58 protein-coding genes and 1 riboswitch (1 of these 59 only partly in view) are annotated in these 84026 nt (G+C 70.6%); of the genes, 40 read left to right on the forward strand and 18 right to left on the reverse strand.

Features of this window, described 5'->3' with window-relative positions; translation table 11 throughout:
- The 8 genes from C7C45_RS23140 to C7C45_RS23175 all read left to right on the forward strand — a co-directional run.
- Positions 1-5403 carry the final stretch of a WXG100-like domain-containing protein gene (locus C7C45_RS23140; protein WP_146247385.1) on the forward strand. It extends 27741 nt beyond the left edge of the window, so only the last 5403 of its 33144 coding nucleotides appear in the window; its start codon lies beyond the left edge, outside the window; it ends in the stop codon at positions 5401-5403.
- A 148-nt stretch (positions 5404-5551) separates the two neighbouring features.
- Positions 5552-6742 carry a hypothetical protein gene (locus C7C45_RS23145; protein WP_146247386.1) on the forward strand — a complete coding sequence of 397 codons (1191 nt, stop codon included), beginning with the start codon at positions 5552-5554 and terminating at the stop codon, positions 6740-6742.
- A gap of 38 nt (positions 6743-6780) precedes the next feature.
- On the forward strand, positions 6781-8439 hold the full coding sequence (locus tag C7C45_RS23150; RefSeq protein ID WP_146247387.1) for a hypothetical protein: 1659 nt from the start codon (positions 6781-6783) through the stop codon (positions 8437-8439).
- 59 nt (positions 8440-8498) lie between these two features.
- On the forward strand, positions 8499-11291 hold the full coding sequence (locus C7C45_RS23155) for a hypothetical protein (protein ID WP_167454804.1): 2793 nt from the start codon (positions 8499-8501) through the stop codon (positions 11289-11291).
- On the forward strand, positions 11288-14623 hold the full coding sequence (locus tag C7C45_RS23160) for a right-handed parallel beta-helix repeat-containing protein (protein WP_110565809.1): 3336 nt from the start codon (positions 11288-11290) through the stop codon (positions 14621-14623). The genes C7C45_RS23155 and C7C45_RS23160 overlap by 4 nt, the downstream gene beginning before the upstream one ends.
- Positions 14624-14786: 163 nt before the next feature.
- Complete coding sequence (locus tag C7C45_RS23165; RefSeq protein WP_244200517.1) at positions 14787-15371, forward strand: sigma-70 family RNA polymerase sigma factor; 585 nt, start codon at positions 14787-14789, stop codon at positions 15369-15371.
- A 158-nt stretch (positions 15372-15529) separates the two neighbouring features.
- Positions 15530-16048, forward strand: coding sequence for a zf-HC2 domain-containing protein (locus tag C7C45_RS23170; protein ID WP_110565811.1), 519 nt, complete (start codon positions 15530-15532; stop codon positions 16046-16048).
- Between the two features lie 101 nt (positions 16049-16149).
- Positions 16150-18330: a hypothetical protein gene (locus C7C45_RS23175; protein WP_110565812.1), complete on the forward strand. Its 2181-nt coding sequence runs from the start codon at positions 16150-16152 to the stop codon at positions 18328-18330.
- Here the strand turns inward: C7C45_RS23175 and C7C45_RS23180 are convergent.
- Together C7C45_RS23180 and C7C45_RS23185 are read right to left on the reverse strand one after the other, a co-directional pair.
- Complete coding sequence (locus C7C45_RS23180; RefSeq protein WP_244200518.1) at positions 18296-19438, reverse strand: MinD/ParA family ATP-binding protein; 1143 nt, start codon at positions 19436-19438, stop codon at positions 18296-18298. The two genes, C7C45_RS23175 and C7C45_RS23180, sit on opposite strands and share 35 nt — an antisense overlap.
- A 74-nt stretch (positions 19439-19512) precedes the next feature.
- Positions 19513-21330, reverse strand: coding sequence for a ricin-type beta-trefoil lectin domain protein (locus C7C45_RS23185; RefSeq protein WP_110565813.1), 1818 nt, complete (start codon positions 21328-21330; stop codon positions 19513-19515).
- Between the two features lie 282 nt (positions 21331-21612).
- Between C7C45_RS23185 and C7C45_RS23190 the strand changes: the two genes are divergently transcribed.
- On the forward strand, positions 21613-31059 hold the full coding sequence (locus C7C45_RS23190) for a WXG100-like domain-containing protein (protein WP_110565814.1): 9447 nt from the start codon (positions 21613-21615) through the stop codon (positions 31057-31059).
- Positions 31060-31230: 171 nt separating this feature from the next.
- On the forward strand, positions 31231-32106 hold the full coding sequence (locus C7C45_RS23195; RefSeq protein WP_110565815.1) for an endonuclease/exonuclease/phosphatase family protein: 876 nt from the start codon (positions 31231-31233) through the stop codon (positions 32104-32106).
- A gap of 73 nt (positions 32107-32179) precedes the next feature.
- Here the strand turns inward: C7C45_RS23195 and C7C45_RS23200 are convergent, their stop codons facing one another.
- Complete coding sequence (locus tag C7C45_RS23200) at positions 32180-32887, reverse strand: SDR family oxidoreductase (RefSeq protein WP_110565816.1); 708 nt, start codon at positions 32885-32887, stop codon at positions 32180-32182.
- 103 nt (positions 32888-32990) lie between these two features.
- Here C7C45_RS23200 and C7C45_RS23205 point away from each other — a divergent pair, with 103 nt between their 5' ends.
- The gene (locus C7C45_RS23205; protein ID WP_110565817.1) at positions 32991-33830 is read left to right on the forward strand and encodes a helix-turn-helix transcriptional regulator; all 840 of its coding nucleotides are present in this window, start codon (positions 32991-32993) and stop codon (positions 33828-33830) included.
- 33 nt (positions 33831-33863) lie between these two features.
- On the opposite strand, the gene C7C45_RS23210 is transcribed toward C7C45_RS23205, so the two are convergent.
- Positions 33864-34427, reverse strand: a complete 564-nt coding sequence (locus C7C45_RS23210; RefSeq protein WP_110565818.1) for a DinB family protein — start codon at positions 34425-34427, stop codon at positions 33864-33866.
- 60 nt (positions 34428-34487) lie between these two features.
- On the opposite strand from C7C45_RS23210, the gene C7C45_RS34210 reads away from it, so the two are divergent.
- On the forward strand, positions 34488-34643 hold the full coding sequence (locus tag C7C45_RS34210) for a hypothetical protein (RefSeq protein ID WP_167454805.1): 156 nt from the start codon (positions 34488-34490) through the stop codon (positions 34641-34643).
- A 31-nt stretch (positions 34644-34674) separates the two neighbouring features.
- Complete coding sequence (locus tag C7C45_RS23215; protein WP_110565819.1) at positions 34675-35946, forward strand: hypothetical protein; 1272 nt, start codon at positions 34675-34677, stop codon at positions 35944-35946.
- A 173-nt stretch (positions 35947-36119) separates the two neighbouring features.
- On the opposite strand, the gene C7C45_RS23220 is transcribed toward C7C45_RS23215, so the two are convergent.
- A complete protein-coding gene (locus C7C45_RS23220) occupies positions 36120-37106 on the reverse strand; it encodes a hypothetical protein (protein WP_208641268.1) in 987 nt (328 codons plus the stop codon).
- A gap of 69 nt (positions 37107-37175) precedes the next feature.
- On the opposite strand from C7C45_RS23220, the gene C7C45_RS23225 reads away from it, so the two are divergent.
- The 5 genes from C7C45_RS23225 to C7C45_RS23245 all read left to right on the forward strand — a co-directional run bounded on the left by C7C45_RS23225 (position 37176) and on the right by C7C45_RS23245 (position 43718).
- Positions 37176-37784, forward strand: coding sequence for a TetR/AcrR family transcriptional regulator (locus C7C45_RS23225; RefSeq protein ID WP_244200519.1), 609 nt, complete (start codon positions 37176-37178; stop codon positions 37782-37784).
- A 274-nt stretch (positions 37785-38058) separates the two neighbouring features.
- Positions 38059-38769 carry a ThuA domain-containing protein gene (locus tag C7C45_RS23230; RefSeq protein ID WP_110565821.1) on the forward strand — a complete coding sequence of 237 codons (711 nt, stop codon included), beginning with the start codon at positions 38059-38061 and terminating at the stop codon, positions 38767-38769.
- Positions 38739-39857, forward strand: coding sequence for a Gfo/Idh/MocA family protein (locus C7C45_RS23235; RefSeq protein ID WP_110565822.1), 1119 nt, complete (start codon positions 38739-38741; stop codon positions 39855-39857). The genes C7C45_RS23230 and C7C45_RS23235 overlap by 31 nt, the downstream gene beginning before the upstream one ends.
- A gap of 246 nt (positions 39858-40103) precedes the next feature.
- Positions 40104-40703 (forward strand): NAD(P)H:quinone oxidoreductase, encoded by a 600-nt coding sequence (gene wrbA / locus C7C45_RS23240; protein WP_110565823.1) that lies wholly within the window; start codon positions 40104-40106, stop codon positions 40701-40703.
- Positions 40704-40922: 219 nt separating this feature from the next.
- Positions 40923-43718 (forward strand): helix-turn-helix transcriptional regulator, encoded by a 2796-nt coding sequence (locus tag C7C45_RS23245; RefSeq protein ID WP_110565924.1) that lies wholly within the window; start codon positions 40923-40925, stop codon positions 43716-43718.
- A gap of 38 nt (positions 43719-43756) precedes the next feature.
- Here the strand turns inward: C7C45_RS23245 and C7C45_RS34215 are convergent, their stop codons facing one another.
- Positions 43757-44266 (reverse strand): SRPBCC family protein, encoded by a 510-nt coding sequence (locus C7C45_RS34215; protein ID WP_167454806.1) that lies wholly within the window; start codon positions 44264-44266, stop codon positions 43757-43759.
- A 408-nt stretch (positions 44267-44674) separates the two neighbouring features.
- Between C7C45_RS34215 and C7C45_RS23255 the strand changes: the two genes are divergently transcribed.
- The 3 genes from C7C45_RS23255 to C7C45_RS23265 all read left to right on the forward strand — a co-directional run bounded on the left by C7C45_RS23255 (position 44675) and on the right by C7C45_RS23265 (position 47610).
- Positions 44675-45511 carry an alpha/beta fold hydrolase gene (locus C7C45_RS23255; protein ID WP_110565825.1) on the forward strand — a complete coding sequence of 279 codons (837 nt, stop codon included), beginning with the start codon at positions 44675-44677 and terminating at the stop codon, positions 45509-45511.
- 160 nt (positions 45512-45671) lie between these two features.
- The gene (locus tag C7C45_RS23260; protein ID WP_110565826.1) at positions 45672-46679 is read left to right on the forward strand and encodes an alcohol dehydrogenase catalytic domain-containing protein; all 1008 of its coding nucleotides are present in this window, start codon (positions 45672-45674) and stop codon (positions 46677-46679) included.
- 40 nt (positions 46680-46719) lie between these two features.
- Positions 46720-47610 (forward strand): SDR family NAD(P)-dependent oxidoreductase, encoded by an 891-nt coding sequence (locus C7C45_RS23265; RefSeq protein ID WP_110565827.1) that lies wholly within the window; start codon positions 46720-46722, stop codon positions 47608-47610.
- Positions 47611-47770: 160 nt separating this feature from the next.
- Here the strand turns inward: C7C45_RS23265 and C7C45_RS23270 are convergent, their stop codons facing one another.
- Positions 47771-48295, reverse strand: coding sequence for a PadR family transcriptional regulator (locus C7C45_RS23270; protein ID WP_244200529.1), 525 nt, complete (start codon positions 48293-48295; stop codon positions 47771-47773).
- Positions 48296-48360: 65 nt separating this feature from the next.
- On the opposite strand from C7C45_RS23270, the gene C7C45_RS23275 reads away from it, so the two are divergent.
- The gene (locus tag C7C45_RS23275; RefSeq protein WP_110565829.1) at positions 48361-49113 is read left to right on the forward strand and encodes an alpha/beta fold hydrolase; all 753 of its coding nucleotides are present in this window, start codon (positions 48361-48363) and stop codon (positions 49111-49113) included.
- A gap of 103 nt (positions 49114-49216) precedes the next feature.
- Here the strand turns inward: C7C45_RS23275 and C7C45_RS23280 are convergent, their stop codons facing one another.
- Positions 49217-49525, reverse strand: a complete 309-nt coding sequence (locus C7C45_RS23280) for a hypothetical protein (RefSeq protein ID WP_110565830.1) — start codon at positions 49523-49525, stop codon at positions 49217-49219.
- Positions 49522-49827 carry a hypothetical protein gene (locus C7C45_RS23285; protein WP_146247388.1) on the reverse strand — a complete coding sequence of 102 codons (306 nt, stop codon included), beginning with the start codon at positions 49825-49827 and terminating at the stop codon, positions 49522-49524. The genes C7C45_RS23280 and C7C45_RS23285 overlap by 4 nt, the downstream gene beginning before the upstream one ends.
- Positions 49828-50061: 234 nt before the next feature.
- Here C7C45_RS23285 and C7C45_RS23290 point away from each other — a divergent pair, with 234 nt between their 5' ends.
- A complete protein-coding gene (locus tag C7C45_RS23290; RefSeq protein ID WP_110565832.1) occupies positions 50062-50643 on the forward strand; it encodes a GNAT family N-acetyltransferase in 582 nt (193 codons plus the stop codon).
- Between the two features lie 134 nt (positions 50644-50777).
- Here C7C45_RS23290 and C7C45_RS23295 read toward each other — a convergent pair whose 3' ends face one another.
- From C7C45_RS23295 to C7C45_RS23325, 6 genes are all read right to left on the reverse strand, one after another.
- Positions 50778-52247 carry a PepSY-associated TM helix domain-containing protein gene (locus C7C45_RS23295; RefSeq protein WP_110565833.1) on the reverse strand — a complete coding sequence of 490 codons (1470 nt, stop codon included), beginning with the start codon at positions 52245-52247 and terminating at the stop codon, positions 50778-50780.
- 270 nt (positions 52248-52517) lie between these two features.
- On the reverse strand, positions 52518-54644 hold the full coding sequence (locus tag C7C45_RS23305) for a bifunctional copper resistance protein CopD/cytochrome c oxidase assembly protein (RefSeq protein ID WP_244200520.1): 2127 nt from the start codon (positions 54642-54644) through the stop codon (positions 52518-52520).
- A 41-nt stretch (positions 54645-54685) separates the two neighbouring features.
- Positions 54686-55279 carry a copper resistance CopC family protein gene (locus C7C45_RS23310; RefSeq protein WP_425271167.1) on the reverse strand — a complete coding sequence of 198 codons (594 nt, stop codon included), beginning with the start codon at positions 55277-55279 and terminating at the stop codon, positions 54686-54688.
- Entirely contained in the window at positions 55276-56517 is a 1242-nt protein-coding gene (locus C7C45_RS23315) for a Dyp-type peroxidase (RefSeq protein ID WP_110565836.1), read from the reverse strand. Before C7C45_RS23315 ends, C7C45_RS23310 begins: the two co-directional genes overlap by 4 nt.
- Positions 56514-57098, reverse strand: a complete 585-nt coding sequence (locus tag C7C45_RS23320) for a copper chaperone PCu(A)C (RefSeq protein ID WP_110565926.1) — start codon at positions 57096-57098, stop codon at positions 56514-56516. The genes C7C45_RS23315 and C7C45_RS23320 overlap by 4 nt, the downstream gene beginning before the upstream one ends.
- 99 nt (positions 57099-57197) lie before the next feature.
- The gene (locus C7C45_RS23325; protein WP_244200521.1) at positions 57198-57464 is read right to left on the reverse strand and encodes a hypothetical protein; all 267 of its coding nucleotides are present in this window, start codon (positions 57462-57464) and stop codon (positions 57198-57200) included.
- A 99-nt stretch (positions 57465-57563) separates the two neighbouring features.
- Positions 57564-57779, forward strand: a riboswitch (cobalamin riboswitch).
- Between the two features lie 194 nt (positions 57780-57973).
- On the opposite strand from C7C45_RS23325, the gene C7C45_RS23330 reads away from it, so the two are divergent.
- Positions 57974-58420 (forward strand): acyl-CoA thioesterase, encoded by a 447-nt coding sequence (locus C7C45_RS23330; protein ID WP_260321991.1) that lies wholly within the window; start codon positions 57974-57976, stop codon positions 58418-58420.
- Positions 58421-58447: 27 nt separating this feature from the next.
- Here the strand turns inward: C7C45_RS23330 and C7C45_RS23335 are convergent, their stop codons facing one another.
- A complete protein-coding gene (locus tag C7C45_RS23335) occupies positions 58448-58978 on the reverse strand; it encodes a GNAT family N-acetyltransferase (RefSeq protein WP_110565838.1) in 531 nt (176 codons plus the stop codon).
- 9 nt (positions 58979-58987) lie between these two features.
- Positions 58988-59827, reverse strand: a complete 840-nt coding sequence (locus tag C7C45_RS23340) for a metallophosphoesterase (RefSeq protein WP_110565927.1) — start codon at positions 59825-59827, stop codon at positions 58988-58990.
- 86 nt (positions 59828-59913) lie between these two features.
- On the opposite strand from C7C45_RS23340, the gene C7C45_RS23345 reads away from it, so the two are divergent.
- The 15 genes from C7C45_RS23345 (at position 59914) to C7C45_RS23415 (ending at position 80838) form a co-directional block, all read left to right on the forward strand.
- Positions 59914-60765 carry an NAD(P)-dependent oxidoreductase gene (locus C7C45_RS23345; RefSeq protein WP_110565839.1) on the forward strand — a complete coding sequence of 284 codons (852 nt, stop codon included), beginning with the start codon at positions 59914-59916 and terminating at the stop codon, positions 60763-60765.
- A 135-nt stretch (positions 60766-60900) separates the two neighbouring features.
- The gene (locus C7C45_RS23350; protein WP_208641269.1) at positions 60901-62700 is read left to right on the forward strand and encodes a non-ribosomal peptide synthetase; all 1800 of its coding nucleotides are present in this window, start codon (positions 60901-60903) and stop codon (positions 62698-62700) included.
- A 97-nt stretch (positions 62701-62797) separates the two neighbouring features.
- Positions 62798-67303: a non-ribosomal peptide synthetase gene (locus C7C45_RS23355; RefSeq protein WP_110565840.1), complete on the forward strand. Its 4506-nt coding sequence runs from the start codon at positions 62798-62800 to the stop codon at positions 67301-67303.
- The gene (locus C7C45_RS23360) at positions 67300-67638 is read left to right on the forward strand and encodes an acyl carrier protein (RefSeq protein ID WP_110565841.1); all 339 of its coding nucleotides are present in this window, start codon (positions 67300-67302) and stop codon (positions 67636-67638) included. The genes C7C45_RS23355 and C7C45_RS23360 overlap by 4 nt, the downstream gene beginning before the upstream one ends.
- Positions 67639-67652: 14 nt before the next feature.
- A complete protein-coding gene (locus C7C45_RS23365; RefSeq protein ID WP_110565842.1) occupies positions 67653-71093 on the forward strand; it encodes a thioester reductase domain-containing protein in 3441 nt (1146 codons plus the stop codon).
- Positions 71094-71095: 2 nt separating this feature from the next.
- Positions 71096-71956 carry a 3-hydroxyacyl-CoA dehydrogenase family protein gene (locus tag C7C45_RS23370; protein ID WP_110565843.1) on the forward strand — a complete coding sequence of 287 codons (861 nt, stop codon included), beginning with the start codon at positions 71096-71098 and terminating at the stop codon, positions 71954-71956.
- Positions 71953-72228, forward strand: coding sequence for an acyl carrier protein (locus C7C45_RS23375; RefSeq protein ID WP_110565844.1), 276 nt, complete (start codon positions 71953-71955; stop codon positions 72226-72228). Before C7C45_RS23370 ends, C7C45_RS23375 begins: the two co-directional genes overlap by 4 nt.
- Positions 72221-73339 (forward strand): acyl-CoA dehydrogenase family protein, encoded by a 1119-nt coding sequence (locus C7C45_RS23380; protein ID WP_110565845.1) that lies wholly within the window; start codon positions 72221-72223, stop codon positions 73337-73339. The genes C7C45_RS23375 and C7C45_RS23380 overlap by 8 nt, the downstream gene beginning before the upstream one ends.
- Positions 73336-74307, forward strand: a complete 972-nt coding sequence (locus C7C45_RS23385) for a 3-oxoacyl-[acyl-carrier-protein] synthase III C-terminal domain-containing protein (RefSeq protein WP_110565846.1) — start codon at positions 73336-73338, stop codon at positions 74305-74307. Before C7C45_RS23380 ends, C7C45_RS23385 begins: the two co-directional genes overlap by 4 nt.
- Positions 74308-74316: 9 nt before the next feature.
- The gene (locus tag C7C45_RS23390) at positions 74317-75408 is read left to right on the forward strand and encodes an HAD-IIIC family phosphatase (protein ID WP_244200522.1); all 1092 of its coding nucleotides are present in this window, start codon (positions 74317-74319) and stop codon (positions 75406-75408) included.
- Positions 75401-76942, forward strand: a complete 1542-nt coding sequence (locus C7C45_RS23395) for an amino acid adenylation domain-containing protein (protein WP_110565848.1) — start codon at positions 75401-75403, stop codon at positions 76940-76942. Before C7C45_RS23390 ends, C7C45_RS23395 begins: the two co-directional genes overlap by 8 nt.
- A 40-nt stretch (positions 76943-76982) precedes the next feature.
- Positions 76983-78239: an MFS transporter gene (locus C7C45_RS23400; RefSeq protein ID WP_110565849.1), complete on the forward strand. Its 1257-nt coding sequence runs from the start codon at positions 76983-76985 to the stop codon at positions 78237-78239.
- Between the two features lie 64 nt (positions 78240-78303).
- Positions 78304-79251, forward strand: a complete 948-nt coding sequence (locus C7C45_RS23405; RefSeq protein WP_110565850.1) for a phosphoenolpyruvate carboxykinase (ATP) — start codon at positions 78304-78306, stop codon at positions 79249-79251.
- Between the two features lies 1 nt (position 79252).
- On the forward strand, positions 79253-80320 hold the full coding sequence (locus C7C45_RS23410; RefSeq protein WP_110565851.1) for an LLM class flavin-dependent oxidoreductase: 1068 nt from the start codon (positions 79253-79255) through the stop codon (positions 80318-80320).
- A complete protein-coding gene (locus tag C7C45_RS23415; protein ID WP_110565852.1) occupies positions 80317-80838 on the forward strand; it encodes a flavin reductase family protein in 522 nt (173 codons plus the stop codon). Before C7C45_RS23410 ends, C7C45_RS23415 begins: the two co-directional genes overlap by 4 nt.
- Positions 80839-80934: 96 nt before the next feature.
- Here the strand turns inward: C7C45_RS23415 and C7C45_RS23420 are convergent, their stop codons facing one another.
- On the reverse strand, positions 80935-81654 hold the full coding sequence (locus tag C7C45_RS23420; RefSeq protein ID WP_167454807.1) for an AfsR/SARP family transcriptional regulator: 720 nt from the start codon (positions 81652-81654) through the stop codon (positions 80935-80937).
- Between the two features lie 959 nt (positions 81655-82613).
- On the opposite strand from C7C45_RS23420, the gene C7C45_RS23425 reads away from it, so the two are divergent.
- A complete protein-coding gene (locus C7C45_RS23425; protein ID WP_110565854.1) occupies positions 82614-83900 on the forward strand; it encodes a cellulose-binding domain-containing protein in 1287 nt (428 codons plus the stop codon).
- The last annotated feature ends 126 nt before the right edge of the window (positions 83901-84026 follow it).

The following is an 84026-nucleotide window of genomic DNA, read 5'->3' on the forward strand; positions in this document are numbered from 1 at the left end:
GCGTTGCATCCGGGTGGTCGCCGGTTGGTCGGGTCGGTGGATGACGCGGTGGTGGGTCGGGGTGGTGTGGCTGCTGCTCAGGGGCGTCTTGTGCCGGGTGGTGGTTGGGGTGTGGTGGGTTCGGTGGATGGGCTGTTGGCCGATGTGGCCGGGCAGGGGTCTACCGCGGTGGTGTTGGTGAGTTTCCGGGAGGGGGAGGGCCACGCCCTGCTGGTGCATGGGTCGTCGGAGGGGTTGCGGTGGTTTGATCCGCAGTTGCCTCGGGGGCAGTGGGTGACGGCTGAGGAGCCTGCGGTGGTGCGGGCGGCGGCTGTCGAGGTGCGGGTGGCGGTCCTCGACGCCGGTGGGCGGGTGGTGTCGCCGGGGTCGTGGTCGACGCCCGGGTCGTCCAACGTGGTGCAGGTGATGTCGGATCCGCCGCAGCGTCACGATTTCGCCTCGCGCCGGCCGGACCCGCGTCGGCTACCGGCGTCCACCGCTGGTGGCCCGCGATTGGCTGCCGGGGCGTCCGGCCGGGCGGGCACTGTCGCCGCGGCGATAGACCCGCAGGTCGACGAACGTCTGAAGGCAGCAGCACAACGCGTGGTTTCGCGTTGGGACATCGAAGAAAACAAAAAGGAGACTTACAGGCGGGAAGCCTACCAATGGTTGCGAAACACCTATGCCGAAGATGATCGGTTTTCGATCGACGATCGGGCAAGCATTGCCTCAGGGCTCCCGGAAGCATATTCCCGGATGCCTCGGAGGATGGGCCTCGCGGCGATAATGGGCCATCTGGCCCGGCGTGAGGCGGAGGGAGGGCTGTCGCCCGATCAGTTTGCCATGCTTATCAAGGAGCCGAGGCTGCTCGGTCTGATGTTGGTACGGCCGAAGCTCGCGGTGACCTACGCCGAGAACTTCCCCAACCTTCTCGACAAGCTATTGCACTTCGAGGGGTACGAGCCAATCGACCTTGATCTGCTGCAGCATTTCGTCGATCGAAAAGGCGATATTGTCAATAGGCTTGAGAATGACTATCACCTTCGCCAGTTGTTCTTCTGGCCTGCCGGGCTGGAGGCCATGAGGCGTCTGGGTGACTGGTCGCACCTGGTCTTCCCTTATCGTGTGTCCTTCGAACTCTCGAGGCTGCTTGCGAAGTCGTCCCTCGCTGAGGCGATTATCAGTTCACCCGATCCGGCTGTGGCGCTCCGTGGTGTTACCCGCTCGCCCGGCCTGGTTGAAGAACTATCCGCCGCGTACGAGTCGGCGCCGTCTTCTTGGTCCAAAGAACAGTTTGGTCTTCTTTTCCAGGACCCTCGGTTTCTGGATGTGTTGCGGCGAAACCCGGCGGCGGTGGGGGCCGTTGTGCGAGTGCCGGGGATGCTTGCGGCGGCGGTCGCCAATCTTGATGTTGTTTCAGTGTTGAACGGCAACCCAGATCTTGCTGATGTGTTGATCGACAGCAGCCCGGTATTCGGCGAGCGTCTTGCGGGTTCGATTGAGCTGCTTCGCGAGGCTGCTGGGAACCGGTGGGTGGCCGCGCGGCTGTCGAGAAACCCGGCATACTTCGACACCAGGTCCTCCGAAGAACTGTTGGTCGCGTTGCGGGGCGCAACCGCCCCCCCTCAGGTCGCTCCACTGAAGAGGGAGGCCTCGTCTGCCGAGACCAAGGCGCTGGCCCAGAATTCGGTGCTGCGGGCTGCGGTGTTGGATCCGGAGTTGGCCGGGGATGTCCGAAAGCGCCGGTGGAGTCTGTTGAAGGACAAGCCCGACCTTGCGAACTTCCTCGCCGCTAACCCGGACCTCTTGAGCCACCCTCATGAGTACGGGCGGTTGCTGGATGCCACCGACGGGCTGTGGCAGAAACTGCTGGACAAGCCGGACACAACGCGACCCCTGCTTCCCATTCTGCTGCGTAGTCGCTCCATGAGACGGCGTATCACTAAAGCTGGAGGTGAGGATCTGTTCCTGCCGGTGGCCCAGGGGGTCAGGGATAATCCGGCATATCGGAGGGCGCTCCTGCTGAGCAGTGGCCTGCGCTTTGTGACGGCGGAATACCTCCGCCCTCTGGGTCTGCTGGTCCTTGAGATGCCGGCGCTGGTCGAATCGTTGGCGCGCGATGAGGGGTTGCTCGCTGTTGCGTCACTCGGCTACTCGGACGTCTGGCGGACACTGTTCCAAGACACGAAGCTTGGGTCAGTGGTTGCCAATGACGAGGGCATGCTGCGGCTGCTGGTGCAGAACCTTCCGCTTGCCCTGCTGGTTGCTGAAGTAACCAATCGTTTACGGGTCTCTGAGATGCTGCTCAGGAACCTGCAGGGGCGTGGCGAGCTTTCGGGGGTGCTCGCGACGAACTCGGATCTGCTGCCGACGAAGGCCCACTGGGAGGTCCTGCTGTCGGCGCCGGCGTTCTTTGACTATCTTGACTCCGATTCAGAGTTGCGGCTGGCTGGCATGCTCGTCGCGGCACCCGAGTTGTTGATCGAGATCGCGAGTCGACCCATCCCGCAGACGATGGTCGAGGTGGCGGCGAAGTTCGACGGGCCGATAAAGGAGAGCGCGGCGCTGCGTCGCGATGGGTCGAAGGACTGGTCCGTTCCGCTGCGGGTAGTTATTGAAGGTTTGGGTGCGCGGTTGGTGTCGCCGGAAGGCGTCTTCGTGAAACCCGAGGCCGTGCCGTTGGCTGACATTCTGGGGGAGCCCGCCGATGAGACGGCTGGGCAGGCGGCGACCAGGGCTGGCCTCTCGCCGGAGAAGTCGGCAGAGATTCTGGCCCAACGCACGAGGGTGCGGCAGTATCCTCGGTTGGTCGCCTCGATAGAACGTCACCCTGCTCTTGCGGCGATCTTGGTGGAAAATCCGCTGATGGTCGACGTGCTGGGGAAGTTGCCCGGGTTGCTTGGCCTCTTGGACGGGCCGGACGCGCTCGTCGTGTTCCGTAGTTTGCAGGCTGCGCCCAAATTCTTCGAAGCCATGCTCAAGTCCGACCCCTTGTACCACTTCTACCTGTCCGACGGAAACGTGCGCGGGGAAGTGTCCAGCGAGGGCGACAGAATGGCTCGGCAAACGTCGATCTTCCAGATTCGGCGGAACTATAACGAATTCTCCCTAGAAATCGGCTCAAAAACGGCTGTCTACAAATTGATGTTCGATTTCCCGTCGGTGGCGGAGGTGCTTCTGGCTCATCGGAAGGGGGCGCTTGAGCTTTTGGCGCGGGAGGGTTTTGCTGGTGTGTTGGCTGCGCAGGGGGAGCGGGTTGTTGATGCGGCGGTGAGTCATCTGTCGTTGTTGCGTTTCCTGTCGGCTCATCCTGGTGAAGTGTCCACGCTCGGGTCGGTGCCGGCGTTGGCAGAGGCGTTCCTCGCGCACCGTTATGACTTGACTGATGGTGAGTTGGCGAGCATTTTCCGGGATCCGTTGAAGGGTTTGTTGGTTGCGGATCCCGGGTTGGTGGAGAGGGTTTTCTCGTCGGTTGACGTGTTGCGGGCGGTGGTTGCGGCTCCGGTGTTGGCGTCGGCGTTGGCGGATCCGGCGGTGCACGAGTTGGTGCGGGGTAGGAAGGACGTTCGGCGGTTGATCCGGCGGCAGCCTGCGGTGGCCGGCGTGCTGGTGGAGCGTCCCGGTGACTGGGTGCCGGCGTTGCGTGGCCGGGAGTTGGTGCGGGTCCTGACCGGGGAGCCAGCGGTGAGTGACCTGTTCCGTCAGCATCCGTTCCTCTTGTCTGCTGTCCGGGATAACCGTGCGCTCCTGCCGGCCGTTGCTGCTGACTCGCAGTTGCGGGAGGCGTTGGGTCGTAATGAGGTTCTGACGGGTGAGCTCGGATCCGGTAGGTTGAGCCGCCTTCGGGTGCGCCCTGGCCTGGTGGGTGTGTTGGCGGGGACGACGGCCGTGTTGGATGCCGGTACGTGGTCGAGGGTCTTGTCGGACGCCAACTTGCTGCAGCTGTTGAATGCGTGGCCGGGCTTTGCGCGGAGGTTCCTGACTGAGCCTCAGTTTGTGGAGTCGTATCGGAACGACTCGGACCGCTCGGACCGTTTTGTGGAGACCGCGCGGCGGTTGCAGTCGCTGGGGCGGGATGTTTCGACGCTGACGGTGCAGGATTTGGCGCCGGTGGTGGTGCCGGGTGCGCAGCCGCAGCCGCAGCCGCGGCCGGTGGTGGCGGGGGTGGGCACGTCACGGCCGGTGGAGTCGGTGGGGGGCCCTGCTGGTCGGGGGTCGGTGGCGGGCGATGGTGGATCGCGGGTTGCTGGGGCGTCGCCGGTGGGTTGGTTGGCGGGGCGGTTGAACGGGTCTGCGCAGGTGGGGAAGTTGTTGCGGGCTCCGGACCCCGTTCTGCTGGAGGTGGTGCTGGCGGATGAGTCGGTGGTGCCGTTGTTGCTGGCCCGGCCCGATGTCGCTGAGATGTTGGCGGAGCGCCCCGATGCGGTGGGTGACTACTCGTTCCGTACGTTCCTGACGTCGGTTGACGGGGTGCGTGATGTGCAGCAGTCTCGTCGGCTGCGCCCGTTCGCGCAGGAGTTTGACCGTTGGTTGGAGGCCACCGACCTGTGGTTCGACGAGGAGTCGGGGGCCGGGGTGCGGGCTGCGGCTCGTGCGGTGTGGTCGCGGTTGGATGCCGAGCAGGGTGAGCGGGATCGGCAGGTTGAGGCGGCACGTCGGGAGCGGTTGGCGCGGCTGGTGCCGAATGACATGGGCACGTGGCAGTTCGCTGGGCGGGTGGAGTACGCCCGTTCGCTGGAGAATCATCCGTTCTCGGCGGACGACGTGGCGGTCTTGGAGCGTGCCGCTGAGGGGGTGGGTGTGCGGGAGGATCGTCCTCAGTTGCACATCCCTCTGCATGTTCATCTCGCTGGTGGCAGCGGGGGTGCTGCACTCGTGTTCCTGGTGGATGAGAACGGGGAGGTGTTCCCGCTCGTTTATGCGGTCAGTGCGAGTCGGTCGGCTAACGCGTATCGGTGGTTCGGTGCTGGCAGTAGCTACATGAACGGTCCGCCGCCGATCGGGCCCGCGATCCGGGAGCACCCCGCCTTCGGCACCTCCGAGCGGGTGGTTGCGTCAGGGTCCGACGTCGTTGCTGCTGCTGAGCAGCGCGGGTCCGGGGCCGTGCCGGTGCGGCCGGAGCCGCAGGCCCGTTCCGGGGATCCCGATGCGGTGTTGCGGGCGGCGATCGGTGACTACTTCCAGGCCAAGCGGGCGTTCGATGAGCTCGCATCGGCAAGCACGTCCGCGGCGCCCGCCGCTGGCAGTAAGAAGAGCAAGAAGAAGAAGGCCAAGAGCGGTCTGGTCCAGGCACAACCCGACGACGGGCGGATCGAAGACGCGCAGGGGCTGCGGACCGAACGCGAGCAGAGGCTGCAGGACGCGCGGAGAAAACTCGAAGACCTTGGCGTACGCCTGGACAACCCGGAGACCGATCCCCGCTGATCGTGGTTGTTGTGCGCAGACCGTGCAGGCCTGTCCAGGCTCGTTCGAGAGCGGTCGCCGGCAATTTTGAACCGGATGGGCGCCCCAACCGTCGTCTGGACGACCACCCGAACAGCGGGACGGGCACGTGTACCAGGAGGGCGAGGTCATGACCCAGGCGGTAGCTGCGTCCAGTGATCAACTTGCCGCCTTCCATCACCTGCTGCTGCGGATGTCCGGTCGGCTGCCGGACGAGTTGATCACCGCCTGCCGCCGCTGGCTGGCCGACGGCGAACTCGTGGAGATCGCCCAGGCCGTGGTCTTCGCCGCGCTCGCCGGGCGGGTGCCGATGACCGACACCGACGCACTCCTGCTGGCGGACACCCTCGCCGACGCCGAGGAGGACACCGACGCGCTCTCCGAGATCGAGCGCGCGGACACCGACCCGCAACCGATGTACGGGCTGGCTCCGGTCAGCCCGCAGGAACTGGCCGAACACGGCGACACGGTGCCGTACAGCATCGACCTGACCGTGCCGTACGACGGGCCCGGCGCCGCCGACGAGATCGACCAGGCGGCGGTTGCAGCGGTACGGGCACAGCGTGACGAAGGGGCACCGGTCAGGGCACTCTGGCGAGCCTGGCGGTTCCCGGCGCTGGACACGCAATGGCCGCCGCCGCGCCGGCTCTACCTGCTCCAAGCCGACGACGAGTCGGCGCTGCCCGCCCTGGGAGTCCGGGTGCAGGAGGCACTGGAGGACGCCGGAGAAACGGATCCACAGGTCGAGGCGTTCCTCGACACCGACGACCTGCCGGCGTACCAGCGCACCGCGCTCGGGTTCTCCACTCTGCTCTGGACCGCGGCCCCCGCGGTAGCCCCGCTCGTCGCCAGCGTGTACGACACCTTCGACCCGGAGCATGGACCAGGTTTCGACCCGGCTCATCCCCGGCTGGAGGGGGAGGAACGCGACCGGGTGCTGAGCTACCTGGCCGAGGGGGCGCCGCTACTTATCACGGCGACCCGCAGCCAGGACGTCGTTGATCCGGCCGCCGGCGAGGTGGTGCCGACCGGGTTCTTCACCGACGGCCAGTGGATCTGGACCGAGGCGGTCGCGTACTACCTGCGCGTACACGGGCTGGCCCCGGACCCGGACCTGCTGGACGCCATCCGCGCCCATGACTTCCTGCCGCCCGAGGTGGACACGGTGGCCATGCACCGCGCGTTGTCAGTTCTGTACGCGCCGCTCACCGAAAGTGCCGAGGCGGTCGACACGGACGGTGACGGTGACGCCGCCCTGGACAAAATTCGCCACTATCCGGCGGATTCGTTGAACCAGGCGGGCTCGGCGGCCGTCGTGTAACCGGACACGGCAGTTGAGGGAGATCAAAGGTGGCAACGATGCCCGGTGGTAGTGCCATGCAACGGTTGCGCGGCAGGATCACCGCATCGAAGTTCCTGCGCCGTGTGCGGCACGTGCCCCGGCATGCCCTCGACCGGTTGGACAGCCCGCTGCGGCGTTGGGTCGCCGCCGCCGTCCTCTTCGTGCTGCTGACCGCGGCCGGCGTCACCGCCAGCGCCGGGTTCGGGACCGCCACCGCCGAGGACAGCGGGCTCGCCGGACGACCGGTTCCGGCCGGCCAGGTGGAGCTCATCGCGGCGGCGGCGCGCTCGTGCCCAGTTCTCACCCCGGCGCGGCTCTCCGGGCAGTTGATGGCCGCGTCCGGCTTCGACCTCAACGGCAAGTCCGACAGCGGCGGCTCGGGTCTGGCCGGGTTGACCGACGCCGCGTGGGACAAGTGGAAGCCAAGTCCGTCCTCCCAGCGCAACGACCCGGCCGCGAACATCACCGCCCTTGCTCACCTCACCTGCGATCAGGTGGGCCAGGTCCGTCAGGCCGGCCTCGGCGGCGACCTGTGGCGGCTCGCGCTGGCCGCCCACCACTCCGGCATCGCCGCGGTCACCTCCGCCAAGGGCATACCGGGGCCGGCGCGGGCATACGTCAACCGAGTCTCCGCCTACGCCACCTGGTACGCCCGCCAAGCCGGTGGCGGCTCCGAATCGGCCGAACCGACCGGACCGAGCGGTGCCGTACCGGGCCGGGGAACCACCGCGAAGCCGGTGCCCGACGAGTACGTAGCCGCCGTGCTCGCAGCCGGCCGCACCTGCCCGGCGCTCTCGCCGGCCCGGGTCGCGGCCCAGCTGATGGCCTCCTCCGGGTTCAACCCGAACCTGATCGGCCCCCACCGGGCACAGGGAATCGCCCAGTTCACCCCCCAGATCTGGGCCCGGTACGCCCCGTCGGCCGCCGCCACTTCACCCTGGGATCCAAGCTCGGCCGTGCCGGCTCTGGGACGGACGATGTGCACCCTGCTCGGCGAGGTGGCCGGGCTGGGCAAGGACCCGTACCCGGTGGCGTTGGCCGCGTTCCGGGGCGGACCGGAGGCGGTACAGCAGGCGGGCGGCGTGCCGAACAGTACCGAGCTGCGTGACTACGTCAGCCTGGTGACCGGATACGTCGCCTACTACGAGCAGGATGTGCGGCTGGGCGGCAAACCGGCCGGCACGCCGAAGCCGACCGCGACGCCAGCTCCGAGTGCCAATCCGACCAAGCCGGCACCGCACACGTCGTCCGCTCCGCCAGCGGCCGGGGGCAAGCCGACGGCCGGTGCGTCCTCGCCGCCCCGACCCCAGCAGACCAAGCCCGCCGCGCCGTCGAAGCCGGACTGGCAGACCCGGGTGGTGGAGGGCACGTCGGTGCTGGAGCTCGGCCAGGCGTGGACCACCAACCGGCTGCAGCTCAAGCTGACCAACGACGGCAACGTGGTCCTCTACGACCAGGGCCGGCGGGTCTGGCAGACCGGCACCGGGGGCAAGGGTGGTCATCACCTGGTCTTCCAGGGCGACGGTCACCTGGTGCTCTACACCCAGCGCGAGGCCACCCTGTGGAGTTCGGGCACGGCCGGCAACAACGGGGCGATTCTGGTGTTGCAGGCCGACGGCAACGTGACCATCTCGTTGGGGGGCCGTGGGCTCTGGCACACCGGGACGGCGAGCTGACTATCGGTGTCCATCCGGGAAGGCGCGCATCGCAACACAGTGGGAACGAGGTCGAGCTGATGTCCTCCACAGGGACCGACCAGTCGATCCCGGGTCTCATCGTGGAATCCGTCGGTGACGCGCTGGCTCTGCGTACGGAGATGGACGGGGCTGCCCCGTTGTCGGCGCTGGTCACCGGACTGCTCAGGGAGGCCGGGCCGACGGTGGTGTTGAGTACGCCGTCGGTCACCGCCCGGCCGGACCTTTTCGAGGTGCTGCCGACGGTCCTGTCCGAACACCTGGGCGGTGCCGCGACCGGCATTCGGCTGGTGCCGCTCGGGCGGTACGCCCGGTCCGTCGATCCAGGGGTCGAGTTGCGACAACTGGCCGAGTGGATCGGCCAGGAAGTGACGTTTCCGCTGGAGGAGCTCTTCGTCTCGGCTGACGCCGCGCTGCGTACCGCGCCGTGGGCGGTGTCGGCCACGAACGGCCAGGTCCGCCCCGACCGGCAGTGGCCACAGCTCGAGCCTCCGTCTCCGGTCGCGGTGCCGGCGCCCACGTCGGTCACGCCGCCACCGGTGGTGGTGGCGGCGCAGATCGAGCCGCTCGAGGTGGATGCACCGATCGTGGTCGCGGCGGCGCCTGTCGCGTTTGCGGACGGGCCGACCCCGGCCCTGTCGCCCACGCCGGTCGCCGGTCAGCCGGGCACGGCCACGATCGACGCTCATCGCCCGGTCGCCCCGAGCCGCCCGGTCGCCCCGAGCCGCCCGGTCGCCCCGAGCCGCCCGGTTGCCCCGAGCCGCCCGGTTGCCCCCGGTGGGCCGGCCGCGGCGCAGTGGCCGCACCTGGTGTCGCATCCGCGCCGCGGTTTCGTCGACCTGCCAGTGGAGCGCCCGCCCATCGCCTGGCGACCGAATCGGCCCGCACCAGACCCGACCCGTGCCGGCCTGCGGGCCCAGCCGGCTCCCGCTGCCCGGCCGACGGTCGCGGTGCCGGGAGTACGGACGCCCGCGGGCTGGTCGTTCCTGGACGCGCCGGGGGTCGGCACCGAATCGATGCTGGCCGGGTTCGTGGTCGAGATCCGGGTGGACGTCACCGGCTTCCGGGTGGGCGGTCGGCTGGTCTCGGCCCGCGCACTGGCGAAGCTGATCCACGCCTGCCGCGAGGACGACGACACCCAGCCGGTGGTGTTCGTCGTGCACGGCGCACCGGTCAAGGGAGCCGCCGCCGACGTGCTCTTCGGCGGTCTCGCCGACACCCTGAAGGTGCCGGTGCACGCGGCCGACGCGGAGGTGACCCGGACCGCCACCGGTCTGCTCCAGACCTCCGGTGCGTTCCGTCGTTGGACCCCTCGCCAGCAGGGCGCGGCACCCAGAACGCGTCGGGTCCGGCTGCTCGGCCGGGTGCTGCCGGCACTGCCCGCCGTACCCGTTCGCCGGGGCAGCCGCCCCGGCAACGGACCGGTCCCACCGGTGACTCCCGAGCCGCCCACGGTCGGTCAGCGGGCTCCGGTCGGCCCGGCGGAAGAGTTGTCGCCCGCCCCGCTCGATGCCGAGGTTGCCGTCCTGCTCGCATCGGTTCGGTGGGTAGCGGCGTCGCGGGTGGCGCGGCTCGAAGTGCCACCACTTCCGGTGTTGGTCGTTCCGCCGCCCGGCACCGGTACCAACGCGCCGGTCAGCGACCAGGGCATCGACGTACCGAGGCCGGCCGAGGAGCTGACCGATCGGCAGCAGCACCCCGACGAGGCTCTGGCGCTCTCCGCCCTGACATCTCCCGCCGGTCCGGTCGGCGGCGCGGGCGTTGCCGTGCTCGGCGAGCCCGACGCGGTGACGGTGGCCGCAGCCGGGCCGGAAGACCGGGACGAGGAGGTCCCGCTGGCCATCTCGGGGTGGCGTCCGACGCCGTCCGCGCAGGCCGACGCCGTTGCCGGTGTGCCCGCGCTGTCGACGGCACCGCCGCTGCCCGAGCCCACCTCCCCGGCCGGTCCGGCCCAGCCGGCTGCCACGGCCACCGACGGGCCCGGCCCGGTCCGGGCACCGCAGCCGGTTCTACCGCCCGGCCCGGCACCCCGCTGGCTTGCCGAGGCTGACATCGAGCGGGCGGTCGCGGACCGCACGGGGCTGCGGAACGCGCTCAGCGGCCGGTACGACGCGCACGCCCGGGTGGTCGCCCGAACCCTGGCGCAGTCACCCGGACTGCGCGCCGCGGCGGGAGCGTTCACGGAGCTGACGACGGGGCTGGTCGCGATCCGGGCCTACTGCGACGGTGAACGTGAGCTGATGAACCAGGTTCTGCGCGGTGGTGGTCCGGACTCCGACGTGGATCGCGCCTCGGTGGTGGCGTGCTGCGCCGCGTACGGGCTGCGTCGGTTGCCGTCGGTACTGGGTCCGGTCTTCCGGGCCGGGCTCGCCGATGTGCGCCTGGTCGACGGGTATCGGGCCGGTGACGTCCTGATCGAGCCCGCCTTCGTCGACGTCGACCTGGGCCCCGCGCCGGTCGACGAGAACCACGTGCGGTTCGCCATCTGGTCGGTCAGCGCGCACCGGTTGGACGGCCTGGATGGCGCCCAACGAGCCTCCGCGATCTTCCCGCCGGGGAGTCGCTTCCAGGTGCTCGCTGTGGACGAGCAGACGACGGACGAGCCGAGCCGGGTCTTCCTGCGTGACCTCGCCGGCTCGTACCAGGGTGGGCGCGACAGCGCCGACCGGATCCTGTCCCAACTGCGGGCGGCTGACCGGGGCGCGACCCCGTTCGGTGGTACGGACCGGTCCGTACCGACGGCCTTCGCACCCGGTCTGGACGATGCGGGCCGGCCTTTCCCGTTGCCGGCGGTTGCCGGTGCGGTGGCAGTCAACGAGGGTGGACGAGCGTGATCAAGAGCATGCTGTCGGTGTCCCAGACCGAACCGGGGTGCCTGCCGACCATCACCGCGGCGTTGGCGGCGGCCGCTCCCGGTGCCACGGTCGTCGTGCAGCCGGGGACGTACCCGGAGCAGTTGCGGCTGGCCGGGAATGTGACGGTGGTGGCCGAGGACGGGCCAGGCACGGTCACCATCGACGGTGGGGACGGCGTGGCCGTCTTCGTTGCCGGCGGCAACGTGACGCTGCGTGGGCTGACCGTGCGGGGCGGGGCCACCAACCTGCCGGCGATGCAGATCGGGCGCGGCACCCTGCAGGCGAGCGAGTGCACGGTCACCGGGCACGGGATCGTCGCGGTGCACGTGCCCGGCGGACGGCTGGAGATGCGTGACTGCGAGGTCAGCAACCCGGGCGGGGCCGGCTTCATGTTCGATGGGGGCGCGGCCGGCACGGTCACCGGCACCACGGTCCGGGACACGAACAGCGCCGGGGTGGTGATCATGGGCGGTGCCGACCCGGTCCTGCGTGACTGCACGTTCACCGACATTCGGGGCAGCGGGGTGCTGTCCACCCGGGGCGGACGGGGCACCGTCGAGGGGTGCGACATCAGCGCCGTCGACGGACCAGCGGTGGCGGTGGAGGAGGACGGCGCGATCCGGGTCCTCCGCAGCCAACTGCACGACCTGCCCGGCGCCGGGGTGGTCGTCACGGGTGGGCGACCGACGGTGGAGGAGTGCGAGATCCGGACCGTCGGGGGGCACGCGGTGGTGTTCTCCGGCACCGCCGACCCGGTGCTACGCGGTTGCCGTGTACAGGGGGCGGCGGGTCACGGGCTGCTCGTGCTCGACCAGGCCACCGGGCTGTTCGCCGACGGTGACATCGACGGTGCCGAGGCGGCCGCGGTTGCCGTCACCGGCTCGGCCGCGCCGGTGATCGAGGGTAGCCGGGTGACCGCCGGGCCGGCCGGGGCGCTGCTGTTCCAGGGCGAGGCGACCGGCACCGTACGCGCAGTGACCATGCACGGCGGGACGACCGGGGTGGTGGTCGGTGGCTCGGCGGCCCCGTTGATCGAGGATTGCGTCATCGAGGACTCCCTCGAATACGGGGTACGCCTGCTCGACGAGGCCCGGCCCACCGTCAGGCATGCGCGGATCGAGCGCTGCGCGGCCGGGGGCTTCCTGGTCGAGACCGGTGCGTCCCTGACGGCAGAGCAATCCACCGTGCAAGGCGGCGGCGTGGGCCTGCTCCTCAACGTCGGCGCTACGGCCATGGTCAGCGGTTGCGACCTCGGCGGCGCCCGGACGGCCGGTGTCCTGGTGCAGCGGGAGGCGAACCTGACCCTGCTGCGTACCCGGGTGCACGGCAGCGGCGGGCCGGGGGTGCGTTTCGCGGCCGGCTCGTCCGGGCGGGTGGATGGCTGTGAGCTGTTCGAGAACGTTGGGGAGGGTCTGCTTCGGGAGACGGTCGAGCCGGTCCGAGTGGAGGCGACGACCATGGCTGGCAACGGTGGCGGCTCGCTCCGGCCGCCCGGCAAGGGCGGCAACCAGCCGACCCGTACCGGCCCAGCGGCGCCTGCCGTCCCCGCTGCGCGAGTCGCTCCGGCAAAGGGTGATCAGGCACCGCCGTTCCGAGAGTTGGTGCCCGCCGGCGGTGGTCCGCTGGATGAAGGTCCCTCCGACCTCGCCGCCCCGCTCCTGGCCGACCTCGACGCGCTGGTCGGGCTCGCCGGAGTCAAGCACGAGGTGGCGACCCTTGTCGGTCTGCACCGGGTCAGTCAGCGGCGGGCCGCGGCCGGCCTGCCGGCGCCGCCGATGTCCCGACACATGGTGTTCGCCGGCGCCCCGGGCACGGGCAAGACGACCGTGGCCCGGTTGTACGGGCGCATCCTCGCCGCGCTCGGCGTACTGAAGACCGGGCAGTTGGTCGAGGTGGCCCGGGCCGACCTGGTCGCCGAACACGTCGGTGGTACGGCGGTGAAGACCACCGAGAAGTTCAACGAGGCACGGGGCGGAGTGCTCTTCGTCGATGAAGCGTATGCTCTGTCTCCTGTGGACAGTGGTGGGGGCGGGCACGACTTCGGTCGGGAGGCGATCGACACGTTGGTGAAGCTGATGGAGGATCACCGGGACGAGATCGTGGTTATCGTCGCCGGTTATTCGGCGCAGATGCGCGCATTCCTGAGTTCCAACCCGGGTCTCGCCTCCCGGTTCTCCAAGACCGTGGAGTTCGAGAGCTACGCCACCGAGGAACTGGTCACCATCGTCGAGCGGATGTGCAGCACGCACCACTATTCGCTGGAGTACGACACCCGACTGGCACTGACCGAGTTGTTCGACGGGATGGCCCGGGACGCAAATTTCGGCAACGCACGAGTCGCCCGGAAGGTGTTCGAGGAAATGATCGGACGGCAGGCGTTCCGGCTCTCGCAGGCGACCTCGTCGGACGGGGTGGAGCTGGCCCAGTTGCTGCCGCAGGATCTTGGCGTCCCGGCGGCGAGCGGCGTGCGCGCGGGCGAGGCCCGGGTCGACGAGGTCGACCAGTTGCTCGGCCGGCTGCACGGCATGATCGGGCTGAGCGGGGTGAAGCGCGAGGTGGCCGACATGATCGACCTCCTGGCCACGATCCGGACCCGGGTTCGGGCCGGGCTTCCGGCTCCGGTGATCTCCCGGCACCTGGTCTTCTCCGGGCCGCCTGGTACGGGTAAGACCACCGTCGCCCGGCTGTACGGGCAGTTGCTGACCGCGCTCGGCGTACTCGCCGGGGGGCAGTTGGTCGAGGTGGCGCGGGCGGACCTGGTCGGGGAGTACATCGGCCACACCGCGCAGCGCACCCGGGAGGCGTTCGAACGGGCCCGCGGCGGGGTGCTGTTCATCGACGAGGCGTACACCCTGGCGCCGCCGGATGCCCGGCAGGACTTCGGTCGGGAGGCCATCGACACATTGGTCAAGCTGATGGAGGACCACCGGGACGAGGTGGTGGTGATCGCTGCCGGGTACGAGCGGGAGATTGAGACGTTCCTGGCCGCGAACGCCGGTCTGGCCTCCCGCTTCTCCCGCCGGATCCACTTCGGGAACTACAGCCCCGACGAACTTGTCGCGATCTTCCAGGGACTCGCCTCGGCGAGCGGTTACGAGTGCCCGGGTGGCACGCTGATTGCGTTGCGGGAACATTTCGAGCGCGTACCGAAGGGTCGCTCCTTTGGCAATGGGCGGTATGCCCGGCAACTTTTGGAGGACTCGATCACACGTCAGGCGGGCCGGCTGCGAACATTGAGCGCTCCAAACGTCGACCAGCTACGGACGCTCTCGGTGGCGGACGTATCACCGTCAGTGGCCACTGCGAGCTGATGTCCAGTCAACGTCCACGCGTTATGCCAGAACTTGTTCCTCCTGGTTGCTTGATTGGCCTCGTCACGACCGTATGCTTCACCGGGCCGTCGGTACGTGCACACGGTGCTGTGCGCGCGTACTCCTCGGCGAGGAACACGAAGCAGTCCGGTGGAGGCGTTCGATGCTCTTGGTGCCCAGGGTGGTCCTTGCGCAATGGCCCACTCTGGCGGTTGCCGATGACATGCGGAAGGTAGCCAAGCCCGCGGCCAGTGCCCGGATGCAGGCGCTGCACGCCGACCACGCGGAACCGCTCTCCCGTTTCCTGCTGCGCCTTACCTGGGGTGAGCGTCACCTGGCCGAGGACCTGTTGCAGGACACCATGCTGCAGGCGTGGCGTCACCTGGACCGGCTGCCGACCGAACCCGAGGCGGTGCGGCGGTGGCTGTTCACCGTCGCCCGGCGGATCGCTATCGACGCGGCGCGGGCACGGCAGGCCCGGCCGACCGAGGTGGGTATCGCCGACATTACGCAACTGCCGGAGGGCGCCGACACTGCGGAAGGTGTGGTGGCGGCGCAGACCGTCCGACGTGCTCTGCCCAAACTGACGCCGGCCCACCGGGCGGTGCTGATCGAGCTGTATTTCCTGGGCCGCTCCACCGACGAAGCCGCCGCCCGACTCGGCATTCCGGAAGGGACGGTCAAATCCCGTGCATTTTACGCTTTGCGGGCGCTGCGTGCGGCGATCGGGCCGACCGACGCGGGCTGACCAACAGGGGTGGCGTCTTGGCCCGCGAATGCCTGCGGGCAAAATGGTGAACCATCCTCAGGTCCGATACGTCATATGAGTAAGGCTTGTCGCCTGGCCACCACGAGGCACACCCGATCGTTGGACGAGTCATGCCATTTAGTAGATCTGACGCGACGATGAATGACGACGACGAACGCCGCAGTGCCCTGTGCGGGGACTGCGCACCGTACCTTCTGGGCGCCCTCAGCCAAGAGAGGGCCGAGGCCTTCGAAGCGCATCTCACCGGCTGCCCCGATTGTCAGGACGACTGTGACGACATCGGCCCGTCCGCGAGCGCCCTGGGCGGCCTGTCCGCCGCCGATATACGCGACTTGCTCGACGAGACTGACCGGCTCGACCCGCCGACGGCACCACGTCTGCTGAGCAACCGGCTCCGGCCGCGCGGACCCGGGTCTCGGCTGCCGGCGACCGTGGCCGGGTCCGGCCCGTCGGGCCGTGACCGCCGACCGCTTGGCTCGAGCGGGCCGGGCCGCGCTTCTGCCGCCGACGAAAAACCGCCACTCCCGTGCCTTGCTGTGATCCGGTGCCTGGCCCGGCGGGGTGGGCAGCTGCGGCTGCGGGTTCTCGCCATGCTGAACATGCTCGTCGTATTCCGCGCCCGAGTTGCCGTCGCACCCGGGTACGACGGCAAGTAGACCCCATCGCCCGACGTGCCAGCTGCACCATCGTCGCCCACCGGTCGGACGGAGGCCAGCCCACCTCGCAGCCCGTCGGGGTCGTAGGTGAGGATGGCGTGATGCGCAACCGGATCGGTCAGCCGCGAGTTCACGGGTACGACCGGGTCACCCTCATCGTCCGAGGCGACGCGCTGCCACCCGAGCTCGCACTCGCCCAGCTGCCCCGTGAACAGGACCGGCACACCGTTGTCGTGGCCGCGGACCCACCACTGGACCTGCCGACCCTGATCGCGCTGCTCGGCCGCCACCTGCCCGTCAGCTGTGCGTCGATCAGGCTCGTGCTCTCCGAGGCTGGCAGACCAGACATCGGCCAGGTCATCGCGGACGAGCTGTGCTTCGAGGTGCTCGCCCCGGCCGGACCGGTGATGCTGCTGCCCAGCGGGATGCTGTTCGTCACCACCGGACAGTGGTGGCGGTTCCGGCCGGGCCATGCGGCGGAGCGGCAAGTTGCCCGGCAGCCCGCACCCGACTGGGAACGCCTGCTCCCGCTCAGCCACCGGGTCCTGCCGCCCGAGGTGGGGGTGACCGCCGTACCGGCCGGGCTGTGGCTGCACGACACCGAAGCATCCGCGCCGTCGCTGACCGCCGCGGTGCTGGCCGTGCCGGTGGACCCGGAGCGGCTGACCGTGGTGATCGGCCGCCCTGCCGGTCCGCCACTGCCACCCGAGCCCGTCTACGCCATGCTCGAGGCGCTGCCCCGGGCACTGCGGCGCCGGCTGCTCCTGGTCAGGCACGGCACCCCGGACGGCACCGCGGAAACCGTCGGGGAATGGCTGGCCGCGCGTACCGGCGGCACCGTCGAGGTCGTCACCGAGACGGGCGACGCCGCTGAAGCGGAGTCCGACCTGGCCGTCCCCGACGAGCGGCACGGCTGGCGCCCGTTCGTGCAGCGGCTGGTCTACCGCGCTGGTGCCGCGCCACAGGTGACGCAGTGGCGTGACCCGCTCCCAGGTGCTCCTGGCACGGACGGATCGCAGCAGGTCGACCCGGACTGGGCGGTCGAGGTGATCCGGTCCGGGTTGTGGCTGCGGTCGGGGGGCGACGACTCCGAGCAGGACCTGGTCCGCCGGCTACCGATCGACGACCGTCATCCGCTGCTGGTGCTCAGCGCGACGGGCGTCGCGCAACCGGCCAGGACGGCCGAGGTGCTTGCCACGGTGGTGAGCCGATTGCCGGTGGACACCGCCAGCGTGCTGCGAATAGTGGTGACCCGTCCACCAGCCGAGGCCGACGCAGAATTGTGGGAGCCGCTGGTCGAACGGCACGGGCCGCTGCTGGCCGTGGTCGGCCCCGGCCACCTGGTCGAACTACCCGGCCGAGCAGCCGCCGAGCCCGAGCCTGAGCCGGTGCGCGAGCCGGAGCCCGCGCCGGAGCCTGAGCCGGTGCGCGAGCCGGAGCCCGCGCCGGTACGCGCGCCGGAGCCCGCGCCGGTACGCGCGCCGGAGCCTGAGCCGGAGCCTGAGCCGGTACGCGCGCCAGAGTCCGCGCCGGTACGCGCGCCGGAGCCCGCGCCGGTACGCGCGCCTGAGCCTGAGCCGGAGCCTGAGCCGGTACGCGAGCCGGAGCCTGAGCCGGTACGCGAGCCGGAACCCGCGCCGGCACGCGAGCCGGAGCCCGTGCCTGAGCTGGCGCCGGAAGCCGCATCCGTATCCGTGCCAAGGCCCCGCCCCAGCCTGGACCCGGAGCTGCCGTCCGGTCCTGAGGATGCGCCCCAGCCTCTGGTGCCTGCCCGGCCTGCCGGCGACGAGCGTTACACGGGCGTCGTGTTCGCCGCCTGGCGCTTCGAACCGACGCCGGACTGGCGAGCCGGACAGGAGGTGCGGATCCCCGAGCTGCTCACCGGGACCACCGCGCCGCCGCCGCAGTGGTCCGAAACCGGTCTGTCCAATGGGGATGGGCCGGTGCTGGTGATCTGGTCGGTCACCGGCCGGCGGACGGACGATGCCGGCTCGACCGTGGAGGACCGGGTACGGTTCACGCCCGGCAGCCAGCTGCGGGTGGTTGACGTCGAGCATCTCGGTCGCGACGAGCCGGTGCTGGTCCTGTTGCGCGACACCGCCCCGGAGCGGGGTGACTGGCCCGGCGGGACGCCCGCAACGGACGGGGGCCCGGGGCGCGACGACGCGTCGGACCGGCAGGCCCGCTCGACGTTGCGTCGGGCGGTCGAGGCGGTCCGGCGTACGAACGCGACCAGTTCCTGGCCGCTCAGTCCTGGTCGCGGATACCGAGTGAGTCGATGATCGAGCTGCAGGCCATCAGCCACGCCCGGCGGGTCGGGAGGGCGAGTTGGTCGTACTCGATCCGGCCGCCGGACCGGACGAGCTGGTCGTATGGAATGACCGCCACGTCCCGGACCACCTGGCGGTAACGTTCGACGATGTCGTCGAGGAGCGCCGTGTCCGGCTTCGGGTCGGCGCAGGAGACGACCGCGACCGCGTTCTTGGCCAGGTCGGCCCGGCCGGTGCGGATCAGGTGGTCGAGCATCCAGAGCCCACTGTCGGCCACGTCCCGCTGCACCGTGGTCGGGACCACCAGACAGTCGGCGACCGCGGTCGCCGACTGCCAGTTCGCCGCGCGGACGTTGTTCCCGGTGTCGATCACGATGAGTCGGTAGAAGCGGCACAGCGCGGTCCAGAGCTTGCGGAACGCCTCGTCGTCGATGATTTCCATGCTGCCCGCCGCGTCGTCCGACGCGAGCACGTCGAACCGGGCGCTCTGCGGGCGCAGGTATGCGGCAAGTTGCCCCACGCTGCCGGTGGTGGCCAGGAACTCGTCGATCTGGTGCAGCAGGTCGACCACGGTCTGCTGGTGGGTGGACGTCTCCGCGCGCATCCCGAGGGTGCCACGCGTCTCGTTGTTGTCCCAGGCCAGCGTGTATCCGCCACGGTGAAAGCCAAGCGTCGCCGCGGCGATCAACGCGGTCGGAGTCTTCGCGGCACCGCCTTTCGGATTCGCCACCACGACCGACATGGTTCGGCTGAACGAGCGCAACAGCCGTCGCCGTGCCGCCCGGTGGACCAACTCCTCCCGGCTGGCGGTGAGCGTCAGCGTCCCGCCCGTGAGCCGGTTGGCCCGCCCACGCCAACCCCACTCCGCGGCCTTCTGCCCCGGGCCGTCCACCGGCTCGTCCAGTCCGGCCGGACCGGACAGTTCGACCGGGGCCGCCGCGCCGTCGCCCTCCGGGCTGGCCGGTTGACCGGGGACCGGCAAGGCCGCGCCGGCCGAGGGCAGCACGACCGGAACAGGTGCGGGCGGCCCGTCGTTGCCGGATCCCTGGCGTGACGGGGTGGCGGGGGTGCCGCCGGCGGGGGCCGCCGGGGCGGCCTTCTGCCCGGGGTTCGCGGTCATGATGGTGGTCTGCTCCTGTCGACTAACGTCCGCCGCAGAGGGTACTGGGCTCGGCCGGGTCCCCGGCTTCGGCTTCACCGATGCCATTTCTGGTTGGGGGTGCCCGCGCAGTCCCACAGCTGCAACCGGGTTCCACTGCTGGTCTGTTCGTCCACCGCGTCGACGCACTTGTCCGCCCGCCGGTTGACCAGGTCGTGTGCCTTGTTCAGGGTGAACAGCTGGGAACTACTGCCCGAGCAGGTGCTCAGCAGGATCTTCGCGCCGTTCGTGGTGGAGCCGCCCGCGACGGTCATGCACTTGCCGAACGCTCGGACCGTACCGTCGTTGTAGATCGTCCACTGCTGGTTGGGGCCGCCGTTGCAGGTCCAGATCTGCAACCGGGGATTGCTCTGATAGGCGCCGTCGGTCACGTCGATGCAGCGGCTGCTGCCGTACCCGATGATCGGCCCGGCCCCGCCGACCGGCTGCGGCTTCGGGCTCGCCGGGGGTTGCGGTGGCGGTGCCGCACTGGTGTGCGTCGGTGCCGGAGCTGGCGGCGGAGCCGCTTGCCCACCGGTGGCGGGTTGTCCGCCGGCTGCTGGCGTCGAGCCCTGGTCGCCACCGGCACCCGGACTGGCCGGCCCGCCGGGCGTCGCGCTGCCGGCCGGGGCGGACGGTGCGCGCGGTGGACCGCTGCGGCCAGGGCTGGACTGCGGGGTGCCGCCGAGGCGCGGGTCGTGCTCGTAGACGGCGGTGTAGTTCTGCACCAGGCCGATGAAGTCGCGCATCGCCGCCGCGTCCGGGACACCGCCGGCACGCTGCACCGCCTCCGGCCCCCACTGGAAGGCGGCGAGCGCCGCGGGGTACGGGTCGCCCTGCCCCACCCGGCTCTGCTCCTCCACCAGCGTGCACATCACGACGGCCAGCGCGGAGATCGCCTGCTGCGGATCCCAGGGTGATCCGGTGGCGGCGTCCGGTGCGTACTGGGCCCAGACCGTCGGGTTGAACTGGGCGATTCCCTGGGCACCGCTCGTACCACGCAGATTCGGGTTGAACGCCGACGAGGCCATCAACTGCGCGGCGATCCGCCCGGCCGAGACCGCCGGGCAGGTCTTCCCAGCAGCCAGAATCGCCGCAAGGTATTCCCCGGGTACCGGAAGGGCCGGGGTGCCCGGGCGCGGTTCCACCCCGCCCACCGGCCCGGCTGACGTGCTCGGACCGGTACGGGAGAACTCCGCTCGGCGGGCGTACCAGGCCGCGTAGCCGGCCACGGTGGAGACGTACCGGTCGGCACGGGACGGCACCCGTTTGGCGTCACGTACGGCGTCCAGCCCGGAGTGGTACGCGGCCAGCGTCAGCCGCCACTGATCACCGCCCACACCGGCATGCCGGACCTGCCCGGACAGGTCGCACATGTGGTGGGCGAGCGCGACGATGTTGGCCGTCGGGTCGCTGCGCTTCGCCGCCGGACCGGGCTTCCAGGCGTTCCACACGCTCTCGGTCAAGCCGGCCACCCCCTCGCCGCCGTTGGCCGAGCGCGCGTCCGGGTTGAAGCCGGAGGCGGCCATCAGTTGCCCGGCGAGCCGGGCCGGAGTGAGGACCGGGCAGTAGAGCGCGGCGGCGGCGATCGTCTGCACCTGACCGGGCGGGACCGGTCGGCCGGTGCGGATCGCGTCGTCGGCGGTGGCGATGCCGAGCCCGGATGCCGCCACCACACCACTCCCGACGACCAGGACCAGCAGGATCCCGGCCGCGGCAGCCCGCCGCAGGGGACTGTCGAGTCGGTCCAGGCATGCGCGCAGCAGGGACGCGACCCGGCGCAGCAGGGGGGACCGGCGTTGGGCTCGGCCGAACAGGTCGACGAGCCGCCCGCGCAGCTCCGACGCGGCACCTTGGCCGAACTTGAGTCGCATTCTGATTTTTCCCCCTCGCGCACCGTCTCCGAAATAGCACGACGGGCCACGACGGTCGCCGGTTCACCCGCTGGCCGGTTTCTTGACCGGTTCGCGACCGAAAGCCGACCGGCTTCGCGTGCAGGGGTGGTTCGGTGCTGGGTGCAACTCACTTTTTCACCAGCTCTTGCGTTTTCGTTCACTTCCGGACATGTAGTCGTTTCCTCGCTCCGGTCAGCTATTGGTCATGACCGTTGCCGGTTCCTCCCCCCGCTCGTACCGGGCGGGAGGTGGGCCCGGACCATGGCGATTCAGGTGTCGGACGACGTCGCGACCTTCCTGAAGTGGCTCACCGGCGAGGAGCTCCCCGGGACGGACGAGGACCGGCTCCGCAACCTGGGGCAGGCGCAGATTGCGGCTGCGGACGGCTTGGACGAGGTCGTGCCGATCCTCGTCAGCGCGGTCAACAGCATTCGCGACGGCGTGCAGGGCGCGTCTGAGCAGGCTTTCGTCGACGCGATGAAGGGCTACCTGCACGACCCCGGCTACATCACCCTCGCCGGCAGGTACGTCCGCCGCCTGGGGTCCGACCTGGAGGACACGGCGACCCAGGTCGAGTACACCAAGCTGATGATCATCGCGACGGTCATCGAGTTGATGATCGAGCTTGCGATCGCGCTGGCCGTCGCATGGTTTTTCCCGGGTGTGTTGGACGCGGTGGCGATGCGGCTGACGACCGGCCAGGTGAAGATCGCGCTCTGGCTGGCCCGGCTGATCGTCAATGTGGTGCTGGGTCAGGTCACGGGTATCGGGATGCAGGTCCTGATGGACCTCATCGTCCAGGCAATCCAGATCCGCAACGGCACCCGGGAGCATTTCAACGCGGACCTGACCGCCGACGCAGCGGCCATCGGGGCCTGGGGCGGCGCGGTGGGTGTGGTGCTCGGTGCCGGCGCCGGGCCGGCGACCGGGCTGCTCAGGCGCGCGCGGGGCGTATTCCCTGGCGGCGCCGGCGCGGACGTGGCCACCGGTATCGCCGGAGCTGGTGGCAAGAATGCTGCCGGGGCCGGTGGTAAGAACAGCGCTGGTGCCGGGGGCCGTGCGATCGCGCCGGACGAGCCGCCGACCCTCGACGGATTCGTCAAGGATCTCGGCCACGAGGCGGTCAGCGAAGTGGTGACCGAGGGCACCTACGGGATGATGACCGGGACGGGCTGGCAGTGGGGCGCGATGCCCGCCACCGCGGTCTCCGGTGCGCTCTCCGGCGCCGCCGAGGGCAGCGGTACGGCGCTCGGATACCGGCTGCGCCACCGTAACGACGGCATCAACGGCCCGGCCAACGGATCGGACGACGACTTGGTGCCGCCCAGATCGAACGCGTCCGACTCCCCACCGCCGTCGGACTACGGACCCGCGCCGCCGTCCGAGGTGGGGGGAGGCACACCATCCGGTACGACCGGTCCCGCGCAAACCTCGACGAATACGGGTACCCCGGCCGTCGGGGCTTCCGATCCGGTCACCGCTGGTGGGGTAGGGGGTAGCGGCGGCGGCGCAACCAGCGGCGGTGGTGCGAATCCGGCCCGGCCGCCCCTCGGACCGGGTCACTGGTCCTCGCCTGCCCCGGGCATCGCCCCTCATCCGGGAGCCTCGTCCGGTCCTGCCCCAGGCATTGCGCCTCATCCGGAATACAGGCCCGGTCCGGGACCGGGCACTGCGAATGCACCGGTGTCGCAGGCCCCGTCAACCCCACCCGGGTCGCCGCTCGCGCCGGATCACACGGCAGCGTTCCCCGACCAGGACATGCCGGCGATGCCGTCCACCCCGCAACCGTTCACGTCCACCGGACCGCCACCGGCCCCGACCGTCCCGCTCGACCCGGCTGGCCCGGTCACCCCGACCGCGCCGACCCCGAGTCCGTCGGTCCCGACGCACACCCCGTCGCCGTCGGTCCCGACGCACACCGCGTCGCCGTCGCCGTCGCCGTCGGCCGCGTCGCCGTCGGCCGCGTCGCCGTCGGCCGCGTCGCCGTCGGCCGCGTCGCCGTCGGTTGCGTCGAACGCCGCCGCCGGGCCGGTCGTTCCGCGCACCGGTCCCACCCCGGTCACCTCGGTGCCGGGAACCACGCCGGCCACTCCGTCGACCGGCCAACCTGTGGTGACGAGCCAGGACCGCGCTGGCGAGCCGACATCGCGGGGTGGGGCCGAATCGGGGCCGGTACGCCGGGACGCACAGGTCGTAGCAGACCGACCGACCCAGCCGGAGCCGGTGCACAACATGCCCGACGGCCGCCGATCCGACGGCCAGCGCCTGGACGGGAGCCGCCTCGACCGCCCGGACGGGAACCGCACCGATGGCCAGCGTCCGGACACCGGTCCGGAGCAGGTGCGGCGGGTGCCCACGACGCAGGACACCCGGGTGACACCGCAGGATTCCGTCACGCTGCGGAAGGTGGCATCGGACCTCAGACGGGAGGACGCCCTCGGACAGGGGGGCCTGTTCGGACGGGGCGACGCGCCGGTGTCCCGGACGGCGCATGACGTGAGCGCCAGCCTGAGGCGGCTGCTCGCGGATTCCCGCCGACCGGTCTGGACCGGCGAGCCGGACTGCTACCCCGGCCTGCTCGCCTCGTACCTGGCCAAACACCGCCGGCTCGCCCGGCGCACGGTGGACGAGACGTTGTTGGGTCGGGGTGACCCCCGGGAGTTCGCGCACGCCGTCGACGGCTCATGGGAGCAGTTCGGGGGCGATGCCGACGCACTGCGGACCCTGTTGACCGATGCCGACGGCACGCGGCGGGACGGCTGGAGCGCGTACGTGTGGGTGCGCCCTCCGGGTGGCGACGCGCACATGTTCGAGCTGCACGCGGACGCGACCGTACCGGCCGGGCAGCCGGGTGGACTGAAGTGGGTTGACCTTCAGCGTCCTACGGGCTGGCGGGACGCGACGTCTGACCAGGGACTCGCGGAGAATCTGCCACTGGCCCGGGTCATGCTGACCGATGCCGCTGGCCGCTGGGTGCCGCTGGCCGAGGCGGCCGGACCCCGGAACCGGCCGAGCGGGCCGTCCCTCGTCGAGGCGTTGGTGGACTCGCCGCGCAACCCCGGGCCCGGCATGCTCCGCCGGGCCGCTCTGGCGTCGAGATCCCGGGCCAGGGACGACCGATTCACCGAGGCATCCGCGTCAACCGTCGTGCCGAAGCCGAGCGGCTCGCTCTACCAGGATCAGCCCGACCTGCTGTACGAGGTGGACGGCGCCACCGACCTCGACAAGCTGGTCGATGACCTGCGGACCGATGTCGAGGAACGGGTACGTGCCCGGATCCGGTCGATCGTGCACCGGCTCACCCGCGGCGGCCGGCAGGCGATCAGCGTCGACTTCAGCCGCATCGAGAGCGCGCTCCGCAATGACCTGCAGTCGTTCTTCACCAGTGGTGGGCGGACGTTCGACGTCCGCGACGGCACCGGCCGCTGGCACAGCGTCACCGTCTCCACGACCCGGCTGACCGACCAGCAGCAACGGCTGGACCAGAGTCATGACAAGGCCAGGTACGACACGAGGAACGACTTCAGTACGGCACTGAAGGAGACCGAGAGCTCCGGCGACAGCCTCGCCATCGGTGCCGGCTTCATTATCGGCGGTCGGGTCGGACCAGGCGGCGGGCTGTCGGGCGAGATGGCCCTGGCCCAGGCGGCGCAGACCAGCGAGAGCGGCGCAACCCTCTTCGACTCGCACAACATCCGCAGCGGCGGAGTGTCCCACCTGGTGTTGGCGCCGGTCCGGTTCACCGTGCAGGTGGGCAAACCCGGGTCGGCGCTACCCACCCCACCACCGGCGCACCAGTCAACGGCAGAGGACGGGGAAGCGCCGCCGAACGTGGTCACCGCCCAGGTTGGTTTCCGTGCGCTGGACGACATCGCCAAGGCGACCCCACGTACCGACGATATGCAGCGGGGCCGCTTCGACGTGTCGACGCTGGTCCAGAACCTGAACGTGGTGCGGATCCTGGACGCCCGGACGGTGGCCGTCGCCCAGCCGGGCACCTTTGCCTCGAACGACGGAGCCGCGGGTGCCCTGACCACAGTCGAGGACGACGACAGCACGGATTCGCAGACCTGGAACGAGGTCGTCGAGGACATCCTGCGCCAGTTCCAGCCGACCGGCACCGCCGACCAGGGCAGCCTCAGTCGGGAGCAGCTCCGGGCGCTGCTGAGTGAGCCCAGCGTGCTGGGGCAACTGCTCCCGGCGTTGGAGAGCGACGTGAACTCGCCGTTGATCGTCAGCCCGTCCCGCCGCCAGGCGGTGGCCCTCCAACTCAACGCGGAGGTCACCGGGATGCAGGTGGTCGCGGACGTCAAGAAGTCCTCGTTCCGATGGCAGCCCGGCTACACCGTCAACGGTCGGGAGCAGCACATCAGCGCGGTCGGCGGCAGCGGGAGCGTGGTGCCGATTCGCTGGGGCTTCGGGTGGGCGTACGTGCAACTGCGACTCAGCGCGGGTTTCCGGCGCAACACCACCACCAGTGCCCGGCAGAGCAGCACCACCCGGACCGGTACCGAGTTCAAGGACATCGAAAACGTTCTGGCCAAGGTGAACGTACGGCTCACCATCAACACCGCTACCCGGGTCAACGCCTTCCAGCAGCCGTTCCGCGCCGGTGTACGCCCGATCGTGCTGGATCTGAGCGTGCTGTCCCGCCTGCCGAAGGCCAAGGCCGAGGAATTGGTCCGCGACGTGCGTCCGCCCGTGCTGCGAAGGACCAGCACGCTGCCCCCGAGGGAACACGGCACAACCAGCACCGATTCCGTCTCAGCGACCAGGGCGCAGCGGAGAACGAGCGCCACGTCGCCGGAACGGCCGAGGGCGTACCGCAGAACCAGCACGGTGTCCATCGAGCGGAACACCGATGGCGGAGAGCGCGATCCTCAGCAGGAGAGGGAGTTCCGCAGGACAAGCACTGTCTCGATCGACCCGAACACCGTAGGCAAGATCCGTGAGCTGGGCCCGGAGCAGGGGCCGGGTAAGCATCCACCGCCGTTCGCCGACAAGGGCGGGCATGCGATGCCGTACCAGATGAGCCAGTTCGCCGATCTGCAGCAGCAGACCGCCCGGCTGGTCCGGCGGTTCGGCGGTGGTTTCCTGCCCCGGTTCCGCCGCGAGGGCGTGGCCCAGCGGATGGCGTTCGCCAGCTCCGCCAGCGAACGCCAGCGCAACCAGGCGGCGTTGGACCGGGCGCTGTCGGTGCCGGCGCTGCGACAGAACTACACCACCCTGCTCAACGGCGGAATCGCGGTCCGGCTGACGCGGACCACGTGGTTCTCCAGCCGCCACGTGGTGGTGCACGTGACCGCCCGGCACCCGCAGGAGCTGGTGCACGCCGGTGTGGAACGCAACGTCGCCGTCCGCAACTTCCAGAGCCGAGGCGAGCAGGACAGCGCCGCCGGCGGTGCCCAGTGGCGGGCCGCGGTGGCCGTCGAGGGTGGGCCCATCCTCCGGTTCAACGACGCCGCGGTGAACACGGGTGTCAGCCCAGGGGTCTCGGCCGAGTTGCAGAGGCGCTGGGCGCAGCAGGGTGGTGTGGACGTGACCGGGCAGGACAGCGCGCTGCACGGCGGCACGCCGAGCTCGGAGCGTTATCACGGCGACCTGGAGTTGGTCGTGAGCATCTACCCGTACCGGGTGGGGATCGGCCGCGACCGGGGCTCCCGGATCGGCTTGGGCGTCCGGGCCAAGACCCTGCGGTACGTCGACGGCACATCGTTCGCGCGTAGCGACAACGCGGTGCAGGTCGGTGGGAAGGCACTGCCCCGGTACAGCCTGCGCCAGAGGCACCCGGTCGACGTCCTCTACTCGGCCAGCGCCGCACCGAAGGAGCAGGTCAAACTCCCGGTGAAGGTGACCAGGGGGCCGCGGGAGCCACTGGCCCGGCGAACCAGAACCGACCTCGACACCCTGCGTACGTTCGTCGACCATTCCCCAGCGTCCTCCGGTCCGGCCTCGGCCGAGCGAGAAGTCACGGAGTGGCAGTTCGTCGAGTCGATGCCGGGCAGCGCCGATCTGCTCAAACTCGCCCGGGAAACGATCCAGGAGACGCAGCAGTACGAGGGCCGCGCGTCCCGGCGTCATCTCGGCGGTCTGCGTGGTGAGACGAGCCTGAAGGAGGGCATGCCGCTCTGGGCTGACCTCACCGACAGTCTCACCGCCGGTCAGCAGGTCACCAACCTCGGCGCCATGACCGAGAAGCAGTGGGATCTCGACCCGCTCACCACGGACATCGACGGTGGTCGGCTCGACGTGTCGATCGCCGGGAGGCTGGTCAATCCGCGCCTGGTACCGGTCCAGGCGGAGATCACCACCGAGCACGCGCCGAGCGGTGGGGTGCAGGTGTGGAGCAGCCGTACCCGGGAGACCCAGCTCCTGGCCCGGGGCCAGGTCGGAGTCTCGCTGCGGGAGTCGGTGCGCCCCGGGGACAAGTACGGCGGCGGTGGCACCGGGGCAGCCGGCTACCAGCGGACGTTGTCGTACCGGATGACCCGTAAGCGGAGCAAGGTCAGCGGCGCCATCGAGCGGAACGTCAACAACCGCAAGGGGAAGAAGCGGACCTACCTGGTGGTGGCGGACCTGCGGGCGACGGTGGCCGCCGAGGTGACGAACTCCGCCGATCTACCCATGGCGCTGGTACCCAGACCGTTCCAGCCGGACAGCTGGGAACACCACAAGTCGGTGCGGCACAGCGCGGTCATCGAGAACGCTGTCTACCTGCGGGTCAGTGAGGAACAGGCGGTGGCGATGGGCCTGTTCGCTGACGTGCGGCCGCCGGTGACGTCCGCCCTGGCCGGACCGGCGTCCAGCGGCACTCCGGTCACCGACGAGGCGCGCAACGCCAAGCTGACCCTGCGGCCGGGCGGGTCACCCGGGTTGGGACTGCAGACCTTCCATGACGTTCCCTCGCTGGTGGACCCGGCGATCGTGGCACTGCGTAACGCGGTGAACGGACCGAATCCGCAGCCGCTGGCCCAGCCGATCCTGAACGCGCTGACCGGTCGCGGGCTGGCGGACCCGATGCTCAACCGGCGCCGGATGCTGCACGCGCTGTCTCGCCCCGGGGTACGGCGGAACTGGGCGGCGCTGTTCGACGGCGGTGTCTCCCTGATCCACGCCGACATCGGGGTCTTCAGCCAACGGCTCTACGACGTACGCCTCGAGGCGGTCCTCGACAAGGGGATCACGTTCGACCAGTTCGTCGCCAACCACGACGACATCGACGTGCGTACCGTTGGCATGCAGGGCCAGACCGACCTGCTCCGGACCGCCCACGGCGGGGGCCTCTACGTCAACACCGCCGCGTCGGCGGTGCTCAACCCGCAGGGTCAGCAGGCCGCGGTCGGGGGTGGCTACCAGTACAACACCAACAGCCTGACCTCGACCTCGACCACGACCGAGTCGGAGCGGCGGGCCACCGAGATCAGCTCCGGCCGAGGGGTGAAGGCGCGGGTCACGCTCGATCTCCAGTTCCAGATCCGGATCTACCACCGGGGCACGGCCGTGCCGAACGGCACGATCACCTTCCGGGCGCCGGTGACCGTCGACCGGTGGGCCGGCGACCTGCGGCTTCCACCGCCGCGCCCGGGTGCCGTGCACCCGCCGAAGGCGTACCGGCCCGAGCCGACGCCCGGCCCGGAACCGGGCTGGCAGGTGCGCAACGGTCTGCTGTTGCCGCCCCGGTACGCGCCGGAGGACCTCAGCGGCGCGGCCCACCTCCAGATGGCGGCCCAGGCACTGCTGACCGGCGCCGCGGATCGTCTGCATGTCTCCGGTTACGTCGGGGCGCACCAGGTGCACCAGGGGTTGACCCCGGAGTTGTTGCTGCCGAACATCAGGCAGGCCTTCGACCCAGACGGGCTGGAACTGCCGCCGGTACCGAGCGCCACCGTGTCGATGGCGGAGGCAGTGATCACCCTTGGGCTCAAGCCGACGGCGGCCAGGCTTGGTGGCGTCGATTCGGCTGTGTACCGGGAGCACGCCGCGCAGCAGACGGCCACCATCAGCAGCGGGTCCAACAAGCTCACCCAGTCGCTGCACGCTCCCCGGCTGCTGCTCGGCCGGGGGTACCTGGGCGACCCGTACCAGGCGTTGGAGAACAGCAACAGTGGTCCGATCAGTGGCGAGACGGTCGCGTTGGCCGCTGGCGGGGAGGATTCGTCGGCCAGCTTCGGCAACGTCAAACCGGAGGGTCGGTCGGTCCTGATCGAGTACGTCTGCGAGCCGACCGTCGCGGTCACCCTGCCCCGCGTGGCGCAGGCCGACCGGCAGCACCGCGATGACCAGGTCCAGCCGGTGATCGTGGCGGTGCGGATGGGGCTGGACGACGCGCGTCGGGTACTCGGCATCAACAGCGGCGCTCCGGACGACGTACGCCGCGAGTTCGAGGCGATCGTGACGCACGAGCAGAAGCTGGCCCGCCTCGGGGACGAGTTCGTCGCGATGGGGGAGGCCGAGGCGGCGGCGAAGTACGCGGCCCTGGGCAGCCAGATAACCAACCCGTCTCAGCCCGGGCCAGCGGGGTCGCAAGGCAGGCCAATGGACCCGGCTCTGCGCGAGCAGTGGCAGAAGGCGATCGGCAAGCGGGAGCTGGCCGAGGCCGCGTGGTGGAGGTCGATGCAGGACCACTACCGGCAGCTCGACGAGTTCAGCGCCAGGTACGAGGCCAGGCCGGACGCACCGGTCAACCCGCCGCTGCGCACGGCGCCCCCGGTCAGTGTGCTTCCGGACAACGATCCGCCACCGGAGCAGAAGCGAGCGTCGATCAGGGAGCCGCTCGCGGCCGAGTCGCATCTGCGGCGGATCACCGAGGAGGCCGAGCACGGGGAGCCGGAGGGCAGAAGGGCACGTGCGGCCGTGGCGACGGTGGTGCCGCCGCTGTCGTCGCCACGCGAGTGGGATCTGCCGGTGGTGGACCACGACGTGGTGGAGCAGGAGCTGTCCGGTCGTACGGCTGCCGAGCGGAACCGGATTCGGCGGTACGCCGACGCGCTCCAACGCTCGTCGCCGGTCCGGCTGCCGGCTCCCACCCACGAGGTGCTCGACGCGCGCTCGCGGACGACCGCGGCACTGCTCGGCGGCGCCGCCCCACACGCCCTGGCGACGACTTCTGCCGGGGGCCGGTCGGCGGGCCGGCACGAGGTGACGCCTGGCACCGATCTGGACCACGAGTACGGCGATGGTCAGGGTCACCCGACCATCGCGGCCGGCTTCGTCGGCCCGGGCGATACCGAGGAGCGGCCGGCCCGGGTCAGCGGGGAGTTGGGCTGGAATGCCGTGACCGGTCGATGGGAGGCGAACGACACGTCCGGGCGGTACCTGAGCGCGAAGGTCCGCAGTGATGTGAACCCGGGCAACCTGATGCGCGGGGCGAGCAACGTGGCCGGGCGGATGCCCGCCCGGCCAGGGGTCGAGGTCACACCGGTGCTGCTCCAGCACGCCGAGCCGGTTCCGGCCGTACCGGGGCCCGCGTCGACGAGTGGCACCCAGCCGGCTCAGACCAACATGTTCCTGGTCGCCGACGCTCTGATCCGCCCGTACCGGACGTTGCCGACCGCACCGTCGGATCCGGAGCTCGACCGGCTCTGGCAGGTCGCGATCGCTGCGCTGTCCGGCGGTGCCGACCGTGCGGAGGTTGCCCGGCGGGTGGCGGAGGTGGCAGCGTCGCTCGGCCGCACTGCCACCCCCCGCCAGCCGCACCTGCCTCGCTGACCGCAGGCCGGACGCCCCGGGAGGGGAACCCGGAGCTTCATCCACATCGGAGCGCAGTGCCGGTCCTGGCAAACCTGTCGATTGTTTGTCTCCGGATGTTCGGTGTCGCGTCGGATCGAATTGTTAGCGTGCGCTGGCCGCCACCGACGGCGGGTTTGTGGAGGGAAGTCGATGCGCAGGACAACTCACTGGTCGGCCCGCGCCCTGGGCGCTCTCACGGGCGCGGTCGCGCTGGTGGCGGCCCTGCTGCCGGCCACTCCGGCGGCCGCGGCGAACGTGGCCTTCAAGGCGGCGACGCTGAACATCTACAACGGACTGAGCCAGGCGGACTTCGTGCACGACCTGAACCTGATCGCGTCCAAGGCCGATCTCGTCGGCCTCAACGAGGTCGGCAACCGCAAGGCTTACCTGGAGAGCTGGGCCGCCGACAACGGCTGGTGGCTGTACGCACCGGGCGGGACCAACCAGGCCGGCGAGGCGCTGATCGCCAAGAAGAGCATGTTCGACGTACTCGACATGGGATCGATTTTTGTGTGTGACACCAACGGTCCCGGCGAGGTGCCGCCCGCGCGGTACAACAACTGGGTCAAGTACCGGCACAAGGCCAGTGGCCGCAACGTGACTCACCTCAACGCCCACGCGGTGGCCAGCATCGAAACCGCTGGTCGGCCGGAGGACCTTCCGCGCACCAGGTGCGCCGAGGCGCAGTTCCAGGGCCTCAAGGAGCTGGCGGTCGCCAAGCAGAGCGAGGGCCAGGTCATCGTGAGCGGTGACCTCAACGTCGACTTCAGCGCCGACCGGAGCTACGGGTACGCGAAGTTCCCGTGGCAGGTCTTCGAGGCCAACGAGCTGCCGAACCTGCGCTCCAACTACAACCTCTACGGCGAGAAGGGCACCGGAACGCACGGCAACCGGCACATCGACTACGTCTACTTCTGGAAGCGGCTGCCGGAGCACCAGCTCATGTGGATGACCGACTACGACATCGTTGGTGGCACCAGGTCCGACCACAACGGTGTCGTCGCGACGTTCTCCATCCAGAGCTGACGCGCTCGCCCTGGTCGGCCCTGCGTGTGCAGGGCCGACCAGGCCGGTTTCCTCCACCTGGTTACCCCTCCTCCTACCAGGGGAGGGGACCCTCGGCGTCGAAGTAGCCTCCGGTGGGGCCGTCGGGGCCCACCTGCGCCATCCGGACGATGATCTCTGCGCCCTGCTCGACAGTCTGGATACCGGTGTTTCCGTTCAGGTCGGTCTTGGTGAAGCCGGGCTCGACCGCGTTGATCCGCATGTTCGGGAACGCCTTCGCGTACTGCACGGTGATCATGTTGACCGCGGTCTTCGACGCCGGGTAGGCGACCCCTGGGTAGGCATACGTCGGGGTGCCCGCGTCGGTGACCCGGGCCAGCGAGGCCAGGCCGCTGCTGAGATTGACGATGACCGGGGCGGCCGAACGCTGCAGCAGCGGCAGGAACGCGTGGGTGACACGGACCGTGCCGAAGACGTTCGTCTCGAACGTCTCCCGCATCAGGTCGGCGGTCACGTCCGCAGCGCCGATCACGATGTTGCCGGCACCCCTTTCCTCGATGCCCGCGTTGTTGATCAAGATGTCCAGCCCTCCACCCGCCTCGATGGCCTTCGCCGCGGCCTGCACGGACGCGTCGTCGGTGACGTCGAGCTGGACGGCCCGCGCGCCCAGCTGCTCGGCGGCGCGGTGCCCGCGTTCGGCGTCCCGGCTGCCGAGGTAGACGGTATGACCTGCTGCGATGAGTCGACGGGCGGTCTCGAAGCCGAGTCCCTTGTTCGCTCCGGTGATCAGTGTTGTTGTCATGCCTCCAGGTTCCGGCCGGGCGGTGCGGTCGACCAGTCGTCCCGTCTTCCTGGGACTGCCAGTACCAGGCAGAACCACAACTGAACGACGCACACTGGTGAGCATGACGAGGACGGAGTTCGGGCAGGCGGTGCACCGCTGGCGCGACCGGATCGCACCCGAGGCCGCCGGGCTGCCCGTCGGCGGGCACCGACGTACGGCCGGACTGCGCCGCGAGGAGCTTGCCCTGCTGGCCGGGATCTCCGTCGACTACATCACCCGCCTCGAACAGGGCCGCGCGTCCAATCCGTCGGCGCAGGTCGTCGAAGCCCTGGCCAGGGCCCTGCGGCTGTCGACAACCGAGCGCGCACATCTGTTTCGACTGGCGGGGCTGGCACTGCCGGGCCCGGAAACCGTACCCGCCTACCTCACCCCGAGCGTCCAGCGGCTGCTGGACAGGCTGACCGGGACACCCGTCGGTGTCTACGACGCGTCCTGGACGCTGCTTGTCGCCAATCCGCCGTATGCGGCGTTGATGGGCGATCCGTCCGGATGGCGTGGCAACCAACGCAACGCGGTGTGGCGGCATTTTCTCGGCCCGGGCACCCGAGCCCGCCACACCCCGCAGTCCCTGCGAGCGTTCGAGACGGCGGTGGTTGCCGACCTGCGTGCGGCCGCGGGCTGCTATCCGGCCGACCAGCAGCTACGGCAGTTGGTCGCGGAACTACGCGCCAACAACGACCGGTTCGCGAAGTTGTGGGATTCCGGCACTGTCAGCCGTCACGAGGCGGCCCGCAAGACCATCGATCATCCGCACGTCGGCCCCCTGACTCTGGACTGCGACGTGCTCACCGTGGCAGGCAGCGACCTGCGCATCATGATCTACACCGCCGAGCCCGGCACCGAGGACGCCGACCGCCTCGCCCTGCTCACCGTGCTCGGCACCCAGGCACTGGTCGAATAGGTGCCGACGTCGCGGAGTCTCACGACCGGATAGTCAGAGTCGGCGCGGTACGGCTCCGTCCTGCCAGCGGTAGAGGTCGCGCAGCAGGGAAATCTCGGCGCCGTGATGGATCAGCTCCCTGTTGACGTGCAGGACGATCCCCTCCATGGGAAACCGCTCGGGACCCACGGTGGGTGGATTCTCCAGGTCAGCGTCCGAGAGTTCGCGGACCCCCGCATTCCATCTCCCATACATCTCATCGAGCTGTTCCAGCGCCTCGTCAGCGGTCCCCGCGTAGGCGAACGTCTGGAAGTCGATGTCCTTGCCGCCGAAGTGCCATCCGACCCGATAGCCCAGGCAGGAGACGATGATGTGCGCCAGCCGCCAGGCAATCGTGGTCACCGGTGCCGGCACCGGGGCGGGGGACGCGGAGTCCATCGTCCATTCCCCCGAACCTGCCGACATCGGTGCGGACGATGCGCCACGTGGGCGGATGCTCCAGCAGCCGCGCACCGGCTCCCAGAAGTACTCCTCATCGGCAAGACCGTGCAGCCGCGGCCGCAGGTTCCTGTGCCAGTGCCGGTCCAGCTGGTCCGCAATTCGCTCGCTTCTTGTCACCTCGGCACACTACCTACACGGAGAACCTGACAACGACCCTCGCGATTGCCGTCGCCGGCCGTGGGGCTCGAGAACGTAGGCGGGCGACACCTGCTGTGGGTCGATCCGGCCCGTGAGCTCGTGCTCGCCTCGCACTGGACCGAAGAACCGCTCGATCTGATCCGCGAAGTTTCTCGTACCGTCACAGCTCTGGATGAGATCGAGACAGTCGTGTAGCTGCGCTGGGCGGTAAGGGCAGAATGGCCGCGTGGAGCAAGCGGTGATCGATGCTGTCCGGGACGGTGACCTCGCGGCTGTCCGCCGTCACCTGAACGCGCTGCCGGTTGAGGCGCAGTGGCAGGACGAAGGCCGTGCGGTGGCCGGCGAGATGGTCCGCTGGGGCGGCCCAGGGCTCACGCAACTGCTGTACGAGGACGGCGAAGCGGTGCCCTCCGGACCCTGGGGCGACGTCGACCCGGTGGTCTGGGCGGCCGAGCACGGAGCCAGCGGGCTGTTGGAAAATCTGTTGTCTCGTCATCCGGTCCCGGAGGCCACACTGCGATGTGCGCTCGACGCAGCCCGGGCCTGGCTCGACGTCGACCCGGAGGCCGAGCTGCGTCGCCGGTCGGGCGCGGGGGAGGACGACGCCGTCACGGTGGCGCGGGACCACCTCACCGCCGACGAATACTCGCCCCGGGCGCTGCGGATCCGCCTGACCGCCGCCGACGGCCGACGAGCGGAGGTCCTCGCCGGGCACCGGGCCGTCGTCACCGCCCTCGAAAAGCGGCTGGACCTCCCCGTCTCACGCGACGAACTGCTGGCGCGTGCGCTGTGGTCGGCGGACCCGGAATCGTACGACTGGCAGATGTCGCGACAGGCCGTCATGACCCGGTTCCCGGCCGAGGACACCTTCCGGTGGGCAGCCGGGCGGCTCGCCGACCCTGAGGTGGTGGTTCGCGGCTTCGCCGCCGAACTGCTGCATCTCTCCACTCTGGACGGCGAAACCGCCGACGCCCCGTACGCCGCCGATGCCCTGGTGGTGCTGCGGGATCGGATGGCGGTCGAGACGGACACCGAGACCCTGTGCAGCGTGCTCGGTGCCTACGCCGGCTTCAGCGAGACCGGTGCGATCCTCCACGAGTTCCTGCCATTCGTCCTGGACCACCGCCCCCAGGTCCGCAGCCGCGCGGCCGACGGCCTGCTCAACGGCATCGGTGGCCCCGCCGACGACCCGCCACGGTACGTCCTGGAGGCGATGCTGAACCTCACCCGGGACCCGGACCCGACGGTCCGCGCGGTGGCGACAGCCCAGTTCGTCTATTCCGCGATCGACGTGCCCGCACTGCGAGACGCGCTCGCCGCGCTGGTGAGCGGCGACGACAGAGAGGTCCGCGTCCACGCGGCGAGCGGTCTGGCCCTGCGTGGGGACGCGCACGCCCTCACGGAGCTACGCCGGATGGGCGAGGAGGACGGGTACGACTCGCTCGCCTGGTGCCAGCTCGATTCGGTGCAGCGAATGCTCGCGCCGCCGACCCGCTAGGCCGCAAAGTCGAGCGCGAAGGTGCCCGCCTCGAGGCGGTCGACGAGATCGCCGACATCGTCGGCGTCCAACTCTCGGACATGCGCCGACAACGCGTGACGCCGGCGTGATCCGGGTGCTGGGCCAGCACGGCTCGACGATACTGCGGCAGGCCGGTGGCAGAGCCGCACATTTCAGAGGCGGAAGATCCGAACTATCAACCCGGTGTCGTGCATCGTGTGTGGCGCGAAGGCGTGGTACGCCCACGCGTGCACCCAGGCGTTGCCGGTCCGTACGGTGAGCCAGGTCTTGAATGCGCCGGGCAGCGTGTAGATGAGAAGCACGAAAAGGATCGTCAGCGTGGCCTCGCGCGGCGACCCGAACCTGCCCCAGCCCTCGAACACGTGCAGTGCCGCGTACGTCAGGCCGCCGAGAACGAGGGTCGCGGTGGTGGAGCCGGTCAGACGGGCGTATCGGGGGACGAGGATGCTCTGCACGAAGATGACTGTGGGCAGCACCGTGCCAGCAAAGTACAGCAGGAATGTCAGTGGCACTCCGGCGGCGAGCTGACCCGGGGCCAGGCCGGCGAACGCGTGGCCGAGCACCACCCATTGCGCGAGCGATTCGAGGACCAGCACGGCGAGGATGAGGATGGCATCGCCGCGCCGATCCGCCGAGCGCAGACACATCTGGTGGGCGGTGTAGCGCCGCCGGAACCACAGGAGTGGCAACAGCGCGTAGACCACAACGTTGTACGTGGCCCAGCCGAGCGCCTCGGCGGACCCGACCGGATCGGTGGCGCCGACGAGCGTACCGGCCAGGTGGAAGCCGATCGGGTGCCAGCCGAGTCCTCGGCCGATGAGCAGGCCACCGAGTTGGGCGAGGACGCCGTACGCCAGGACGAGTCCTGTTTCACGGCGAGCGGTCGGGAGCGTCGGTGCGCGCTCGGCGATCACCGGTGCGGGTCGACCACGGGTGAGCGCGTATCCGATGGCGGCGAGCAGTACCAACTCGACGAGGGTGGCCTGAGCGGCGATCACCTGGCTGGGCCCGGATGGCGGGTCGTGCTGCGCCGGCCAGTCGAAGGGGGCGTCGCCGGGCGCGAGGAGCAGTACCGCGCCGTTGAGTGCGATCCAGCCGACCACCGCTGCCGTGAGCCAGGCGCGTTCTCGACGTGACACCGACGCTCCCCCTATCTGGTTCAGTTGTGTTAGCAGCAAGAAGGTAGCACGGGTGTGTTATAAAGGGTGATGCCGAAGCTGGTGGATGCGCAGGCCCGACGGACCGAGCTCGCCGAAGCGGTCTGGCGGATCGTGATGCGGGACGGGCTGGAGCAGGCATCGGTGCGAAACGTGGCGCGCGAGGCCGGTCTGTCCATGGGTTCGTTGCGCCACTACTTCGCCACCCAGTCCGAACTCCTCGGATTCGCCCTACGGTTGGTGGGGGAACGGATCGAGGAGCGGATTCGAGCCGTGGACACCACAGGCGACCAGCGTGCGGTGGTCCGGTCAATGATCGACGAGATGCTGCCGCTGGACCGGCCACGGCGCGGCGAGTGCGAAGTGTGGCTCGCGTTCACGGCACGCGCCGTCGTAGAACCGACCATGGCCGGCCTGCGCAAGGAAATCGACAAACGCCTCACCGACGCCTTCACCACCATGATCCGGCGACTGGCCGACGCCGGTGCGCTCCGGCCCGGGCTCGATCAGAAGGTCGAGGCAGAGCGTCTCTACGCCCTCGTCGACGGCGTGATCCTGCACGCCCTCCTGCGCCCCGGCCGGACCTCGAACGCAACCGCCAAGGCCACCGTCGGCGCACACCTCGACCAGATCGCGCCAGCCGCCGCGGATGAACGCTGATCGACCGTACGACGGCAGCGGATCACCCGGACCACGAAGACTCTGGCGGTCACCGTCAGACCCCACGCCGTCGGACTACAGGCGGGCAGGCGATGGAAGCCGAGCTCTGGCATGGTCCGACGCCCGGCGTCGACTGGCGTAGATGTCGACTGGCGTAGATCAAGTGCGGCATCTACGAGTACGGTTTCCGTGCTCGAGGAGTACGGGCATCGGCGGCACGCCGCCGGGCGGGAACGGCCAGCCCGGTGGCGGCGCGCCGGGGGAGGGAGCGAGGGTGGCGCAGCAGAGAGCACTGGTGGTTCGGGGCGGGTGGGAGGGGCACCAGCCGGTCAAGGCGACCGAGTTGTTCATCCCCTTCCTCGAACGTAGCGGCTATGCGGTACGGGTCGAGGAGTCGACGGAGATCTACGCCGATGCCGCCGAGATGGCCGCCACCGACCTCGTCGTGCAGTGCGTGACGATGTCGCAGATCACCTCGGAGCAGTCGGCGGGTCTCAGCGCGGCGGTCATCGCCGGTACGGGCTTCACCGGCTGGCACGGCGGCATCGTGGACTCGTTCCGCGCGTCATCCGAGTACCTGCATCTCGTGGGCGGCCAGTTCGCGACCCATCCGGGTAAGGAGCCGTGCGAGCGGCACGGTGACGCGGAGGACAACTTCCTGCCGCACACGGTACGCATCACCGACCTCGGTCGGGAACATCCGATCACTGCGGGTATCGAGGACTTCGACCTGGTCACCGAGCAGTACTGGGTGCTGCACGACGACCTGATCGACGTACTGGCCGTCACCACCCACCCGACGCAGGCGTGGCATCCGTGGCACCGGCCGGTCACCTCGCCGGCGATCTGGACCCGACTCTGGGGTGCCGGGCGCATTGTCGTGACGACCCCGGGACACAGCCCTGAGGTGCTGGAGCACGCAGGCGTCCGTACCGTCATCGAGAGGGGGATGGTGTGGGCGACCCGCACGGCGTCGGCGTCGTAGGTCTCGGGGTCATCTCCCGCGCGTACCTGGACACACTCGCGAACCATCCCGCGGTGCGCGTCGCCGCAGTGGCCGACCTGGACGCCTCCCGGTCGGCTGCGGTCGCGGCCACGATTCCCGGTGCCGAGGCGTTGAGCGTCGAGGGCCTGCTCGCCCGCCCAGACGTGCAGACGGTGCTCAACCTCACGATCCCCGCGGCGCACGCCGACATCTCGCTCGGCGCGATCGACGCGGGCAAGAACGTGTATGTCGAGAAGCCGCTCGCCGTGACGTTCGCGGACGGCCGTTCGATCATCGAACGGGCCGCGGCGGCCGGCGTCCGCGTCGGGTGCGCGCCGGACACCGTGCTGGGGACGGGTACGCAGACGGCGCGGGCGGCGATCGACGGCGGGCTCATCGGACGCCCGATGTCCGCGTCGGCCGTCATGGTCACGCCGGGGCACGAGCGCTGGCATCCCAACCCCGACTTCTACTACGCGCCGGGTGGTGGCCCGTTGCTCGACATGGGGCCGTACTACCTCTCGGCGCTGATCCACCTGCTCGGGCCGGTTCGCGCGGTGAGCGGAGCCGGCAGCCGCCTGCGCGACGAGCGCGTCATCGGCTCGGGCCCGCGCGTCGGCCAGCGGATCCCGGCGCAGGTGGACACCCACGTGACCGGCGTGCTCGAGCACGCCAACGGTGCTCTCTCCACCATCACGACGAGCTTCGACGGCGTCGCGACGACGGCCGCTCCGATCGAGGTGCACGGGGAGACCGGCACGCTCGCCGTACCCGATCCGAACCGCTTCGACGGTGAGGTCCGCCTCTTCGCGCTCGGTGCCACCGAGTGGCGTGTGCTCGAACCGCAGGCCGGTTACGCCGGGTCGTCCCGGGGCATCGGTCTGATCGACCTGGTCAGGGCCGACGGTCAGCGTCCGCCGCGTGCTGGCGGGGACGTCGCGCTGCACGTTCTCGAAACGATGACCACCCTGCTCCAGGCGGCAGCCGAAGGTCGGCGGATCGAGCTGACGACGGTGGTGGATCGGCCGGCACCAGTTCCGCTCACTCCGGTCGAGGACTGGACGACAGGCGACGCGCACGGACACTGACGGGGGCCAGGCCGGGCTGGGAACGTCGGCAGCTCCGGGTACGTAGCCAGGCGCGTCGCGCCTGAGCAGCGAAGGCCGTATCGGGCATCTGCCCGGTGCGGCCTTCGCTGTGCGCGGCTCTTGTCGCGGCACTCGGCGGGTGGCCTGGGCAGGCCCGGTGGCAATGCCTGGCTGCCGCTGCTAGAGTCAAGTTGTTGCTGACGCAAATTTATCACCGGCAACTACTTTGCTCGAAAGGATCCTTCGATGACCAAGCTCTCCGTCATCTACTACTCCTCGACCGGCACCCTCCACGCCATGGCCAAGCGGCTCGCCGAGGCTGGCGAGAAGGCCGGCGCCGAGGTGCGGCTGCGCCAGGTTCCGGAGCTTGCCCCGGCGGAGGCCATCGCCTCCAACGCCGCCTGGAGCCAGCACTTCGACGCCACGAAGAACGAGGCGAAGGCGACCGCCGACGACGTCGTCTGGGCCGACGCGGTGCTGTTCGGCACCCCCACCCGTTACGGCAACGTCTCCAGCCAGCTGAAGCAGTTCATCGACACGCTCGGCCCGCAGTGGGGGCAGGGTCTGCTGGCCGACAAGGTGTACGCCGGCTTCACCGCATCCATGACCGCGCACGGTGGTCAGGAGTCGACGCTCCTGGCGCTCTACAACACGATCCACCACTTCGGCGGTCTGGTCGTCGCCCCCGGCTACACCGACCCGCTGAAGTTCGGCGACGGCAACCCGTACGGCGTCTCGCACGTCACCGGCGGGAGCAACGACGCTCCGCTGGGCGACGCGCAGCTCAACGCCCTCGACCACATGGCTCAGCGGGTCGTCAAGATCGCTGGCAAGCTCAGCGCCTGAGCAGCCCCGCCGATGCCGAGCGGCCGTGAACGAGCAATTTTCAGCGGTTCGAGTCGCTCCGAGCACCCGGCAGGCCAGGGGCCGGTTTCCCACCAAGGGAGACCGGCCCTGGTCCGCGTGCAGGGACTCGGAGTTGTCCGGTCGATGCGTTTCCCGCGCGGCGACCGTACCGGCACCGCAGATTAATTCCCCGACGAGCGCGGACAGGAGGTGGCCGGCATGGATCGATCCGAAGCGCCGACGTGGTCGTTGATCGGCCGTGCCGAAGAACTCGCTGTGGCCTGTACTTTCCTGCGTCAGGCGATGGTCAACGGCGGGTCGATGCTGGTGTCCGGAGAGCCCGGGGTGGGCAAGACAGCGCTGCTCGACGCGGTCGCGGGGTCGGCCACGGAGACGGGAATGCGCGTGCTCCGGGCGGCCGGGGTGGAGTTCGAGGCGGACATCAGCTATTCCGGCTTGAACCAGCTGCTGTTTCCGCTCTACGACGCCTTCGCCGAACTCCCGGGCGTGCACCGCGAGGCGCTCCAGGTGGCGCTCGGGTTCGGCAGCGGCCAGCCGCCGGCCCGGTTCCTGGTGTCCAACGCGGTACTACTCCTGCTCCGCTCCATGGCCACGGCCCAGCCGCTGCTGCTCATCGTCGACGACCTCCCGTGGCTCGACCGGTCCAGTTCGGCGGTGCTCGGGTTCGTCGCGCGCCGGCTGGTGGGCACCAGCGTGGGCTTTCTGGGCGCGACCCGGTCGCACACCGCGAGCTTCTTCGAGCAGGGGGGAATCCCCGAACTCGAACTGCAGCCTCTGCGGCCGGACGCCGCCAGCGAACTGATCAACCAACGTTTTCCCGAGGTCGCCCCGGCGGTCCGGCGACGGTTGCTCTCGGAGGCTCGCGGGAACCCGCTCGCCCTCCTGGAACTGCCCTCCGCGTTGAGCGGGCGGCAACGTCTCGCCGCAGCCCCCCTGCCGGCCGTTCTGCCATTGACCCGACGGCTGCAGGCACTCTTCGCGACGCGGGTGTCCCAGCTGCCCGAGGCCTGCCGCCGGCTGCTGCTGCTCGGCGCGTTGAACGGTACGGGCGAACTCGGCGTGCTCCTTGATGCGGCGAGCGACCACGACCTCGATGATCTCGAACCGGCGGAGCGCGACCAGTTGGTCCGGGTCCACAGCAGCACGAATCACCTTGCCTTCCGGCACCCCCTGATCGAGTCGGCGGTCGTCGAGGTGGCCACCAGTGGTGAACTGCGCTGGGCGCACCGCGCCCTCGCCCGGACACTCGTCGGCCAGCCGGAGCGCAGGGCATGGCACCTCGGCGAGGCGGCGGTCGGGCCGGACGAGGGGGTCGCCGCGCTGCTGGAACAGGCCGCGCACCAGATCCTGCGTCGCGGCGACGCAGTGGGCGCCGTCGCGTCGCTGACCCGTTCCGCCGACCTGACACCGGAGCCCGTCGAGCGCGGTCGACGGCTTGCGCAGGCCGCCTACATCGGCGCCGACGCCAGCGGCGAACTCACCAACGCCTCGCAACTGTTGGACGACGCTCGTCGGGTCAGCCCAGGTGGCTCGTTGTACGCCACGGCCGCCGCCGTGCACCTGTTGCTCAACAGCGACGGCGACGTCCGGACCGCGCACCGACTGCTGGTCGGCGCCATCGAGGCGGGCGGCCACCGCTACGACGCCGACGACGATGCCCTGATCGACGTGTTGCACACGCTTCTGCTGCTCTGCTTCTTCACGGGTGAGCCCACCAGTTGGGAGCCGTTCTTCGCCGCGCTCAACCGGCTGACACCCAAAGCGCCCGAGCTGCTCACGGTGGCGGCCGCGACCTTCAGCGACCCGGCACGCAAGGGGCACGCGGTGACCGGCCGCCTCGACGCGCTCGTCGCCGGGACGGGCGCCGAGGTCGACCCTACGGAGATCGTCCGCGTCGGCATCGCCGCCATCTACCTGGACCGGCTCTGGGCCTGTCGAGAGGCCGACTGGCGAGTTGTCCGCCTCGGCCGGAAGGGCGCCGCGCCGGCCCGCCGCCACCTCGGCGTGCTGTTGCACCTGTGCATGGACGATTACCACAGCGGGCGATGGGGCGAGGCCGCGGACCTCGCGGACGAGGGCATCCGACTGTGCGACGAGCACGGGTTCGGATTCTTCGGCTGGTACTTCCAGTACATCCAGGCTCTGCTCGCCGCCGCGCGGGGAGACGCCGAGGCCTGTGATGCGTTGACCGACCGCATTCTGCGCTTCGCGGTACCCCGCGGAGCGCGGGCGGCGGAGTTCTACGCCTACCACGTGCGCGGCCTGAACGACCTGGCGCGAGGTGACTTCGAGAGCGCGTACCAGCACGCGACGTTGGTCAGTCCCGCGGGCACGCTCGCGCCGTACGTGCCGCACGCCCTGTGGGGCTGCCTGGACCTGGTGGAGGCGGCTGTCCGAACCAACCGGTTCCGTGAGGCCGCAGCGCACACCGCCTGCCTCCAGGAGGCAGACATCGGCTCGTTGTCGCCGCGGCTCGCGCTGCTCAGCGCGGCGGCGTCAGCCTTCACCGCCCCGGACGACCGTGCCGAGGAGCTCTTCGAGGCGGCGTTGGCGCTGCCCGACATCGAACGTTGGCCGTTCGACCTGGCCCGGGTCCGTCTGGCATACGGGGAGCGGTTGCGCCGTACCAGAGCGACGGCGAAGTCCCGTGCCCAGCTCCGGGCGGCCCTGGCGACCTTCGAACGGCTGGACGCCCGACCGTGGATCAGACGGGCGAGCAACGAGGTGCGCGCCACCGGCCTGGCGAAGCCGAGAAACGATCGACGCACCGCCGTGCTCACCCATCAGGAACGGGAGATCGCGGAACTGGCGGCTTCGGGTCTGACGAACAAACAGATCGGCGAGAAGCTGTTCCTCTCGCACCGGACGGTCGGCACCCACCTGTACCAGATCTTCCCCAAACTGGGCATCACGTCCCGGGCCGCGCTCCGGGACGCGCTCGCGGAACTGAGCGAGGACGCGGACGGGGGGATCGACGAGGCACCCGGACCGTAGCGGCCGGACGAGGTGCCGTCGCGTACCCGGCATCGCCCTCAGGCCGACGGCCCGCCAGCCTCCGCCACCTTCTTCAGTCGCAGTAGCGCGTCCTGGTGGGCGTAGTAGAGCTCCTCCACCCGCGAGTTGCCCATCATCACCGTCGTGAGCTCCCGCTCGACCTTCCTCGCGATCACCTGGGTGCCGGGCGGGAACGGGACGAGGTCCCACGCCTGGTAGATGCTCATGTTCGGCGAGGAACCGATCCAACCGAACCGGGTGTTGGGCTCGTACTCGGGCACCACGGCCTCCAGTCGGATCCCGTACATCTCGATCTCGAACGCCGCGCCCAGCCGAATCCCGTTCGGAGCGTGCGCTCGGCGTACCTCAGGAAGCCAGTCGGGCCACCGCGAGACGTCGACCAGGTGTGCGTACACCCGTTCCGGCGACGCCGCGATGACGGCCTCGCCGTGCATCGAGGATTCCGTGCGGGGGGTCGTGAAAGCCGTGGAGCGGTAGTCGTCCCTACGTGCCCAGGACACCCCCCGGTCGGCCCGAGGGTGCTGCATGTCGTTCTCCGTTTCCACTGCTTCCGGCGCCGCTGTCGCGGGTGGCGAAACCTCCGTGCCTTGCGTGACCCAGCCTGTCTTCGCTGGCTCGTCGAGTGACCGGTCAGATGACTTGGCGGATGACTGGCCTGCGACGGGTGCACGCCTCCGACGAGGATTTGGGCAGCCAACGTTCGTTGCCCGAGCACGAACCGCGAGACCTGCCACACCTCCCTGTCGACTCGTGGACGGGTGTCCAGTCATGTGACGGATGCGTTCCCAGACGCCGGTGCCCGACTCTTGCATCGCCGCGGCAGAGCACGCCGACGACGAATGCGGCCGGCGGAGCAACGGCGCTCCGCCGGCACCCGGCATCGGCGCCCGCGGCGCCCTCGACAGCGAGGGACCACTCAGGGAAAGGGAAGACGCATGCCGTACATCAGGGTGGGCGAAGAGAACAGCACGGCAATCGAGCTGTACTACGAGGACCACGGCACGGGTCAGCCGGTCGTCCTGATCCACGGGTTTCCGCTCAGCGGACACTCGTGGGAGAAGCAGTCGGCCGAGCTGCTGCGGGCCGGCTACCGGGTCATCACCTACGACCGCCGTGGCTTTGGCCAGTCCAGCCAGACGGCCCTCGGGTACGACTACGACACCTTCGCCGCGGACCTGAACGTCCTCCTGGAGAAGCTCGATCTGACCAACGCCGTACTCGTCGGTTTCTCCATGGGCACCGGCGAGGTCGCCCGGTACCTGGGCCGCTACGGGTCGGCGCGGATCGCGAAGGTGGCTTTCCTCGCCTCGCTGGAACCGTTCCTGCTCAAGACCGACGACAACCCGAGCGGCGCCGCGCCGCGGGAGTTCTTCGAGGGCATCTCCGAGCAGGTGCGCAAGGACCGTTACGCCTACTACACGGCCTTCTACGCCGACTTCTACAACCTCGACGAGAACCTGGGCAGCAGGATCAGCGAGGAAGCCGTCCGGAACAGCGCGGCCGTCGCCGCCAGCGGCGGCGGGTACGCGGCCGCCGCCGCCCCGCTGACCTGGATCACCGACTTCCGTGACGACATCCGCGCGATCGATGTTCCGGCCCTGATCCTGCACGGCACCGGCGACCGCATCCTGCCGATCGACGCCACCGGGCGCCCGTTCCACAAGGCGCTTCCCAGCGCCGACTACGTCGAGGTCGACGGGGCGCCCCACGGTCTGCTCTGGACCCACGCCGACGAGGTCAACAACGCGCTGCTCGCCTTCCTCGCCAAGTGACGGCCTGAGGGACGGCACACGGTGGCCGGGCCGGAGGCGATCCCGCTCCCGCCCGCCACCGTCGCACCACGGCGGAGCGTCCCACGCGACGCGCCGCCGCCGCTCGACGCCGGCCGCTCGACGGGCGGCCGATCGACCGACTCAGAAGGAGCCATCAAGCATGCACGCTGCTGTCGCAACCGGGGTCGACGCCCCGTTGTCGCTCGTCGAACGTGACGTACCCACCCCCGGACCCGGCGAGGTCCTGGTCCGGATCACCGCCTGCGGGGTCTGTTTCACCGACCTGAACCTGGTCCGCGGCCATTTTCCGTTCGCTCGATTCCCGGTGGTGCCGGGTCACGAGATCACCGGTGTCGTCGAAGCGGTCGGGGAGGGGGTCGCCTTCCCGGCGGTGGGTACGGCGGTGGGGGCGCAGTTCCTGGCCGACTCGTGCGGGCACTGTGACTACTGCGTACGCGGTGACCAGATCCTCTGCCCGGCGAAGCGGATCACCGGCATCGTCGTCGACGGCGGGTACGCCGAGTTCGCGGTGTTGAAAGCGGGTTTCGTGACTCCGCTGCCGGCCGGACTGGATCCGGTCGCGGCGGCACCGCTGATGTGCGCGGGCATCACGGCGTTCAACGGACTGCGGCAGGCCGGGACCCGCCCGGAGTCACGGGTGGCCGTCATCGGCTCCGGCGGCATCGGAGCGCTGGCGATCCGCTACGCCGCCGCGATGGGCGCTCGCGTCGCGGTCCTGGGTCACTCCCGCCGTGCCGAGGAGCAGGTGCTGTCGCTCGGCGCGGAGAGGTTCATCGTGTCCAGCGAGCAGGACCCCGCCGCGGCGCTGAAGGACTGGGACGGCGGCGCGAACGTGATCCTCAATGCCGCGCCCACCACCGCCGCCGCGGCAGCCGCGTTCGGCGGGCTCGCCCCAGACGGCACGCTGGTGCTCTGCGGCTATGACAACACCCCGCTGAGCCTGCCCAGCCAGCCGATGGTCCTCAACCGACTGCACGTGATGGCCAACCCGTCCGGGTCGCCGCACGACCTCCGCGACACCCTCGCCTTCTCCGCCGCGCACGGGATCCTCCCCGAGATCACCCGCATCTCTCTCGACCAGGCACCGGCCACCCTGACAGCCATGGCGTCGGGGACCGCGCACGGCCGCAACGTCATCGTCTTCTGATCCCACGGACAGCAGCAACGAACGAAGGAACCCACCTCTCATGTCCGTCGTACTGATCACCGGCGCGTCCAGCGGCTTCGGCGCGCTGACCGCCCGGGCGCTCGCCCGCGCCGGCCACACCGTCTACGCCAGCATGCGCGCCACCACCGGCCGCAACGCGGCGGCGGTCGCCGAGACCGCGGCCTTCTCCCACCACCACAACGTCGACCTGCGCACCATCGAACTCGACGTGCAGTCGCAGGAGTCCGCCGACGCCGCCGTCGCGAAGATCATCGCCGCGCACGGTGTGCTGGACGTCCTCGTCCACAACGCCGGGCACATGGTCACCGGGCCGACCGAGGCGTTCACCCCCGAGGAGATCGCCCACGTCTACGACATCAACGTGCTCGGCACCCAACGGGTGAACCGGGCCGCCCTGCCGAACATGCGTGCGCGCGGCAAGGGCCTCGTGGTCTGGATCGGTTCCAGCAGCACCCGGGGCGGCACCCCGCCGTACCTGGGCCCGTACTTCGCGGCGAAGGCCGGCATGGACGCCCTGGCCATCAGCTACGCCGCCGAGCTGGCCCGCTTCGACATCGAGACCAGCATCGTCGTACCGGGCTCCTTCACCCACGGCACGAACCACTTCGCCCACAGTGGCCGCCCGGCGGACGAGGCGACAGTCAAGGCGTACGACGAGCGCTACGCGGGCCTCATGGAGCAGGTCTCGCAGCGGCTGGCGGAACTCGCGCCGCCCGACGCCGACGTCGCCGAGGTGGCCGCGGCGGTCGTGCGGGTCGTGGAGACGCCGCACGGCAAGCGGCCGTTCCGGGTCCACATCGACCCCGTCGACGACGGCTCGGAGGTCGTGAGCGTGGTCGCCGACCGGATCCGCGCCGAATTCCTCACGCGTATCGGCCTCGACGACCTGCTCCACCCGGGGCTGAGGTGACCGACCTCGGCCGGGACGGTGTCAGGGTCAGCTTCACGCACGAGACGCTGCCGCAGCGGGTGGTGTTCGCGTCGTACGAAGCAGCAGGTCACGTGGCCGACGAGGTGGCTCGGCCCGGCGCCGTCCGCCCCATGGTGATCGCCGCGGCAGGTCCGGGTGGTCATGGCGTGAGCGTCGTCAGCATGTCTCGCAGCCAGGCAATCTCGGTGCGGCTGGTGGCGGTGGCGATGCGGAACAACCCTCGGCGAAAGGGGTCGTGGGGAAAGTCGTCAGCGCGCAACGGTCGGTCGCCGTCCCAGAAGAAACTCGCCGGCTGCGTGAGGAAGTCGAGCCGGCGGCGCAGGACGGCCGCTTGGGCCACCGGGTCGTCGAGGTGATGCAGGAAGGCAAGCAGCGTGAACCAGCGGTTCTCGTCGCTGATGAAGAGCTCGTCGGGTGTGCGGAGCTGACGCAGTAACTCCGCCTGTCCGGCCGGGCTGAGGATCAGCACGTGCCGTGGTGCCGCCACCTGCCCAGCCTGCACGTCCCGGCGAAGCCAACCAGCCCGTTCCATCCGCTTGATCGTCGGGTACAGCGTCCCGTCCGCGATCGGCCGGACGTGGCCGGTGAGTGCGGCAACACGTCTGCGTAGCTCGTACCCGTGCAGCGGGGCGTCGGCCAGGAAGCCCAATATCGCGAACTCCATCACCGTGCTAACTTACCTCGGCAACAGAATACCTCGAACACGAGGTATAGGTCAGGAGGTACGTGATGCGCGGTGCCCAGGTCCGACCGGACGGCACGACCATCCGCTGGGTGGAACTTCCCGGCGCCACACCCGCACGGGTCTACCTGCACGGGCTCGGTGCCTCTTCACCGGCGTACTACGCTGCGGTGGCCACCAGCCCCGCCCTCGCCGGGCGGCGCAGTCTGCTGATGGATCTGCTCGGCCACGGCATCAGCGACCGGCCGGCCGACGCCTCGTACACACTGGAGGAGCACGCCGACCTCGTCGCCACCGCAATGACAGCAGCCGGGGTCGGCGCCGCAGAGGTGATCGCGCACAGCATGGGCGGAGCCGTCGCCATCGTCCTGGCCGCCCGCCATCCGCACCTTGTCTCCGCCCTGGTTCTCGTCGACGCCACCCTCGACCCGCAGCCTCCGGGCGTTGGCATCCGCGCCCGCTACACCGAGGAGCAGTTCGTCCACGGCGACGGCCGAACCGAGACACTCACCCGGGTCGGCCCGGCCTGGGCGGCGACGATGCGGCTCACGGGCCCGGAGGCGTTGTACCGCACGGCGGCACACCTCGGCCGCGGCAGCACCCCCACCATGCGAGAGTTGCTGCTCGAACTGCCCGTGCCGCGCACCTACCTCCACCCGGCCGGCAACGAACCGATCGACGTGCGGGCCCTGACCGATGCCGGCGTGCGGGTGGTCGCCGTACCCGACAGCGGTCACAACATCATGCTGGACAACCCCGACGGCTTCGTCGCGGCCACGGTCGCGGCACTGCCGGCCTAGCTCACGCGTCCCATCCGCGATCCCCCACCGTCGTACCCAAGGCCGCCGAGCTCGCGTCCGGTACGCCCCGGGGCCGACAGAGCCGTCGGCCCCGAACGCCGTCTCACCCGGCGAAGTTCGCGTCCACGACCGTGTAACCACCCGCCCGGACGGTGTGGAACGGTGCCGGAGCCATGCATCGCCGAAGCTCGGGATCGTCGGGCCGTCCGGGCACGTCCCGCAGCTGTGGGCCGGACCAGCCAACCCGGTCGAAGTGCCCCCTGCCGTTGTCCGCGACGCTGAAGCCGAAGCGTTGCTTCATCCACCCGATCTCCCGGCTCATCGGGTCGGCGTCGACGACCTCTCCGGTAACGGTGGCGACCCGGCCGCCCGTGACGACACAGTCGACTTTGATCTCCGCCCAGATCGTCACGGCCCGCCCGGTGCGTTCGGAGCGTGGTGAGAGATTCGCGCCGTGCCGCGGGCGAGACCGTTCATCGGGTTGGCCGTTCCCGGTGGGTAGGTGACGGTGGCGTCCACGGAGAACTGCACGACGTGGAGCGGATCCTCGTAGTTCAGGCGCCCCCAACCCCGCACGCTCCCGACGCTGGCAGTCTCCCGTGCGGCGGGTCCTTCGGTCGTCGCGTTCGCCGCGCCGCCCACGGCGGCAGCACCCATCGTGGTGGCCAGGGCCGCGACTGCGGTCAATGCCACGCGGCGGATCACTTTCCTCATCCGATTCTCCCCTGTTGCTGCGGCGCTGTGCCGCGCCGCGATGAGGTCAACCATCGGACTCACCACACGCCTGCCACCTCCCTCGACGCGGCGAACGCCTTCCCGCCAGGGGGTGAATTCGACGTCGCCACCATCGAACAAGTGGCCGCCCTCGTCGGCGTCGACCCGCTAGGGTGACGCGGCGACGTCGTGGCAATCGTGAGTGCTGCTCAGCAGGTCACGGGGGAGGATCCAATGAAGAATCTCAGTCACAAGCCGACCCTGACCGGACGCCTGGTCACGTTGCGGCCCCTGACCGCCGATGACGCCGAGACCATGAGCGCGATCATGGCCGATCCCGAGGTGGCCCGTCTCACCGGCAGTGTCAGCAACAGCGCGGACCTTGGAGAGGCCCCACCGCTGGAGAGCAGCCGCGCCTGGTACGGCTCACGGGCCGCCGCCGATGACCGGCTGGACCTGGGCGTCGTGGACCAGGCCACCGGCCGCCTCGTCGGCGAGGTTGTCCTCAACTGTTGGGACCCCGATGCCCGCAGCGTCAGCTTTCGTACCCTCGTCGGGCCGGAGGGCCGCGGTCGCGGCCTGGGCAGCGAAGCCACCCGGTTGCTGGTCGGCTACGCCTTCGACCAGCTCGGGATGCACCGGGTCGGGCTCGAGGTCTTCGACTTCAACCCCCGCGCCCGTCACGTCTACGAAAAGATCGGCTTCGTGCACGAAGGCACCCGCCGCCACGCCCTGTGCTTTGACGGCGACTGGATCGACGCCCACGACATGTCCATCCTCGAACACGAGTGGGCCGCCCACCGCGGCAACCCCTGACGGCACCGACCTGCCGGATCGGTCCGGCTCGTCGTCCTGCTGACGCGGTCGATGGGCAAACGCTCGTACGCGTGGAACGCGGCGTTCGGAAAGTCCTGGTCGCGCAGGCAGCGCGACCCGGCACCGACGGGGCGTCAGTTGCCGGCAGGTGCCGGGGAGGTGGGGGCCGCCGCAGACCCTCGACGTCGTGACCACGCCCCCACCACGACGTCGATGACGAGGAAGGCCAGCAGGGTGAGCCCGAACAGCGGCAGCGCCCAGCCGATCGCCGCAGTCACGGGTACGCCGATCAGCAGCGCCCAGAGCGGCAGGCCGCGCAGGACGCCGCGGGCCGGTGGGGTGCCGGCGAGGGCACGGCGGTCGCCGCGGGTGGGTCGGCGCTGCCACCACATGCGGTAGCCCCAGACGATGACGCAGAGCAGCCCGAGGGCGAGCGCGGCGAGCAGGATCTGGTTGGCCAGGCCGAACAGCAGACCCATGTGGGCCTGGACGCCGAGGCCGCTGAGTTTGGCCAGCAGGGGCCAGTCGGTGAAGTCGCTGCGGTCGGTGATCGTGTTGGTGGCCGGGTCGACGGCGACGCGGTCCTTGGCGATCGGCCACGTGTTGTCGGTCTGCGTGACGGTCCAGGCCGAGCCGGGCGCGGTCGCCGGGGCGATCTCGACCGGGCCGGAGAGGCCCGCGTCGCGTGCGACCGTCAGAACACGGTCGAAGGCCGCCGATTCGACCAACCCGCCCGCCCCGGCGTCACCGTGGTGGTGGTTGCCGCCGTCGGTTCCGGCCGGGACGGCGGCGAGGCTCGTGGAGATCACCGGAGTGCGAGCGTCGAGCGCGTCGAGGCCGGCGCTGAAGTTCGCCCCGGCATAGCGGGACCAGGTCAACCCGGTCGCGGAGAGGAAGAGCAGGCCGGCGGCGAGCCAGATGCCGGTGGTGGCGTGCCAGCCCCGGGTGCGGCGTACGCCTTTGCCGGCGGACAGATCCGGCACGAGCAGGTGTCGGGCGGTGGCACGAGCGGCGCTGCGGCGGCGCCACCACAGGATGACTCCACCGAGCGCGAGCACCCACAGCCAGCTGGCGGCCAGTTCGGAGTAGTGCTCGCCCACCGTGCCCAGGTGCAGGTGGCGGTGCAGGTCGTCCAGCCAGGTGGCGGCCGGCGTGGAGCCGAACCAGGTGGTGAGCTGCCCCTGGGACTCGGCGGTGTACGGGTCGATGTAGACGGTGTGCTGTTTGTCGCCCAGCTCCGGCTGGGAGAACACCACCTTGGTGGTGTGGTCGCCGTCGCCGGGCTGCACGGCGGTGATGCTGCCGTCGGGGTGTGCGTTCCGGGCGGCGCCGATCTGCTCGGCCAGTGGTAGCGGACGCTCACCCACCTGGGCGACCGTCAACTGGTCTCCATAGAACATGTTGTCCAGTTGCGGGGTCGTGGTGTAGGCCAGACCGGTCAACGCGGCGACCACCAGGAACGGCGCGACGAGGACGCCGGCGTAGAAGTGCAGCCGGAGCAGCAGCGCGCCCAACGGTGCGGCCCGCCGCGACGGCCGGGAGGGTGCGTCACCGGCCGCGGCGGGCTCCGGCGTCGTCGTGCCGGACAACTCGGTGAGAGACATGATCGTCCGATCGGGTCGTCGGGTCGCGCCCGACGGTCGGTGCTCGTGTCGGTGGCGCGTCGGCGGGCGGTTCGTGTGCATCAGCTCCCGCTTGATGGGGTAGTCGGGAGGATGTGCCGCGCGGTTCCCGCGAACGTGCCGGTGCCAGGCGCGGGTCCGAGCCGGCCCGCCGTCACGTGCACCACGTGCGCGCCGGCGGACAACCCGACCCGCCGGCCGGCCTGACAGAGCGTCCGCCACGCGCGACGGGGCTGCGGCGGACGCCCCTGTTCAGGCCTCGGGGAGCCCGGGAGCCGCCGTTCGTCGCGAGTCTTCGGCGCTCTGCCCCGCAGCGGCGAGGAACGCGTTGTAGCGGGCGAGGTCGTCATCCTCGCCCGTGGCGTCGGCCCGGTCGGCGGCCCGGTCGAGGCGGGCCTGTTCGCGCTTGTCGGCCCGGATCCACTGACGAACCAGAATGATCATGATGAGGACGGCGGGAATCTCCCCGAACGCCCAGGCGATGCCGGCGCCGAGCCTTTGGTCGTCGAGCAACGACGACGCCCAGGCAGGGTGCACAGAGATGTACCAGTCGGGCGCGAGCACGGTGGTGGTCTGCATGAGGACCAGGCCGAAGAAGCCGTGCGCCATCATCGACGCGAGATGGATGGTCACGAGCAGGGGATGGGGGAGGCGTCGACGGCCCGGGTCGACGCCGATGAGCACCCAGCACATCAGGTAGCCGGCGACCACGAAGTGGGTGAGCATCGCCAGGTGACCGAGGTGCGAGCGCATCAGGACACCGAGCAGGTCGCTGAAGTACAGGCCGAACAGGCTGGCGGAGTAGATGCCGAGCGCGACCAGGGGGTGCGTGAGCAGCCTGGTCGGCCGGCTGCGCACCGCGATGAGCAGCCATTCCCGGGCGCCGCGTACCTGCGGGTCGCCCGGTCGGCGAAGGGTGCGGAGAGCGAGCGTGACCGGTGCGCCGCCGACGAGCAGGATCGGCACCACCATCGACAGCACCATGTGCTGGGCCATGTGCGCGCTGAACAGCACGTAGGCGTAGCGGGCGACGCCGAGGTTGGTGGCCGCGGCCAGCAGCAGCATCCCGCCGACCCAGCTCGCCGTCCGGGCCGCCGGCCACCGGTGCCCGCCGGCGTGCAGTCGCCGCACGCCGCCCAGGTACCCGCCGATTCCGAGGACGCAGAGGGTCAGGAAGAACATGTCCGGCAGCGGTTGCCCCAGCAGGTTGGCGGGCGTGGGTGCGGCGGGCATCGGGAAGCCGAGCAACTCGGTGATCGGGTCGGCCTCGGCGCTGGAGACGGCGTCGGGGGTAGGGCTGCGGGACAGCGCCACCGCCAGTCCCACGGTGGCGGCGAACACCATCAGCTCCCCGGCGGCCAACCGTCCGAAGGCATGCCGTTGGCCGGCGCGCAGGGCGGGCAGGGTACGGGAGCGGTGTGCCGCGCCGGCGGCGCCGAGGATCAGCAGGGCGGCGAGTTTGCCGACGACCAGCCAGCCGTAGCGGGAGTGCCAGAGCTGCTCGACCGCGCCGAGTCGCACGGCGGCATTGGCAGCGCCGCTGACCGTCACCGCGACGAAGCAGCCCAGCGCGAGGCGGCTGTACCGGGCGACGGCATCGGCCAGCAGCCGGCCGCGTCGCACCATCAGCAGGGCGACGAGCCCGCCGATCCACATGGCGGCGGCGAGGATGTGCAGGGCCAGGCTGGTGACCGCGATCTGGTGGTTACCAGCCCCGGCAGCGTGGCCGGTGAAGGCCGGGGGCAGCACCGCCACGGACGCCAGGACCGCGACGGCCGCCGCGAGCCCGCGGGACACACCAGCGCGCGACAGGAGAGCCACCGCCAGCGCCAACCCTGCCTGCAACGCGAGGGACTGCCCCTGGGCGATGCTCGTGGCGAAGCTGACCACTGTCGAGGGTCTGAGCGTGTCCAGGGGCTGCCCGAGCAGGTCGGACACCGTCAGCACCAGCAGCGACAGGGCCGCCACCGCCCATCCGACCGCCGCGACACTCGCGCGCCGCAGGAGCAGATAGCCGTGCGGCGAGACGCTGCGTTCGTCGCCAGGCAGCAGGAAGGCGGCGGTCACCAGCATCCCGACGGTGACGGTGGCCAGGCCGTCGGAGAGCAGCCGGACCGCTGGCAGCGCCCAGCCCGTCGTCGGTCCCGCGTCGGGCAGTCCCGGGATCGCGGCCGCGAGGGCGCCGCCGAGCCGCAGGCCGAGCAGCAGCAGGGCGACCCCCGACAGGACGGCGGCCACCGCGATCAACCAGCCGGACCTCCCTGCGCCTGCGCGTCGAGCGGTGCTCCGCGCTCGGGCGGTTGCTGGCGCGGCCGTCACGATCGTGGAGGCACTGCCGGGGCTCTCGGCGGCGAGCTGCCGCGGATCTGTGTCGGACACGTGTTGACCTTGACTCTGAGGTGATGAGCGGGCAGCGCGGATTACGGTCGGCGTCGAGCCGACCGCCGCCACAGCAGGCTGGTCGCCACCACGGCGAGGCCGGCCAGCGCGCCGCCGCCCACGAGGACACCGGCCGCCGGACGGCGATCGGGCTCCGCAGCCGCGGCGGCCGATGGGCTGGCCCCTTGGGCGGTCGTGCTGGTCGGCGCTGCGGCCACCGAAGGGTCGGCCACCGTGAAGGGATAAGACCCCTGGACCGGGTGCCCGTCGACGGAGACCACCCGGTAGGCGACCGTGTACGTGCCGTTCGGCAGGGTGACGCTCACCTTGACTGTGCTCCTCGCCCCGGCGACCACCGGGTCGCCCGTCGGGACCTTCCGCTTGGCGGCGTCGGTGAGCACGATGGTGGTGAACGTGGGATCGAGCCGCTGCAGGAATTCGAGCGTGAGCTCGCTCGGCGCGCTGGGCAGGGTCGCGTCCTTGGCCGGTGACGCGGACCTGAGCGAGTTGTGCGCCCACGCCGGGCCAGCCGGGACGACGAACAGTGCCACCAGGGCGGCGAGCACCGCGACGAGGAGCCGGACCGCGCGGGAACGAGACAACATGGTGAGCGACCCTCCGGTGGGCTGGTTCATCCGAGCACCTGTTCGCCGATCCAACCGCCGGGCCGGCAGCCGGGCGGGATGGCGAAGACAGCGGATCCGATCGGGGTGGTCCATTCGTTGAGCAGGTCCCGCTCGGCCAACCGACGCTGGATGGGGAGGAACTGTCGGGTGATGTCGGCCTGGTACGAGGTGAAGATCAGGCCGCTGTCGGCGTGGCCCTCCGCTGTCGGAGCGCCGTCGTAGTTGTAGGGCCGGCGCAGGATCTTCAGCCGGTCGTCGGTGACGTGCGCCCGGGTGAGGTGGGAGAAGTCCGGGATGACGGTGAGGCCGTCCGGGCCGGTGGCGGCGAAGTCGGGTACGTCGTGTTCGGCGGCGCCGGTCAGGGGTGCGCCGGTGTCGAGGCGCCGGCCGCTGGCGAGTTCACGGTCGGCGCGGCCGAGCAGGTCCCACGTCTCCAGGTTCATGCTGATGCGCCGTACGACCAGGGTGGTGCTGTCGCGCAGCCACGCGGGGCCGTCGGGTACCCAGACGGCGGCGTCCATCGGCGTCCCGGAGCGGGGGTTGGCGGTGCCGTCGAGCTGCCCGAACAGGTTGCGTTGGGTGCGGCCGCCGGGCTCGACGCCGGGGCTGCGGCGAAAGCCCTGCTGGACCCACCGGACGGTGGCGAAGGGTCGGCTGTCCTTGAGCAGGACCCGTTGGGCGTGCGCGACGGTCATCGGGTCGTCGGCGCAGATCTGCAGGAGCAGGTCACCGCCGGACCAGGCCGGCTGGAGTCGATCGATGCGGAACGAGGGCAGCGCGGCCAGGGATGCCGGCCGCCGGTCGTCGACGCCGGCCGCCCGGTACAGGCCCGGGCCGAAGCCGAACGTCACGGTCAGTCGTGCCGGCAGCAGGCCGAGTTCGGCCTCGGTGTCGGCCAGGGCGGGCTGGCCCTGGGTGAGACGGGCCGCGTCGCCGGTCAGCAGCCGCAGCATCCGACCCGCCGCGATCCGCTCGACGCCGGCGCGGAGAGTGAGCGCCACGAACGACGCGTGGGCCTGCGGTTCGGTGGCGACGCCGGCCTGCCGGGGCCCATGGAACGGCTCGACCGTGCTGCCGACGGCGGCGACGGGGACGGCCGCGGGCAGCCGGTCGTCGCGGTCCTCGGCCTGCTTGTCGACGAACGCGGTGACGCCGGCGACACCGGCGAGCGCGCCCCCGGCGGCGAGTGCACCGCCGGTGAGCAGGCCACGCCTGCGCACCGGACGGGATGCGGGTTCCGGGGTCATGCGGTCGGGCTCATGCTCATTCCCGGCGTCGGGCTCGCCCCGTGGCCGGGCGCGTAGCTCTCCTGGGCGCCGGTGAACGGCTTGGCCACCGCGGTGAACGTCTGGGTCCTGCTGTCGGCGAAGGTGAGGGTGAAGGTCAACTCGTCGCCGGGCCGCACCGGCTGCTTCACGTCCATCAGCATCAGGTGGTCGCCGCCCGGCTCCAGCACCTGGGTGCTCTTCGCCCTGATCACGATGCCGCCCGGCTTGGCCTGCATGACCATCTTTCCGTCCTTCATGATCATCTCATGCAGTTCCATGGGGGACACGTCGGTGGACGCGCCCGTGATGGTGACGTCGGTCTCGCCGTCGTTGACCAGCGTGCCGAACGCCGCGGTCATGCCCTTGTCGGCGGCCTTCACCCACGGGTCCCGGATGCCGACCACGCCGGTGGCGACGCTCGCCGACGCCGACGGGCTCGCGGTGGCGGACGACGCGGTGTCCGACGGTCCGCAGCCGCCGACACCGACAGCCAGGAGGGCGGCGGTGGCGAGCAGAGCGGCCGGGCGGCGACGTGCGCCGGCCTGTGTGGTGCTGGGCATGAACGGTCCCTTCGGCAACGGAGCTGGCGTCAGGATGGTCGGTGCCACCAGGGGAAAAGTTCCGGTGCCGCCGATCGGACCCCGCGCAGACCCCTCGCCTCAGGGCAGGTTGATCGTGTATTCGGCGGTGTGCACCTTCCCGCCAACCGGGAAGTCGAAGAACGCCCGGTACCGGCCGGAGCTCGGAACGGTCAGCCAGAACTTGACGGTTCCGTCGACCAGTTCCGGCTCGGGGTGGACGTGCACGTAGCCGAGGTCACCCTCGCGGACCACGACCAGGTGCCCGTACGCGCCCAGGTACCGCTCCAGTTGCGCCGACTCCGCCGTGCCGGCGCGGTTGACCTGGAACTGCACTGGTGCCGTCACCGCCACCGTCGGCGCGGCTGGGGATCGATCTTCGTGTGCGGGCGTGGTCCGCTCGGCCACGAGGCACGCCGGCCGGCTGGGCAGCCTCGCTGACCAGCTATGCTTCCCGGCGGCGCTGGTTCGCCCGGTCGGATGCCGATCGGGCGTCGCAAGAGGGAATCCGGTGGAAATCCGGGGCTGCCCCGCAGCGGTGAGTGGGAACGACAGCCGTCATCAGCACTGGGCAGTGGCCCGGGAAGCGACGGCCAGTAGGAGATCGGCGTGCAGCCGGTCCGGCCCGCGAGTCCGAAGACCTGCCGGTGCCGCGTACACAACCGTGTGCGCCGCCGTCGGCCTCGCGGGTGGGTTGAGCGGGTGACCTGCCACGCATCTGCGTGGGTGAGTCCTCGTCAGCGTGCGTCCGCGTTCCGGTGGTGTGGTTTCCCGAGGGACGGACTACCGCTGTGCACGACATCATCACGATCGCCGGTCGAGCGCCGTCGGCGTCGCACCTGACCCTGTCGCAGATCATGGATCAGCACCACACGAACCTGATGGGTACGGTGCACGGCGGCCGGATCCTCAACCTCATCGACTCCGTTGCCGGAGTGGTCGCCGCCCGGCATTCCGACGGGCCGGCCGTCACCGCCGCCATCGACGAGACGGCGTTCCTCCGGGCCGTTCGGGTCGGCGACGTCGTCCACGTCGACGCGCGCATCACCTGGGCGGGCCGCAGCTCCATGGAGGTGGCCGTGAAGGTCACCGCGGACCGGTGGGATCGGGCGGTGCCGCCCACCGACGTGGCCACCGCCCACCTGGTCATGGTCGCCATCGACGACGACGGCCAACCGCGCGCCGTGCCGCCGTTGCTACCGGAGACGGACGGGGACCGGCGTCGCTACCGGGAGGCGGAGATCCGCCGGGAGCACCGGTTGGCCCTGCGACGGGCCCTGCTCGACGGCGCCGAGGAGGTCTGAGAACGCCCACGCCGGGGTGGTGGCGGCTCAACCGACCCGCTGGGCCAGCACCTGCCCCGGCCAGGTTCCAGCGAGGAAGGTTTCGGTGGAGGTGAACCCGTGGCGCTCGTAGTACGCCACCAACTCGCCACCGCCGCCCGCCCAGCAGTCGACCCGTAGCAACCCCACGCCGGCCCGCCGGGTCTCCTCCACCGCGTGTGCCAGCAGGGCCGACCCGAGTTCCTGACCGGCGAATCGTCGGTGGGTGACGAGTAGGCGGACGTACCGCTCGGGTTCCTTCGCGGGCGCGATAGGCGACTTCGGGTTGGGCCCGGAGTCCAACACCAGGGTTGCGGCCGGCGTTCCGTCCACCTCCGCGATGTATGGGAGGTTCTCGGTCAGGTACCTGTCGACCAGTTCGGGCCCTTGGGGCAATTCAGAGAACGGCGTTGTGCCCCACTGCTCGGTGTTGCCGCGATCGTTCATCCAGAGCACCGCCGAATCGAGCATGTCCAGTACGGCGGGTGCATCGGCCGGGCCACCGCGTCTGATCTGTATGCCGCTGGTGGTGTCGTCCATGGCGGAATTCTAGGACGTGGCTGACCGATCACGACCGAGACCATGATCGTCGAGCCGGGTGACCAGGATCCGGCCGCCCTCGTACACGCCGCCGTCGATGGCGAGGACACGGCCGTCGGCGTACCGCAGGGCCTCGCGCACCTCGCCGGGGGCGACCCCGAAGTGCTTGGTGAGCGTGCTGTGCCCGTGCACCAGCACCTCGCCACCGTAGGTGCCGAGCATGGTGGCCACCGGGTCGTCCGGCTTGGCCGGTTCGCTGTCCCGGAACGCGCCACGGTCGCTCATCTGGTAGCAGAAGGTCAGCCAGCCGGCGGCATCCCGGCTGGCGAGCGCCTTCGCGATCCCGGCGTTGACGGCGGCGACGCTGTCGCCGAACTCCAGATAGCGGGTGGTGTCGGAATGCACCAGCAGGTAGCCGTCGACGACCGCCATGGCCGGTCGGGAGACGATCCACGAGATGTGCTCGTCGCGGAGCCGGCGCAGGTCGTCGTCTCGACCGCCGAATCGTGCCCAGGCGCCCCGGAAGCCGTCCTGCTGCTGCCAGCCGGGCACCGTGCCGGTGTCGAGGAGGTACGCCGCGAGCAACTGCACCTCGTGGTTACCCAGCAGCGCGTGCACCTCACCGCCGGCCGCGGCGGCCTCGCCGGTCAACCGCAGCACGTCGTCGATGACCCCGATACCGTCCGGTCCGCGGTCGACGTAGTCGCCGAGCAGCCACAGCCGCGCGTCGGCGCCGGACCAGTGCCCGGTCGCGTCGGTGAGGCCGGCATCCTGCAGCGCGTCGCGCAGCTCGGCGCGGTGGCCGTGCACGTCGGCGACCACGAAGAGCGGCGTCTGGTCGACAGTCACCCGCGCCACCCTACCCGCAATCGATCGACCGGCGAGGTTGCTGATCGGGTGGGGCGTGCCGCGACAGGTGACGCTAGGTTGTCCGGATGACACGCATCGGATTTCTTGGTCTCGGCCGGATGGGCTCCCTGATGGCCGGTCGGCTGATTGCTGCCGACCATGAGGTGACGGTCTACAACCGGACAATGGAGAAGGCAGCGCCGCTGGTACAGGCGGGGGCCCGGGCCGCCGCGACCCCCGCCGAGGCGGTCGCCGGGGCCGACGTGGTGATCACCATGCTGACCGGACCGGCTGCCGTGGACGCGGTGCTCTTCGGCGACCACGGTGCCGCCGCCGCGCTCGACCCGGGGGTGACGCTTGTCGAGATGTCCACCGTCGGCCCCGACTACGTCGCCTCCCTGCACGACCGGCTGCCCGACCTGGACCTCGCGGACGCCCCGGTCAAGGGCAGCCTGCCGGCCGCCGCGGCCGGCGAGTTGGCGATCCTCTTCGGAGGTAGCGACAAGACCCTGACCCGGGTACGCGAGGTGCTGGACGTGCTTGGCAAGGTCCAGCATGTCGGGCCACTGGGCGCGGGCGCGGCCGTCAAACTCGTCGTCAACGTGGCGTTGTGCGGTTCCTTCGTGCTTGTCGGTGAGGCGCTGGCGTTGGGCGATCGGCTCGGGCTGTCCACCGAGACCACGATGGCGGCGCTGAGCGGCACCGCCCTCGGTTCACTCGTGCCGCGGGTGCGCGCCCGGCTGGACGATCCTGCGGCGCCCACCCAGTTCTCGTACGGACTGGCCGCGAAGGATCTGCAGTTGGCGCTCGATGCCGGCGCACCGAGCGGGGGCGTGATCGCCGCCGCGCACCAGCAGTTCGCCGGTGAACTGCCCCAGCTCTCCGAGAGCGACATCGGGGAGATCGTCGCGGTGCTGCGGCGGGCCGCGACCCGCTGAACAGTCCCCGAGAATCAGTGCGACGGCGGCCCCTCGGGCCGCCGTCGTCGTATTTCCCCAGCTCGATCGCGTTAAGTGAACGTGTAGTCAAGGTGGCCATCGTATGACCCGTAGGTAAACACATGGGGGAACAACGTGGCGCCCGTACCTCTGGACAGTGAACCGACCACCTCACGATCCGCGCACGACCTCGTCGCCAGGTGGGTGCGTCGAAGCCCGGACGCGACTGCCGTACGCGAGGCGGTCACCGGCCGGGAGATGACCTATCGGGAGCTGTGGCAGGCGGCCACCCGGTTGGCGACCGAACTGACCTACCACGGCGCCCGGCGCGGCGACATCGTCGCGCTGGCGATGGAGCGCTCTGCGGAGCTGATCGTCGGAATCCTCGCCATCGCCCGCTGCGGTGCCGCCTACCTGCCCCTGGACGCCAGCAATCCGGCCGACCGCAACACCGCCCTCGTCACCGAGGCCGAGGTACGCCTGGTCGTCACCGCCACCGACAGCGCGCCGGCCGACTGGGCGCTGCCGGCCGACCTGACCTGGGTGCCCGCCACCGTCGCAGCGGCACGAGCCGCGTCGGACCAGCCCGCCCTCGACGAGCAGGCGGGCGGCGACGATCCGCTCTACGTGGCGTACACCTCCGGCTCCACCGGCCGCCCCAAGGGCGTGGTGGTGCCGCATCGCGCGGTGGTGGGCCTGGTCGACGGCGCCGAATACTGCCCGGTGGCGCCCGGCGACCGCATGGTCAGCCTCTCGAACCCGGCCTTCGACGCGACCACCTTCGAGGTGTGGAGCACGCTGACCGCCGGTGGCACGGTGGTGGTGCTGCCCGCAGTCACCGACATGACGCTGGACGACTGGGTGGCGCTGCTGCGCGCCGAGGCCATCACCACCATGTTCCTGACCACCTCGCTGTTCCACATGGTCGCGCGGGAACGCCCGGCCGCCTTCGGCAGCGTGCGGAATCTGCTCGTCGGCGGGGAGCAGATGCAGCTCGCCGCCGCCCGCGCGGTGCTCGCGGCCACGCCGCCCCGACGGCTCGTCAACGCGTACGGCCCGACCGAGACCACCACCTTCGCGGCATACCAGGAGGTGACCGCGGCAAACCTCGTCGGCGTGGACCGGGTGCCGATCGGCCGGGCCCTGCAGCACACCACCCTGTACCTGCTCGACGATCAGCAGCGTCCGGTCGACGAGGGCGCGACGGGGGAGTTGTGCATCGGTGGCCCGAAGGTGGCGTTGGGCTACCTCGGACAGCCCGAACTCACCGCGCAGCGGTTCGTCCGACTGCCCGACGGGGAGGTGGTCTACCGGTCCGGCGACCTCGCCCGGCGTACCCCCGACGGCGGCGTCGAACTGCTCGGTCGCCTCGACCGGCAGGTGAAGTTGCGGGGATTCCGCATCGAGCTGGAGGAGATCGAGCGGGCGACCATGGCCACCGGGCTGGCCGATGTCGCCATCGTGGAGAAGCTCGGCGACGGCCCCCAGGCGCTCCTGGTCGGCTTCGTCCTGCCCGCCGCGGGCAGCACCCCAACCCCGGCGCAGCTGTCGGCGGCCCTGGTGGCCCGCGTTCCCCGATACATGGTGCCAGCCCGGTGGATCGTCCTGGACGCCTTACCGGTCGGCCAGACCGGCAAGGCCGACCGCGCGGCGCTGCTCGCGCTCGTCGCCGACGACGGCCCGGGCGGAGACGAGAGCGCGGATCCGGTGCTGGCCGGCGTGACGGAAACCTGGCGTGACGTGCTGAATCTCGGCACGGTCACCCGGACCGACACGTTCCTCGACCTCGGCGGCAACTCGATCCTGGCCATCCAGGCCGCGTCTCGGCTCACCGAACGACTCGGCGTCGAGGTGGAACCGCACGACGTGCTGCTGGCGACCTCGGCCGCCGACCTCGTCGACCGGCTGCGTGACCGGCAGCCCGCCACCCTCTGAGCGACCCGAGGCCAGCCACCACTGCGGCCCCGAACTCCGTCCGTGGGCGCATCGCCGCGCGCCACTCCGCTGACTGATCTCTGACCCGGGGGATGTCGTGACACCAACCATCCTGGCTCGATCCGACTCGTCGGTCGCGCCGCTGTCGTTCGCGCAGGAACGCCTCTGGTACATCGAGACCGCGGCGCCGGGTACGCCCACCTACAACGTGCCGCTGCTGGTGCGCTGGACCCAGGGCGCCGACGCCGACGCGCTGGCCGACGCGCTGTCCGCCGTCGCGGCCCGGCACGAGGTGCTGCGTACCACCTACCGGCTGCGCGACGGCAGACCCGTCCAACTCGTCGGCGACCCCGGGCCCGTGTCGTTGGAGGTCATCGACCTGGCCGGCCACGCCGACGCCTGGTCGATCGCCCGCCGGCAGGCCGACGAGCGGGCACGCGTCCCGTTCGACCTGGCCGGCGAGGCGCCCTGGCGGTGCACGCTGTGGCGCGGCCTGCCCGACGGCGACGCGATGCTCATCAACATCCACCACATCGCCGTGGACGGGTGGTCGCTGGCCCCGCTGTTCGAGGACCTGGCCACCGCGTACGAGGCGGCGCTGGCCGGTGTCGCGCCCGCCTTCGAGCCGCTGCCGGTGCGGTACGCCGACTTCGCCGTCACCGACCGCGCCGCCTTCGACGCCCGCGGCACCCGCACCCTGCTCGCCGAGCGGGTGGCCGAGCTGTCCACCGTCGCGGGCGGACTGGTCCTGGGTAATCGTCGCGCCAGCAGCCCGGCCGCGCCGACGCGATCCGGCGGCGAACACCGCTTCACCCTGCCCGCCGCCACCTGGGCAGCCACCCGTGAACTGGCCGCCGCGTTGAGCGCCACCCCCTATGTCGTGCTGCTGGCGGCCTTCCAGACGGTGCTGGGTCGCTGGTCCGGGCGCGACGACTTTCTGCTCGGTACGGTCGCCGCCAACCGGCCCCGGTCCGAGTTGGAGCGGCTCGTCGGTTTCTTCGCCAACACCGTGCCGGTCCGCTGCCGCCCCGGCGCCGACCGCACCTTCGCCGAGCTGTGCACGGCGGTGCGTACCGAGGCGTTCCGGGCCCTCAGCTACCAGCGCATCCCGTACGACCAACTGGTGGCGGCCCTGCCGGCCGCGTACGGCGACCCGGTGGACGTGGCGTTCGTCCTGCAGAACGCACCCACCGCCCAGGGGCCGACCCGGTGGGAAACACCGCTGCAGCTGTTCACCGGGACCGCCAAGTTCGACGTGGCCTTCGTGCTGGAGGAGGGCGAGGACGGCCTGACCGGCCTCGTCGAGTACGACACCGACCGCTACGAGGCCGACGTCGCCGTGGCGCTCGCCGAGGGTTTCGTCGCCCTGCTCGGTGCCGCCGTCACCGATCCGGAGCTGTTGGTGTGCCGGCTGCCCCTGTCCACTGCGGCGGACGGAGTGCCGGCCGGCACGTTGGTCGGCGAGCCCCGCAGCACGCCGTACCGGACGGTGTTGGAAGCGATCGACGAGCGGATCGCCGATCTGGACCCGGACGCCTGCGCCGTCACCTGCGCCGGGACGGACACCAGCTGGCGGGAGCTCGACGGCAGGTCCTGGTGGGTCGCGGACCGACTCGCGGCACTCGGTGTGCCGGTGGGTGGCCGGGTGCCCGTGGTCGCCGACCGTGGTGGCGCGCTCGTCGCCGGCTGGCTCGGGGTGCTGCGGGCCGGTGCCGCGTACACGCCACTCAACCCGGACACTCCCGTCGACAAGCTGGAACACATCGTCACCGAGCTGGGCGCGGCGGCGATCGTGCTCGACGCCACCGGCCGCCGCCTGGTCAGCGCCGACCTGCTCCGTCGGCTCGCGGTGCCCGTCGTACACCTCGACGAGGCCGTGGTCAGCGAGGCCCCGGCCGGGCGGCGCCGGCCACCGATCGACGCCGACGACCCGGCCGTCATCATCTACACCTCCGGCACCAGCGGCCGGCCGAAGGGCGCGATAGTGCCGCACCGCGGCCTGCTCAACACCATCTCCTGGTGGAACGCCGAGACCGGCCTGAACAGCACGGACCGCCTGCTCTGCGCGTTCTCGGTCTCGTTCGACCCGGCCAGCTTCGAAACCTTCCGGGCGCTGGTCGCCGGCGCCCAGCTGATCGTCGCGGACGAGGAGACCCGCCGCGACCCACGCCTGCTGGCCCGGTTGCTGCACGGACCGCGGGGCGCCACCACCATGTCGCTGACTCCCAGCCTCTTCCGCGCCGTGCTGGACGCCGACGAGGAGACCGGCACCAGCCTGCGCCGACTCTACGTCGGCGGCGAGGCACTGCCTCGCCAGACCGTGGAACAGTGCGCCCGGCAGTGGGGGGTGCCGGTGGTCAACGTGTACGGCCCGACCGAGGCCTGCTGTGTCAGCACGTTCGCTCCCACCGACCTCGCCGACCCACGGCAGCCCGCGATCGGCAGGCCGCTGCCCAACACCCGCGCCTACGTGCTCGGGCCGAATCTGGAGGAGCTGCCGGAGGGCGTACCGGGCGAGCTGTGCGTCGGCGGCGCCGGGGTGTCGTTGGGCTACCTCGGCGACCCCGAGCGCACCGCCGTCGCCTTCCCCGCCGACCCGTGGGACGCCGGCCGGGGCGCGCGCCTCTACCGCACGGGCGACCGGGTCGCGTTGCGCCGCGACGGTCAGCTGGAGTATCTGGGCAGGGTCGACGAACAGGTCAAGATTCTCGGCCATCGGATCGAGCCGGGCGAGGTGGCCCGGCTGATGGAGGACCTGCCGGGGGTACGGGCCGCCGCGGTCCACGCGGTCGACAGCCCGCCCCGGCTGGTCGCGTACGTCCAGCTCGACACCGACGGCGCGACGCCGCCCGGCCGAGACGACCTGGTCCGGCCCCTGCAGCGTTGGCTGCCGCCGGCGGTGCTGCCGACCGACGTGTACGCGGTCGACGCCCTGCCGCGCACCGGCAACGACAAGGTCGACTTCGCGGCACTCGCCGCGCTGCCGTCGACGCGGCTGGCGCACACGACCGCCGTGGCCCGCCCGCTGACCGCCGCCGAGGCGGCCGTGGCCACCCTGTTCACCGATGTCCTCTCCGAGCGCGGGGAGCGCCCGGACAACCTCGGCCCGGACGACAGCTTCTTCACCCTCGGGGGCCATTCGCTGTTGGCGGTGAGCATGCTCGCCGAGGCTGATCGCCGGACCGGTCGGGCCGTGCCGTTGCGGGACTTCCTCGCCGAGCCGACCGTCGCCGGTCTCGCCCGCCTGCTCGCCGCCGCCACCACTGACCCGACCACCGCCGGTGCGAACGACGGCCCCGCCGTCCCCGCCGAGGACGACTCCCATCCGGCGACTCCGATCCAGCAGCGGCTGTGGGCGATCAGCAGGTTGCCCGCCCTGGGTGCGGCCTACCTGTCGCCGCTGGTCGTCCGCCTCACCGGTGCGGTCGACCGTGACCGGCTCGAGGAAGCGGTGCGTGCGGTGTTGGGTCGCCACCCGGCCCTGCGCTCCCGGTTCCGGCTGGTCCGCGCCGAGCGGCGGGTGCGCTACCGCACCGACGGGCCGCCACCTGCCGTGATCCGCGTCGACGAGGTGCCACCGGCGGAGCTCACCGCCCGCCTGGACGATGCCTGCTGGGCGCCGTTCGACCTGGCCGTCGACGCCCCGGCCCGCGCGCATCTGCTCGGCGTCGGGTCGGAGACGCTGCTGGTGCTGACCGTGCACCACATCGCGGCCGACGGTTGGTCCGTGCAACTGCTGCTCGACCAGATCGGCGAATGCTGCCGTGCCGGCGTCGAAGGGCGCCCGGCGGTGCTACCCCCGCCGGTGCATCCAGCGGCGCTCGCCGGGCCGCTGGACGGCGCCGCCGTCGACGGCCGGGTCGCCGCGGTGGTCGCGCGGTTGCGCGGTGCGCCCACCGACATCCGCCTGCCGCACGCCCGGCCCCGACCGTCCATCCAGCCGGTCGCCGGTGCCACCGTGACCCGCCGGCTGACGGCGGACCTCACCGAGCGGATCCGTGCGGCGACCCGCCCGCTGGGCGTGACCACCTTCATGACCACCGCGGCGGTACTCGCCGTGGCGTTGGCCCGCCGGAGCGACCAACGGGACTTCCTGTTCGCCTACCCGTGGGGCGGCCGGGAGGCCCGCGACACCGCTGATGCCGTCGCCATGCTCGTCAACACGGCGGTGCTCCGCGTCGACCTGGGCGGCTCGCCGACCTGGCGGGAGGTGCTGCGTCGGGTCCGCGAGGACAGCCTCGTCGGCTACCGGGACGCCGACGCGCCCTTCGACGCCGTCGCCGCCGCGCTGCATCCCGACCGCGATCTGAGCCGCCCGCCGATCACCCCGGTCTATCTCGCCGCGGGGGACGTGGCCCCTGCTCCGCCGTCGTTCGGCCCCGGCGTGACCGCCGAAGCCGCACCGCTGAGCGCCACCCGCGTCAAGTTCGAACTGGAGGTCGGCGCCGAGGCCCGGGCGGACGGGCTCGTACTGACCGCGGCGTACGCGACCGACCTGTTCGAACAACGCGCGGTTGTCGACCTGTTGGACGACTGCGCCCGGTGCGCATCCGATCTCACCGCCGACCTGGATCTACCCGCGCTGAAGGGAAACCCGCTGTGAACGACGATAAGCCGGACCTGGTGACCCAGGTGGCTGCCGCCTGGGCGAACGCCCTGGACACCCCGGTGGCCGACGTGCCGCTGGACACCAACTTCTTCGACGCCGGAGGCGACTCGCTCCTGCTGATCGTCGTGCTCGAGGAGTTGCAGGAGCTGACCGACCGCACGCTGGAGGCGGCCGACCTCTTCCAGCACAACACCGTGCGGGCCCAGGCGGCGTTGCTCGCCGACGAGGGCGGGGAGCGGAAGCTGACCCTGCTCGGCGCGCGGAACCGCGGCAGCCTGCTGGACCGGCGTCGTTCGGCAGGCCAGCCCGACGCCACCGCGGACCGATGAAGGGGACGACCGTCATGAGCGCAGACACCGACATCGCGATCATCGGGGTCGGGTGCCGGTTCCCGGACGCCTGGACGCCCGGCGAGTTCTGGGGCAACGTCCGCACGGGACACGTGTCGACCCGCGAGCTCAGCGACGAGCAGTTGCGGGCGGCCGGCGTCGACGAGGCGGCCCGCAGCGAACCCGACTTCGTCGGTGTCGGCGCCGCCCTGCCCGGGGCCGCCGACTTCGCCGCCGACTTCTTCGGCTACCTGCCGCCCGAGGCCGAGACGACCGATCCGCAGCAGCGGCTCTTCCTCGAGGTGTGCTGGGAGGCGTTGGAGTCCTCCGGGCACCCGGCCCGCCCCGAGGGCCCGGTCGTCGGCGTCTTCGCCGGCGCGAGCCCGAGCGCGTACATGCAGGCGTTGTTCGCGGCGAAGGCCGCGCGGGAAGGGTTGGCCGCCGCCGTCGACGATTTCGACCTGCACCTGGGTGGCCAGGTCGACTTCCTCACCTCCCGGGTGGCCTACAAGCTGGGCCTGCGTGGACCCGCTGTCGGCGTGCAGACCGCCTGCTCCTCGGCCCTGTACGCCGTGCACTACGCGGTCCTGAGCCTGCTCTCCGGAGAATGCGACATCGCCCTGGCCGGTGGCGCGTCGGTCTCGGAGCCGGTGGCCGGTTACCGGTACGTGCCCGGCGGCCTGATGTCCGCCGACGGCATGTGTCGGGCGTTCGACGCCCGCTCCACCGGTACCTCGTTCACGTCCGGGGTCGGCGCGGTCGTGCTGCGTCGACTCGCCGACGCGCAGGCGGACGGCGACACGGTGCTGGCGGTTGTGCGGGGCAGCGCCGTCGGCAACGACGGCAGCGACCGGTCCGGCTTCACGGCGCCGAGCCCGTCCGGGGTGGCCGACGTGGTCTCCGCCGCCCTGCGCGTCGCCGGCGTCTCCGGCGACCAACTCCGGTACGTCGAGGCGCACGGCTCCGGCACCTCGCTGGGCGACCAGATCGAGCTACGTGGCCTGGCCGACGGCATCCGCGCCACCACCGGCCGCACCGGCTTCTGCGCGCTGGGCTCGGTGAAGGTCAACATCGGGCACTGCGGGTCCGCCGCCGGTATCGCCGGACTGATCCAGGCCGTGCAGGTCGCCCACACCGGTGTGCTGCCCCCGCACCCGCTGTTCGAGCAGCCTCGTAATCCGGGAGCGCTCGCCGACAGCCCGCTGTACCTGTCCCGCGAGGCGGGTGTGTGCGCCGACGCCGACCGGCATGTGCTCGTCAACTCGATGGGGCTGGGCGGCACCAACGTGGCGGTCGTGCTCGGGGCGCCGCCCGCACCGACCCGCCCGTCGGCCCCGACCGGTGACGCGGTTCGTCTGCTGCTCTCCGCCCGTAACCGCACCGAACTCGACGCGATGTCGCGCCGACTGGCCGACGTGCTGGACACCGGCGAGTTGGCGGCGTCGGATGTCGCGTACACGCTGCGGGTCGGCCGACAGTCGTTCACCGAGCGTCGGGTCGTCACCGCCCCGGCCGACCAACTCGCCGCCGCGCTGCGACTGCCCCGTCCGCCGGCCGCGCGTACCGTGCGCGCGAACCGGCTCCGCCCGGTGCTGGTGCTGCCGCCCGACAACACCGCCGAGGCGGCGGTGCTCGACCGGCTCCGTGCCGCCCTGGGGCCCGCCCTGGAAATCGCCGACCAGGCGGTCGTGCCGGCCCCGCCGGGACGGTTCACCCTGCTGCTCGGGGACGGTACGTCCGGCCGCGACGCCCACGTGCTGCCCGTCCGGCCGAGTGCCGACGATGTCGACGAGGCGCTGGCCAACGCCTGGCTGCACGGCGTCGACGTGGACTGGGCGGCGCTGCCCGACCCGGCCGGTCGACGGGTGCCGCTGCCCACGTACCCCTTCCAGCGCCGCCGCTACTGGGCCCTGGACCGCATTGGCCCGATGCTCGCACCCGCCGCACCGGCGGCCGCCACGGTGCCGGTCGACGGTGACGCCGATCCGGTCGAGGTGGAGCTGGTGCGCATCTGGCGTGAGTTGTTCGGCGTGGACGGTGTCGGTCTCGACGACGAGTTCGGCGCCCTGGGTGGCTCCTCACTGTTGTCGGTACGCATGGCGCTGGAGATCCAGCGCTCGCAGGGTGTGCTGGTCAACGTGCACCGCGCCGGCGGCAGCCAGGCGACGATCCGCCGGCTGGCGAAGATGGTCCGTGGCCTGCGCGGGGCCGGCGGCGCCGGCCGTGGCCCGGAGGACATCGACGAGGTTGCCGACGGCGACGGGGCCCTCGTCGACGCGGACCTCGACATCGACCTCGGTCCGCTGGCCACCGAGCCCGCGGAGGTGGGCACCGACGTACTGCTCACCGGGGCCACCGGATTCCTCGGCGCATTCCTGCTGCACGAGCTGCTGGCCACGACCAGCGGTCGGGTCTACTGCATCGTGCGTGCCGCCGACGAGGAGTCGGCCCGCGAACGGCTGGCGACCACGGCGGAGAAGTTCGCCCTGCCGGTCCCCGACCCGGAGCGGGTGCACGTCGTTCTTGGCGACCTCAGCGACATCGCCACGATCTGTGCGACCTACCGCGACGGCGAGCTGGCCCGCCGCGTCGGCTCGATCCTGCACTGCGCCGCCAAGGTGGTCTTCACCGAGCCGTACCGGACGCTTCGCCAGGACAACGTGCTGAGCGTGGTGGACCTGGTCCGCTGGGCCCGCCGGCACGGCATCCGCGATGTCGGGTTCGTCTCGACGGTCGCCGCCACCCACTACGCCCTCGGCACCGACGGTCGGATCCTGGAGACCCGCGAACAGCCGCTGGACCCGCTGCAGGGCGGGTACGGCGTCAGCAAGTGGGTGGCCGAGCGGATCCTCGAGCGCGCCGAGCGCGACGGCATGCGCATCCGGGTGTTCCGGCCCGGCTTCATCCTCGGCTCCACCCGCACCGGGGCGTGCAACGACAAGGACCTCATCTGGGCCATTCTGGCCAGTGGTCTGGCCGTCGGCGCACATCCGCTCGACGACCGGTCGCTGCCGATGGCGCCGGTGGACCACGTTGCCCGGGCGATGGCCGAGCTGACCGTCAGCAGAGGTGCGGCCGGTCGTGCCTTCCACCTGGTCGACCGGTACGCGGTCAGCCCGCGCCGGATGTTCCAGCTGCTGGCCGAGGCCGGGTTGCCCACCGAGGCCACCCCGGCCGACGACTGGCAGCAGCGGGTCTCCGCGCAGGCCCTGGACACGGGCAACAAGCTGCTGTCCACGGTGGCGCTTTACGAGCAGGAGGGCCACGAGCTGGACGAGACGGGACTCGAAGCGGAGGCCTGGCAGTCCTGGCTGACCGAGCGCGGTCTGCGCCCCGCTCCGTCGGGGGAGCTGCTGCGCACCTGCCTGACCTTCCTCGCCGACCGCGACCCGGCCTTCGGCGAGTTGCTGAACAACCTGCTCAAGACGACGAACGACGCGGCGGAGGTGCGGTGACCATGACGCAGGAGGAACACCGGCTGGCGGTGCTCGGTGCTGGCACGATGGGCGTCGGCATCGCGACGCTGGCCATCGGCTACGGCGTGCCCGTCGTGCTTGTCGACATCGACGCGGACCGGCGTGCCGAGGCACCCGACAAGGTGCGTCAGCAGCTGCGGATGGCGCAGTTGATGGGCGGGCTGCGCCGCGACGCGCAGGCCGGCGGCCTCACCGTCACCGACTCGCTCGACGCGGTGGCCGAGGCGACCGTGGTGGTCGAATCCATCACCGAACGGCCGGAATGGAAGGCCAAGCTGATGGCCGAGGTCACCGCCGTCCTGCCCGCCGGTACCCCGGTGCTGACCAACACCTCCGGCATCCCGGTGGACGAACTGGCCGGGGCGGCGGTCCGCCCGGAGGACGTACTGGGCGCCCACTTCATGAACCCGCCGTACCTGATCCGGGCCATCGAGGTGGTTCGCGGCCCACGTACCGCGCAGGCCAGCCTCGACACCGCGTTGGGCCTGCTGACCCGGCTGGAACGCGAACCCGTGGTCGTCGGTGACGGTCCCGGCTTCGTGATCAACCGGGTGTTGCAGCGAATGATCAACGAGGCGTCCCGGATCGTCCAGGACGGCATCGCCGATCCGGCGGCCGTCGACGCTCTCTTCACCGGCTGTCTCGGGCACCGCACCGGCCCGCTGGCCACCGGCGACCTCATCGGCCTGGACAACGTCGTCGACAGCCTGCAGGTCCTCCTCGACCGCACCGGCGACGAGGGCTACCGACCCAGCGAGCTGCTGGTCGACAAGGTGCGGGCGGGCGATCTCGGCCGCAAGACCGGCCGCGGCTTCCACGACTACCAAGGAGCGCAGCGATGACCACCTCGACCGGGGACCGGACCACCGAGGCCGTGCAGCGGGAACTGATGGGTTTCCTGTCCGAGCACACCCGCACGACCTGGGCGCCCGACACCGATCTCTTCGCCCAGGGCGGGGTCTCCTCGCTGTTCGCCATGCAGTTGCTGGTGCACATCGAGAGCACCTACGGGATCAGCATCACCGGCGACGATCTCAACCTGGACAACTTCCGCACCGTGCAACGGATGACCGCCCTGGTGGAGCGCCTCCGCGGGGAGGGCAGCGATGGCTGACGTCCGCGCCGACCTGCAGGCCCTCGTCACCGATCTGATCGCCGGCCACGCCGGTGAGTGGGACCGGCGTGGCGAGATCCCGGTCGAGGTGATCCGTAAGGCCGGGGCCGCCGGTGTGCTGTGCGCCCAGGTCGGCACCGCCCACGGCGGTCCCGGCCTCAGCAGCGTCGACAACGGCGAGCTGACCGCGTACACCGGTGGCCTGTGCAGTTCGTTCCGGAGCCTGATGACCTCGCAGGGCATGGCCGCCTGGACCATCTCCCGCCTCGGCGACGCCGGTCAGCAGCGGGAGTGGCTGTCCCGGCTGACCGGCGGGGAGCTGGCCGCTGTCGCGTTCAGCGAGCCGAACGCGGGCAGCGACCTGTCCGCGATGGACACCCTGATCGAGCTCGACGGTGACCGCGTCACGGTGACCGGCGCCAAGCGTTGGGTCACCGGCGCCGCCTACGCCGACGTGGTGCTCGTCTTCGGCCGGTACGGCGCCGGCGCGGCGGCGATCCTCGTCCCGACGACGGCCCCCGGCGTGACCGTCACCCGGGTTCCGGACCCGCTGGGTTGCCGGGCCGCCGGGCACGCCGACGTACGCCTCGACGCGGTCCGGCTACCGGCGGCATCGCTGCTGCGCGGAGCCGGCCAGCCGCTGTCGCTGCTGGTGACCACCGCGCTGACGTACGGCCGAATCTCGGTGGCCTGGGGTTGCGCCGGCATCATGCGGGCGTGCCTGGCGGCCAGTGCCGCGCACGCCACCACCCGGCAGCAGTTCGGCGTCGCGTTGGCCGATCACCAGCTCATCGCCCGACACCTGGCCGAACAGTACGTCGCCGAGCAGTCCGCCACCAGGCTCTGCGCACACGCCAGCGCCGCCTGGGACGCCAACTCGCCGGAGCTGGTCACCGCCGCCGTGGTCGCCAAGCATCGGGCCGCCGGTGACGCCACCCGGGTCGCGGCCAGTGCCGTGCAGGTGCTCGCTTCGGCCGGTGCGCAGGACGGCCACGTCGTGGCCCGGGCGCACCGCGACGCCAAGCTGATGGAGGTCATCGAGGGCACCAACGAGATCTGCCAGCTGCTCCTCGCCGAGCACGTCCTGGCGACGACGGGGGGTGCGCGGTGACGACCGGCGACATCGGCATCGGCGCGATTCGCTGCCTGTTGCCCGAGCAGCGGGTGGCGGTCACGGAGTTGCCCGAGTATGCCGCCCTGGGTGTGGTCGAGCAGGAGTTCGTGCAGGCCAGCGGCGTCCGTACGGTCGGTGTCTTCGCCGCTGGCGAGCAGGGCGCCTACGCCGCTCAGGTGTGCCGCGAGTTGGCCGCGCACCAGCCGATCGATCCGGACGTGCTGATCCTGGTCACCGGCCGGGCCCCGGACGTGCTGCTGGGATCGGACGCCTGCCGGGTGCAGCAGGACAGCGGTGTTCGTGTGCCGATGGCCTTCGCCGTGGACGGGCTCGGCTGTGCCGGGTCCAGCGCGGCCTGGGCGATCGCGCGTGACCTGCTGGTCGCCGACCCGTCCCGCCGGTCGGTGTTGATCGCGCACGCCAGTACGCCGACCGGCGTCGATCGCGTTCGCTACCCGGTCACCGTGATCGGCGACGGGGCGTACGCGATGACCGTCGTCCGGGGTGGCCGCCCGGTGCTGCGGGCGCACCGGATGGAGACCGACGGCGCGTTCCACGACCTGTTCACGGTCGACTACAAGAGCGCGCCCTGGTACGAGTGGCGTGAGGAGTGCGCCTCGCCGGACCGGTACCGCTTCGAGCTGGCCATGCACAGTCGGGTACGGCTCGGTCGGCTGGTGGAACAGGTGCTCGCGGACGCCGGCGTCGACCGGGGGCAGGTTGCGGCGACGCTGATGCAGAACGTCACCGCCAGCGCGTACGACTTCTACACCTCGCTGTTGGGCCTGCCCATTCACCCCGTCTGCCGGGAGCACCTGAGCACGTCAGGTCATCTCGGTGCGATGGACGTGGTGCTCAACCTCGACAGCCTGCTCGCGACCAAGGAACTCGGCGAGGGCGACCTCGTCCTGGTCTTGAACAACAGCCCCGTGGCCGCCTGGACAGCCACGCTGTGGGAAGTGTGAGGAACGATCGTGAACGACGTGGTCAAGTGCCTCATCTGGGACCTGGACAACACGCTGTGGCAGGGCACCCTGCTGGAGGACGGTGAGGTCGCGCTCGCCGACGAGATCCGCGACGTCATCGTGGAGCTCGACGCCCGCGGCATCCTCCAGTCGGTGTGCAGCAAGAACGATCACGACCAGGCCTGGGAGCGGTTGGAGAAGCTCGGCCTGGCCGAGTACTTCGTCCTGCCGCAGATCAGCTGGGGACCGAAGTCCGAGGCGGTGCGGTCGATCGCCGACCAGCTCCAGTTCGCGTACCGCACCATCGCCTTCATCGACGATCAGCCCACCGAGCGGGCCGAGGTCAACTATCACCTGCCCGAGGTGCGGTGCTACCCGGCGGAACAGGCGCTGTCGCTGCTCGGTCTCGCCGAGTTCACGCCTCCGGTGGTCACCGAGGATTCGCGCGGCCGCCGGGCGATGTACCAGGCGAACTTCCGCCGCGACGCCGAGCGGGCCGAGTTCACCGGCCCGGACGACGACTTCCTCCGCACGCTCGATCTGGTCCTGGAGATCCAACGGGCTCGTCCGCAGGATCTGGCCCGCGTCGCCGAGTTGACCGAGCGGACGAGCCAGATGAACGCCACCGGCGTGCACTACAGCGAGGAGACGTTGCGTGGCCTGATCGGTGGCCCCGGACACGAGGTGCTCGTCGTGTCGCTGGCCGACCGGTTCGGCCCGCACGGCGCGGTCGGGGTCGTCCTGCTGGTCCGGGGCGCGCATGCCTGGCATCTCCGGTTGCTGGCCACGTCCTGCCGGGTGGTGTCGTTCGGCGCGGGATCGATGATCCTGCGCTGGTTGACCGACGCGGCCGCCCGAGCCGGTGTGCACCTGGTCGCCGATTTCCGGCCCACCGGGCGTAACCGGATGATGGAGGTGGCCTACCGGTTCGCCGGCTTCACCACCGCCTCGTGCGACTGCCTCGACCTGCCGACGACCGCGGACGTGCAATTGCTGCACCTGGAACCCGCCCCGCAGTCCCCACCGGACACCATGCGGATCCGGGTCCCGGTGCCGTTCTCGACCGCCCCCGACACCGAATGGGTGCGCGCTGATGGCTGAGTCGGGCAAGACCCTGTACGAGTGGTTCGCCCACAGTGTGCGGCGCTTTCCCGACGAACCCGCGATCGAGGTCGGCGGTCGACGGCTCACCTACCGGCAGTTGCACGACGCCGTGGAGAGGCTGGCCGGCGCGGTTCTCGCCCGACACGGGCGGGCGCCCGCCCGCGTCGCGCTGCTGGCCACGAGGGATCTGGCCACGTACGTGGGCTACCTCGCCGCCCTGCGGCTCGGGGCGGCGGCGACACCGCTGAATCCCGGCTTCCCAACTCAGCGCAACCGCACCGTGTGCGAGCTGTCCGGTGCCGAACTGGTGCTGGCCGACGCCTCGGCTGCGGCCCGGCTCACCGAGTCGCTGCCGGTGCCGGTGCTGGCGGTCGACCCGGAGCAGCCGACCGGCCCGGTCCCGGCGGACCTGCCGCCCTACGACGTGTCCCCGGACGCCGTGGCGTACGTCCTGTTCACCTCCGGCTCCACCGGTCGACCCAAGGGCGTGCCGATCCGGCACCGGAACCTGTCGCCGTACGTCGGCCACAACATCACCCGCTACGAGGTGGGGCCGGGCTGCCGCACGTCGCACACCTTCGACCTGACCTTCGATCCCTCGGTGTTCGACCTCTTCGTCACCTGGGGTGGCGGCGCCACCCTGGTGGTGCCGCAGCGCAACGACCTGCTGACGCCGGTCGACTACGTGGTGGACAACCACATCACGCACTGGTTCTCGGTGCCCTCGGTCGTCTCGGTCACCGCGGGGCTGGGCAACCTGCCGGCCGGTCGGGCCACCGGGTTGCGCTACAGCCTGTTCATCGGGGAGCAGCTCACGCTGCGGCAAGCCGAGCTGTGGCGGGCCGCCGCACCCAACGCCGTGTTGGAGAACGTCTACGGACCCACCGAACTCACCGTGGCCTGTACCGAGTACCGGCTGCCCGGCGACCCGCGGCACTGGCCGAAAGCGTCCAACGACACCATCCCCATCGGACCGGTGTACGGCTTCCTCGAGCACCTGATCCTCGACCCGGACGGCCGTCCCGCCGACGACGGTGAGCTGGTCGTGCGCGGTTCGCAGCGCTTCGACGGGTATCTCGATCCGGCCGACAACATCGGTCGGTTCCTGCTGCACGACACGACCGGCACCCACGTGTACGACGGCACCGAACCGCTCACCCCGGAGCACTACTACCGCACGGGCGACCGGGTGCGCTGGGAAGGCGGTGAGCTGGTGCACCTGGGTCGACTCGACAACCAGGTGAAGATCCGCGGTTACCGGATCGAGCTGGGCGAGATCGAGACCGCCCTGCGACGGCATCCCGACGTTGCCGAGGCTGTGGTGGTCGCCGACGTCCACGATGGTGAGGCCCGGCTGGTCGCGTTCCACACCGGCGTGGACGCCGAGCCGCGCGAGCTACGGAGTTGGCTGCGCCAGCACGTGCCCACCCACATGATCCCGTCCCGATTCGAGTACCGGTCTTCCCTGCCGTTGAACGCCAACGGCAAAATCGATCGGAGTCAACTCATGAGTGCCGCAACCGCGGCGTAGGACCACAGCACCGTCACGTCAGCTCCGAAAGGCTGGTTCGATGAACCTCCTGCACCACGTCGTCCCCCCGCCCGGCCCGATCCGGCGGTTGGTCAGCAGCAGTTTCGCGCGCAGTGTCGGGCACGGCATCCTGCTCTCGGTCAGCGTGTTGTTCTTCCTGCGCTCGGTCGGCATCCCCGCCGCCCAGGTGGGCCTCGGGCTGACCATCGCCGCGCTCGTGGGGATGCTGGCCAGCATTCCGGCGGGGCATGCGGCGGACGTGCTCGGCGCGCGCAACACGGCGACCTTCTTCGTGGTGCTGCAGGGCGTGCTGATCTTCACGTACGCGCTGGTGGGCTCGTTCCCGGCATTCGTGGTGGCAAGCTGTCTGGTGGTGCTCGCCGAGGCGTCGTCCAGCGCCTCCCGTGGGGCGCTGGTGGCGAAGGTCGTGCCGGCGGGTGAACGAGTGGCGGCCCGCGCCTTCATGCGCTCGACCAACAACCTGGGCGTCTCGATCGGTGCGGTGGCCGGTGGTGTCGCCCTGCATTTCGACACCCGGCCGGTCTATCTCGGGATGCTCTTCCTCAGCGGTGTGCTGTACGTGGGCGCGGGCCTGGTCTATCTGACCTTTCCGCAGGTGCCCGGCGTCGCCAAGCCGGCGGAGGGGCCGCGGTTGCCGGTGTTGCGGGACAAGCCGTTCGTGGTGATCTCGTTGCTGAACACCGTGCTGATGATGAACGCCGGCATCCTGACCGTCGGCGTGCCGATCTGGATCACCGAGCGGACCGCCGCCCCCACCTGGACCTTCTCCGCGATGCTCGTGCTGAACACGGCGATGGTCATCCTGTTCCAGGTGCGGGTCAGCAAGGGCGCCGACGACGTGGTGGGTGGCGCCCGGGCGCTGCAGCGCTGCGGTGTGGCACTGGCCGCCTGCTGCGCTGTCTTCGCGCTCGCCGCGGGCCGGGCGCCGTGGCTCGCGGTCGGCATCCTGATCGTTGGCGCCGTGGTGCACGTGTTGGGCGAGTTGCTCTGTGCCGCGGGCGGCTGGGCACTGGCCTACGAACTCGCCCCCGAGCACGCCATCGGGCAGTACCAGGGACTCTTCGCCACCACCGAGCAGCTGTCGGCGGCGATCACCCCAGCCCTGGTGACCGCGCTGGTCATCGGTTTTGGCTGGCCCGGCTGGCTGGTGCTGGGCGGGTTGATGCTCGCCGCCGGCGCCGTGGTGCCCGCGGTGGCCCGCTGGGGGCTGCGCACCCGAGAGCGGTACGGCGTCGTGGCCGTCGAACCGGTCGCCCCCTCACCGGCCGCCACCTGACCGGTCGGCTGCCGGCACACCCCGGACGAGGAGTACGACCCCTGATGACGAGGAGTACGACGCGATGAACAACGAGTACTGGTACGAGTGTTACGGCTTCCCGGTGCGGATCGACGCCGATCCGGCCGCGCGTCCGGTGCTGGATGACGCCTTCGGGCCGATGCTCGCCGACCCCGACGGTCACCGGCATGCGGCCGGCCCGGTGGTCCGCCTCACCGTACGCGTCGACGACGGGGACGCCCCCGCGGTGGAGCCGCCGCACAGCCCGGCGGTGCTCAAGGCCGACATCATTCTGATCGACGCCGGGGCCTCCCGCGCCACCGTCGACCCGGCCCGATGGACCGTCGAGATGACCCTCGCCCGCAGGGATCTCGCCGACCCGGTCGTCTGGGGTCGCTGGATGCTGGAACGGATATTCCTCTACCTGGTGTGCCGGTCACCGCGCCACTACCCGATGCACGCGGGGGGTCTCCGGGTCGGCGGGCGTACGGCGTTGGTCTGCGGCCCGACCGGCATGGGCAAGTCGACGTTCACCACCTGGGCCATGCGTCGCGGCGCCACCCTGCTGGGCGAGGACATCATGGTCCGGCACCTGGACGACCCGCCGGGCGTCTTCTGGGGCTACCCGTACGCGGTCTATCTCACCCCGGAACTGCTCGACGGGCATCCGCAGCTCGCCCAGGCACCCCGGGCCGCCGTCGACGGCGGCGCCAAGTACCGGGTCACCGTGCCGGTGCCGGCGCAGGGGCAGACCGGTTCGCTGGCCGAGGTCGACACGACGGTGGTGCTGAATCGCGGCGCCGACGAGATCCGCCGCATCGAGTTCGACGACGTCGTCCAGCAGTGGCGCGACGACTATGCCGCAGGCAAGGACGACCCGGACCTGGTCGCCGCGATCGAGGCCGATCTGCGCCGGTGTCTGGCTGACCGACCAATCTGGGAGCTGTCGGCCTCGTCCGACCTGGACGCGGCGTACGACGTGGTCCTGAAGACCGTCTTCACGGGGAGCTAAAGTGGATCTCAGCCTCTTCTATTTCGCCAACGACAGCTGCGAAGCTGACGCTGACCGGTACGAGCTGCTGCGTGCGGGCGCTCGGTTCGGTGACGTCAACGGGTTCTCCGCCGTGTGGATGCCGGAACGGCACTTCCACCCATTTGGTGGGATCTATCCCAACCCCAGTGTCACGGCGGCTGCCGTCGCACAGCTCACCTCGCGCATCGGCATCCGAGCGGGAAGTGTGGTCGCGCCGTTGCACCACCCGCTGCGCATCGCCGAGGAGTGGTCGGTGGTCGACAACCTGTCCGGCGGTCGGGTGGGGCTCTCCTTCGCGTCCGGCTGGCACGCCCGGGATTTCGCCCTACGGCCGGAGAACTACGACAACCGCCGCCAGCTCATGATCGACTACTTGGAGCAGGTGCGTCGGCTGTGGCGGGGCGAGACGATCACCGTCGTCGACGGTGTCGGCCAGGAGCAGGAACTGCGAATCTATCCGCCACCCGTGCAGCCGGAGCTGCCGGTGTGGGTGACCAGCGCCGGTGGAATCGAGACGTTCCGCGCCGCCGGCCGCAGCGGTGCGGGACTGCTCACCCATCTGCTCGGTCAGAGCGTTCCCGAGCTGGCTGACAAGATCGCCGCATATCGCGAAGCGGCGGCCGAGCACGCCGAGCCCGGGCGGCGCCCCGGGCACGTGGTGCTCATGGTGCACACCTTCGTGGGGGACCGTGAGGACGAGGTTCGCGAGCTGGTCCGCGGCCCGCTGACGAACTATCTGCGCAGCTCGCTCGGCCTGGTGCTGGGCTCGCAGGCGGGCAGCGCCCGCAAGATCGACCCAGCGAAGATGCGCCCCTCCGACATCGACTTCCTGGTCGACAGATCGTTCGACCGGTACGTCGACGACGGCGGCCTGCTCGGAGCGCCGGAGAAGGCCCGCAAGGTATTGGACCGGCTGGCGGACGCCGGCGTCGACGAGGTCGCCTGCCTCATCGATTTCGGGGTGCCCACTGGGCAGGTACTGTCCGGCCTGGAGCATCTGGGAGAGCTGCGTGCGTACGCGGCCAGCCTGGAAACAGCCCTGCGATGACGAGTCCGACGGCCGCGACGACCGACAGCGAGGGCCGATTGAGCCCTAGCCGTTTCCGACAGGTGGCCGGACACTTCGCGACCGGCGTAACGGTGCTGACCACCGGATACCCCGGTGAACTGCTCGGCACCACCGTCAACTCGTTCGTCACGGTGTCGACCGACCCGCTGCTGGTGCTCGTCTCACTTGTCACCGACGGGCGGGCTCGGACGAGCGTCGGCAATGCGGGCAACTTCGTGGTCAACATTCTCGGTGCGGACCAGGCCGAGGCGGCCCGCCGGTTCGCGCGCAATGACCGGTCGACCGGGGTCGCCGCCTTCGCCGATCTGCGCTGGCGGCCCGCCCCGCACAGTGGGGCGCCCATCCTCCTGGACGGCATTGGCTATTTCGAGTGCAGGGTGACCGAAGCCGTGCCGGCCGGGGACCATACGCTGTACATCGCCGCGGTTCGGGACTTCGATCTGCTGTCCGACGCGGAGCCGCTGCTTTTCGTGCGCAGTCGGTTGACCAGATGCTGACGACATTTTGTGGCCTGCTGATCGGTCGCCGACCTGCCCGCGGTGCCCGGCGACCGATCAGCGATGAAGTCACATCGATTCTGCTGGTGTGCCAAATCAAACTACGGGAAGCTCCGAGTCGAACGGGGTGGCGAACTTCTGGACATTGACGTCGAGCGAGATGTCGTCCCGAATGATCGCATGCTGTAACGCGCGCAATTGCGGGCTCGGGTCGAGACCAATCTTGTCCGCCAATTGTGTGCGGAACTGCTGGTAATTCTCGATGGCCGCGACCTTGTTGCCAGCCCGGAACTGCGCCAGCATCAACTGGCCCCGCAATCTTTCCCGCAACGGAAACTGATCGATCACCGCAGAGAACCGGTCGACGACGTCAGTGTGCCGGCCGGCCCGCATCTCCAGGGCGATGAGATCTTCGATCGCGCTCGCGCGCTGCTGGTCGAGCCGTTGTCGGGCGCCGGTCACGAAGGAGCCGGCGGCGTCACCGAGCGCCGGGCCGCGCCACAGGGCCAACCCCTCCTCCAGGAGCGTCGTCGCCTCGTCGTGGTTGTCGACGGCCGAGGCCGAACGGGCCTGTTGGACCTTCCGCTCGAACAGGGTCGCGTCCACCTGGCCCGGGTCGATCCGTAGCGCGTAGCCGCAGGCGTTGCTGGTCAGCAGGTCTTCTGCGGCCAGCTCGCGCAGGGCGCGTCGGATCGCGTGCACCCCGGTGTGGATCTGGGTCCGCGCGCTGGACGGGGGGCGGCCGCCCCAGAGTGCCTCGATCGCCCAGTCGTACGTGACAAAAATATTTGCATTGAGTGCCAGCAGCGCCAGCAAGCCCCTGTTCTGGGCGCGGGTGATGTGACTGCGCTGATGCCCGTTTTGTAGCAAGGAGGTACCAAAGAGTGTGACTCGCAACTCATACCCCGATTTCGAAAACGTCGACTCGCATCAATTGTAGTCAAGGTCAACCGCATCGTCGAGGAACAGTCTCGTTTCCGGCATTGGTGGGGCCGGTGCGGCGGGGCGAATGGGTCGCGATGGCGTCGAAGCAGACAAGCCGCCAGGGGGGGGGTAGCTGAGTAGATCTCGACAGATTCCGGATAGATCTCGGTAACCCAAAGTAAGTGAGATTCAATGTGAACAGGAGTGATGTCGCCGGTTCTGTGCGGTTGTCCGAGACGCGCGTCCCGTCCGGCCAGCGAAAACGTCGTCGGCTAGTGAGAAATGTCTCGTAACTGGATGGAGCAGTTGCCGGAAAATGATGCCGGTGCTATTCGGCGCTTCTCCTGGACCGCGACGAGCGAGCCGGGCGGATTGCCGAGGGTGAGGCCCGATGTGGAGCCGCCGGCCGCCTTCCCGCTCCCGGTGGCGCACCTGGCCCCGCCGGCCGCCACCGTCGCGGTTGCCGAAGCGAGGCGCCGGGGTCGGGCGGCTGGCGCATCGTCGCGGGGCCTGCCGAGAGTACCCACGATCACCGGAAGCAGGATGCTGGTCGGTGCGCCGACGCTTGATTAGATAGGTATTCGTAAATAGATTGAGGATGGGCGCCGCCGGGGTCCGGGCGACCGGGCCGTCGGCGGCTGACAGGTCCACCCCGAGCCGGGCACTTCGGTCGTACGCACCGACCAGCCGCTGTGGCGCACCGCCGCGCCGTAGTCGCTGTGGCGCACTCCCGCGCCGTAGTCGCTGTGGCGCACCCCTGCGCCGTACCCAGGGCGCGTTGTCGCGCTGCGTCCGCCCAGGACGCGCGCCGCGCGCCGCCTCCGTCCAGCTCGATGGCAGAAGGACCCTCCATGATGATTCTCCGTGCCCGCCCCGCCTCGACCCTCGCGGTCGTCGCCGCGCTGGCCGCCGTGACCGCGACCGGTACAGCCCTGCTCACCGGTCCGGCCGCGGCCGCCCAGGGCTGCCGGGTCGACTACACGCCCAACCAGTGGCCCGGCGGATTCACCGCCAACATCAAGGTCGCCCCCGGTGACACCGCCGTCTCCAGTTGGACCGTCACCTGGACGTACGCCGGGGACGAGCGCGTCACGAACGGCTGGAACGCCACGGTCAGCCAGTCCGGATCGACGGTGACCGCCCGCAACGCGTCGTACAACGGCAGCATCCCGGCCGGCGGCTCCACCGAGTTCGGCGTGCAGGGCACGTTCGGCTCCGGCGGCGGCGTGCCGACCGGCTTCAGCCTGAACGGCGTACCGTGCAACGGCGCTGGCCCGACCCCGACCACGGCGCCCCCGACCACGGTCCCGCCGACCACGGCGCCTCCGACCACGGCGCCTCCGACCACGGCGCCTCCGACCACGGCGCCTCCGACCACGGCGCCTCCGACCACGGTCCCGCCGACTACGGCGCCGCCGACTACCACGCCGCCGACTACCGCGCCGCCGACCGGGTGTGCCGGGGCGGTGCTCTGCGACGGCTTCGAGAACCAGACCGGCTCGACGCCGTCCGGCGACTGGACGGTGGTGAACCCGGACTGTTCCGGCGCCGGCACCGCCACCATCGACACGACCACCACGCACAGCGGCAGCCGGGCCGTCCGGATCAACGGTGCCGCCGGGTACTGCAACCACGTCTTCATCCGGTCCACGAAGAACCTCAGCAGCCTGGGCAGTGTCCGGTACGGCCGGATCTGGGTACGGCACACCACCGCCCAGCCCACCGAGCACACCACGATGATGGCGATGGCCGACTCCGCCGACGGCAACCGGGACCTGCGGGTGGGCGGCCAGAACGGCGCTCTGCAATGGAACCGCGCCTCCGACGACGCGACTCTGCCCGAGCAGAGCCCCGCCGGGGTGGCGCAGAGCGTGCCGCTGCCCACCAATCGCTGGTCCTGCCTGGAGTTCATGGTGGATGGTGCGGCCGGTCAGCTGCGTACCTGGCTGGACGGCACCGCCATCACCGGTCTGACCGCGGACGGCGTACCGACGCACGACATCGACGGTCAGTGGTACAACCGCACCTGGCGACCGCAGCTCACGGACCTGAAGCTGGGCTGGGAGAGCTACGGCGGCGGGGCCGACACCCTCTGGTACGACGATGTCGCGATCGGGTCCAGTCGGATCGGCTGCTGACCCGTCGAGATCGTGGGCGGAGACCAGACGAGTAAGTCCTCACTCAAGATGGGGCTGGGGTCGCAGCGAAGGACGCTCGCCATCCGCTTCGGCTGCCTGCGATGTCGGTGTGCTGTTGAGCGGTAT

The organism is Micromonospora arborensis, assembly GCF_003205615.1.
Taxonomy (GTDB): Bacteria; Actinomycetota; Actinomycetes; order Mycobacteriales; family Micromonosporaceae; genus Micromonospora; species Micromonospora arborensis.

Excerpts from the sequence above, each read along its gene's own strand:
- C7C45_RS23145 (WP_146247386.1), top strand. The coding sequence starts at position 5,552 with ATGACCCAGGCGGTAGCTGCGTCCAGTGATCAACTTGCCGCCTTCCAT.
- C7C45_RS23150 (WP_146247387.1), top strand. The coding sequence starts at position 6,781 with ATGCCCGGTGGTAGTGCCATGCAACGGTTGCGCGGCAGGATCACCGCA.
- C7C45_RS23155 (WP_167454804.1), top strand. The coding sequence starts at position 8,499 with ATGTCCTCCACAGGGACCGACCAGTCGATCCCGGGTCTCATCGTGGAA.
- C7C45_RS23165 (WP_244200517.1), top strand. The coding sequence starts at position 14,787 with ATGCTCTTGGTGCCCAGGGTGGTCCTTGCGCAATGGCCCACTCTGGCG.
- C7C45_RS23170 (WP_110565811.1), top strand. The coding sequence starts at position 15,530 with ATGAATGACGACGACGAACGCCGCAGTGCCCTGTGCGGGGACTGCGCA.
- C7C45_RS23175 (WP_110565812.1), top strand. The coding sequence starts at position 16,150 with ATGCGCAACCGGATCGGTCAGCCGCGAGTTCACGGGTACGACCGGGTC.
- C7C45_RS23180 (WP_244200518.1), bottom strand. The coding sequence starts at position 19,438 with ATGACCGCGAACCCCGGGCAGAAGGCCGCCCCGGCGGCCCCCGCCGGC.
- C7C45_RS23185 (WP_110565813.1), bottom strand. The coding sequence starts at position 21,330 with ATGCGACTCAAGTTCGGCCAAGGTGCCGCGTCGGAGCTGCGCGGGCGG.
- C7C45_RS23190 (WP_110565814.1), top strand. The coding sequence starts at position 21,613 with ATGGCGATTCAGGTGTCGGACGACGTCGCGACCTTCCTGAAGTGGCTC.
- C7C45_RS23195 (WP_110565815.1), top strand. The coding sequence starts at position 31,231 with ATGCGCAGGACAACTCACTGGTCGGCCCGCGCCCTGGGCGCTCTCACG.
- C7C45_RS23200 (WP_110565816.1), bottom strand. The coding sequence starts at position 32,887 with ATGACAACAACACTGATCACCGGAGCGAACAAGGGACTCGGCTTCGAG.
- C7C45_RS23205 (WP_110565817.1), top strand. The coding sequence starts at position 32,991 with ATGACGAGGACGGAGTTCGGGCAGGCGGTGCACCGCTGGCGCGACCGG.
- C7C45_RS23225 (WP_244200519.1), top strand. The coding sequence starts at position 37,176 with ATGCCGAAGCTGGTGGATGCGCAGGCCCGACGGACCGAGCTCGCCGAA.
- wrbA (WP_110565823.1), top strand. The coding sequence starts at position 40,104 with ATGACCAAGCTCTCCGTCATCTACTACTCCTCGACCGGCACCCTCCAC.
- C7C45_RS23245 (WP_110565924.1), top strand. The coding sequence starts at position 40,923 with ATGGATCGATCCGAAGCGCCGACGTGGTCGTTGATCGGCCGTGCCGAA.
- C7C45_RS34215 (WP_167454806.1), bottom strand. The coding sequence starts at position 44,266 with ATGCAGCACCCTCGGGCCGACCGGGGGGTGTCCTGGGCACGTAGGGAC.
- C7C45_RS23255 (WP_110565825.1), top strand. The coding sequence starts at position 44,675 with ATGCCGTACATCAGGGTGGGCGAAGAGAACAGCACGGCAATCGAGCTG.
- C7C45_RS23260 (WP_110565826.1), top strand. The coding sequence starts at position 45,672 with ATGCACGCTGCTGTCGCAACCGGGGTCGACGCCCCGTTGTCGCTCGTC.
- C7C45_RS23265 (WP_110565827.1), top strand. The coding sequence starts at position 46,720 with ATGTCCGTCGTACTGATCACCGGCGCGTCCAGCGGCTTCGGCGCGCTG.
- C7C45_RS23270 (WP_244200529.1), bottom strand. The coding sequence starts at position 48,295 with ATGGAGTTCGCGATATTGGGCTTCCTGGCCGACGCCCCGCTGCACGGG.
- C7C45_RS23275 (WP_110565829.1), top strand. The coding sequence starts at position 48,361 with ATGCGCGGTGCCCAGGTCCGACCGGACGGCACGACCATCCGCTGGGTG.
- C7C45_RS23285 (WP_146247388.1), bottom strand. The coding sequence starts at position 49,827 with ATGAGGAAAGTGATCCGCCGCGTGGCATTGACCGCAGTCGCGGCCCTG.
- C7C45_RS23290 (WP_110565832.1), top strand. The coding sequence starts at position 50,062 with ATGAAGAATCTCAGTCACAAGCCGACCCTGACCGGACGCCTGGTCACG.
- C7C45_RS23295 (WP_110565833.1), bottom strand. The coding sequence starts at position 52,247 with ATGTCTCTCACCGAGTTGTCCGGCACGACGACGCCGGAGCCCGCCGCG.
- C7C45_RS23310 (WP_425271167.1), bottom strand. The coding sequence starts at position 55,279 with ATGAACCAGCCCACCGGAGGGTCGCTCACCATGTTGTCTCGTTCCCGC.
- C7C45_RS23315 (WP_110565836.1), bottom strand. The coding sequence starts at position 56,517 with ATGACCCCGGAACCCGCATCCCGTCCGGTGCGCAGGCGTGGCCTGCTC.
- C7C45_RS23320 (WP_110565926.1), bottom strand. The coding sequence starts at position 57,098 with ATGCCCAGCACCACACAGGCCGGCGCACGTCGCCGCCCGGCCGCTCTG.
- C7C45_RS23330 (WP_260321991.1), top strand. The coding sequence starts at position 57,974 with ATGGATCAGCACCACACGAACCTGATGGGTACGGTGCACGGCGGCCGG.
- C7C45_RS23335 (WP_110565838.1), bottom strand. The coding sequence starts at position 58,978 with ATGGACGACACCACCAGCGGCATACAGATCAGACGCGGTGGCCCGGCC.
- C7C45_RS23345 (WP_110565839.1), top strand. The coding sequence starts at position 59,914 with ATGACACGCATCGGATTTCTTGGTCTCGGCCGGATGGGCTCCCTGATG.
- C7C45_RS23365 (WP_110565842.1), top strand. The coding sequence starts at position 67,653 with ATGAGCGCAGACACCGACATCGCGATCATCGGGGTCGGGTGCCGGTTC.
- C7C45_RS23370 (WP_110565843.1), top strand. The coding sequence starts at position 71,096 with ATGACGCAGGAGGAACACCGGCTGGCGGTGCTCGGTGCTGGCACGATG.
- C7C45_RS23375 (WP_110565844.1), top strand. The coding sequence starts at position 71,953 with ATGACCACCTCGACCGGGGACCGGACCACCGAGGCCGTGCAGCGGGAA.
- C7C45_RS23380 (WP_110565845.1), top strand. The coding sequence starts at position 72,221 with ATGGCTGACGTCCGCGCCGACCTGCAGGCCCTCGTCACCGATCTGATC.
- C7C45_RS23395 (WP_110565848.1), top strand. The coding sequence starts at position 75,401 with ATGGCTGAGTCGGGCAAGACCCTGTACGAGTGGTTCGCCCACAGTGTG.
- C7C45_RS23400 (WP_110565849.1), top strand. The coding sequence starts at position 76,983 with ATGAACCTCCTGCACCACGTCGTCCCCCCGCCCGGCCCGATCCGGCGG.
- C7C45_RS23405 (WP_110565850.1), top strand. The coding sequence starts at position 78,304 with ATGAACAACGAGTACTGGTACGAGTGTTACGGCTTCCCGGTGCGGATC.
- C7C45_RS23415 (WP_110565852.1), top strand. The coding sequence starts at position 80,317 with ATGACGAGTCCGACGGCCGCGACGACCGACAGCGAGGGCCGATTGAGC.
- C7C45_RS23425 (WP_110565854.1), top strand. The coding sequence starts at position 82,614 with ATGATGATTCTCCGTGCCCGCCCCGCCTCGACCCTCGCGGTCGTCGCC.